The 111902-nt window shown below is 67.1% G+C and carries 107 protein-coding genes and 2 pseudogenes (2 of these 109 running past the window's edge); 68 read left to right on the top strand and 41 right to left on the bottom strand.

Annotated features, from left to right (window positions below; genetic code table 11):
* On the bottom strand, nt 1-506 hold the 5' portion of the coding sequence (locus tag AC1REK_RS13140) for a VOC family protein (RefSeq protein ID WP_492268201.1). It extends 481 nt beyond the left edge of the window; the window shows 506 of its 987 coding nt (coding positions 1-506); the start codon lies at nt 504-506; its stop codon lies off the left edge, out of view.
* Between the two features lie 182 nt (nt 507-688).
* On the opposite strand from AC1REK_RS13140, the gene AC1REK_RS13135 reads away from it, so the two are divergent.
* A complete protein-coding gene (locus AC1REK_RS13135) occupies nt 689-1066 on the top strand; it encodes a hypothetical protein (RefSeq protein ID WP_327520968.1) in 378 nt (125 codons plus the stop codon).
* Between the two features lie 24 nt (nt 1067-1090).
* Here the strand turns inward: AC1REK_RS13135 and AC1REK_RS13130 are convergent, their stop codons facing one another.
* Nucleotides 1091-1600, bottom strand: coding sequence for a MarR family winged helix-turn-helix transcriptional regulator (locus tag AC1REK_RS13130; protein ID WP_316019889.1), 510 nt, complete (start codon nt 1598-1600; stop codon nt 1091-1093).
* Nucleotides 1601-1687: 87 nt separating this feature from the next.
* Between AC1REK_RS13130 and AC1REK_RS13125 the strand changes: the two genes are divergently transcribed.
* Complete coding sequence (locus AC1REK_RS13125; protein ID WP_492267702.1) at nt 1688-2626, top strand: alpha/beta fold hydrolase; 939 nt, start codon at nt 1688-1690, stop codon at nt 2624-2626.
* 58 nt (nt 2627-2684) lie between these two features.
* Nucleotides 2685-3887: an ABC transporter substrate-binding protein gene (locus AC1REK_RS13120; RefSeq protein WP_492267703.1), complete on the top strand. Its 1203-nt coding sequence runs from the start codon at nt 2685-2687 to the stop codon at nt 3885-3887.
* Between the two features lie 162 nt (nt 3888-4049).
* Here the strand turns inward: AC1REK_RS13120 and AC1REK_RS13115 are convergent, their stop codons facing one another.
* Entirely contained in the window at nt 4050-5234 is a 1185-nt protein-coding gene (locus AC1REK_RS13115) for an aminotransferase (RefSeq protein ID WP_492267704.1), read from the bottom strand.
* Between the two features lie 118 nt (nt 5235-5352).
* Between AC1REK_RS13115 and AC1REK_RS13110 the strand changes: the two genes are divergently transcribed.
* The gene (locus tag AC1REK_RS13110; RefSeq protein WP_492267705.1) at nt 5353-6108 is read left to right on the top strand and encodes an SIR2 family NAD-dependent protein deacylase; all 756 of its coding nucleotides are present in this window, start codon (nt 5353-5355) and stop codon (nt 6106-6108) included.
* Between the two features lie 44 nt (nt 6109-6152).
* Here AC1REK_RS13110 and AC1REK_RS13105 read toward each other — a convergent pair whose 3' ends face one another.
* On the bottom strand, nt 6153-7544 hold the full coding sequence (locus tag AC1REK_RS13105) for an oxygenase MpaB family protein (RefSeq protein WP_492267706.1): 1392 nt from the start codon (nt 7542-7544) through the stop codon (nt 6153-6155).
* Between the two features lie 374 nt (nt 7545-7918).
* Between AC1REK_RS13105 and AC1REK_RS13100 the strand changes: the two genes are divergently transcribed.
* The 4 genes from AC1REK_RS13100 to AC1REK_RS13085 all read left to right on the top strand — a co-directional run bounded on the left by AC1REK_RS13100 (nt 7919) and on the right by AC1REK_RS13085 (nt 12331).
* Nucleotides 7919-8533, top strand: coding sequence for a cold-shock protein (locus tag AC1REK_RS13100; protein ID WP_327520961.1), 615 nt, complete (start codon nt 7919-7921; stop codon nt 8531-8533).
* Between the two features lie 214 nt (nt 8534-8747).
* Nucleotides 8748-9425: an HPP family protein gene (locus AC1REK_RS13095; RefSeq protein WP_492267707.1), complete on the top strand. Its 678-nt coding sequence runs from the start codon at nt 8748-8750 to the stop codon at nt 9423-9425.
* A 106-nt stretch (nt 9426-9531) separates the two neighbouring features.
* On the top strand, nt 9532-10581 hold the full coding sequence (locus AC1REK_RS13090) for an HD-GYP domain-containing protein (RefSeq protein WP_492267708.1): 1050 nt from the start codon (nt 9532-9534) through the stop codon (nt 10579-10581).
* Nucleotides 10582-10741: 160 nt separating this feature from the next.
* Nucleotides 10742-12331, top strand: a complete 1590-nt coding sequence (locus tag AC1REK_RS13085) for an ABC-F family ATP-binding cassette domain-containing protein (RefSeq protein ID WP_492267709.1) — start codon at nt 10742-10744, stop codon at nt 12329-12331.
* A gap of 100 nt (nt 12332-12431) precedes the next feature.
* Here AC1REK_RS13085 and AC1REK_RS13080 read toward each other — a convergent pair whose 3' ends face one another.
* Nucleotides 12432-12782, bottom strand: coding sequence for a HesB/IscA family protein (locus AC1REK_RS13080; RefSeq protein ID WP_492267710.1), 351 nt, complete (start codon nt 12780-12782; stop codon nt 12432-12434).
* A 112-nt stretch (nt 12783-12894) separates the two neighbouring features.
* Here AC1REK_RS13080 and AC1REK_RS13075 point away from each other — a divergent pair, with 112 nt between their 5' ends.
* The 5 genes from AC1REK_RS13075 (at nt 12895) to AC1REK_RS13055 (ending at nt 20237) form a co-directional block, all read left to right on the top strand.
* The gene (locus AC1REK_RS13075; RefSeq protein WP_492273797.1) at nt 12895-14133 is read left to right on the top strand and encodes a deoxyguanosinetriphosphate triphosphohydrolase; all 1239 of its coding nucleotides are present in this window, start codon (nt 12895-12897) and stop codon (nt 14131-14133) included.
* 58 nt (nt 14134-14191) lie between these two features.
* Nucleotides 14192-15958, top strand: a complete 1767-nt coding sequence (gene argS / locus AC1REK_RS13070; RefSeq protein ID WP_492267712.1) for an arginine--tRNA ligase — start codon at nt 14192-14194, stop codon at nt 15956-15958.
* 188 nt (nt 15959-16146) lie between these two features.
* Entirely contained in the window at nt 16147-17763 is a 1617-nt protein-coding gene (locus AC1REK_RS13065) for an SPOR domain-containing protein (RefSeq protein ID WP_492267713.1), read from the top strand.
* A gap of 187 nt (nt 17764-17950) precedes the next feature.
* Nucleotides 17951-18889, top strand: coding sequence for an arginase family protein (locus AC1REK_RS13060; RefSeq protein WP_492267714.1), 939 nt, complete (start codon nt 17951-17953; stop codon nt 18887-18889).
* Nucleotides 18890-19142: 253 nt separating this feature from the next.
* Nucleotides 19143-20237 (top strand): TRAP transporter substrate-binding protein, encoded by a 1095-nt coding sequence (locus tag AC1REK_RS13055; RefSeq protein WP_316021553.1) that lies wholly within the window; start codon nt 19143-19145, stop codon nt 20235-20237.
* 168 nt (nt 20238-20405) lie between these two features.
* Here the strand turns inward: AC1REK_RS13055 and AC1REK_RS13050 are convergent, their stop codons facing one another.
* Nucleotides 20406-21095 carry an RraA family protein gene (locus AC1REK_RS13050; RefSeq protein WP_492267715.1) on the bottom strand — a complete coding sequence of 230 codons (690 nt, stop codon included), beginning with the start codon at nt 21093-21095 and terminating at the stop codon, nt 20406-20408.
* A 129-nt stretch (nt 21096-21224) separates the two neighbouring features.
* Between AC1REK_RS13050 and nagZ the strand changes: the two genes are divergently transcribed.
* The 11 genes from nagZ to AC1REK_RS12995 all read left to right on the top strand — a co-directional run bounded on the left by nagZ (nt 21225) and on the right by AC1REK_RS12995 (nt 31623).
* Nucleotides 21225-22238: a beta-N-acetylhexosaminidase gene (gene nagZ / locus AC1REK_RS13045; protein ID WP_492267716.1), complete on the top strand. Its 1014-nt coding sequence runs from the start codon at nt 21225-21227 to the stop codon at nt 22236-22238.
* A gap of 190 nt (nt 22239-22428) precedes the next feature.
* Nucleotides 22429-23247, top strand: coding sequence for a segregation and condensation protein A (locus tag AC1REK_RS13040; RefSeq protein WP_492267717.1), 819 nt, complete (start codon nt 22429-22431; stop codon nt 23245-23247).
* 13 nt (nt 23248-23260) lie between these two features.
* Nucleotides 23261-23944 (top strand): SMC-Scp complex subunit ScpB, encoded by a 684-nt coding sequence (gene scpB / locus AC1REK_RS13035; RefSeq protein WP_492267718.1) that lies wholly within the window; start codon nt 23261-23263, stop codon nt 23942-23944.
* A 198-nt stretch (nt 23945-24142) separates the two neighbouring features.
* Nucleotides 24143-25237 (top strand): ABC transporter ATP-binding protein, encoded by a 1095-nt coding sequence (locus AC1REK_RS13030; RefSeq protein ID WP_492267719.1) that lies wholly within the window; start codon nt 24143-24145, stop codon nt 25235-25237.
* Between the two features lie 66 nt (nt 25238-25303).
* On the top strand, nt 25304-25543 hold the full coding sequence (locus AC1REK_RS13025) for a twin-arginine translocase TatA/TatE family subunit (protein ID WP_316021547.1): 240 nt from the start codon (nt 25304-25306) through the stop codon (nt 25541-25543).
* A 158-nt stretch (nt 25544-25701) separates the two neighbouring features.
* Complete coding sequence (tatB, locus tag AC1REK_RS13020; RefSeq protein WP_327521162.1) at nt 25702-26247, top strand: Sec-independent protein translocase protein TatB; 546 nt, start codon at nt 25702-25704, stop codon at nt 26245-26247.
* The gene (gene tatC / locus AC1REK_RS13015; protein ID WP_492267720.1) at nt 26244-27083 is read left to right on the top strand and encodes a twin-arginine translocase subunit TatC; all 840 of its coding nucleotides are present in this window, start codon (nt 26244-26246) and stop codon (nt 27081-27083) included. Before tatB ends, tatC begins: the two co-directional genes overlap by 4 nt.
* 172 nt (nt 27084-27255) lie before the next feature.
* Nucleotides 27256-28560 (top strand): serine--tRNA ligase, encoded by a 1305-nt coding sequence (gene serS, locus AC1REK_RS13010; protein ID WP_492267721.1) that lies wholly within the window; start codon nt 27256-27258, stop codon nt 28558-28560.
* A gap of 4 nt (nt 28561-28564) precedes the next feature.
* Nucleotides 28565-29326, top strand: coding sequence for a 5'/3'-nucleotidase SurE (gene surE / locus AC1REK_RS13005; RefSeq protein ID WP_316021543.1), 762 nt, complete (start codon nt 28565-28567; stop codon nt 29324-29326).
* Between the two features lie 163 nt (nt 29327-29489).
* On the top strand, nt 29490-30149 hold the full coding sequence (locus AC1REK_RS13000) for a protein-L-isoaspartate O-methyltransferase family protein (protein WP_327521160.1): 660 nt from the start codon (nt 29490-29492) through the stop codon (nt 30147-30149).
* 139 nt (nt 30150-30288) lie between these two features.
* Nucleotides 30289-31623 (top strand): peptidoglycan DD-metalloendopeptidase family protein, encoded by a 1335-nt coding sequence (locus tag AC1REK_RS12995; protein WP_492267722.1) that lies wholly within the window; start codon nt 30289-30291, stop codon nt 31621-31623.
* A gap of 234 nt (nt 31624-31857) precedes the next feature.
* On the opposite strand, the gene AC1REK_RS12990 is transcribed toward AC1REK_RS12995, so the two are convergent.
* Nucleotides 31858-32736 (bottom strand): ATP-binding protein, encoded by an 879-nt coding sequence (locus AC1REK_RS12990; protein WP_492267723.1) that lies wholly within the window; start codon nt 32734-32736, stop codon nt 31858-31860.
* A gap of 300 nt (nt 32737-33036) precedes the next feature.
* Between AC1REK_RS12990 and yajC the strand changes: the two genes are divergently transcribed.
* The 5 genes from yajC to AC1REK_RS12965 all read left to right on the top strand — a co-directional run bounded on the left by yajC (nt 33037) and on the right by AC1REK_RS12965 (nt 37503).
* Nucleotides 33037-33306: a preprotein translocase subunit YajC gene (gene yajC, locus AC1REK_RS12985; RefSeq protein WP_066470227.1), complete on the top strand. Its 270-nt coding sequence runs from the start codon at nt 33037-33039 to the stop codon at nt 33304-33306.
* 109 nt (nt 33307-33415) lie between these two features.
* Nucleotides 33416-35026 (top strand): protein translocase subunit SecD, encoded by a 1611-nt coding sequence (gene secD, locus AC1REK_RS12980; RefSeq protein WP_066469852.1) that lies wholly within the window; start codon nt 33416-33418, stop codon nt 35024-35026.
* A gap of 27 nt (nt 35027-35053) precedes the next feature.
* Nucleotides 35054-35995, top strand: coding sequence for a protein translocase subunit SecF (gene secF, locus AC1REK_RS12975; RefSeq protein ID WP_492267724.1), 942 nt, complete (start codon nt 35054-35056; stop codon nt 35993-35995).
* A 25-nt stretch (nt 35996-36020) separates the two neighbouring features.
* On the top strand, nt 36021-36398 hold the full coding sequence (locus AC1REK_RS12970) for an Mth938-like domain-containing protein (RefSeq protein WP_492267725.1): 378 nt from the start codon (nt 36021-36023) through the stop codon (nt 36396-36398).
* A gap of 220 nt (nt 36399-36618) precedes the next feature.
* On the top strand, nt 36619-37503 hold the full coding sequence (locus tag AC1REK_RS12965) for a phytoene/squalene synthase family protein (RefSeq protein ID WP_492267726.1): 885 nt from the start codon (nt 36619-36621) through the stop codon (nt 37501-37503).
* 87 nt (nt 37504-37590) lie between these two features.
* Here AC1REK_RS12965 and AC1REK_RS12960 read toward each other — a convergent pair whose 3' ends face one another.
* From AC1REK_RS12960 to AC1REK_RS12950, 3 genes are all read right to left on the bottom strand, one after another.
* Nucleotides 37591-38901, bottom strand: a complete 1311-nt coding sequence (locus AC1REK_RS12960) for an MFS transporter (RefSeq protein WP_316020187.1) — start codon at nt 38899-38901, stop codon at nt 37591-37593.
* A gap of 294 nt (nt 38902-39195) precedes the next feature.
* Nucleotides 39196-40608, bottom strand: a complete 1413-nt coding sequence (trmFO, locus tag AC1REK_RS12955; RefSeq protein WP_316020188.1) for a methylenetetrahydrofolate--tRNA-(uracil(54)-C(5))-methyltransferase (FADH(2)-oxidizing) TrmFO — start codon at nt 40606-40608, stop codon at nt 39196-39198.
* A gap of 150 nt (nt 40609-40758) precedes the next feature.
* Nucleotides 40759-40914 carry a DUF1127 domain-containing protein gene (locus AC1REK_RS12950; RefSeq protein ID WP_083533033.1) on the bottom strand — a complete coding sequence of 52 codons (156 nt, stop codon included), beginning with the start codon at nt 40912-40914 and terminating at the stop codon, nt 40759-40761.
* A gap of 443 nt (nt 40915-41357) precedes the next feature.
* On the opposite strand from AC1REK_RS12950, the gene AC1REK_RS12945 reads away from it, so the two are divergent.
* Entirely contained in the window at nt 41358-42020 is a 663-nt protein-coding gene (locus AC1REK_RS12945; protein ID WP_492267727.1) for a ceramidase domain-containing protein, read from the top strand.
* A gap of 21 nt (nt 42021-42041) precedes the next feature.
* Here AC1REK_RS12945 and AC1REK_RS12940 read toward each other — a convergent pair whose 3' ends face one another.
* A complete protein-coding gene (locus tag AC1REK_RS12940; RefSeq protein ID WP_492267728.1) occupies nt 42042-42284 on the bottom strand; it encodes a hypothetical protein in 243 nt (80 codons plus the stop codon).
* Between the two features lie 186 nt (nt 42285-42470).
* Here AC1REK_RS12940 and AC1REK_RS12935 point away from each other — a divergent pair, with 186 nt between their 5' ends.
* From AC1REK_RS12935 to AC1REK_RS12925, 3 genes are all read left to right on the top strand, one after another.
* Nucleotides 42471-42809, top strand: coding sequence for an ArsR/SmtB family transcription factor (locus AC1REK_RS12935; RefSeq protein ID WP_492267729.1), 339 nt, complete (start codon nt 42471-42473; stop codon nt 42807-42809).
* The gene (locus AC1REK_RS12930; protein WP_492267730.1) at nt 42806-43273 is read left to right on the top strand and encodes an SRPBCC domain-containing protein; all 468 of its coding nucleotides are present in this window, start codon (nt 42806-42808) and stop codon (nt 43271-43273) included. Before AC1REK_RS12935 ends, AC1REK_RS12930 begins: the two co-directional genes overlap by 4 nt.
* A gap of 179 nt (nt 43274-43452) precedes the next feature.
* A complete protein-coding gene (locus AC1REK_RS12925) occupies nt 43453-44118 on the top strand; it encodes an RraA family protein (protein WP_492267731.1) in 666 nt (221 codons plus the stop codon).
* 123 nt (nt 44119-44241) lie between these two features.
* On the opposite strand, the gene AC1REK_RS12920 is transcribed toward AC1REK_RS12925, so the two are convergent.
* The 5 genes from AC1REK_RS12920 to AC1REK_RS12900 form a co-directional block, all read right to left on the bottom strand.
* Nucleotides 44242-44883, bottom strand: a complete 642-nt coding sequence (locus AC1REK_RS12920) for an invasion associated locus B family protein (protein ID WP_492267732.1) — start codon at nt 44881-44883, stop codon at nt 44242-44244.
* Nucleotides 44838-45662 (bottom strand): arylamine N-acetyltransferase family protein, encoded by an 825-nt coding sequence (locus AC1REK_RS12915; RefSeq protein WP_492267733.1) that lies wholly within the window; start codon nt 45660-45662, stop codon nt 44838-44840. Before AC1REK_RS12915 ends, AC1REK_RS12920 begins: the two co-directional genes overlap by 46 nt.
* A gap of 7 nt (nt 45663-45669) precedes the next feature.
* Nucleotides 45670-45948 carry a c-type cytochrome gene (locus AC1REK_RS12910; protein WP_316020195.1) on the bottom strand — a complete coding sequence of 93 codons (279 nt, stop codon included), beginning with the start codon at nt 45946-45948 and terminating at the stop codon, nt 45670-45672.
* Between the two features lie 1139 nt (nt 45949-47087).
* Nucleotides 47088-47507, bottom strand: coding sequence for a Cap15 family cyclic dinucleotide receptor domain-containing protein (locus AC1REK_RS12905; RefSeq protein ID WP_492267734.1), 420 nt, complete (start codon nt 47505-47507; stop codon nt 47088-47090).
* Between the two features lie 212 nt (nt 47508-47719).
* Nucleotides 47720-48685, bottom strand: a complete 966-nt coding sequence (locus tag AC1REK_RS12900; protein WP_492267735.1) for a nucleotidyltransferase-like protein — start codon at nt 48683-48685, stop codon at nt 47720-47722.
* A 256-nt stretch (nt 48686-48941) separates the two neighbouring features.
* Between AC1REK_RS12900 and AC1REK_RS12895 the strand changes: the two genes are divergently transcribed.
* Nucleotides 48942-50006: a hypothetical protein gene (locus tag AC1REK_RS12895; RefSeq protein WP_492267736.1), complete on the top strand. Its 1065-nt coding sequence runs from the start codon at nt 48942-48944 to the stop codon at nt 50004-50006.
* 183 nt (nt 50007-50189) lie between these two features.
* On the opposite strand, the gene uvrA is transcribed toward AC1REK_RS12895, so the two are convergent.
* From uvrA to AC1REK_RS12880, 3 genes are all read right to left on the bottom strand, one after another.
* On the bottom strand, nt 50190-53165 hold the full coding sequence (gene uvrA / locus AC1REK_RS12890; RefSeq protein ID WP_492267737.1) for an excinuclease ABC subunit UvrA: 2976 nt from the start codon (nt 53163-53165) through the stop codon (nt 50190-50192).
* A gap of 142 nt (nt 53166-53307) precedes the next feature.
* The gene (locus AC1REK_RS12885) at nt 53308-54489 is read right to left on the bottom strand and encodes an MFS transporter (protein WP_492267738.1); all 1182 of its coding nucleotides are present in this window, start codon (nt 54487-54489) and stop codon (nt 53308-53310) included.
* 178 nt (nt 54490-54667) lie between these two features.
* Nucleotides 54668-55234 (bottom strand): GNAT family N-acetyltransferase, encoded by a 567-nt coding sequence (locus AC1REK_RS12880; protein ID WP_492267739.1) that lies wholly within the window; start codon nt 55232-55234, stop codon nt 54668-54670.
* A gap of 356 nt (nt 55235-55590) precedes the next feature.
* On the opposite strand from AC1REK_RS12880, the gene AC1REK_RS12875 reads away from it, so the two are divergent.
* The 9 genes and pseudogenes from AC1REK_RS12875 (at nt 55591) to AC1REK_RS12835 (ending at nt 63975) form a co-directional block, all read left to right on the top strand.
* Nucleotides 55591-56475 (top strand): LysR family transcriptional regulator, encoded by an 885-nt coding sequence (locus AC1REK_RS12875; RefSeq protein ID WP_492267740.1) that lies wholly within the window; start codon nt 55591-55593, stop codon nt 56473-56475.
* 385 nt (nt 56476-56860) lie between these two features.
* Nucleotides 56861-57856, top strand: a complete 996-nt coding sequence (locus tag AC1REK_RS12870; protein WP_316020200.1) for an ABC transporter substrate-binding protein — start codon at nt 56861-56863, stop codon at nt 57854-57856.
* Nucleotides 57853-58725: an ABC transporter permease gene (locus tag AC1REK_RS12865; protein WP_492267741.1), complete on the top strand. Its 873-nt coding sequence runs from the start codon at nt 57853-57855 to the stop codon at nt 58723-58725. The genes AC1REK_RS12870 and AC1REK_RS12865 overlap by 4 nt, the downstream gene beginning before the upstream one ends.
* Nucleotides 58726-58814: 89 nt before the next feature.
* A complete protein-coding gene (locus AC1REK_RS12860) occupies nt 58815-59114 on the top strand; it encodes a putative quinol monooxygenase (protein ID WP_316020202.1) in 300 nt (99 codons plus the stop codon).
* 104 nt (nt 59115-59218) lie between these two features.
* The gene (locus AC1REK_RS12855; protein WP_327521142.1) at nt 59219-59956 is read left to right on the top strand and encodes an imm11 family protein; all 738 of its coding nucleotides are present in this window, start codon (nt 59219-59221) and stop codon (nt 59954-59956) included.
* Between the two features lie 193 nt (nt 59957-60149).
* Nucleotides 60150-61406, top strand: a pseudogene (locus AC1REK_RS12850) (3-phosphoshikimate 1-carboxyvinyltransferase); the annotation flags it as partial.
* 244 nt (nt 61407-61650) lie between these two features.
* Entirely contained in the window at nt 61651-62361 is a 711-nt protein-coding gene (locus tag AC1REK_RS12845; RefSeq protein WP_316020204.1) for a L,D-transpeptidase, read from the top strand.
* A 237-nt stretch (nt 62362-62598) separates the two neighbouring features.
* Entirely contained in the window at nt 62599-63684 is a 1086-nt protein-coding gene (locus AC1REK_RS12840; RefSeq protein ID WP_327521140.1) for a glycosyltransferase family 47 protein, read from the top strand.
* Nucleotides 63685-63765: 81 nt separating this feature from the next.
* Nucleotides 63766-63975 carry a hypothetical protein gene (locus AC1REK_RS12835; RefSeq protein WP_066469806.1) on the top strand — a complete coding sequence of 70 codons (210 nt, stop codon included), beginning with the start codon at nt 63766-63768 and terminating at the stop codon, nt 63973-63975.
* 27 nt (nt 63976-64002) lie between these two features.
* On the opposite strand, the gene AC1REK_RS12830 is transcribed toward AC1REK_RS12835, so the two are convergent.
* The gene (locus tag AC1REK_RS12830) at nt 64003-64698 is read right to left on the bottom strand and encodes a hypothetical protein (RefSeq protein ID WP_327521139.1); all 696 of its coding nucleotides are present in this window, start codon (nt 64696-64698) and stop codon (nt 64003-64005) included.
* Nucleotides 64699-65080: 382 nt separating this feature from the next.
* On the opposite strand from AC1REK_RS12830, the gene ssb reads away from it, so the two are divergent.
* Entirely contained in the window at nt 65081-65626 is a 546-nt protein-coding gene (gene ssb, locus AC1REK_RS12825) for a single-stranded DNA-binding protein (protein WP_492267742.1), read from the top strand.
* Nucleotides 65627-66291: 665 nt separating this feature from the next.
* Here the strand turns inward: ssb and AC1REK_RS12820 are convergent.
* Complete coding sequence (locus AC1REK_RS12820; RefSeq protein ID WP_492267743.1) at nt 66292-67236, bottom strand: DUF2971 domain-containing protein; 945 nt, start codon at nt 67234-67236, stop codon at nt 66292-66294.
* 151 nt (nt 67237-67387) lie between these two features.
* Between AC1REK_RS12820 and AC1REK_RS12815 the strand changes: the two genes are divergently transcribed.
* The 4 genes from AC1REK_RS12815 (at nt 67388) to AC1REK_RS12800 (ending at nt 70812) form a co-directional block, all read left to right on the top strand.
* The gene (locus AC1REK_RS12815; RefSeq protein ID WP_492267744.1) at nt 67388-67690 is read left to right on the top strand and encodes a hypothetical protein; all 303 of its coding nucleotides are present in this window, start codon (nt 67388-67390) and stop codon (nt 67688-67690) included.
* Nucleotides 67691-67876: 186 nt separating this feature from the next.
* On the top strand, nt 67877-68992 hold the full coding sequence (locus tag AC1REK_RS12810; RefSeq protein ID WP_492267745.1) for a M20 family metallopeptidase: 1116 nt from the start codon (nt 67877-67879) through the stop codon (nt 68990-68992).
* 184 nt (nt 68993-69176) lie between these two features.
* Complete coding sequence (locus AC1REK_RS12805; RefSeq protein WP_492267746.1) at nt 69177-70355, top strand: E22 family MetX-like putative esterase; 1179 nt, start codon at nt 69177-69179, stop codon at nt 70353-70355.
* A 10-nt stretch (nt 70356-70365) separates the two neighbouring features.
* Nucleotides 70366-70812: a GNAT family N-acetyltransferase gene (locus AC1REK_RS12800; RefSeq protein ID WP_492267747.1), complete on the top strand. Its 447-nt coding sequence runs from the start codon at nt 70366-70368 to the stop codon at nt 70810-70812.
* 8 nt (nt 70813-70820) lie between these two features.
* Here the strand turns inward: AC1REK_RS12800 and AC1REK_RS12795 are convergent, their stop codons facing one another.
* The gene (locus AC1REK_RS12795) at nt 70821-71783 is read right to left on the bottom strand and encodes a GlxA family transcriptional regulator (protein WP_492267748.1); all 963 of its coding nucleotides are present in this window, start codon (nt 71781-71783) and stop codon (nt 70821-70823) included.
* Nucleotides 71784-71856: 73 nt separating this feature from the next.
* On the opposite strand from AC1REK_RS12795, the gene AC1REK_RS12790 reads away from it, so the two are divergent.
* Nucleotides 71857-72522, top strand: a complete 666-nt coding sequence (locus tag AC1REK_RS12790) for a DJ-1/PfpI family protein (protein ID WP_492267749.1) — start codon at nt 71857-71859, stop codon at nt 72520-72522.
* Nucleotides 72523-72545: 23 nt separating this feature from the next.
* On the top strand, nt 72546-72893 hold the full coding sequence (locus tag AC1REK_RS12785) for a gamma-glutamylcyclotransferase family protein (protein ID WP_492267750.1): 348 nt from the start codon (nt 72546-72548) through the stop codon (nt 72891-72893).
* 22 nt (nt 72894-72915) lie between these two features.
* Here the strand turns inward: AC1REK_RS12785 and AC1REK_RS12780 are convergent, their stop codons facing one another.
* The 3 genes from AC1REK_RS12780 to AC1REK_RS12770 all read right to left on the bottom strand — a co-directional run bounded on the left by AC1REK_RS12780 (nt 72916) and on the right by AC1REK_RS12770 (nt 74677).
* Complete coding sequence (locus AC1REK_RS12780; protein WP_492267751.1) at nt 72916-73488, bottom strand: hypothetical protein; 573 nt, start codon at nt 73486-73488, stop codon at nt 72916-72918.
* A gap of 2 nt (nt 73489-73490) precedes the next feature.
* Nucleotides 73491-73916: a hypothetical protein gene (locus AC1REK_RS12775; RefSeq protein ID WP_492267752.1), complete on the bottom strand. Its 426-nt coding sequence runs from the start codon at nt 73914-73916 to the stop codon at nt 73491-73493.
* A gap of 128 nt (nt 73917-74044) precedes the next feature.
* Complete coding sequence (locus tag AC1REK_RS12770) at nt 74045-74677, bottom strand: MarC family protein (protein WP_066469724.1); 633 nt, start codon at nt 74675-74677, stop codon at nt 74045-74047.
* A 212-nt stretch (nt 74678-74889) separates the two neighbouring features.
* Here AC1REK_RS12770 and gyrA point away from each other — a divergent pair, with 212 nt between their 5' ends.
* Nucleotides 74890-77688, top strand: coding sequence for a DNA gyrase subunit A (gene gyrA / locus AC1REK_RS12765; protein ID WP_492267753.1), 2799 nt, complete (start codon nt 74890-74892; stop codon nt 77686-77688).
* 335 nt (nt 77689-78023) lie between these two features.
* Here gyrA and AC1REK_RS12760 read toward each other — a convergent pair whose 3' ends face one another.
* The 3 genes from AC1REK_RS12760 to AC1REK_RS12750 all read right to left on the bottom strand — a co-directional run bounded on the left by AC1REK_RS12760 (nt 78024) and on the right by AC1REK_RS12750 (nt 82616).
* Nucleotides 78024-79763: an AsmA family protein gene (locus tag AC1REK_RS12760; RefSeq protein ID WP_492267754.1), complete on the bottom strand. Its 1740-nt coding sequence runs from the start codon at nt 79761-79763 to the stop codon at nt 78024-78026.
* Nucleotides 79764-79911: 148 nt separating this feature from the next.
* Nucleotides 79912-81606, bottom strand: coding sequence for an ABC transporter permease (locus AC1REK_RS12755; protein WP_492267755.1), 1695 nt, complete (start codon nt 81604-81606; stop codon nt 79912-79914).
* Entirely contained in the window at nt 81603-82616 is a 1014-nt protein-coding gene (locus AC1REK_RS12750; RefSeq protein ID WP_492267756.1) for an extracellular solute-binding protein, read from the bottom strand. The genes AC1REK_RS12755 and AC1REK_RS12750 overlap by 4 nt, the downstream gene beginning before the upstream one ends.
* 530 nt (nt 82617-83146) lie before the next feature.
* Here AC1REK_RS12750 and ilvD point away from each other — a divergent pair.
* A complete protein-coding gene (ilvD, locus tag AC1REK_RS12745) occupies nt 83147-84877 on the top strand; it encodes a dihydroxy-acid dehydratase (protein ID WP_492267757.1) in 1731 nt (576 codons plus the stop codon).
* A complete protein-coding gene (locus AC1REK_RS12740) occupies nt 84864-85823 on the top strand; it encodes a tetratricopeptide repeat protein (RefSeq protein ID WP_316020106.1) in 960 nt (319 codons plus the stop codon). The genes ilvD and AC1REK_RS12740 overlap by 14 nt, the downstream gene beginning before the upstream one ends.
* A gap of 163 nt (nt 85824-85986) precedes the next feature.
* On the opposite strand, the gene xth is transcribed toward AC1REK_RS12740, so the two are convergent.
* Complete coding sequence (gene xth / locus AC1REK_RS12735; protein ID WP_492267758.1) at nt 85987-86766, bottom strand: exodeoxyribonuclease III; 780 nt, start codon at nt 86764-86766, stop codon at nt 85987-85989.
* 440 nt (nt 86767-87206) lie between these two features.
* Between xth and AC1REK_RS12730 the strand changes: the two genes are divergently transcribed.
* Nucleotides 87207-87362: a hypothetical protein gene (locus AC1REK_RS12730; RefSeq protein ID WP_492267759.1), complete on the top strand. Its 156-nt coding sequence runs from the start codon at nt 87207-87209 to the stop codon at nt 87360-87362.
* 226 nt (nt 87363-87588) lie between these two features.
* Here the strand turns inward: AC1REK_RS12730 and AC1REK_RS12725 are convergent, their stop codons facing one another.
* Nucleotides 87589-88032, bottom strand: coding sequence for a BA14K family protein (locus AC1REK_RS12725; RefSeq protein ID WP_327524643.1), 444 nt, complete (start codon nt 88030-88032; stop codon nt 87589-87591).
* Between the two features lie 232 nt (nt 88033-88264).
* Here AC1REK_RS12725 and AC1REK_RS12720 point away from each other — a divergent pair, with 232 nt between their 5' ends.
* Nucleotides 88265-88840 carry a TIGR00645 family protein gene (locus tag AC1REK_RS12720; protein WP_492267760.1) on the top strand — a complete coding sequence of 192 codons (576 nt, stop codon included), beginning with the start codon at nt 88265-88267 and terminating at the stop codon, nt 88838-88840.
* A gap of 128 nt (nt 88841-88968) precedes the next feature.
* Here AC1REK_RS12720 and AC1REK_RS12715 read toward each other — a convergent pair whose 3' ends face one another.
* The 4 genes from AC1REK_RS12715 to AC1REK_RS12700 all read right to left on the bottom strand — a co-directional run bounded on the left by AC1REK_RS12715 (nt 88969) and on the right by AC1REK_RS12700 (nt 92303).
* Nucleotides 88969-90477 (bottom strand): helicase HerA domain-containing protein, encoded by a 1509-nt coding sequence (locus AC1REK_RS12715; RefSeq protein WP_492267761.1) that lies wholly within the window; start codon nt 90475-90477, stop codon nt 88969-88971.
* 263 nt (nt 90478-90740) lie between these two features.
* On the bottom strand, nt 90741-91031 hold the full coding sequence (locus AC1REK_RS12710; protein WP_492268202.1) for an Atu4866 domain-containing protein: 291 nt from the start codon (nt 91029-91031) through the stop codon (nt 90741-90743).
* A 74-nt stretch (nt 91032-91105) separates the two neighbouring features.
* Complete coding sequence (locus AC1REK_RS12705; RefSeq protein ID WP_492267762.1) at nt 91106-91567, bottom strand: carboxymuconolactone decarboxylase family protein; 462 nt, start codon at nt 91565-91567, stop codon at nt 91106-91108.
* Between the two features lie 10 nt (nt 91568-91577).
* Nucleotides 91578-92303, bottom strand: a complete 726-nt coding sequence (locus tag AC1REK_RS12700) for an SDR family oxidoreductase (protein ID WP_492267763.1) — start codon at nt 92301-92303, stop codon at nt 91578-91580.
* Between the two features lie 116 nt (nt 92304-92419).
* Between AC1REK_RS12700 and AC1REK_RS12695 the strand changes: the two genes are divergently transcribed.
* The 3 genes and pseudogenes from AC1REK_RS12695 (at nt 92420) to AC1REK_RS12685 (ending at nt 94818) form a co-directional block, all read left to right on the top strand.
* On the top strand, nt 92420-93334 hold the full coding sequence (locus AC1REK_RS12695) for a LysR substrate-binding domain-containing protein (RefSeq protein WP_492267764.1): 915 nt from the start codon (nt 92420-92422) through the stop codon (nt 93332-93334).
* A gap of 159 nt (nt 93335-93493) precedes the next feature.
* On the top strand, nt 93494-94207 hold the full coding sequence (locus tag AC1REK_RS12690; protein WP_492267765.1) for a DNA helicase: 714 nt from the start codon (nt 93494-93496) through the stop codon (nt 94205-94207).
* Nucleotides 94208-94268: 61 nt separating this feature from the next.
* Nucleotides 94269-94818: pseudogene (locus AC1REK_RS12685) on the top strand (AAA family ATPase).
* Here AC1REK_RS12685 and AC1REK_RS12680 read toward each other — a convergent pair.
* The gene (locus AC1REK_RS12680; protein WP_492267766.1) at nt 94815-95096 is read right to left on the bottom strand and encodes a YARHG domain-containing protein; all 282 of its coding nucleotides are present in this window, start codon (nt 95094-95096) and stop codon (nt 94815-94817) included. The pseudogene AC1REK_RS12685 and the gene AC1REK_RS12680 overlap by 4 nt on opposite strands.
* A gap of 192 nt (nt 95097-95288) precedes the next feature.
* Here AC1REK_RS12680 and AC1REK_RS12675 point away from each other — a divergent pair, with 192 nt between their 5' ends.
* The 7 genes from AC1REK_RS12675 to AC1REK_RS12645 all read left to right on the top strand — a co-directional run bounded on the left by AC1REK_RS12675 (nt 95289) and on the right by AC1REK_RS12645 (nt 101787).
* Entirely contained in the window at nt 95289-96719 is a 1431-nt protein-coding gene (locus AC1REK_RS12675; RefSeq protein WP_492267767.1) for a M48 family metalloprotease, read from the top strand.
* A gap of 36 nt (nt 96720-96755) precedes the next feature.
* Complete coding sequence (locus AC1REK_RS12670) at nt 96756-97544, top strand: DsbA family protein (RefSeq protein WP_316020120.1); 789 nt, start codon at nt 96756-96758, stop codon at nt 97542-97544.
* A 251-nt stretch (nt 97545-97795) separates the two neighbouring features.
* A complete protein-coding gene (accB, locus tag AC1REK_RS12665) occupies nt 97796-98257 on the top strand; it encodes an acetyl-CoA carboxylase biotin carboxyl carrier protein (protein ID WP_066469695.1) in 462 nt (153 codons plus the stop codon).
* A gap of 29 nt (nt 98258-98286) precedes the next feature.
* Complete coding sequence (gene accC / locus AC1REK_RS12660) at nt 98287-99651, top strand: acetyl-CoA carboxylase biotin carboxylase subunit (protein WP_316020121.1); 1365 nt, start codon at nt 98287-98289, stop codon at nt 99649-99651.
* A gap of 199 nt (nt 99652-99850) precedes the next feature.
* Entirely contained in the window at nt 99851-100543 is a 693-nt protein-coding gene (aat, locus tag AC1REK_RS12655) for a leucyl/phenylalanyl-tRNA--protein transferase (protein WP_492267768.1), read from the top strand.
* Nucleotides 100544-100625: 82 nt separating this feature from the next.
* Nucleotides 100626-101087 (top strand): RrF2 family transcriptional regulator, encoded by a 462-nt coding sequence (locus AC1REK_RS12650; RefSeq protein ID WP_492267769.1) that lies wholly within the window; start codon nt 100626-100628, stop codon nt 101085-101087.
* A gap of 16 nt (nt 101088-101103) precedes the next feature.
* Nucleotides 101104-101787, top strand: coding sequence for a class I SAM-dependent methyltransferase (locus tag AC1REK_RS12645; protein ID WP_492267770.1), 684 nt, complete (start codon nt 101104-101106; stop codon nt 101785-101787).
* On the opposite strand, the gene AC1REK_RS12640 is transcribed toward AC1REK_RS12645, so the two are convergent.
* Both AC1REK_RS12640 and AC1REK_RS12635 read right to left on the bottom strand, forming a co-directional pair.
* Complete coding sequence (locus tag AC1REK_RS12640; RefSeq protein ID WP_492267771.1) at nt 101778-102164, bottom strand: VOC family protein; 387 nt, start codon at nt 102162-102164, stop codon at nt 101778-101780. The genes AC1REK_RS12645 and AC1REK_RS12640 overlap by 10 nt on opposite strands.
* 3 nt (nt 102165-102167) lie before the next feature.
* The gene (locus tag AC1REK_RS12635; protein WP_316020126.1) at nt 102168-102782 is read right to left on the bottom strand and encodes a DUF2155 domain-containing protein; all 615 of its coding nucleotides are present in this window, start codon (nt 102780-102782) and stop codon (nt 102168-102170) included.
* Nucleotides 102783-102964: 182 nt separating this feature from the next.
* Here AC1REK_RS12635 and AC1REK_RS12630 point away from each other — a divergent pair, with 182 nt between their 5' ends.
* On the top strand, nt 102965-104311 hold the full coding sequence (locus AC1REK_RS12630) for an Nramp family divalent metal transporter (protein WP_492267772.1): 1347 nt from the start codon (nt 102965-102967) through the stop codon (nt 104309-104311).
* Nucleotides 104312-104351: 40 nt separating this feature from the next.
* On the opposite strand, the gene AC1REK_RS12625 is transcribed toward AC1REK_RS12630, so the two are convergent.
* Entirely contained in the window at nt 104352-104942 is a 591-nt protein-coding gene (locus tag AC1REK_RS12625; RefSeq protein ID WP_492267773.1) for a CGNR zinc finger domain-containing protein, read from the bottom strand.
* A 165-nt stretch (nt 104943-105107) separates the two neighbouring features.
* On the opposite strand from AC1REK_RS12625, the gene AC1REK_RS12620 reads away from it, so the two are divergent.
* Nucleotides 105108-106001 carry an alpha/beta fold hydrolase gene (locus tag AC1REK_RS12620; RefSeq protein ID WP_492267774.1) on the top strand — a complete coding sequence of 298 codons (894 nt, stop codon included), beginning with the start codon at nt 105108-105110 and terminating at the stop codon, nt 105999-106001.
* Between the two features lie 129 nt (nt 106002-106130).
* Here AC1REK_RS12620 and AC1REK_RS12615 read toward each other — a convergent pair whose 3' ends face one another.
* From AC1REK_RS12615 to AC1REK_RS12605, 3 genes are all read right to left on the bottom strand, one after another.
* Nucleotides 106131-106541, bottom strand: coding sequence for an NADH:ubiquinone oxidoreductase subunit NDUFA12 (locus AC1REK_RS12615; RefSeq protein ID WP_066469679.1), 411 nt, complete (start codon nt 106539-106541; stop codon nt 106131-106133).
* A gap of 91 nt (nt 106542-106632) precedes the next feature.
* Nucleotides 106633-107640, bottom strand: a complete 1008-nt coding sequence (locus AC1REK_RS12610) for a serine hydrolase domain-containing protein (RefSeq protein WP_492267775.1) — start codon at nt 107638-107640, stop codon at nt 106633-106635.
* An 80-nt stretch (nt 107641-107720) separates the two neighbouring features.
* The gene (locus AC1REK_RS12605; protein WP_492267776.1) at nt 107721-108416 is read right to left on the bottom strand and encodes an NIPSNAP family protein; all 696 of its coding nucleotides are present in this window, start codon (nt 108414-108416) and stop codon (nt 107721-107723) included.
* A gap of 713 nt (nt 108417-109129) precedes the next feature.
* Between AC1REK_RS12605 and AC1REK_RS12600 the strand changes: the two genes are divergently transcribed.
* Nucleotides 109130-111902 carry the 5' portion of a vitamin B12-dependent ribonucleotide reductase gene (locus AC1REK_RS12600; protein ID WP_327524663.1) on the top strand. The gene runs 956 nt beyond the window's last position, so the window shows 2773 of its 3729 coding nt (coding positions 1-2773); its start codon is at nt 109130-109132; its stop codon lies off the right edge, out of view.

Below are 111902 nucleotides of genomic sequence, written 5' to 3'. Positions count from 1 at the left end.
GCATAGACCTCGATGCCGTTGCCTTCGGGATCGTCGAGATAGACGGCTTCGCTGACGCTGTGGTCGGCGAAGCCGGTAAGGGGCGTCTGGTTGCGGGCGACATGCACGAGCCAGCGCGCGAGATCGCGGCGCGAGGGCATCAGGAAGGCGGTGTGGAACAGGCCGGCGGCGTTGCGCGGCTCAAGCTGCGCCTGTGGCCGCGCCTCCATCGAGACGAGGGGCACGCCGCCCGCCCCGAGGGTGACGCCATCCGCACTGGCCGAGATGACAGCGAGCCCGAGCACGGACTGGTAGTAGCGGCTCATGCGGTCGAGATCGCGGACGCGCAGGCCAATGGCGCCACAGCGGATCGGCGTGCTGCTGGCGAAGCCCGGGGCCGCGGTCGCAAGCGTGCCCGCGCCGGCTGTCGGCGTTCCCTCTGCCCGCGCCGCTGCGGCGGCCGCCATGGCGAGCGAGGCCGTTCCGGCCAGTCGCAACAATGTCCGCCGGGTCAGTTCGATCGTCATCATCATCCATTCCGCTCGCGGCGCATTGCCGCTGCGGCAGTGCAGAGCATTCTTTGCATCCGGATGCATGTCACAAGCGCGAAAGAGGGGCAAAATCCGCTCAGGCGGTCGCAATGCAGCCGCGCCGGCATTCGTCCGGCGCATCATAACGGACAAGACCCCCGACAATGCGCAATTTTCTGATGGTCACTCTGCCCCGGACCGCCCTCGGCCTGCTCTTCCTGGTCAGCGCCGCCGACGGCTTCTGGTATCTGGCGACCGGCAACCACCTGATCCATCCGCCGGTGACGGAAATCGGCCTCGCCTGGGAACGCTCGCTGGAGCAGGCGAAATTCTTCCTGCCGCTGCTGAAGAGCGTGAATCTGGTCGGCGGGCTCCTGCTGCTGCTCAACATCGCGCCGGCGCTCGGGCTGGCGCTGATCGCGCCGGTGATGACGGTGATCGTGCTGTTCCATGCCGAGCTCAACCCGCAGGGCATTCCGGTCGCGGCGATCGTCGCGGTCTGCGGGGCGCTGCTCGTCTTCGCCTATCGCGGGCGCTATGCGGCGCTGCTGCGCTGACGGTGTCCGAGGCTTTGCCTCCGGTCAGAGATCGGAGGCGGAGCCCCATTCCGGGACATGGGTCGCGAGCTTGTCGAGCAGCTTGCCGAGCTGCGCCCGTTCGCCAGGGTCGAGGCAGGCGAGCATCGCCGCCTCCCGCGCCTGCAGCATCGGGATGTAGCGCTCGTAGAGCGCCCGGCCCTCGGCCGTGAGGTAAAGCAGCTGGCGGCGATTATCGGCCGGGTCAGGCTCCCGGCGGATCAGCTTCTTCTTGTCGAGCAGGATCACGGCGCGGCTGACGCTCGCCTTGAGATGGCCGGAGAACTCGCAGAACTCGCTCGCGCTCGCGCCGTCGCGCACCGTCAGGAAGATCAGGATGACGATCTCCGGCCGGGTCAGCCCGAACTCCGTCTCGATCAGGCGGAAGGAGGGCTCGCGATAGAAATTCAGGACGTAGCCGATCTTGTAGGCGGTCGGGATCGCGGTCCCGTCCAGGATGGCGCGCCGCTGAGCGGCGTCCAGCCCGGCGGACTCGTCCTGTTGAATTAGTCTCACATTAGACTTTTTTGTTGCGCGCGCCATGAGCCGGTCCTAGCATCCTCGGCTACAGATGGCACGGCCTTGCCGCGCCGGGAGGAGGCGATGGACCAGGCTGGTGCCACAGGGCGGCAGGCGCTTTCGCGCGCGCTGCAACGGCAATGCTTTTATTCGGGCACCGAGGCCCATCCGATCTATGTCGACCGGCTCGGGTCGGCCGGGGCAGGGCGTTTGCCGATCGTCCTCGTCCACGGCGGTGGCCATACCGGCGCCTGCTATCTGACGACGCCCGATGGCCGGCCCGGCTGGGCGCCTGTCTTCGCCGCGTCCGGCCGCGAGGTCTTCGTGCCGGATTGGCCGGGTCATGGCCGTTCGCCGATGCGGCCGGATTTCGCCACCTTGTCGACCGTCGAGATCGCGACCAGCCTGCAGCGCCTGCTGGAGGAGATCGGGCCGGCGGTGCTCCTGGTGCATTCGGCGAGCGGGCCGATGGCCTGGTGGATCGCCGAGCAGGCGCCGGGGGCGGTTGCTGCGATCGTCGGTGTCGCGCCGGGCGGGCCAGCCAATCTCCTGCCCGTGCTGCCCGACGATGCCGAGGCGGTGGCGAAGCTCAGGGACGATGAGAGCCTGGGCTGCCCGGTCCGCGTCGAGGAAGACAGCCCGCTCTTCATCCCGCCCGAGTTCATACGGGCCTACTGGGCCAACTCCGAGCGCTTCCCGAAACAGGCCTTCGAGGCCTATCGGCGCTCGATCGTGCCCGAGAGCGCGCGTCTGATGAACGAGCGCTTCAATATCGGCGGCAAGGGCCTGCGGATCGGGGATCCTGCGGCGCTGGCGGGCCATCCGATCCTGATCGTCACCGGCGACAGCGACCCGCGCCATCCGCGCGCGGTCGACGAGGCGACGGCCCGCTATCTCGGCGCCGAATTCGTCTGGCTGCCGGAGCGGGGGATCGCGGGCAACGGCCATATGCCGATGTGCGAGGACAACAGCGACGAGATCGCGGCCCTGATCGTCGCCTGGCTGGAGGCCAAGGGTCTTTGACGTGAAGAACGCCGGCGCCTGTCGCAGCCGGCGAGACAACGAGCTCGGGAGGAATGTGATGCGGTCGCTTCTGTTGGGCGGCGCCATGCTGGCGCTCGCCAATCTGCCGGCGCTGGCGCAGGTCAGCGACGATGTCGTGAAGATTGGCGTGCTGACCGACATGGGCGGCGTGACAGCCGATATCGGCGGCAAGGGCTCGGTGATCGCAGCCGAGCTGGCGCTGAAGGAGTTCGGCGCGACCGTGCTCGGCAAGCCGATCCAGATCGTCGCCGCCGACCATCAGCACAAGGCCGATGTCGGCACCTCGATCGCCCGGCAATGGTTCGACGTCGACAAGGTCGACGCTGTGGTCGACATCCCGAACTCGGCGGTGGCGCTGGCGCTGCAATCGCTCGCCCGCGAAAAGAAGAAGATCGTGATGTATTCCGGCGCCGGCACGACGGCGCTGACCAATGAGCAGTGCTCGCCCTATGGCTTCCACTGGACCTACGACACCTATGGCGTGGCGCGCGGCACCGCCTCGGCCGTGGTCAAGGCCGGCGGCACCTCCTGGTTCATGCTGGCCTCGGATTATGCCTTCGGCCACCAGTTGCAGAAGGACGCGACCGACGTGGTCGAGGCCAATGGCGGCAAGGTCGTCGGATCGGTGCGCCACCCGCTCAACAATGCCGATTTCTCCTCCTTCCTGCTGCGGGCGCAGTCCTCCGGCGCCAAGGTCGTCGGGATCGCCAATGCCGGCAACGACACCGTCAACGCGATCAAGCAGGCCGGCGAGTTCGGTCTGGTGGAGCAGGGCCAGAACCTCGCGGCGCTGATCTTCTTCCTGCAGGACGTCCACAGCCTCGGCCTCAAGGCGACGCAGGGCACCTACCTGACCACCGCCTCCTATTGGGACCTCGACGAGCCCTCGCGCGCCTGGTCGAAGCAGTTCATGGAAAAGGCGGGAATGATGCCCTCCATGCTGCATGCCGGCGTCTACGGCTCGGTGCTGCACTATCTCAAGGCGATCAAGGAAGCCGGTACCGACGATCCCGACAAGGTCGCGGCGGCGATGCGCGCGATGCCGATCAACGACGCCTTCACCAAGGACGCGACGATCCGCGCCGACGGCCGCGTGCTGCGCGAGATGTATCTCGCCCGGGTCAAGAAGCCGGCGGATTCGAAGGGGCCGTGGGACTATTTCGAGATCGTGCGCAAGATCGAGCCGTCCGAGACGGTCTGGCCGCTGTCGGAGAGCAAGTGCCCGGCGGTGAAGGGGTGACGCCCTCGCCGTAAAGCGCGCGAGTCGTCCCGGGCGACCGAAGGGAGATCCGGGACCCAGGCCTGAACCCTTATCGGCGAGGCTCAGGCATGGATCCCGGATCTCCGCTTCGCTACGTCCGGGATGACAGCGCAGCGGAGATGTCGAGGCCCGGCCCCGCGCTCAGAGCGAGAAGCCCTTCAGCCTGTCGCCGAGCTCGCCGAGCCGGTCGGCGCCGACATTGGCGATGGCGATGCGCAGGTGCCGCTCCTGGCCGGGGCCGAAATAGGGGCCGGGGAGGGCGAGCACACCGCGCTCCTGAACCAGGCGGCGCACCACCTCTGCCGCCGGCACGCCCTCGAACGGATGGGCGAGATAGGCGAAGTAGGCGCCGGCGGCGAGGACGTTCCAGCCGTTCAGGGGCGCCATGGTTTGGCGGAACAGCTCGGCGCGGGCATTGATCTCGGCGCGGTTGGCCTCGCGCCAGGCGCGGATGCCGTCGATGCCCCAAGCGATGGCGCCCTGACCCGCCCTGACCGGGCTGATCTGGATGCAGTCGAGCACCTTGCCGATCTGCGCCAGGACCGCTTCGCCGGCGGTGATCGCGCCCAGCCTCCAGCCCGGCACGGCATAGGCCTTGGAGAAACTGTAGAGGCCGATCAGCGAATCACGCCAGTCGCTTGCGGCGAAGAGTTCATGCGAGCGGCCAGCCCCGTCCGGCAGGAAATCGCGATAGGTCTCGTCGAGCACCAGCCAGATCCTGCGCCGACGGCAGAGTTCCGCGAAGGCGGCAATGGTGGCCGGCGGATAGACAGCGCCGGTCGGATTGTTCGGTGTCACCAGCACGATGGCGCGGGTGCGATCGTCGATCAGGCTCTCGGCCACGGCGACATCGGGCACGAAGGCCTGTTCGGGATCGCAGGGCAGCGGGCGCGGCTCGACGCCGAGCATGTTCAGCGTCATCTCATGGTTGAAGTACCAGGGTGTCGGCAGCAGCACATTGTCGCCGGCGCGGGCCACCGCCATCATCGTCACGACATAGGCCTGGTTGCAGCCGGCGGTGATCGCGATCTCCTGCGGCGAGATCGGCGCGCCATAAAAGGCGCTGGTCTCCGCAGCATAGGCTTCGCGCAGAGCAAGGTCGCCAATGATGGCGCCATAGCGGGTCTGGTCGGGGCGGCCGGCCGCCTCGGCCAGGCGCTCCAGCAGCGCGGCGGGCGGCGGCGAGCCCGGCACGGCCTGCGACAGGTCGATCAGCGGGCCGCGACGGCCGTCATAGGCTCTCGCCCAGCCCTGCGCCTCGGGGATCGGCGGGGTGGCGGTGTCGATGAGGTCGGGGTTCAGCGGGGCGGGGGACGGCGAAGACATGGGCGAGCTTTGCGGCGCCCGCGCCGCGCCGTCAACGCCCAGGCGCCCGCAGTCTTGGAGCGCGGGGCGCCCGCCGCCATATTCGCCGGGAAGCAATGATGATCCGGGGCCCGGCGGCATGGATGAAGAGACACAGGACGCGATCGAGGAACTGCATGCGATGCTCGATCGCGCCCGGGTGATCGTCCCCTTCACCGGCGCCGGCATCTCGACCGAATCGGGCGTGCCCGATTTCCGCTCGCCGGGCTCGCCCTGGATGGTCAACAAGCCGATCCCGTTCGACGTCTTCGTCCACAGCCGGGAAGCACGCATCGAGGCCTGGCGGCGGAAGTTCGCCATGGACGACCATTTTCCGGATGCCAGGCCCAATCGCGGCCATCGCGCGCTGGCGACGCTGGTCGCGGAAGGGCGCTCGCCGGGCGTGATCACCCAGAACATCGACGGGCTGCACCAGGCTTCGGGCATCGCCGAGGACGCCGTGATCGAGCTGCACGGCAACGGCACCTATGCGACCTGCCTGAGCTGCGGCTGGCGCCATGAGCTTAAGGCGATCCGGCGCGCGTTCGAGGCCTCGGGCGAGCCGCCGGACTGCCTGATCTGCGGCGGCGTGGTGAAGGCCGCGACCATCTCCTTCGGCCAGCAGATGCCACAAGGGCAGATGCTGCGCGCCCATGAGATGACGCTCTCGGCCGATCTCTATCTCGTCGCCGGCTCGTCGCTGGTCGTGTTCCCGGCGGCGAGCTTTCCGGTCGTCGCCAAGCGCAACGGCGCCAAGCTCGTGATCCTCAACCGCGAGCCGACCGATCTCGATCCGATCGCCGATCTCGTGGTGCGGGCTGAGATCGGCGCGGCGCTGGCAAGACTGGCGAACTGAACGGCTGCGCCGTGCCCGCCGCCGTCGATGCCGCGCGGTTCGCGTTAGCTCGGCCTGCGCGTCGCGGCGGCGGAGGCGGGCCGGCCGTCAGCTCGCTCGCCCGGCACCGGCTGCGGAGCAGGGGGCGTGCTCGGACGGTAAGCCGCCGCATCGGTCGTGAAATGCGCATGCCCCCAGGCTGCGAGCTGCCTCTCGATGATCGCGACCAGGCGCCGATCGACCGCGGCCGAGAGCATCGGGATGTTCATGGCGAGCTTGTAGGCCAGCATGCGGCTGCCGGCGACCGCCGCGGCGATGCCGTAGCAGAGCTTGTCCAGCGCATCGGGAACCACGCCCATGCTTGCCGCTTTCGCCTTGTCCCCGCCGGCATAGTTCTTGACGAAGAAGACCTTCGAGAAGCCTTTCTCGACCCGGTCGAAGAGGCGGGATGGGAGGGACTTGTCCGGCGGGAGATAGGCGCCGAGCGTGGCGCGCAGGAGGTTGCCGCAGGTCTCGTCATCGAAGCCCGAGCGCAATGTCGCAAGGCTCGCGGCCATCAGCGTCACGATCTCCTTCGGCGTCGTCGCCAGCAGCGCCTCGGGCAGGCCCAGCAGATGGCAGCGATAGCGGCTGAGCTCGACACGGGCGCGCTCCTGCGCCGTGAACTCGCTGCGGCCCTGCCTCATCACGTCGGCCGCCATCATGGTGACCCCGATGAGACCGGCCGGCATCTGATCGACCTGCGGGATCGGGATACCGTAGACCGAGACGTCCCAGCGGCCCTTGCGCATGGCGTTGAAGCGCACCATCGAATGCATCAGGCGGACCATCGCCGCCGCGCGGAAGCCCTCGCCGTCACGGGCGAGCGCTCCGGGCAGCACCGAGGTCGCGAAGAAGGTCGCCGTCTCCTTGACGCGCCTCGCGGCGCTCTCGTTCGAGAGCGTCCCTGTCAGCGCCATCGGAAGCGCGGCGTAGCGGTTCATGAAGGTCGCGATGAAGGCGGCGCGGATGGCGATGGGGCTCATGATCGCCATGGCCGCGCGCTCGACGCGCGCGCCTTCCTCGACCATCGCCATGTCGAGCCAGTCGGGCACCGTCTCCATCGCCGCGATGAAGCCGCGCAGTTCGGGCGGGGCGCAGGCAACGGAAGCGATGCCGTGCCTGCAGGCCTGGTCGAGCATCTCGATCAGCCGCTTGAAACCGTACTCCGGCATCAGGGCGGCATAGGGGTCGGCGACGCGGTCGCCCATGAAGGTGTAGGCGCGGATCAGCGTCATCAGGCGATCGTCGGCGAGAAGCTGGGCTCGCTCAGCCTCGCCTACAGTTCGCAGTTCGTTCGGATCACCGGCCGCGCCGGCGAAGCGCTCCGGCACGGCGTCGAAATCCACCGCTCCGTAGATCGCAGGCGTCACAACCGCCTGCGCCCGCACCTGATCCCAAATCTGCTGCTTGTACATGTCGCCCATCCCGCCTGGAGCCGTTTCGAAGCGGCCCCCCGGAGCCACGCGGGCGCACCGTAGGCAGTCGCGCTTAACCTCGGCTTACCCAACGGCGTTTCCAGTTACGGCGGCCTGCCTGCAGCACAGGCTTGGCGGGTGGCCGTCGGCCTCCGATCACGAGCATGGCCCCGCACCGCGCCGTCATTTCGCCTGTCGTGGCGGAGCCCGGGCGAGCTGTCGGCCCATGGGGACGGAAGTCGGCCCGAGGGCGGCCATCCCAGTATATTTTCCGGCTCGATCATGTGGATGGAAGCGTTGGCGCTGTTTCGCGAGTCCTCTGCGGTGCTATCGTCGCAAGACGAATCAGATTTCGCATCGGAGATGAGCGGCACATGTCCGACGAGTACGGCGATGGTGGGAGGCCCCCACTCGGACCGATCCAATCGCTCAACCGGGTCGTGCGGCTCGACGGGCCCGAGGCTGGGATCGCCGATGCGGGCGTCGAGCTCGCCGGCTACGTCAAATGGTTCGACGTCAGCAAGGGGTACGGCTTCGTCGTGCCGGAAGATGGCGGCAGCGACATCCTCGTCCATGTCACGATCCTGAAGCGCGACGGCTTCAACGCCATCGCCGAAGGCGCCCGCATCGTGCTCGAAGTGATCGCGAAGGCGCGCGGCCGCCAGGCGATCCGCGTGCTCTCGATCGACACCTCGGCCGGCCGCCATCCCGCCGAAATGCCGATGCCGCGCACGAATGCCACGGTGACGCCGACCAGCGGGCTCGAGCGCATGGTGGTGAAGTGGTTCAACCGGCTGCGCGGCTTCGGCTTCGTCTCGGCCGGCGAGGGAGCGCCCGACATCTTCGTCCATATGGAGACGCTGCGCCGTTACGGCATCGTCGAGCTGATCCCCGGCCAGACCGTGCTGGTCCGCTATGGACCCGGGCCGAAGGGGCTGATGGCGGCCGAGATCCGGCTGGAGCAGGGCGGGCCGCCGAGCTCGCACTGAGAAAAACACTCTCCGGAAGGGCGCCTGCGGGCGCCTTTTTTGTTGCGCCGGACGCGTCTGGAGCAGGATTTAGGCAAATAACATACAGTGCTGTGAATTACTGATTTTGCCGTTGTTTTGTGCGTAATGCCGATTATAGAGGCGGTCGAAACTGATAGTTGGAGCGCGCCCGGCTCGGCCTGTGTGTCGGCGGGATGGCTCCGGAGAACCGGCCGTGAAGCTGTTCCATCCGATCCTGGCCGGTGCGACGCTGGCCGAGCGCACGGCAGCCTGCGCCGGTGTCTTCACGGCGATTGCGCTCACCGCAGCGGCGGGCTTCATGTTCCCGATCCATGCTCCGCTCGTCGTTGCGCCGATCGGGGCGTCGGCTGTGCTGGTTTTCGTGGTGCCTGCCAGCCCGCTGGCGCAGCCTTGGCCGGTGATCGGCGGCAATGTGATCTCGGCCTTCGTCGGGCTGGCGGTCGGCTGGGCGGTCCCGGAGCTGACGATCGCGGCGGCACTGGCAGTCGCGCTCGCCATCGCGGTGATGTCGCTGACGCGCTCGCTGCACCCGCCGGGTGGCGCGGTCGCGCTGACGGCCGTGCTCGGCGGTCCTGCCGTGATGAAGTGGGGGCTGCTCTTCCCCTTCGTGCCGATCGGGCTCTGCTCCTTGTCGCTGGTTGCGCTCGGCGCCGCTTTCCACGGGGTCACGCGCCGCAGCTACCCGCATCGTCCGCCAAGCGCCGATCCTGTGCTTCCCCTAGCCGTTCCGACGGCGGCGTTCAGCCCGTCCGATATCGACGAAGCCCTGGCGCAGATGGGCGATTCCTTCGATATCGCCCGCGAGGACCTGGACCTTCTGCTGCAATACGCCGAGGCGAGCGCGATGCGACGGCAGGCCCTGAGCTCCTGATCCGCGCCGATATTCTTCACGCCTTGCGCGAGAAGCGGCGAATTTGAGCGATTCCGTTTCATCGGGCCTCACGGATCCCTGGCTAGGGTGACCTCGTTATGAGGACATGCCTATCGCCGTGCTGCTGATCACCGACCGCCCAGAACAAAGTCACAAGCTCGACCGGCTGCTGTCGCTCTGGGGCCGCTGCGCGGTCGTCGACCTGAACCGGCCGGTGGCAAAGCTCCCCGAAACGCGGCAGCTGCTGATCAGCGATGTCGATCTGTCGAGCCGCGCCTCGGTCGAGGCGATGCGCCGCGCGCTCGCCAGCCACAAGCGGACAGGGGTTCCCCATCTCTGTCTGGTGCGGGACCGTTCGGCCCGGACGACGGTGCAGGCGAACGCCATCGGAGCCAGCGCCGTGCTGCCGGCCGATGTCCCGGTCAAGGTCCTGCTCGGCGAAGTCGGCCGCATGCTGAATGGCGGTGGCGGGCCCGAGCCGGTTCAGCAGCATTTCCTCTCGGCCTCGGCGGCCGTCGCCGACATGCTGGCGAGCGCCGCCCGTGGCGAACTTTTGCCGGCCGCTGCGATCGAGGAGGGCGTCGAGGCGATCAACCGTGCCGCCGACAGGCGCGATCTCGGGGCTTGGCTCGAACTGGTCTGGGACCACGACGATGCGACCTACCAGCACTGCCTCCTGGTTGCCGGCCTGGCGGCCGCCTTCGCCCAGCGGATCGGATTCCCGGAGCATGCGCGCCGACTGGTGACGGGCGCGGCGTTGCTGCACGACATCGGCAAGGCGCGTATCCCGCTCGCCATCCTGCACAAGCCCGGGCCGTTGACGGCGGAAGAACAACTGATCGTGCGCGAGCATCCGCAGATCGGCTACGAGATGCTGTGCCGGCAGGGTGGCTTCGCGGCCGACATCGTCGATGTCGCCCGCAGCCACCACGAATATCTCGACGGCTCCGGTTATCCGCAGGGCCTGCGGGCAGGGGAGATCTCCGATCTCGTGCGGATGATCACCATCTGCGACGTCTACGGTGCGCTGATCGAACGGCGCTCCTACAGGGCGCCGATGGCGCCTGAGGAGGCCTACCGGGTGCTCGTGACGATGGTCGGCAAGCTCGACGCCGATCTGGTGCGCGTCTTCAGGCAGGTCGCTCTGCCGAACTGACGGGAATGACGTCGCGATAGGGCACGCCCGGCCAAGCGACTTGAACGCGCCGCATCCTCGGTGTAGCCGAGGACGACGACACCAGACAGGATGAACGCAGACATGGATTTCCACCCGACCGCAACGCCGCTTCGCCTTGCCGCCGGGGAACTCCGTATCCATGCCTGCTTCGATCATCCTGTCCAAACTGAGCTGGTCCACGCCTGAAGGGCGCCGACTCTTCTCCGATCTCGATCTTTCCTTCGGCCCCGAACGCACCGGCCTTGTCGGGCGCAACGGCGTCGGCAAGACCACCTTGTTCAAGCTGATCACGGGCGAATTGCCGCCCGCTTCGGGCAGCGTCGTCACCAACGGCAAGCTCGCGGTTCTGGCACAGGCGGTGTCGCAGGTCGCGGCAGAGACGGTGGCGGATCTATTCGGCTTTGCTCCGGCCCTGGCCGTGCTGGACCGCGCCGAGCGCGGGATCGCCACCGCTGCCGAGCTTGCCGAAGCGGATTGGACGCTGGAGGCGCGCCTCGCCGCGGCCCTCGCCAGATTCGGGCTGGATATGCCTCCGGCCACGGCGCTCGCCTCGCTCTCCGGCGGGCAGCGCACCCGGGTGGGTCTGGCCGCGCTGCTCTTCGCTGAGCCCGATTTCCTTGTCCTCGACGAGCCGACCAATAATCTCGACCGCGATGGTCGCGAGGCGGTGATCGCGATGCTCGCGACATGGCGCGCCGGGGCGATCGTGATCAGCCATGATCGGGAGTTGCTCGAGACCATGGACGCCATCGTCGAGCTGAATTCCCTCGGCGCGACGCGATATGGCGGCAACTGGTCCCATTACCGGGAACGGAAGGCGCTCGACCTCGCTGCCGCCCGGCACGATCTGTCGACCGCCGAGCAGCGCCTGGCGGAGGTGGCCCGGGACAGGCAGTTCGCGAGCGAGCGCAAGGCGCGCAAGGACGGCGCGGGCCAGCGCAAGCGTGCCAAAGGCGACATGCCGCGCATCCTGATGGGCGCCCGGCAGAACCGCAACGAGAACAGCGGCGGCAATGCCGCGCTCCTGGCCGAGCGGAAGCAGGCGCAGGCTGAGGCGGCGATCGAGACGGCGCGCAACCGCATCGAGATTCTTCAGCCGCTTTCGGTCGCGGTTCCGCCATCGGGGCTCGCGGCCGGGAAGACCGTGTTGCGGGTCGATGGCCTGTGCGGCGGCTACGCGCCCGATCGCCCGATCATTCGGGATCTGTCTTTCTCGATCACGGGGCCGGAGCGCGTCGCGGTGACCGGCCCCAATGGTTCGGGCAAGTCGACGCTGCTCAGGCTGCTGACCGGCGAACTGCCTTCTTCGACGGGAGAAATCCGCCTCGATGTCGACTGGGCGCTGCTCGACCAGAGCGTCGGCATGCTCGACCCATCAGACTCGATCAGGGACAATTTCCGGCGGCTCAACCCCGGTGCCGATGAGAATGCCTGTCGCGCCGCGCTGGCCCGCTTCCGGTTCAGGGCCGATGCTGCCTTGCAGGCGGTGACGACGCTGAGTGGCGGCGAGCTCATGCGGGCGGGCCTCGCCTGCGTGCTCGGCGGGGGCAGTCCGCCGGTTCTCCTGATCCTCGACGAGCCGACCAATCATCTCGACATCGAGTCGATCGAGATCATCGAAGGCGGTTTGCGTGCGTATGACGGGGCGCTGCTCGTCGTCAGCCACGACCGGCGCTTCCTGGAGGAGATCGCGATGTCGCGCTGGCTGGAGCTCAAGGTGGCCGATTGACGGCGCCATGGCCAGACGATCTCGGCGCTTCGAGCAAACGGCGGCGAAGCGTGGACCCTCGAACTCCGGCTACCGGCGTGGCACCGGACCGGAGATCGGGTCAGAGCGCGAAGGACGTGCCGCAGCCGCAGGAGGCGGTGGCGTTCGGATTGGTGATCTTGAAGGACTGGCCGACGAGATCGTCGACGAAGTCGATGGTGCAGCCTTCGAGCAGGTCGAGCGAGGTCTCGTCGATCAGCACCGTCGCGCCGCTGCGCTCGATCACGAGATCGCCGGGGGCCTTCTCGCGGTCGATGTCGAAGACGTACTGGAATCCCGAGCAGCCGCCGCCGGCGACGCTGACGCGCAGCATCGAGCCGGGTGGCTCCTTGGCCATGACCGCGACGATGCGCCCCGCTGCCTTGTCGGTCAGCGAGATCGCGTGCGGATTGGCCTCGATCACGGTGGTCATGCGCAGAACATCCTTGCTCCTGCCTCGACCACAAAGGTAATGGCCAGCGGGCGCCCGTTCAAGCCGCGTCCGCCGGTGGGCGGCCAGGCAGCGAGCGAACAGGTAGCAAGCGATGATGGCGCCAGCACCAGACCAGTCTCATCCGCGCGAGCCCGGCGACCGCTGGCGTGCGCCTTACGCCTGCCGCACGGCGACGAGCCGCGGCCGGCTGGTCGAGGAGCCGGGCTCGGCGACGCGCAACCCGTTCCAGCGCGATCGCGACCGCATCATCCACTCCGCCGCCTTCCGCCGGCTGAAGCACAAGACCCAGGTCTTCGTCGCCCATGAGGGCGATCATTTCCGCACGCGCCTGACCCATTCGATCGAGGTCGCGCAGATTGCGCGCGCTCTGGCCAGGGCGCTCGGGCTCGACGAGGACCTCGCCGAGGCACTGGCGCTGGCGCACGACCTCGGCCACACCCCCTTCGGGCATACCGGCGAGGACGCGCTCGACGAATGCATGAAGGATTTCGGCGGCTTCGACCACAACGCCCAGACCCTGCGGATCGTGACGCGCCTCGAGCGGCGCTATGCCGGCTTCGACGGGCTGAACCTGACCTGGGAGACGCTGGAAGGGCTGGTCAAGCACAACGGCCCGTTGATCGGGGCAGATGGCCGGCCGGTCGCGCGCTACGCCAAGACCGGCATCCCGGCGGCGATCGTCGAGTATCAGGCCAAGCAGGATCTCTGGCTCGACAGCCACGCCTCGGCCGAGGCGCAGGCCGCGGCGCTCGCCGACGACATCGCCTACAACGCCCATGACATCGACGACGGGCTGCGCGCCGGGATGTTCGAACTGTCCGAGCTGCGTGCCGTGCCCTTCCTCGCCGGATTGCTGGACGAGATCGAGGCGCTGCATCCGGGGCTGGAGAAGCCGCGCGCGACCAATGAGCTGGTGCGGCGGGTCATCACCCGCTTCGTCGAGGACGTCATCGGCAATTCCGAGGCGCTGATCGCGAAGCTCGGCCCGGCTGATGTCGACGCGATCCGCCGGGCAGGGGGCCCAGTTGTCGCCTTCTCGGACGGGATCGCCGCGGCCGACAAGGCGATCAAGAATTTCCTCTACCCCAACATGTACCGGCATCCGCGCATCAGGCTGATCCGCCAGCAGGCGGCGGATGTGGTGCGGGACCTTTTCGGGCGCTTCAGCGCCGTGCCGGAGGCGATGCCGGGCGAATGGTCGGCCGACTGCAAGAGCCTGGACGAGGGGCGCCGGGCGCGCCGAATCGCCGACTACATCGCCGGCATGACCGACTGGTACGCGCTCGACGAGCACCGGCGCCTGTTTGACGCCACCCCGTCGCTGCGATAGGGCCGGGCCGGTTATTCCTTCGAAATCCATCAATCTCCGTCGAAAATCGCTGGTCGCCATGAATATTTTCGAGACTTTCTCCGCGCGCCTTGCCGCCATCCTTTCCGGCATGGCCGAGGCCGGCCGCATTCCCGCTGGCCTCTCGCTGGCGCGAGTCGTGGTCGAGCCGACGAAGGACCCGGCCCATGGCGATCTCGCGATCAACGCCGCCATGGTGCTCGCCAAGGAAGCCGGCATGGCGCCGCGCGCGCTCGCCGAGCTGATCGTCGCCGAGCTCGCCAAGGATGCCGATGTCCTCAAGGCCGAGATCGCCGGGCCGGGCTTCATCAACCTCACCCTGCAGCCGGCCGTCTTCACCGCGGTTCTGAAGTCGGCGGTGCTGGCCGGCACCGAGCATGGCCGGGGCCGTGCGAAGCCGGCGCCGAAGATCAATGTCGAATACGTCTCGGCCAATCCGACCGGTCCGATGCATGTCGGCCATGGCCGCGGTGCGGTGTTCGGCGATGCGTTGTCGGCCCTGCTCGCCTTCGCCGGCCACGACGTCACCCGTGAGTATTACATCAACGATGCCGGCGCGCAGGTCGACGTCCTCGCCCGCTCCGCCTTCCTACGGTATCGCGAGGCGCTCGGCGAGGAAATCGGCGCGATCCCGGAGGGGCTCTATCCCGGCGACTATCTGGTCTCTGTCGGGCAGGCGCTGGCCCGCGAGCATGGGCAGGCCTTGCTCGGTAAGGCCGAATGGGACTGGCTGCCGACCGTGCGCCAGGCGGCGATCGACGGCATGATGGCGATGATCCGCGACGATCTCGCCGCGCTCGGCGTCGTCCACGAGGTCTTCTTCTCGGAGCGCTCGCTGCAGGGCAGGGACGGGAACTCCGACGCCGTGCATCAGACGATCGAGGATCTGCGCGCCCGCGACCTGATCTATGAGGGCCGGCTGCCGCCGCCCAAGGGCCAGAAGGACGAGGACTGGGAGGACCGCGAGCAGACCCTGTTCCGCGCCACCAAGTTCGGCGACGATGTCGACCGGCCGCTGCTGAAGTCCGATGGCAGCTACACCTATTTCGCCAACGACATCGCCTATCACCGCTCTAAGTTCACGCGCGGCTTTGCCGAGATGATCGACGTCTGGGGCGCCGACCATGGCGGCTACGTCAAGCGCATGCAGGCGGCGGTCAAGGCCGTGACGAACGGCGACGGCGCGCTCGACGTCAAGCTCTGCCAGCTCGTGCGCCTGCTGCGGAATGGCGAGCAGGTTCGCATGTCGAAGCGCTCCGGCGACTTCGTCACGCTGCGCGAGGTCATCGACGAGGTTGGCCGCGACGCGGTGCGCTTCATGATGATCTTCCGCAAGAACGACGCGACGCTCGACTTCGACCTCGCCAAGGTGGTCGAGCAGTCGAAGGACAATCCGGTCTTCTACGTCCAGTACGCGCATGCGCGCTGCGCTTCGATCTTCCGCCAGGCGAAGGAAGCCTTCCCGGATCTCGACCTCTCGCCGCAGGCGCTGGCGCAGGCCGATCTCGGCTTGCTGACCGACGAAGCGGAGATCGGCATCGTCAAGATGATTGCCGCCTATCCGAGGATGATCGATGCCGCGGCTTCGTCACATGAGCCCCATCGTGTCGCCTTCTTCGTCCACGAATTGGCGAGTGCCTTCCACTCGCTCTGGAACAAGGGCAAAGACTCGCCGCAATTACGGTTCGTTAATCAAACTGATCGAAAGTCGACCGCAGCAAGATTGGCGTTCGTGCATGCGGTGCGCAGCGTCCTTGCTTCCGGTCTGGCGGTCGTCGGTGTGACGGCGCCGGAAGAGATGCGCTGACGGGTCTGACCCCCGTCGCCTCGGGCGCCCTGCGGATCAGAAGATCCGGCCAGCGCTTGCCGGGATCGATGCGGGAGCGGGATTGGTTGGGTGTGCCGAAAGGCGGGCCGGCCGGGCTTTCGTCAGATTGACCGCGTGCGGCCGGCGTTCTTTGATGGCGTTGGCAGCGCGCTGGAATGGATCATGTCATGAGCGAGCCAGCTAGAAACCGTTTCGCCCTCGACCTCGACGACCTCGAGCGTCAGCTGCGCGGCGCGGCCCAGCCGCAGAAGCCGGGTGCTGCGAACGACCCGTTGATGGAGCTGACCAGGCTCGTCGGCCAGGACGATCCGCTCAAGGAATTGTTCAGTGGCCGCAGCGCGCCTGCTGCCGCCGCTCCGGCACGGCCTGCGATGGAAGCGCCGGCGCAGTGGCAGGCGCCACGTGCCGAGCCTTCGTTCCGGCCGACCGTGGCGAGCCCGGCGTCGGTCCAGGCCTCGCCGCCGCCTCCGGCCGAGCTGATGGGGGCGCTCGACGAATTCGAGGCGCTCCTGCGCCGCACGGAGCCGGCGAGGGCGCCGGCCGCTCCCGCCGCCCCGGCGCAGGCGCGTCATTACGAGCAGCCGCGCCATCAGGACGCGGCCTATCCGGAGTATGACGAGCCGGCCGCCGTCCCGCAGACCTATCAGGCGCAGGGCTACACGACCCAGGTCGAGGCCGGCCCGCACGCCTATGTGCCCGAAGAGCCGCGCGATCTCGACGAGGCCGCCCGGCAGGGTTACCCGGTCGGCTATGACCACGCGCTGCCGCAGGATTATTCCGAGCAGCCGCAATATGCCGAGCAGCCGCAGGCGGAGGACGAGGGGCGCGACTACGAGAAGCCGCGCTCGCGCAAGGGGCTCTGGGCTGCAGCCGCGCTGATTGCCGTCACCGTCGCTGGCGTCGGCCTTGCGATGACCTTCCGCAATTCGCGCCCGGCAGCGGGCCCCGACGGCCAGCCGCCGGTGATCAGCGCCGACAACGCGCCGACCAAGGTCGCGCCGGTGAACCCGGGCGGTGCCGAGATCCCGAACCAGAACAAGCAGATCTACGAGCGCTCGGCCGACGCCGTCGGTGCCGAGACCAAGGTGGTCTCCCGCGAGGAGCAGCCGGTCGACGTGCAGCAGGCGGCCCGCTCGATGTCGTCGCGCCCGGTCTCGTCCGACCAGGCCGCTGCCGCGATGGCTGCCGGCGAGCCGGGTCTGATTCCGGTTCCGCCCGTCCCCGGCCTCGGCGAGCCCCGCAAGGTCCGCACCGTCGCGATTCGGCCCGATGGCACGCCGGTTCCGGCGGCGGGCAATGGCGCCGCAGCGGCGGCCCAGCAGCCGATGGTAACTGGCTCCGCGCCGGTCAATCGCCCGGCTGCGACGCCGGCGGCCGATGTCGCCAAGGTGCAGGAGCGCGCTGCCGCCGCGACGACGCCGCAGGCCGCGGTGACGCCGCCGCCGGCTCCCCGGACTCGCACGGCCGCGCTCGACCCGACCCCGCCGGCCAGCCCGGCCCCGACGGCGGCTGCGACCGCTCCGCGGACGGACGCCAATGGCGGCTTCGCCGTCCAGCTGGCTGCACCCGGCAGCGAAGCCGAGGCGCGCGCGACCTTCGCGGCGCTGCAGCGCAAATATCCCGGCCAGCTCGGCGGCCAGAGCCCGATCGTCCGCAAGACCGAGCTCGCCGGCGGCAAGACCGTCTATCGCCTGCGCGTCGGCCCCTATTCGCGCGAGGATGCGACGACGATGTGCACGGCCCTGCAGGCAGCGGGCGGCCAGTGCTTCATCGCCAAGAACTGATCCGCCAGCACCGGATCTGACGGCCTTGCCGTCACTGGATCAGCGCCGGCCGCGAGCTTCGCGGCCGGCGCTTTCGTTTTGCGCCCTGCGAGCGGTTCCGGGGCGAGGGCGGTGCCGCACGCTTGCGCGCGGCTTCCTCGGCGGGGCAGGCTGGGCGCGTTGCTCTCGAGCCTGCGGTCCGCCTGCCATGCTTTCCGATCCGACCTCCCGGCCTGCCGGGTTCGTGCCTTTCCTCGGCGCCGAAACCGTGCACTACGAGGCTGTGACGCCCGGCTCGGTGGCGGTCATCGGTATTCCCGGCGCGACGCTCTACCGGTCGGGCTCGTGCCATAGCGAGGCGGCGCCGGCTGCGATTCGCAGTGCGAGCGCGGCCCAGGCCGCGCGGCGCGGGCATTATGATTTCGACCTCGGTGGGCCGCTGCTGCGAGGCCAGGACAGGCTGGTCGATTGCGGCGATATCGCTTTCGATCCGGCCGATTTCGCCGGCAACCGGGCGCGGATCGAAGCGGTCTATACGAGCCTGCTGGGGCGAGGGGCGGCGCCGCTCCTGCTCGGCGGCGACGACAGCGTCCAGATTCCGGCGCTGAGCGCCTTTGCTGCCCGTGGCGAGATCAGCATCCTTCAGGTCGACGCGCATATCGACTGGCGCGACGAGGTCGAGGGCGAGCGCTTCGGGCTGTCGAGCACGATGCGGCGCGCCTCGGAGCTTTCCGGCGTCAAGGCGATCGTCCAGGTCGGCGCCCATGGCATCGGCAGCGCCCGCGAGGCCGAGGTGGCCGATGCACGCGCCGCCGGGGCGCAACTCATCGACATGCGCATGTTCAGGGCCAAGGGGATCGCTCATGCCGTCGAATGCGTGCCGGCTGGCCGCCCGGTCGTGGTCTGCTTCGATGTCGACGGCTTCGATCCCTCGGTGGTGCCGGGTGTGCTCGGCCGGGCGCCGGGCGGGCTCGGATTCGGCGATGTCGTCGACCTGCTGAACGGCGTCGCCGAGCGCGCGCCGATCATCGGCTTCAACATCGTCGAATTCGTGCCGCAGCAGGATGTCGGCGGGCTCGGCACGCGGACGGTCTGCCGCCTCGCCATGCTGGCGGCGGGACTGCTCGCCAGGGGCGTGGGGCGCTGAACGCGAATCGCTTCAGCGCGTTGGGCGGCGTTCCTGCAGTGGTGCGGCAAGTGGCTGTGCAGCCCTTGTCGCGTTCGTGTTGCCAGCAGTGCGATCTCGGGCGCAGCCGATGCGGTTCGGCGCCCTGCCTGCCGTGCATGTGGCTCTTCCGGCCGTGCCGTTTTGCCGCTAGGGCGGTAGCGGTAGCGTCGCGCTACCCTGACGAGCAGGGCCGCCGGAGAGGCGCCGAAGGCTCGCAAGCAAGAGGAAAGCCATGGATCGCCGTAAATTCATCAAGTCGGCAGGCGCCGGTGCCGCCGCCAGTGCCGCCATCGCCGCTCCGGCGGTGGCCCAGTCGATGCCGAAGGTCAGCTGGCGCCTGACCTCGAGCTATCCGAAGAGCCTGGACACGCTGTTCGGCATCTCGACCCAGGTCGCCAAGCGCGTCGCGGAAGCGACCGACGGCAACTTCCAGATCCAGACCTTCGCCGCCGGCGAGATCGTGCCGGCGCTGCAGGCGCTCGACGCGGTGCAGAACGGCACGGTCGAATGCAGCCACACCCTGGCGAGTTTCTACATCGGCAAGGACACCGCCTTCGCCTTCGAGACCTCGCTGCCTTTCGGCCTGAACACCCGCCAGCAGAACGCCTGGCTCTATGCCGGCGGCGGGCTCGAGCTCTGCCGCGACTTCATGAAGAAGTTCAACATCCACACCATCCCCTCCGGCAATACCGGCGCACAGATGGGCGGCTGGTTCCGCAAGGAGATCAAGTCGGTCGCCGATCTCCAGGGCCTGAAGTTCCGCATCGCCGGCCTCGGCGGGCGGATCATGTCGAAGCTCGGCGTGGTGCCGCAGACGCTCGGCGGCGGCGACATCTACCCGGCGCTGGAGCGCGGTACGCTCGATGCGGCCGAGTTCTCCGGCCCCTATGACGACGAGAAGCTCGGCTTCCAGAAGGTGGCGAAGTACTACTACTACCCGGGCTTCTGGGAAGGCTGCGCCAATGTCAGCTTCATCGCCAACATGGACAAGTGGAATGCGCTGCCGGCGCATTACCGCGCGATCGTCGAGGCCGCCTGCGCCGAGGCCAATGCGCTGTGCGTGGCGAAATACGACCACGGCAACCCGGACGCGCTGATCCGCCTCGTCGGCACCGGCGCCGAGCTGCGTCCTTTCCCGCAGGACGTCATGCAGGCGGCCTTCAAGGAGGCTTTCGCGCTCTACGCCGAGCTCGCCGCCAGCAACCCGAACTTCAAGACGTTCTGGGATTCCTTCCTGCCTTACTGGAAGAAGGAACAGCTCTGGTTCCGCGTCGCCGAGCTGCCCTTCGACGCCTTCAACGCTCAGGCTGCCGCGCAGCTGCGCTGAGCGGACCCGATAGAGACATCCCGGCTGGGCGCGGCCCGGCCGGGATGACGCAGCGGTTCGCAACGAATGTCGCCCGCGTTGCGGGTCGTGCCGATCTGGCTGCTCCATCAATGGTTTGCAGCCGGATCCAGCCAATCCGATTCAAGCCGGTGGGTGGCTGGCGCAGGCTCAGTCGAGATAGCGAACCCGGTTGCTCGCCAGCAGTTCGATGGCGAAACCGGGGGCGTCGAGCCCGGCGGTGACCTCCGAGAGCAGACCCGCCTCGTTGGTCCGCACCACCTTCAGCCGGTCGACGATCTCGGCGGCGCGGCGATGCGGGACGACGACGACGCCGTCCGGGTCGCCGATCAGGATGTCGCCCGATTCGACGGCGACGCCGCCGCAGACGATCGGCAGGCCGACCGTGCCGGGGCCCGAGCGGTGCACGGAGTTGGGCGTCGCGCCCTTGGAGAAGACCGGCAGGCCGATACGGCGCAGATCGGCGATGTCGCGCACCACGCCATCGGTGACGAAGGCGGCGACCTCGCGATTCTGCATCATCCCCGCCAGGAGATCGCCGATGATGCCGGCCTGGGTGAAGCCGTGCGTCGCCGCGACGATCACGTCGCCGGCCTCGGCCAAGGCGACGGCGGCGCAGACGGCGAGGTTGTCGCCGGGGCCGCAATCGCAGGTCAGGGCGGTGCCGATGAAGAATTCCGGCATGCCGGGCGGCGGCTTGATCGCGAAATCCATCGCGCCGCCGGCATGCATTGCGTCGGAGATCTGGGCCGTCGGTACGCCCTTGAAGGCTGCGACCAGGGCGGCCTGCGGGCGCTCGAAGGTCTTGCGGATGGTCAGCAGCGGGGCTTCGTCGATCATGGCAATGCAGTCTCGCGTCACGGGGCCTGACGAAAGTCTAGGCCGGGAGGCGGCGGCCGCAAGCGCCAACCCACAATTCGGCGCGGCCACCGGCTTGACCGGCAGGGCCGGCATTCCTACGCCTGTCGCATGACTTCGCGCGCCTTCATCGCCGGCTGCCTCGGCACGAGCCTCACCCAGGACGAGCGCGCCTTCTTCCGCGACGCCAGGCCCTGGGGCTTCATCCTGTTCAAGCGCAACACCCAGGACCCGGCGCAGGTCGCGGCGCTGACGGCCTCGATGCGCGAATGCGTCGGCTGGCAGGCGCCGATCCTGATCGACCAGGAGGGCGGGCGGGTTCAACGCATGGGGCCGCCGCACTGGCCGCCCTATCCGCCGGCACTGGCCTTCCTCGCGATCAACGACCCCGTGCAGCAGCGCGAGATCGTCCGGCTCTCGGCGCGGCTGATGGCGCATGACCTCAAGACCGTCGGCATCGATGTCGACTGCCTGCCGGTGCTCGACGTGCCGGTCGTCGGCAGCCATGACGTGATCGGCAACCGCGCCTATGCGCGCGATCCCGCGATGGTGGCGAAGCTCGGGAGGGCGGCGGCCGAAGGCCTGCTTGCCGGCGGCGTGCTGCCGGTGGTCAAGCACATGCCCGGCCATGGCCGGGCGCAGGCCGACAGCCATCACCACCTGCCGGTGGTCGAGGCCAGCCTCGACGAACTGCGCGCCCACGACTTCACGCCTTTCCGCCATCTCGCCGACATGCCGCTGGCGATGACGGCGCATGTCGTCTTCACCGCGCTCGACAAGCGCAGGCCGGCGACGACCTCGCGCCGGATCGTCCGCGACGTGATGCGCGGCGAGCTCGGCTATGACGGGCTGATCATGACCGACGATATCTCGATGAAGGCGCTGTCGGGCAGCTTCGCCGAGAAGTCGAAGGCGGCGATCCGGGCCGGCGTCGATGTCGTGCTGCATTGCCACGGCATCATGCAGGAGATGGTCGCGGTCGCCGGGGCGGTGCCGGCGATGACCGGGCACCGCGCCCGCCGGGCGGCGATGGCGCTGGCGCGCATCCGCCATGAGCCGGAACCACTGGACGTCGACGCAGCTCGCGCCCAGCTCGCCAGCGCGCTTGCCTTGGGCGGGCGTTAGGCCGAACCTGCATTCGTTGGGGCTGAGACGCTGGGGTCACTCACAGCCCTCATCCTGAGGAGCGAGCATGCTCGCGTCTCGAAGGATGCTTCCAGAGTGCACTGGAGCCTCCTTCGAGACGCCGCTCCGCGGCTCCTCAGGATGAGGGCTGGGAACCCACGGGCGACACTGTATCGGGGATGGGCCACCGATGGCCGCTGAACTGCCTTTCGAGGAGAGCGCCGCGCCCGAGCGCGCGGTGGACGAGCCGGCGTTCCTGATCGACGTCGACGGCTATGAAGGGCCGCTCGACTTGCTGCTCGACCTCGCCCGGCGTCAGAAGGTCGATCTGGCGCGGATCTCGATCCTGGCGCTGGCGGAGCAGTATCTGTCCTTCGTCGAGCGGGCGCGCGAACTGCGGCTCGAACTCGCCGCCGATTATCTCGTGATGGCGGCCTGGCTCGCCTATCTGAAATCGCGCCTGCTCCTGCCCGAGCCGCCCAAGGGCGAGGAGCCGAGCGCAGCCGAGCTTGCGACGGCGCTCGCTTTGCGGCTGCAGCGGCTGGAGGCGATCCGCGCTGCGGCGCAGCGCCTTGCGGTGCGCGAGCGGCTCGGCCGCGACGTCTTCGCGCGCGGCGCGCCGGAGGCGGTGGTCGCCGGGGTGCGCCCGGTCTGGGAGGCCGAGCTCTACGATCTGCTCGCAGCCTACGCCCAGCAGCGCCAGCGCCATGTCCGCACGCCGATGAGCGTCGGCCACCGCCAGGTGCTCTCGCTGGTCGAGGCGCGCGAGGCGCTGGCACGGCTTGTCGGCGAGGCGGGGGAGTGGACGGCGATCGACGGCTATCTCGCGCAGTACATGCAGAGCCATGGCATGCCGGCGCAGACCATGAGCGCGACGGTGAAGGCTTCCTCGCTCTCGGCCATGCTCGAAATGGTGCGGGAAGGTGTGCTCGACCTGCGCCAGGACGGCGCCTTCGCGCCGCTTTATGTCCGCCGGCGCTCGTCCCGGCCGCCGTCTCTGGGATTGTGAGGATTTGATCCGCATGGCCCCGGCCGAAGCCCAGAGGGACCAGGACGACGAGCGCTGGGATGGCGCCGAGGCGCTGGCCCGCGCCTGCCGCATCGCCGAAGCGCTGCTCTTCGCCTCGGCCGCGCCGCTGTCCGCCGAAGAACTCGCCAAATCGGTGCCGGCCAATGTGCCGATCGAGAAGGTGCTGGAGGCGCTCGAGCGCAGCTATGCGATGCGCGGCGTGACGCTGAAGCGCGTCGCCGGCGGCTTCGCTTTCCGCACCGCGCCCGATCTTGCCTATCTGCTCGCCCCCGAGGCCGAGGCGCCGCGCAGGCTTTCGCGCGCCGCGCTCGAGATCCTGTCGATCATCGCCTATCACCAGCCGGTGACGCGGGCCGAGATCGAGGAGATCCGCGGCGTCGCCACGGCCAAGGGCACGCTCGACATCCTGCTAGAGGCCGGCTGGGTGCGGCTGCGCGGCCGCCGCCGCTCGCCCGGGCGGCCGGTGACCTTCGGGACCACGAAGGGCTTCCTCGACCATTTCGGGCTCGACCGCATCGACGACCTGCCCGGGCTCGACGAATTGAAGGGCGCCGGCTTCATCGAGGGGCGGCTCTCCAAGGACCTCTCGGTGCCGATTCCGGACGACGATCCGGACCTGCGCGCCGACGAGGATCCGCTCGGCGACCTGTTCAGTCCGCTTGACGAAGGCGGCTAGCCGCCGCACAGCGCGGGGAGTGGCGCAGGTTCTCGGTGCAAGATGTCGTCCCGGGCGGCCGAAGGTCGACCCGGGATCCATACCGGAGGTCTTGCCGAGAGAGGCTCAGGCATGGGTCCTGGGCCTCCGCTGCGCTCCGCCCGGGACGACCGTGCGGATTGATTGAAAACGGAGCAGAATTTGGCTCGTAGCGAAAGCATGACGCGCTGGCTGGGCTGGGGACGGCGCGGCACCGCCGGCGCCGCCATTCCGGTCTCGCTCGGCTTCGAGGGGGTGACGCAGCGATTCGGCGGCGTGACTGCGCTCGACGACGTTTCGCTGAAGGTTGCGCCGGGCGAGGTCATCGCACTGCTTGGCCATTCCGGCTGCGGCAAGACGACGCTGCTGCGGCTCGCCGCCGGCGTCGAGCGGCCGAGCGCTGGCCGCGTTCTGCTTGAGGGGAGGGATGTCGCCTCGGCCGACGCCTTCGTCGAACCGGAGGAGCGCGGCGTCGGGCTGGTCTTCCAGGACTACGCCCTGTTTCCGCATCTCAGCGTGCGCGAGAACGTCCGCTTCGGGCTACGCGGCTACAGCGATGCGCAGGCCGATGCCACGGCCCTGCGGGCGATTGCCCGCGTCGGCCTCGCCGATCTCGCCGAGGCTTATCCACACATGCTTTCGGGCGGCGAGCAGCAGCGCGTCGCGCTGGCGCGGGCAGTGGCGCCGCGGCCGGGCGTGCTCCTGATGGACGAACCCTTCTCCAATCTCGACCGGCGCCTGCGCGATACGGTGCGCGACGAGACCATGGCGCTGCTCGACGAAATCGGCGCGACCTCGATCATCGTCACCCATGATCCCGAGGATGCGATGCGGATCGCCGACCGGATCGTGCTGATGCGCCAGGGCCGGATCGTGCAGATCGGCACGGGCGAGGAGCTCTACCGCAAGCCCGTCAGCCTCTTTGCCGCCCGATTTTTCTGCGATCTTACCGAGATCGACGGGACGGTCGTGCGCGGCGCCGTCGATACGCCGATCGGCCGCTTTCCGGCGGATGGACTGGCCGAGGGCGCGGCGGCGGTGGTGTGCGTACGCCCGCAAGGGGTCAGGCTCGTGCCAAGAGGCTTCTGCCTGCCCGGCAGGGTGGTGGCGCGACGCTTCCTTGGCGAGGTCGATGACCTGCAGATCGCGGTCGACGGGCTCGACAAGCCGCTGACGGCGCGCTTCGCGCAACCGGGCTCCGTCCGCGAGGGCGAGGATGTCGGTCTCGACATCTCGACCGACGAAGTCCTTGTGTTCCCTAGCGGGGACACCTAGTTTCCGGCACAAGCGACTGGCCCGGCTGGGAGGTCGGAGGCTGGGTTCAATTCGGAGGAATTTGCGATGGGTGGCGTCAGTATCTGGCACTGGGTCGTCGTCGGTGTCATCGTCATGCTGCTCTTCGGCCGCGGTAAGGTCTCGGAGCTGATGGGCGACGTCGCGAAGGGCATCAAGTCGTTCAAGAAGGGCATGGCGGAGGATGATCCGCCGGAGACCGCCGCGCCGCCGGCCGATCCCAAGGTGATCGACCACACCGCGCAGACGGCCAACCCCGCCCCCGCCAAGGCCGAAACCAAGGCCTGATGGCGCGCCGCCAGCGCGCTTTCCGATCGGCCGTGCGCGGCCGGACGCAGAAGGGCGCGCTGGATCGATATCTTGAGCAGGCCGACCCGCAAAAGTGGTTTCCACTTGCGGCTGCGCATGCTCTAGAGCGGCGTGGGTGGCGAGAGGACTAGCCGTCGATGTTCGACATCGCCTGGAGCGAATTACTGCTGATCGGGGGCGTTGCGCTCATCGTGATCGGCCCCAAGGAGTTGCCGGGCGCCCTGCGCACTGCCGGACAGATGGTCGGCAAGGTCAGGCGCATGGCCGCGGAATTCCAGGGGCAGTTCAACGATGCGATGCGCGAGGCGGAGCTGCACGACCTGAAGAAGCAGGTCGAGGACATCGGAACCTCGGTGCAGGCCTCGACCAATTTCGACCCGATCGAGCCGATGAAGGACTTTGGTACGCCGGCGGCGCCGAAGCCCGACGATGCGGCGGTCAAGGAGGCGGAAGCCAAGCTCGCGGCGATTCCCGGGCCGGAGCCCTTGCCCGAGGTCGTGATCGATCCGGCGCCGGTTGCGGCCGCCGAAGAGCCGGCGAAGCCGAAGCGCAAGCGCAAGACCGTGGCGACCGAAGAGCCCGTCATTCCGGAGGCCGAAGCCGCGCCGCCGGAGCCTGCCGCCAAGCCCGCCCGCAAGCGCAAGCCCAAGGCAGCAGAGAGTGAAGACGGGAGCCCGGCATGAGTCTCGCCGAGGTGAAGACGCCTGCGGGTCGTGACGGCGAGGACGAGATCGAGGCCTCGCGCGCGCCGCTGATCGACCATCTGATCGAGCTGCGCTCGCGGCTGATCAAGTCGCTGGTCGCCTTTCTGATCATGTTCTTCGTCTGCTTCGCCTTCGCGACGCAGATCTATAACCTCCTGGTCCAGCCCTATGTCTGGGCGGCCGGGCCGGGCGCCAATGTCCAGCTGATCTACACGGCGCCGCTCGAATATCTCTTCACGCAGATCAAGATCGCGGCGTTCGGCGCGGGCTTCTTCGCCTTCCCGGTGATCGCGACGCAGATCTACAAGTTCGTCGCGCCGGGCCTCTACAAGAACGAGCGCCAGGCCTTCGCGCCCTATCTCGCGGCGACGCCGATCTTCTTCATCCTCGGCTCGGCCATGGTCTACTTCTTCGCCATGCCGGTGCTGATGAAGTTCTCGATCGGCATGCAGCAAGCGGCAACCGAGGGGCAGGCCGGCATCCAGCTGCTGCCCAAGGTCAGCGAGTATCTCTCGCTGATCATGACGCTGATCTTTGCCTTCGGCGTCTCCTTCCAGCTGCCGGTGATCCTGACCCTGCTCGGCCAGGCCGGAATCATCACCTCGCAGTTCCTGAAGGACAAGCGCCGCTACGCCATCGTCTTCGTCTTCGTGGTCGCAGCCGTTCTGACCCCGCCGGACGTGATCTCGCAACTGATGCTCGCGGTGCCGATGCTGCTGCTCTACGAGCTCTCGGTGTTCTCGGTCCGCCATGTCGAGAAGAAGCGCGAGGAGAAGAGGGCTGCGGAAGAGGCGGCAGAGAAGGCCGGCGAGTAGAGGCAGCTGATCCCGTCGGGCGCTGACCGTCATCCCGGAGCTGCGCCGCTGGCGCGGCTTGTCCAGGATGACGGGGAGGGCGGTGGATAGGCAGCTGCCAAGGATGGCAGTTCCCTCACGCGCCGTCCCGGTCTACAGCATCACGCTCTTTCGATTAACGGCGTGACTGGCGATGTACGACATCAAATGGATTCGCGAGAATGCGGAAGCGTTCGACCGGGGGCTGAAGCGGCGCGGGCTGGAGCCGCTGTCCTCCTCGCTGCTCGCGCTCGACGATACGCGCCGTGCGGCCATCGCCAAGGCGCAAGCCGCGCAGGAGCGCCGCAACGCGCTCTCCAAGGACATCGGCAAGGCGATGGGCGCGAAGGACGTCGCTCTCGCCGAAAAGCTCAAGGCGGAGGTCGCGGCTCTCAAGGAAGCGGGCCCCGCGCTCGAGGCCGAGGAGAAGGCCGCGGTCGAGACGCTCAGCGAGCAGCTCGCGGCGATCCCGAACCAGCCGCATGTGGACGTGCCGGAAGGCGCCGACGAGCACGGCAATGTCGAATACAGCCGCCATGGCGAAAAGCCGGAGGAGGGCGGCAAGCGCCTGATCGGCGTCAATCAGCCGAAGGAGCATTACGAGCTCGGCGAAGCGCTCGGCCAGATGGACTTCGAGAAGGCGGCCAAGCTCTCGGGTTCGCGCTTCGTCGTGCTCGACCGGCAGCTCGCCAGGCTGAACCGCGCCATCGGCCAGTTCATGCTCGACACCCATGTCGAGGAGCACGGCTATACCGAGGTCAACCCGCCGCTGATGGTGCGCGACGACGCGATGTTCGGCACGGCGCAGCTGCCGAAATTCCGGGACGACCAGTTCCGGGCCGGCGACGACCACTGGCTCATCCCCACCGCCGAGGTGCCGCTGACCAATCTGGTACGCGAATCGATCCTCTCCGAGGAGGAACTGCCGCGCCGCTTCACTGCGCTCACCCCCTGCTTCCGGGCGGAAGCCGGTTCGGCCGGGCGCGACACGCGCGGCATGCTGCGCCAGCACCAGTTCGAGAAGGTCGAGCTGGTCTCGATCACTGCGCCGGAAAAGTCGCGCGAGGAGCATGAGCGCATGCTCGCCTGCGCCGAGAACGTCCTGAAGAAGCTCGACCTGCATTATCGCGTGATGACGCTGTGCACCGGCGACATGGGCTTTGCCTCGCAGAAGACCTACGACATCGAGGTCTGGCTGCCGGGCCAGAAGACCTATCGCGAGATCTCGTCCTGCTCGGTCTGCGGCGATTTCCAGGCGCGGCGGATGAACGCCCGCTACAAGACCAAGGACGGCAAGGGGCCGTTCTTCGTCCACACCCTCAACGGCTCGGGCACGGCGGTCGGCCGCGCTTTGATCGCGGTGATGGAGAACTACCAGAACGCCGACGGCTCGATCACCGTGCCGGAGGCGCTGGTTCCCTATATGCGCGGGGCGACCCGCATCGAGAAGGCGGCCTGATCCCATGCGTATCCTGGTGACCAATGACGACGGCATCCATGCCGAGGGCCTCGCCGTGCTGGAGCGCATCGCCGCCCAGCTCTCCGACGATGTCTGGGTCGTCGCGCCCGAGACCGACCAGTCCGGCGTCGCGCATTCGCTGTCGCTGTCGAACCCGCTGCGCCTGCGCGAGGTCGGCGAGAAGCGCTATGCCGTGCAGGGCACGCCGACCGATTGCGTGATCATGGCAGTGCGCTCGATCCTGGCCGACGCCAAGCCCGATCTCGTGCTCTCCGGCGTCAATCGCGGCCAGAACGTCGCCGAGGACGTGACCTATTCCGGCACTATCGCCGCTGCGATGGAGGGCACGCTGCTCGGCATTCCCTCGATCGCGATTAGCCAGGCCTATATGCCGGGCGACCGCAGCAAGATCAGCTGGGACTGCGCCGAGCAGCACGCGCCATCGATCATCCGCAAGCTGCTGGAGGAGGGCATCCCGAAGGATATCCTCTTCAACCTCAACTTCCCGAACGTCCCGCCCGCCGAGGTGAAGGGCGTCGCGGTGACGGTGCAGGGCCGGCGCGACCAGGAGCTCGTGCGGCTGGAGCCGCGGCAGGATGGCCGCGGCAATCCGTATTTCTGGATCGCTTTCCAGCGCTCGAAGCGCGAGCCGGCGAACGGCACGGATCTGCGGGCGCTGGCCGAGGGCAAGATCTCGCTGACGCCGCTCGAGCTCGACCTGACCCATGAGCCGACGCTGACCCGCTTCGCGCAGGTCTTTGCGTAAACTGACTGGGATGTCGTGCTCAGCCCTCATCCTGAGGAGCCGCGGAGCGGCGTCTCGAAGGATGTTCCAGCAGGTGCGGCAGTTCTCTGGACTAATCCTTCGAGACGCGATCCTGCGGATCGCTCCTCAGGATGAGGGCTGAGGGTATGGGGCGTCGCAAGTGATGACCGAGGAGGGGGCCAGCAGCGAGAGCGAGCGCACCGTCGCCTTTCTCCTCTCCCTGCGTGCGCGCGGCGTGCGCGATCTCCCCTTGCTGCGGGCGATGGAGAAGGTGTCGCGCGAGCATTTCGCGCCGTCGCGCTTCGCCGATCTCGCGCGCCAGGACGTTTCCGTCCCCTTGCCTTGCGGCCAGACGATGACGGCGCCGCACACGGTCGCGGCGCTCGTCGGGGCGCTCGAGATCAAGCCGGGCTGCCGGGTGCTCGAGGTCGGCTCCGGCTCGGGCTATGTCGCGGCCCTTCTGGCGGCGATGGGCGCGCAGGTCGTCTCGCTGGAACGCTATCGCACGCTGGCGCTCGCCGCCCATGAGCGGCTGGCCGGCGGCGGCTTTTCGAAATCGGTCGAGCTGCACCATGCCGACGGCTTCCAGCCCGACCGTACGCTCGGCCGATTCGACCGAATCCTCGTCAACGGCGTGATGCAGGCCCTGCCCGAAGCCCTGCTGGCGCGGCTGGGGCAGGGCGGGCGGCTCGTCGCGGCCCTGCGGGTCGAGGGCATCACCCGGCGCGTCGTGGTGACCAGCGGCGAGAACGGTTTCGACCATGCGCTCGGCCCGGCGATTCGCCTGCCGCCGCTGGCGCCCGGCCTGGCGCGGGCACTCTGAGCCGGGTTCAGCCGGCTTCAAAATTTACGCCGACCAGCCACTGCGAAACGCTTTCGTAACCTAACCGCCGTTTTAATGCGGACCATAGAGTTGCGTCGTTCGCGAGTGCTGAGCCATGCGTAAGCAAGTTGAGTTGGCAATGCCGAAGCCTTTGGTCCGCCTGGTGTCGGTGTGCGCCCTCACAGTCGCCCTCGGCGCCTGCTCGGAAGCCACGCGCTTCACCGAGGCGCCGTTCGCCAATCCCTTCAAGACCGCGCAGGCGCCGTCGGGTTACGACCCTGCGACGACCGGCTCGATCGGCCGGAGCGCCCCGCAGTCGGCGCCGTCCCGTCCGTATGAATCGTCGCCCATCGCCTCCGGCGGTGGCGTCCGCAGCCAGCCGCTGCCGCCGCCGACCTCCTCCGTGGCTCTGCGCTCCGCGCCTGTCGCATCGTCGGCCCCGGCCGTCGTCGGCTCGGCCAATGGCTGGAGCGCCCAGGGCGGCACCCCGATCGTGATGGCGCATGGCGAGACGCTCGACACGATCTCTGGCCGCTACGGCGTGCCGCGCTCGGCGCTGATGTCGGCGAACGGCCTGTCGAGTGCCGAGGTTACGCCCGGCACGCGCATCGTCGTCCCGGTCTACAACGCCAGCAGCAGCCAGACCGCTTCGCGCCAGCCTCTGCCCAGTGAGAGCCGCAGCGACGCCAATCGTCTGGCGCCGCCGCCTGCGGCGCGCTCCGTCGCTGCGGCTCCTGCTATTCCTGCCGCCCGCCCGGTCGCCGTCGCTCCGAAGGCGGTCAGCGCCGCCGAGGCAAAGGCGCAGGCCGCTGCCGAGGCCAAGGCCAAGGCTGCCGCCGACGCCAAGGCGATGAGCGAATCCCGGGCCCGCTTCGCCGCCGAGGCCAAGGCCAAGGCGGCTGCGAAGCCGGTGGCCGAGGCCAAGCCGGTTGCGCCGACTCCGGCGCCCGTCGCTGCGGCCAAGCCGAAGGCGGCGACCCAGGTTGCGAGCCTGTCGGCGGAGCAGAAGCCGGCCGCGCAGTCCAAGCCGGAGCCGAAGCCGGTCGCCGAGCCGCAGACCACCGCCAGCCTGCCGCCGAAGGCGGAAGAGCCGGCCGCCGGTCCGAGCGCTGATTTCCGCTGGCCGGCCCGCGGCCGCGTCATCGCCGGCTACAATGGCAAGGGCGGCAATGAGGGCATCAACATCGCCGTGCCGGAAGGCACGCCGGTGAAGGCAGCCGAGGGCGGCGTCGTCGCCTATGCCGGCAGCGAGCTCAAGGGCTACGGCAATCTCGTGCTGATCCGCCACCCGAACGGCTACGTCTCGGCCTACGCCCATAATGGCGAGCTCAACGTCAAGCGCGGCGACCAGGTCAAGCGCGGCCAGGTCGTCGCCAAATCCGGCCAGTCCGGCAACGTCAACTCTCCGCAGCTGCACTTCGAGCTGCGCAAGGGTTCGACGCCGGTCGATCCCGTTCCCTACCTGAACAACTGAGCCGAATTCACCATTCGACCGGATTCGCGAGACCCTGCCGGTCGACACGAGACGGGGCGGTCCCAGGAAAGGCCGCCCCGTTTTCTATTTGTTTGAAGGCGTCATGGTCGGGCTTGGCCAGACCATCTTGGAAGCCTGAAGCCGCGCGCGCTGAGATTCCCGGGTCTGCGCGGAGTTTATCCTTGGGCCGATTGCAGGTCGGACCCGAGCGCTTCGCCCGAGAATGACGCGCTCTCAGCCCTCCAGCTTCTTCTCCAGCCTGCCGGCGAGGTCCTGGATGTACTGCCAGGCGGTGCGGCCCGAGCGCGAGCCGCGCGTCGTCGCCCATTCCAGCGCCTCGCGGCGCAACTGCTCGGGCTCGATCGCCAGGCCGAAATGGCTGACATAGCCGTCGATCATGGCGAGGTACTCGTCTTGGCTGCACTTGTGGAAGCCGAGCCAGAGCCCGAATCGGTCGGACAGCGAGACCTTCTCCTCGACGGCCTCTCCGGGATTGATCGAGGTCGAGCGCTCGTTCTCGACCATCTCGCGCGCCAGCAGGTGCCTGCGGTTCGAGGTCGCATAGAACACGACATTGGCCGGCCGGCCTTCGACGCCGCCGTCCAGCGCCGCCTTCAGCGACTTGTAGGAGGTGTCCTGCCCGTCGAAGGAAAGATCGTCGCAGAAGACGATGGCCGGGTGCGGGTCAGCCTTGAGCAGCCCCATCAGCACGGGCAGGCTCTCGATGTCCTCGCGATGGATCTCGATCAGCTTGAGGGGCAGGGCTCCGGGAGGCAGGCGCTGGTTGGTGTCGGCGTGCACTGCCTTGACCAGCGAGGACTTGCCCATGCCGCGGGCGCCCCAGAGCAGGACGTTGTTGGCGGGCAGGCCGCGGGCGAAGCGCTCGGTGTTCTCGGCCAGCGTGTCGCGCACCCGGTCGACGCCGCGCAGCAGCGAGAGTGCGACACGGTTGACCTTCGGCACCGGGGAGAGGGCATGGCCTGCCGCCTGCCAGACGAAGGCGTCGGCGGCAGTGAGGTCGGGCGCGCGCTTTGCCGGCGGGGCGAGGCGCTCCAGCGCGGCGGCGATCCGCAGCAGGGTGTCGAGGGTCTGGTCGGCGGCGATGTCGGTCATCGGAAAGGGCTTCCGCTGGGCTGGATTGTACCGAACGGTACGGTACGCTCCATAGACCGCAGCGCAAGGCTGAAATCAAGACCATTGCGCGAAGGGCAGGGACCTCATAGGTGAGGGCGGCGAAGGGGGAAAACCGCCTCCTCGCATTGATTTCAGCTCGCCGCTGACTATAGTCCGCCCGTTTTTGCAACCCCCGCGCCGGCCGGCCGAGCACTCGGCCCGGCGACGTGAAGGAGCCTTCCCGTGATCACCCCCGCTTTCGCCCAGGGCCTTGGAGGCGGCGGCACCAACGACATCCTGATGTCGCTGGTCCCGTTCGTCCTGATTTTCATCATCATGTGGTTCCTGATCATCAGGCCGCAGCAGAAGCGGGTGAAGACCCATCAGGAGATGATCAAGAACGTCCGTCGCGGCGACACGGTCATCACCTCCGGCGGCATCATCGCCAAGGTCTCCAAAGTGGTCGACGACACCGAGATCGAGGCCGAGATCGCCGACGGCGTGCGCGTGCGCATTCTCAAGGGCATGGTCCAGGACGTTCGCTCCAAGGGCGAGCCGGTCAAGAGCTGAAGGCGCGCTAGGCGCGGCCGGACAGGGCATCTGAAGCGGGAGCCGGTCTTCTGATCGGCTTCCCTTCGACCCCCGGATCGTGCCGACGCAGAAAAGGCTTCCCAAGCAGATGCTTCGTTTCCAGGCCCGCAAGGTCATCGTCGTCCTCCTCGTCCTGCTCTTCGGCTGCGGGCTCGCATTGCCGAACCTGTTCTCGCCCGAAACGCGCAAGGCGATCGAGCAGGGCGCTCCGTCCTGGATTCCGAAGTTCCTGCTGCCGATCCATGCGGTCACGCTCGGGCTCGACCTGCAGGGCGGCTCGCACGTCCTGCTCGAGATCGACCGGGCCGACCTGATCCGCAGCCAGGTCATGCAGCTGCGCGACGACGTCCGCCGCATCCTGCGAGAGGAGCGCGTCTCCTTCCAGGGTGGCATCGGCCTGACGCCGCGTGGCGTGCAGCTGCGCGTGCCGGACGCCGCCGACCGGGCCAAGTTGCTGCCGAAATTCCGCGAGCTGGCGCAGCCGGTCGGGACGCTCGGCGCCTTCGGCCCGTCGGGCAACCAGACCATCGAGGTCAGCGAGACTCCCGATGGTCTGATCCAGCTCAACGTCACCGAGGCCGGCTCGAACGAGCGCATCCGCCGCGCCGTCGAACAGGCCATGGAAGTGCTGCGCCGGCGCGTCGACGCGCTGGGCACGACCGAGCCGAACATCCAGCGCCAGGGCCTCGACCGTATCCTGGTGCAGGTCCCCGGCCTGCAGGATCCGCAGCGCCTGAAGGATATTCTCGGCCAGACCGCCAAGCTGCAGTTCCGCATGGTCGCTGATTCGCCCGGCGGCGATGTCGACATGCTGCCCTCGCAGGATGCCGGCGGCCAGCCGATCCCGGTGCAGCGCCAGGTGATCGTCGAGGGCGAGGACCTGATCGACGCCCAGCCGGCCTTCGACCAGCGCACCAGCCAGCCGATCGTCAATTTCCGCTTCAACATCCGCGGTGCCCAGCGCTTCGGCCAGGCGACGACCGAGAATCTCGGCCGCGCGCTCGCTATCGTGCTCGACAACAAGGTGATCTCGGCGCCGGTCATCCAGTCGCCGATCACCGGCGGCTCCGGCCAGATCTCGGGCAATTTCACGGTCGAGGCGGTCAACAACCTCGCCATCCTGCTGCGCGCCGGCGCGCTGCCGGCCAAGATGACGATCGTCGAGGAACGCACGGTCGGCCCCGGCCTCGGCCAGGATTCGATCCAGGCGGGCAAGATGGCGACGCTGATCGCGACCGTGCTCGTCATCCTCTACATGATCGGCAACTACGGCATCTTCGGCGTCATCGCGAGTGTCGCGCTGCTGGTCCACGTCTGCCTGATCTTCGGCCTGATGTCGTTGCTCGGGGCGACCATGACCCTGCCCGGCATCGCCGGCATCGTGCTGACGATCGGCACGGCGGTCGACTCGAACGTGCTGATCTATGAGCGCATGCGCGAGGAATCGCATCTCGGCCGGTCGCTGGTTTCGGCGCTCGAGGCGGGCTTCACGCGCGCCTTCGCGACCATCATCGACTCGAACGTGACCATGCTGATCGCGGCGGTGGCGCTGTTCTCGCTCGGCTCCGGCCCGGTGCGCGGCTTCGCGGTCGTCTTCATCCTCGGCATCCTCACCACCGTCATCACCGCGGTGACGCTGACCCGGATGCTGATTGCGCTGTGGTATCGCCTGGCGCGGCCCAAGACCCTGCCGTTCTGACGCTGCTGGTTCAGGAGATTTAAAAGCATGCGTCTGCTACGCATCGTTCCGGACAATACCCGCTTCAAGATCGTCCGCTTCCGGCGATTCTCGTACCCGTTCTCGGCGCTCTACTCGATCCTGACGGTCGTGCTCTTCCTCACAGTCGGGCTCAATTTCGGCATCGACTTCCGCGGCGGCACGCTGATGGAGATGCAGGCCAAGAGCGGCAAGCCCGACATCGCCCATGTCCGCCAGACCGCGAACGCCTTCGGCTTCGGCGAAGTCGAGGTCCAGGAATTCGGCAGTGCCGGCGATCTCTCGATGCGCTTCGCGCTGCAGCCGGGCGGCGAGGTCGCGCAGCAGGCGGTGGTCACCAAGGCGCGCGCCGCCTTCGCGCAGGAATACGATTTCCGCCGCGTCGAGACCGTCGGGCCGCGCGTCTCGGGCGAGCTCGTCCAGGCCGGCACGATCGGCGTCGTGCTCGCGATCATCGGCGTGCTGATCTATCTCTGGTTCCGCTTCGAGATGCAGCTCGCGATCGGCGCCATCGTCGGCACGATGCACGATATCGTCCTGACGCTCGGCTTCTTCCTGTTCACGCAGCTCGAATTCAATCTGACCTCGATCGCGGCGATCCTGACCATCGTCGGCTACTCGCTGAACGAGACGGTCGTTGTGTTCGACCGTACGCGCGAACTGCTGCGCCGCTACAAGACGATGCCGGTCGAGGAACTGCTCGACCTCTCGGTGAACTCGACGCTGTCGCGCACCGCGATCACCTCGACCACCACGGTGCTGGCGCTGATCGCGCTCGTGCTCTTCGGCGGCACGGCGATCGAGGGCTTCGCGCTCGTCATGCTGTTCGGCGTGGTGGTCTGCACCTACTCGGCGATGTTCATCTCGACGCCGGTGCTGCTCTATCTTGACGTCCGCGCCGGCCGCCTAGACCAGGGCGAGGACGCCGCCGAGGCCAAGGCCCGCGTCTGAGCGGGCCTCTAGCCGGGACCGGATAATGGCGCGCTTCGACGGCTTCGTGCCCGGCAGGCACCTGATCGACGCCTTTGGCGACGGCGGCTTCCGCTTCGCCGAGATGAGCCATCGCGGCTCGATCCTGGCGACGCCCGGCGGGGTTAGGATCTGGCCGGTGACGCGCTTCGCCGAACTGACGCTGGAGAGCCTCGAGCCCGTCTTCGACGAGGCGGAGGCGATCGACTTCCTGATCCTCGGCATCGGCCATGAGATCGCCTTCCTGCCGCCGAGCCTGCGCGATCCGCTGCGCGAGGTCGGGATTACCGTCGAGGCGATGGCGACGCCGGCGGCGGCGCGGACCTACAATGTCCTGGTCGGCGAGGAGCGGCGGGTCGCTGCGGCCTTGATCGCGGTGGAGTGATCACGTCATGCTCGGGCTTGATCCGAGTAGCTCAGGTCGGATGAGCTGTGGTCCGTGCCTTTTCGTCCTGAGATTCTCGGGTCTGCGCTGCGCTTTCCCCGAGAATGACGGGTGTCGATCAAATCCCATCGGCCATGCCCGGTCCGCGTAGCCAATCGGGAATGGCGGGCCTAGACTGCCGGCGACTTCGGATCGCGTCACAGCGATCGCGGGAGGGTGCATGACAACCGAAACCGAGCATCGCGCCGGCACCGCACCGGCCCCGCTGTCGCAGGCCTATGCGCATTGCGCCGCGCTGCTGCGGGAAGCCGATCCCGACCGCTACGTCGCCTCGCTCTATGCGCCGGAGGCGCTGCGGCCGGGCCTGCATGCGCTCTATGCCTTCAGTCACGAAATCGCGCGCGTCCGCGAGCAGGTCAGCGAGCCGCTGCCGGGCGAAGTGCGCCTGCAATGGTGGCGCGACGTTCTCGAAAACGGCGAGGCCGGCGGCAGCTCGGCGCATCCGGTGGCGCAGGCGCTGCTGGACACGGTACGCCGCTTCCGCCTGCCGGTCGCGCCGTTGTCCGGGCTGATCGAGGCGCGCGTCTTCGATCTCTATGACGATCCGATGCCGTCGCTCTCGGATCTCGAAGGCTATGCCGGCGAGACCTCGAGCGCGCTGATCCGGCTTGCCTGTCTCGTGCTGGCGCAGGGGCGCGATCCCGGCGGGGCGACCGCTGCGGGCCATGCCGGCGTCGCCTATGCACTGACCGGGCTGATGCGGGCCTTCCCCTGGCATGCGGCAAGGGGGCAGGTCTATCTGCCTGCCGACATTCTCGCCCGCAACGGCGTCACCCGCGAGGACATCGTGCGCGGGCGCGGCGGCCCCGGCGTCGATTACTCGCTGAAGGAATTGCGGGCGCTGGCGCGGATCCACCTGCGCAAGATGAACGATCTGCGCGCCACGGTCCCAGCCGCGATCATGCCGGCCTTCCTCCCGGTGGCGTTGGTCGAGCCCTATCTGAGGGCGATGGAGCGGCGCGGCTACGATCCCTACCGGACCATCGTCACGCTCTCGCCGCTGCGCCGGCAATGGGCGCTCTGGCGCGCGTCTCGCGCGCGCTGAGGCGAAACTCTAAACTCTAGAAGGCGATATTCGCAGGAGGCAGTCACCGGCGCGCCTGCGACGCGCCGGTGTGTGTCGTGTGGGCGCTTACTCGTGCACCGAGCGATTCTGGATGACCAGGATCGCGAAGATCGCCAGCGCGCAACAGGCCATCAGATAGGCGGCGACATAGGTCGGCCGGCCATCGGCAGCGCCGACCAGAGCCTGGGCGATCAGCGGCGTCGGCCCGGCGACCAACACGCCATTGAGCTCGCGCGACATGGCGAGGCCCGAGAAGCGATAGCGCGTCGGGAACAGGTTGGTGAGGAACGCCCCCTGCGCGCCGGCCATGGCGCCGAAGCCGATGCCATAGCCGAGGCTGATGCCGAGCGTCGACCAGAACAGGCTGCCGGTGTCGAACATCCAGAACAGCGGATAGGCGAGCAGCAGCACGAACAGCGCGCCGCCCATATAGACCTTCGCGCTGCCGATCCTGTCAGCCAGCATGCCCATGAAGGGCACGCCGGCAATGCCGAAGAGCGAGCCGATGGTGACGGCGATCAAGCCGTCGGTGCGGGCCATGCCGACCGTGTTGGTCATGTAGCTCAGCGAGAAGGCGCTGAGGATGTAGGCATTGGCGTTGTGGCCGGTCACCGAGAGGAAGCCGAACAGCACCTCCTTCGGGCTCTTGCGGAAGAGCTCGCCGAGCGGGACCTGCTGCTCGTGCTTCTTGGCCTCGGCGCGGGCCATGGCCTCGACATATTCGGGAGTCTCGTCGAGATGCTTGCGGATGTAGATGGCGACGAGGAAGAGCACGCCGGAGAGCAGGAACGGCACGCGCCAGGCCCAGCCGAGCAGCACCTCTTCCGGCAGATAGGAAATCACCAGGAAGGAGAGCGTCGCCAGCATGATGCCGACCAGCGTCGCGGCGTTGGGCAGGCCGGTGTAGAAGGCGCGCCGGTTCGCCGGGGCGTATTCGGCGACGAGGACGATCGCGCCCGCAAGCTCGGCGCCGGCGCCGAAGCCCTGGACCAGGCGCAGCAGCACGAGCAGGATCGGCGCGGCGATTCCGATGCTCTGATAGGTCGGCAGCAGGCCCATCGCGACGGTGGCGAGGCCCATCAGCAGGATGGTCAGGATCAGCGCCGGCTTGCGGCCGAACTTGTCGCCGATATGCGAGATCACGATGCCGCCGATCGGCCGGGCGAAATAGCCGACCGCGAAGGTCGCAAAGGCGGCGAGCAGGCCGGTGGCCGGCGACAGGTTGGGAAAGAACAGCTTGTTGATGATCAGCCCGGAGGCAGCGCCGTAAAGCGCGTAGTCATACCATTCGATGACCGTGCCGACCGTCGCGGCGGTCACGGCCTTGCGGATGTTCGCGGCACTGGCCTGCGGCCGCGCGCTATGCGTATCAGTCATAATTTAGAGCGTCTCCAGTCCTTGGACTTGCACTTGATGCAGGACTGTTAGAGGCCCGGAGTGCGCGCGGCCACGACCTCAGGGCCTGCCTGCCATGCATCGGGCGAGCGCGTCAGAGGCGCTCGCGACGCCGACGGCGCACGCGCGGGGCGAGCGTCAGATGGGCTCTCGGAAACGATTATATATCAAAGGCTTGCGAGCGCCGCTTGCGGACGAGATTCAGCTTACGGAAGGGCATCGGCAGCGCCGCCACGCAGGGCGGCGCCGTTCACATTCGTGTGGATGCCGCCGCTGCTACTCGGCTGCCTGGGCTTGCGTGCCGGAAATCCAGCCGTCGAGTTCGACTTTCGCCCGTGCGGTCAGCGCCTGCTTGCGGGCGACGCTCTTGGCCGGGCCCTTCAGGCGCTTACCGTCCGGCCCATGCGTGGCCTGGCCCTCGATATGCGGGAACAGGCCGAAATTGATGTTCATCGGCTGGAAGGAACGCGGCCCCTCGTCGATGGTGACGATGTGGCCGCCGGTGATGTGGTTGACCAGCGCCCCCAGAGCCGTCGTCGCCGGCGGCAGTTCGAGCTCCCGGCCGAGGCGCTCGGCTGCGGCGAGGCGCCCGGTGAGCAGGCCGATCGCGGCGCTCTCGACATAGCCTTCGCAGCCGGTGATCTGCCCGGCGAAGCGCAGGCGCGGATCGGACTTCAGGCGCAGCGTCGGGTCGAGCAGCTTCGGCGAGTTCAGATAGGTGTTGCGGTGGATGCCGCCGAGCCGCGCGAACTCGGCGTTCTGCAGGCCGGGGATCATCCGGAAGATCGCGGCCTGCTCGCCGTATTTCAGCTTGGTCTGGAAGCCGGTCATGTTGAACAGCGTGCCGAGCGCATTGTCCTGGCGGAGCTGGACGACGGCATAGGCCTTGACCGTCGGGTTGTGCTTGTTGGTCAGGCCGACCGGCTTCATCGGTCCCCAGCGCAGCGTCTCGCGGCCGCGCTCGGCCATGACCTCGATCGGTAGGCAGCCGTCGAAATAGGGCGTGCCCTCCCATTCCTTGAACTCGGTCTTTTCCGACGCCAGCAGAGCGTCGATGAAGGCCTCGTACTGGTCGCGGTCGAGCGGGCAGTTGATGTAGTCGGCGCCGGTGCCGCCGGGGCCCGGCTTGTCGTAGCGCGACTGGAACCAGGCGGTGTCCATGTCGATCGAATCGAAATGGACGATCGGCGCGATCGCGTCGAAGAAGGCGAGCTCGCTCTCGCCGGTCAGCGACTTGATGCCCTCTGCCAGAGCCGGGGAGGTCAGCGGTCCCGTGGCGATGATGACCTTGTCCCATTCGGCCGGGGGCAGGCCGGCGATCTCGCCGCGGTCGATGGTGACCAGCGGATGCGCCTCGAGCGCTGCGGTCACCGCCTGCGAGAATCCGTCGCGGTCGACCGCGAGCGCGCCGCCGGCCGGGACCTGATGGGCGTCGCCCTTGGCCATGATCAGCGAATCGAGCCGGCGCATCTCCCAATGCAGCTGGCCGACCGCATTGCTCGACGAATCATCGGAGCGGAAGGAGTTGGAGCAGACCAGCTCGGCCAGCCCCTCCGTCTTGTGCGCGTCGGTGCCGCGCACGGGGCGCATCTCATGCAGGATGACGGGAACGCCGGCCTGGGCGATCTGCCAGGCGGCTTCGGAGCCGGCGAGGCCGCCGCCGACGACGTGAACGGGTGCGATACTCATGGCCGCGATGTGTCCGCGCGCGCGCGGAAGGTCAAGGGGCAGGAGACGTTTCAGGCCCCAAAACGCAAAATGCCCGCTCGAAAGCGGGCATTCGCTCTTCGACCAGACCGAGGGGAGGACACGGTCCGGGAGAAATCAGGCGTCTTGTGTTCAGACCGCGGCGTGCGAGCGCGCGACGAACTGGATCTCGGAGCGCGACAGGCCGAGATCGTCGAGCTCGCGGTCGGTCAGACGGGACAGCTCACGGACGGTCTCGCGGTAGCGAAGATAGGCGCGGATCTTGGCGGCGATCATGGTGACGAACATGGTGGTTCTCCTTGTTATTGCAGGGCTCAACCCCTGACAGCGATGAATTCGTTGTGCACTGCATATAGAGCGATCAGTGTGCTTATTGCAGGGGCTGTTCCATCAGTTCCGTTATGCTCTGGATGCATGATGAATTAAGAGATCGTTTGGAAAGTTCCCCAGACCCGCGCGGGGCGCTTAACAATTTGATAGGAACCGTGAGATTCGTGCCTATCTGATGTGCAGAATCGAGAGCTTCAGCTGCGTCTCTCAGAATTCGCCCAAACCGGCGCCAGATTACCCCTCTCTGCCATGCGATGTTGCGCTGCAATATGGTTAGGGGCGTCCCGGCGGTTGAAACGCAGTGTTCACCATGACTGATTTCGCGCATGCGATATGGTCGCGAAGACGTCGTCCGGCAATGACAGGTCGGGGGGCGGGGCTTTGACTGGGGGCGCGGGCGAATGAGCAGCTACGGCTATTGCGAGCGCAAGGATCCATCGTTCTGGGCCGAGCCGCTGAACGCCTGGAGCAACGGCGCCTTCCTGCTCGCGGCGCTGGCGGGCCTGATGCTGCTGTGGCGTGCCGGCCGCACCGACTGGCCAGCCGCCATACTGACTGCCCTGGTATTCGCCATCGCGATCGGCTCTTTCCTGTTCCACACCATGCCGCAGCGCTGGACGCTGCTGGCCGATGTCGTGCCGATCCAGCTCTTCGCCTTCTTCTATTTCGGGCTGGCGCTAAGGCGCTTCTTCGGAGCGTCGGCGGCGGGCGCGATCCTCGGCACGCTCTTCTTTCTGGCCGCCTCCTCGGCGCTGGCGGCGCTTCTCGCGCTCTGGCTGCCGCCGGTGCTGCGTGGCTCCACCGGCTATGCCGGCTTTGTGTTCGCTCTGTTCGGCGTTGCGGCAGGGCTCGCGCTGCGCGGACAAGCCGGCACCGCCGCCTGCCAGATCGGGCTGGCCGGCTTCGTCTTCGCGCTGTCCCTGACACTGCGCTCGCTCGATGGCGTGCTCTGCCAGCACGTGCCGCTCGGGCTGCACTGGGCCTGGCACCTGCTCAATGCGGCCGTGCTCTACCTGCTGCTGCGTGCTGCGATCACGTATCGCAGCCCATCTCGCAACCTCTAGGCCTTCGCTGCCGTCGGCCGCTCAGCGCACGACCACCGCGCCGCGGCGCACCGGCGCGACGACAGCACCGCGCCGAACGGGCGCGACAACGACCGGGGCAGGGCGGCGAACCGCGGCTGCGCCGCGCGGTCCGGCGCAGGCGGCGCCACGGACGCCGCGGGCGCAGACGACGGCATCGGCCGGTGTCGAGACCGCCGGCGCCAGCGCGAGAAAGCCGCCGGCGGAAACGGTGAGCAGGGTCGCTAGCTTCAGAAGGCTGTGCATGGCGGCATCTCTCCGGTGGGGGATGGCGAGCCTTGTATCCTGCGTCGCGGCAACTGGCGGCGCTGCATCCGATCGTCTGCCCCGCTCTGGTGTTCCGCAAGGGAATTTTGCCTTGCCTCAGGCCGCTGGAGCGCTTGACGATGCGCGTCTCATTATATAATCGATAATTTATATAAGGAGATGGAGATGAACAGGCTCGATGCTGCCTTTTCGGCGCTCGCCGATCCGACCCGCCGGGCGATCCTGGCGCGACTGGCTTTGGGCGAGACGACGGTGATGGAGCTCGCCCGGCCGTTCGACATGACCCAGCCCGCGGTGTCGCGGCACCTCAAGGTGCTGGAGGAGGCGGGGCTGATCACCCGGCGGATCGAGGGGACGAAGCGGCCGTGCCGGCTCGCGCCGGGAGCGCTCGAGGAGATCGACAAATGGCTCGCCATGCTCAGGCGAGCCCTGGAGGCGAATTATGACCGGCTGGACCAACTTCTGGCCGAGATGGAAGCAAGCAAGGAGGACGGCCAGACATGAGCAAGCTTACCCTGACGCTCGAGGGCGATACGCATATCCTCGCGACCCGCCGCTTCAAGGCTTCGCCCAAAGCAGTCTATCGCGCCCATACCGAGACCGAGTTGATCCAGAAATGGCTGCTCGGGCCCGAGGGCTGGACCATGCCAGTCTGCATCAACGACCCCAGGCCCGGCGGCAAGTTCCGCTATGAGTGGACCGATGGCCAGGGCGGCGAGCTCGCCCTCACGGGCGAATTCGTCACCCTCGAACCGTTCAGCCGCATCGTCCATATCGAGCGCTTCCACATGCCGGACGTCACGCCCGACAACCGTATCGAGACCCGCTTCGAGGCCGATGGCGCGGGCACGCTGATGACCATGCGCATGACCCTGCCGGACGCCGCCACCCGCGAGGCCATGCTTGCCGTCGGCATGGAGGAGGGCATGGAGGCGAGCTACGCCCGGCTTGACGCGATGCCCGGTTGATTCCGCGCGCTTTCGGCACAGCATTCAGCCTTTCGACGGGGCCTTTGCGGCCCTGTCACCTTTTGGGGGACGGCCCGCAGCCCTGCGTTTCCCGCACTGCCCCAAGGCCGCCGGATCGGTTGACCGTCGGGGAGGGCGCCGACAAGCTTCCGCAAAACATGGGGGAAGCGATGTCTGAGTTGGCTGCTACGTTCGATCTGGAATCTCTGAAGACCCGGCTTTACTCAGCCGTCCTCTCGGACGTGCTCGACCAGCTCGGCTATCCGAACCAGGCGGTGAAGCCTTTCGTCCGGCCGGTCGACGACAATGCGATCCTCTGCGGCTTCGCGCGGACCGGGCTCTACATGAAGCGCTATCACCTGCCGGAAGGGCATAATCCCTACGCGCTCGAAATGGACCTGATCGACAGCCTTAAGCCCGGCGAGATCCCGGTCCTGGCCTGCGACGGGCCAACCGACCGGATCGCGCCCTGGGGCGAATTGCTGACCACGGCCTCGATGGTGCGCAAGGCGGCGGGCTGCCTGACCGACGGGCTGGTGCGCGATGTCCGCCGCATCCGCGAGCTCGGCTTCCCGCTCTTCCATGGCGGCATCGGGCCGCTCGACACCAAGGGGCGCGCCGAGATGATGGCGGCCGACGAGCCGGTCGAGGTCGCCGGCGCCCGTGTCGAGCCCGGCGATTTCATCTTCGGCGATGTCGACGGCGTCGTGATCGTGCCGCAGAAGATCGCCGCCGAGGCGGTCAAGCTGGCGCTCGAGAAGATCGAGGCCGAGGACAGCACGCGCGACGAGCTCCTGGCGGGCGCGAGCCTGCGCTCGGTGTTCGAGCGTCACGGCGTGCTCTGATCTTCCACGCCATGCTCGCCCTTGCGGCGAGCCCGCACGTCTCGAGCGCGGCATGCGATCAGTGAAAACGTGGGTGGTCGGGACGAGCCCGACCATGACGGGAAAGGCGGTTGAAGGCTGGCCTCAGCTGCACTGATCGAGCAGGCGCGAGGCGGCGGTGACGCCGTCGAGCGAGAAGGTGTAGCTGGTGTCGTTGCCGCGGGCGGAGGTCGCCTCCAGCACCATGGACGAGCCGGCCTTCATCGCCGCCAAGAGGTCGCTCTCGCGCTCCAGCCGGTTGAGCCAGGCGCCCTTGCCGAGCGTCAGCATCTGGAATTCCGCGTCGCCGATGGTGATGCGGACGACCGAGTCCTTGGCGAATTCATAGCCGGTCTGGAAGCTGGTCTCGGTGTTGCTTGCCTTGCCGTCGCTGGTCTGAACGAAGAAGAAGACGTCGCCGTGCCGCAGCTGATCTGGTTTCGCTGTTGTTGGTGTGCTCGTAATATAGCAACGCTGGCTATTACCGTTCTGGTAGGATGCGGCGTTCCAGTCCTTGAACTGTCCCATGGATTTGGCGGGATTAGCATGTGCCGTTCCGGCAGTGGCCAGAAGCAGGAATACCGCTGGCGCCGTCAGTTTCATCATAGCCTCATCTCCTTTTGCCTGCGCAAGGGATGAAACCTCGGTGATTAACGAGGCGTAAAAAAGATCGTCAAAAATGCGTGTAGCGACGATCCGCGTCAGGGCGTGGGGGCGGCCGCGATGCGCGCCAGCGCGGCCTGCCACTGGTCGTCGTCCAGCACGATTCCGAAGCGGTTTTCGAGCGCCTCGCGCAGCGCGGCGTCGTCCGCGATCTGCTCCGGCAGCGAGGCTTCGCCGAGCCGGTGCTCGGTCAGGCGGCGGTCGAGCAGGGTCAGCCGGCCATGCGGCAGGATGCGGGCGGCGCGCAGGGTGAAGGTGAAGGCCGAGGCCGGATGGGTCGCGACATAATGGTTCGCCACCACCTCGTCGATCGCCGGAACCGGCTGTAGCGTGAAGCGATAGAGCAGGCGCCATTCGCCTGATATCTCGGCGCGCAGCCACCAGTCCTCGCCGCTGCGGTCGAGCCTGTAGGGCTCGTGCGGCGTCTTCTGCGGGGCGCCGTCGGCGAGGCGCAGCGGCCCGGTCAGCGTCATGCCGCCGAAGCCGACATCGGCGATCAGATCCTCGCCCTCGCAGGTGACGCGCAGCAGTTTGTGGGAGCGGGCGACCTGCGCATCCTCGGCCTGGCCCATCAGCACGCGCCCGCCGAGCGGCGTCACCGGGAAGCCGAAGGCCTCGAGCACGGCGTGGAACAGGGTGTTGTGCTCGAAGCAGTAGCCGCCGCGCCGCCGGCCGACGAGTTTGTCGAAGACGGCGGGCAGCCCGATCTCCACGCTCCTTCCGGCGAGCGCGTCGAAATTCTCGAACGGGATCGCCTGCGGATGCAGGAAATGCAGCCGCGCCAGTGCGACCCGGGTCGGCGCGACCTCGCCATCATAGCCGATGCGGGCGAGATAGGCGGCAAGGTCGTCCGGGGCGAGCATGGCGGCCTCAGCGTGGCGGCAGGGCGGCGTAATAGGCCGCGATCGCCGCGACCTCCTGCACCGTCATATGGCGGGCCATGAAGCGCATCTCCTTGTGCGGGCGCTTGCCGGCGCGGAAGGCCATCATCTGGTTGAACAGGTACTTTTCGTTCTGGCCGGCGAGATGCGGCACTTCGGTATCGCGCGCGATTCCGTCCTCGCCATGGCAATAGGCGCATTGCTCGACCGGCGAGGAGCGCGGCTCGGCCAGCGCCGGACCGGTGCTCGCCGCCATCGCCAGCGCCATGGCCCAGCGTCGCCCTCTGCGATGTCGTCCCGTCAAAATCCGAATCCCCCGCTTCTTGTTTGCGGCGAGATTAGAGGGGCAGAGGGTAAACAAAAGCCGCAGCCTCGCGCAGCTGTTCCGCGAAAACTGCCGTATCGGCAGGCCGATCCGCCGCGCCGGGGATGACGCGCTCGCCCTCAGCGCCAGCGTCAACGTCGCCTGCGACGTGCTGCTCGACTTGCCGCTCGACTCGCCGGCGGTGAGGCGGGCTCCAGCAAGCGCCGGGGCGCGTGCGTAATGCGGAAAGGAGAGGAACCGGAGCGGAAAACCCTCTCCTGTAAGGAGAGGGAGGTGTACGCGCTCGGACCAGTTTGCGTCGCGCTGACCGCGGCGATGTCGACGCCAGCGATCTCTCTCCCGAACACCTCACCCCTGCCCCTCTCCACTGATCTCGGGCTTGCCCGAGATCAGCACTCAGAGTGATCGAAGTCGGGTAGACCCGACTTCGATGCGGGAGAGGGGTTCTCCGTCGCGCTTCCCGCACCCTTTGCTTCACCCATGCGCCAATCCCGCCCGCAGGCCTGCCTGCGGGCGCTGAAACATACGGGGCTGGCGGAGCGCCGCGAGGCGCGTCGAGTAGCATCCGCTTCCGTTGAGCCAGGAAGCGGCGCGGATGAAGCCTCATCCGCACGCCCCGTGGCGCTCCGCCTTCGGCTTCTTAAAGTCTCCGGGCCGCGCTTCTGCGAAGCCGGCTGCTGGCCGTGCCGCGATGCCATTGGAAGCCAGGTCCCCTCTTCGGGTCGTCGCTCCCTCGGGCCATCACGGCGGCCGCTGCAGCCGCTTCATCTAGCGAGCTCCTCGCACAGGGGTCGTAGTGCCCCCAGGGCGGTGCCCCGAAGCCTCCCGGGAGCGGGGCGTAACCCCCGCCCGCAGGCGCCGACCCTCACCCGACCTCTGGCATACCTCCGGACGGCCGCCCCGCATGGGTGATGGGCGAGGGGAGTGTATGGGAGGTTTTGCGGGCGGGGATAAGTTTGCGGGTTCGTCCCCGGCACTGGTTGTCTCTGGGCATCGAGAACCTATGCTCCTGACTTATAGGAACAGGCTCTTCACGCGGGAAAGCGGCGGAGCCGCCGTCGGGCCCGCATGTGGGAAGCAATTTACGAAACGCGTCGTAGACTTCGGCCTCGGCTTCTAGACATTCGAATTTCGCCGCTCGTCTTCCGGTCCGTGAAATACTCACCCTCTATGGTTGAGGTGAATTTGCGGACGTTCATCTCCAGCCAAGCCACACCCTCGTGGCGCGGACTGCGAGCTGCCACGCTGGCGCGAGCCTTGTTGCCGTACGCATACCAGAGGCGAGCGATGCCGGCCTTACGATCGAACTCAAGCAAACAGCGACTCGATGACGATTCCGATTCTGCGGTGGACAGTAGTATCGTGGTCTCGAACAGACCCTGCACGATCGTGATCTCAGCCTTGATCGGTGAAGGCGGGACGCCGGTGTCTGGATCGATCCAGGTGCTCGTCAGTTCACCCTTCCAGTCGCCATTCAGATCTGGGAAGACGAGCTTGTTCAAGAAGGGCATCCACCTCCACAATACCGGCCAGACGAAGTTTAGGAGCGTTCCGACGACCGACACGAGGATCGTGACAAGTAACGAGCCACGCTGCCAAGCATTCATTGCGTCCCAGCCAGTGCCGGCAGCGACGGTATCAATCACGGACGCTAGTAAGGCGCCGGCTAGAATGAGAGCGCTCGCTTGTGTTTTTGGTCCGAGCAGTCCCCACATCAGGAGATCAGCCAGCGATGCGCAGCGGCGACGTACGCTTTCGCGTCCTCAATGTGCCACGGCTGGTGCGTTCCGAAGAGCTTCTTGACGTCATTCACCTCGGATAGTGTCATGGGATTGCCTTCCGTAAGGCGATCCCACATCCGCTCCAAGATGCGCTTGAGACGAGCGTAATGATTCTCTTCTAACAGAAAGTGATGGTCCTCAACGATATAGACGAGGCTCTCGACGAGGAATGAAGGGACCTGACCCTTCCTCAGTTGCCCCTGGTCAACCAGTTGGTCGCGCATCGTCTTGGCCTGTCGTACAATCTTCTTGAATCGATGGCTGGTCCGCTTGCGCTTCGCCTTGCCGTTTTCGTGATGCAGCTTTGGGAAATTGTAAATCTCTTCGCTGTCTGTCCTCCGCAGCACGACGCCCTCGACTACACAGTAATAGGAATCCGGGCTGATCGCCGGATAGATGGCGTGGAGCTTTGTCGCTGGGACGACGTCGATGTCGGAACGGGAACCGGGGACCGCCGAGACCGTAAAGGCCTTACTGCCACTCTCCACGTTTGGCTTCCCAAAATAAGCCTTGAGGGCCGCCTCTATCTCATAGCGCATAACCGCGAAGATGTCGGCTCGCAAATGGGTGCGAGTGTAGCCTAGGTGGCGGTCGACATCCGCTGGCACCATTGAGGGGTGCATATAGACTGTGTTGATCGACGGATGGCGGACACACAAGTCCATATCGGCCTTGAGCCGTACGTTGGTGTTGTTGTGGTAGCTGCCTTGCGGGACGACCTCGACGCCCTCATCCCTCAGCCATTGGCTAGCTGTAAGGGCATTGCGGACCATCGTAGCCGCCCGCTCGATCCTAGCTTCCTCGGTATCACTGGCCGGCTTTGACCATTGGGCCAGCCGGTCATTCCAATCCTGCTCGCGCAGGGCCTGTCCAAGAATGTCACCAAGTGATCGATCCATGGCAAAACGTTACAGTAAATAATGAGCGGTCTCAGCTAGGGCGCGCGTGTCGTGCACAGGGAATATACGGTCATGGAGTTTCGACGCCTCCGAAATATGGCATTGCCTTGTTCATGCCTAAAGGTAAGAGCAATCAGTGCAAAAAATTATAACTGAAGAACACTTGCCGCAAAGAGCAGGCGCTCGGCGCTATCTTGCTTGCTTCGTGGCTGGCCCGTAACCTCGGAGCAAGGAAGTAAGCGCCTTGGTGGAGCATATGAGCGAGCCGACGATTCCCGTGTTTCGGAAGGCTGGAGCTGAACTCCAACGTATCCCAGGCGACCAACGGGATCCAAATCGTCGTTATGGCATGGTCGTAAACGGAGAAAATCAGTACCTCGTCGAATTCACAGATGAAGAAAAAGCTCAGAGAGACGAGGAGGAAAGGCGTTGGATCGAGGACGCACCGAAGCGTGAGGCCGAGGAAAAGCGCCGGCAGCAAGAGTTCGAGAGCTACAAGGCTTCACTGGTCTACCAGAAGCGCATTGTCGCTTTTCTTGATGTTCTCGGCTGGGCGGATGCGGCCGAGCGGTCACGCAACGATCCTGAGATGACCAAGAAACTTGGTGTGGCACTGGCTATGCTCAAAGGGCAGAGCGATATGGCTGCATTTCAACGCGGTGGCGGGTGGATCGGTGATCCTCAAGTTTCACAATTTTCGGACGCGATTGCCATTTCGATGCTCGATGATCCCGAACATGGCTCTTGGATCAAGTCTTCCATGGAAAGGACACTCGGCTGGATAGCGGCAAGGCTTCTTGACGCTGGCTTGTTGGTAAGAGGCGGCGTGGTCAGTGATCTATTGATCCATAGAGAGAATATGGTTTACGGCCCGGCGCTTAAGCGAGCGTATGATTTGGAGCACGCGACGCGCGAGCCTCGGATCGTGCTGGACGATGAGCTTGCTGGGCGTTGGGGGCGCCCGGTGCCGGTGATGGACAAGGGTAAGGTCATCCACGTCTATCAAGAATGGTTGAAGGACGATGATGGCCGGTATTTTCTTGATTACTTGCAGCCTTTGGGTACGCGGATGCCGCCCGTCGATCCTCGGCTCTTAGATTTCCAGTTGCAGGGTGCATATAACGCAATCACCTCTGCATTCTCGGGGAAATTATTACGCCAAGACGTTTTCATGAAATTTTCGTGGTTGACGAAGTATTATAATTTTACTTTAAAGAAATACGGTCCATGTAGTTTGCCTGAAATTCAGGTGCCTACTGGCTATCTCTTTCACGCTGAGACGGTCGCGCCCATATCAGACGCTGCCGGCCCAGCTAGATGAAGTCCGAGTACGACGCAAATCTTCTGTCATTCCCTGCCGTGGCCGTTATCCATGCCGAGCAGCAGACACGCCGCGACCGTGAACAATGTGCTGTCTGTCCATCGCAGCGCCGGTTGCCGATGTCCGAATTGGGGCGACCTGATTGTGACGCCCCCGGTGTATAGGTAAATTTTGGCTCTCGGCCTACTCCGCCGCCTCCCGCGCCCCTTTCCCCTTCAACGGCCGCCGCTCCAGCACCTCCTTGAGGAAGCGCGCGGTGTGGCCTTTGCCGATGCGGACGACATCTTCCGGCGTGCCTTGCGCTACGACCTCGCCGCCGCCGTCGCCGCCTTCGGGGCCCATGTCGATGATCCAGTCGGCGGTCTTAATCACTTCGAGATTGTGCTCGATCACCACCACGGAATTGCCCTGCTCGACCAGCTCGTGCAGCACCTCCATCAGCTTGGCGACGTCGTGGAAGTGCAGGCCGGTGGTCGGCTCGTCGAGGATGTAGAGGGTGCGGCCGGTGGCGCGCTTGCTGAGCTCCTTGGAGAGTTTGACGCGCTGCGCCTCGCCGCCCGACAGGGTGGTGGCCTGCTGGCCGACCTTGACATAGTCGAGCCCGACGCGGGCCAGCGTCACCATCTTGTCGCGGATCGAGGGCACGGCCTTGAACAGGTCCTTGGCCTCCTCGACCGACATGTCGAGCACATCGGCGATCGAGCGGTCGCGATACTTCACCTCCAGCGTCTCGCGGTCGTAGCGCTTGCCCTTGCAGACATCGCAGGTGACGTAGACGTCGGGCAGGAAGTGCATCTCGATCTTGATGACGCCGTCGCCCTGGCAGGCCTCGCAGCGGCCCCCTTTTACGTTGAAGCTGAACCTGCCTGCCTGATAGCCGCGCGCCTTGGCCTCGGGCAGGCCGGCGAACCATTCGCGGATCGGCGTAAAGGCGCCGGTATAGGTCGCCGGGTTCGAGCGCGGGGTGCGGCCGATCGGCGACTGGTCGATGTCGATGACCTTGTCGAGATGCTCCATGCCCTCGATGCGCTCATGCGGGGCAGGGTGCTCGATCGAGCCGTTGAGCTTGCGCGCCACCGCCTTGTAGAGCGTGTCGACAACCAGCGTCGACTTGCCGCCGCCGGAGACGCCGGTGATGCAGGTGAACAGGCCGAGCGGGATGTCGACCGTGACGTCCTTGAGGTTGTTGCCGCGGGCGCCGACGATCTTCAGGCTCCGGCCCTTCTGCGGCTTGCGGCGCTTGCCGGGCACCGCGACGCTCATCTCGCCGGTGAGGTACTTTCCGGTGAGCGAGTTCGGGTCGCTGAGGATGTCCTGCGGCGTGCCCTTGGCGACGATCTCGCCGCCATGGATGCCGGCGCCGGGGCCGACATCGACGACATAATCGGCGGTGAGGATCGCGTCCTCGTCATGCTCGACGACGATCACGGTGTTGCCGAGGTCGCGCAGGCGGCGCAGCGTGCCGAGCAGGCGCTCATTGTCGCGCTGGTGCAGGCCGATCGAGGGCTCGTCCAGCACATAGAGCACGCCGGTGAGGCCGGAGCCGATCTGGCTGGCGAGGCGGATGCGCTGGCTCTCGCCGCCGGAAAGCGTGCCTGAGGCGCGGGCGAGTGTGAGGTATTCGAGGCCGACATCGAGCAGGAAGGTCAGCCGGTCGCGGATCTCCTTCAGGATGCGCGGGGCGATCTCGTTCTGCTTCTTCGAGAGCCGCTCGGGCAGGGCGCTGACCCAGGCGAGCGCGTCCTTGACCGAAAGCCGCGAGACCTCGCCGATATGGCGCATGTCGATCTTGACCGCCAGCGCCTCGGGCTTCAGGCGAAACCCGTTGCACGCCGCGCACGGCGTCTCCGACATGAAGCGGCCGATCTCCTCGCGGGCCCAGTCGCTCTCGGTCTCCTTCCAGCGCCGCTCCATATTGGTGATCACGCCCTCGAAGGGCTTCTTCACCTCATAGGCGCGCAGGCCGTCATTGTAGGCCATGCGCACGGCTTCGGTGCCGGTGCCGAACAGGATCGAGTCCTTGGCCTGCTGCGGCAGCTCCGACCAGGGCTTGGTGGTCGAGAAGCCAAAGTGCCTGGCGAGCGCATCGAGCGTCTGGCCGTAATAGGGCGAGGTCGACTTGGCCCAGGGCGCGATCGCGCCCTTCTTCAGCGAGAGCGAATGATCCGGGACGATCATCTCCGGGTCGATCCGCATCTCGTGGCCGAGCCCGTCGCAGGTCGGGCAGGCGCCGAACGGGTTGTTGAACGAGAACAGGCGCGGCTCGATCTCGGGGATGGTGAAGCCGGAGACCGGGCAGGCGAATTTCGAGGAGAAGGTGACGCGGCGGGCCTCGCCGTTCTCCTCCTTCTCGTCGGCATATTCGAAGACCGCGATGCCCTCGGCGAGGTCGAGCGCCTGCTCAAGCGAGTCGGCGAGGCGGGCGCCGAGATCGGGCCGGATCACGATGCGGTCGACGACGACGTCGATGTCGTGCTTGAACTTCTTGTCGAGCGAAGGCGCGTCCGCGATCTCGTAGAACTCGCCATTGACCTTGACGCGCTGGAAGCCGCGCTTCAGCCACTCCGCCATCTCCTTGCGGAACTCGCCCTTGCGGCCGCGGACGACGGGCGCGAGCAGGTAGCCGCGGGTCTTCTCCGGAAGCTCGACCAGCCGGTCGACCATCTGCTGCACGGTCTGGCTCTCGATCGGCAGGCCGGTCGCGGGCGAATAGGGGATGCCGGCGCGCGCCCAGAGCAGGCGCATATAGTCGTGGATCTCGGTGACGGTGCCGACCGTCGAGCGCGGGTTCTTCGAGGTCGTCTTCTGCTCGATCGAGATGGCGGGGGAGAGCCCGTCGATCTGGTCGACATCGGGCTTCTGCATCATCTCGAGAAACTGGCGGGCATAGGCCGAGAGCGACTCGACATAGCGGCGCTGGCCCTCGGCATAGATCGTGTCGAAGGCGAGCGAGGATTTTCCGGAGCCGGAAAGCCCGGTGAACACCACCAGCTTGTCGCGCGGAATGGCGAGGTCGACATTCTTGAGATTGTGCTCGCGCGCGCCGCGCACGGAGATGACGCGGGCGTTCCGATCGGCCGCCGAGTCCTGTGCGGACTTGCGGTCGAACATGTCTTCCAGCGTCGCGGCCTGTTCGGCGAGCGTGGTCTTGCGGGCCATGGTGGTGTCCGATTGAGCTTTAGCCGTACAGATAGGGCAATCGCCGGGCCGTGCCAGTGCAGCTGGGCGAGAGGCGGGCATGAGTAGCACGCAGCCGCAGATGTTGCCGCATTGTTCTTGTCGCGCTTGCTGACAGGCGCTGTCAGGAGCGTGGCAGGCTGCGGAAGCGTCGCCGGAGCAGTATCGCCGAAACCAGCATGGCGAGCGCCAGCGTCCCCGACAGGATCAGCGCCGCCGAGGCGCCATAGCGCTCGATCAGCAGCGCGTAGCCGAGCGGCGAGGCGGCCGAGAGGAAGAAGCCGGGCGCCAGCAGGCGGCCGACATAGGCGCCATAGCTCTTCGGGTCGAACAGCATCAGCGGCAGCGTGCCGCGCGTGATCGTCAGCACGCCATTGCCGGCGCCGTAGAAGAAGGCGAAGGCCAGCGCGGCAAAGGCGCTCGCCCCGCCGGCGAGACCGACGACGAAGCAGAGCGGCAGCACCAGGCAGGCGATCAGGTTGAGATCGAACGGGCTGGTGCGCGAGCCGAACAGCACTTCGCCGAGCCGGGCCAGCGACTGGCCGATGCCGCGCGTCGCGCCGATCCAGACCGCGATCGCGGCCGGCAGGCCGAGTCCGGCGAGGATGCCGATCATATGGGCGGACATGCCGGCATTGAGGATGCCGGCGAAGGTGACGATCAGCGCATAGAGCAGGCCGGCGAAGCGGGTGTCGGCCGGGCTGAGAGTGATGGCAGGTTTCGCTGCGGCCGCGTCGGACTGGGGTCGCGCCGAGACCGCAGGCAGCGTCAGGTGCAAGGGCAAGGTGAGCAGCGCGAAGCCGGCATAGGCGATGAGCGCGCCGCGCCAGCCGAACTGCTCGGCGAGCACATGGCCGAGCGGCCAGAACACGGTCGAGGCGAGGCCGCCGAGCAGGGTGATCTGGGCGATCGGCCGGCGCGCTGCGCTGCCGCCGATCCGGGCCAGCGCGGCGAAGGCGGCATCGTAGAGGCTGAGCCGCATGGCGAGCCCGAGGCAGAGCCAGGCTGCGTAATAGGCGGCGATCGTGTGCGCGAAGGCGAGGCCGAGGCAGCCGGCGGCGGTGAGCAGCGAGCCCAGGCACATCACGGTGCGGCCGCCATGGCGGTCGATCAGGCGGCCGACGGCGCCCGAGGTCAGCCCCATCACCAGCAGCCCGGCGGAGAGCCCGCCATGGATGATCGCCTGCGACCAGCCGAGCTCGTTGCCGATCAACTCACCGAAGGCGCCGACCAGGTAATAGGAGACGCCCCAGGAGATGAGCTGCGCCAGCCCGAGGCAGAAGACGGTGAGGCGGGGGATCGTCATAGGCTCATCAACAGCAATGCGCAGTCACATTCGACCCTGACGCGTGTCATCCCGGACAAGCGGCCGGACGCCGCGCCGATCCGGGATCCATTCCTGAGCCTTTCCGAAAGAGGGTCCGGAATGGATCCCGGGTCTCCCTTCGGTCGCCCGGGATGAACTGAGCTGTGGAGCAATGGCACTAAGCAATCCCGTCGGGCAGCGTCCGGTCTCCCGGCCCTAGGCTGCGCTGCATTAGGACGGTGTCGACCCAGCGGCCGAACTTGAAGCCGGTCGAGCGCAAGGTGCCGACAGGCACGAATCCGAAGCGGCGGTGCAGGCCGATCGAGCCCGCATTGGCGCTGTCGCCGACATTGGCGAGCATCTGACGCCAGGGGCCGGCTTCGCAGCGGGCGATCAGCGCACCGAGCAGGGCCGAGCCGATCCCGCGACCGCCGAAGCCGTCGGCAACATAGACCGAGTCCTCGATGGTGTGGCGGTAGGCCGGGCGAGGGCGATAGGACGTCGCGTAGCTGTAGCCGACGATCCGGCCGCCCTGTTCGGCGGCGAGATAGGGCAGGCCGAGCCCGAGCACCGCCTGCCGGCGCGCCAGCATCTCCGCGACGCTCGGCGGTGTCTCCTCGAAGCTGGCAAGGCCGTAGAGGACATGGTGGGTGTAGATCGCCTGGATCGCGGCCATGTCCGCCTCCTGCGCGTCGCGGACGAGGACGGATGGCGCGGCATTGCCGGCGGTGTCAGAGGTGGTCATAGTCATCATCCCAGCCCGGCAGGGGCGCCTTTCCGTCTTGTCGGGGCGCCCGAACAGCGCTTCCCGTCGCGTCACGCCGTTATCGGCGTAGAGCTTACGTTTTTTTCGGCCCTCATCCTGAGGAGCAGCCAAAGCCTGCGTCTCGAAGGATGCTCCAGCAGGCTCCGAAGACATCTGAAGCATCCTTCGAGACGCCGCTCCGCGGCTCCTCAGGATGAGGCCTAGAGGATCGGGATTGAACCATTCGCCCGCGCCTGCAGCGGCCGGCTCTTCCCGAACCGCAGGGGCACCTTGCGCTCAGCGCTCTCATAAATGAAGCTTCTCGAAGTTATGCAGAGCATGAGAATTTCTTTGGGATGCGCGACCTTCGCCTCGACCAGCTCGACAGCTTCCGCCAGGTGATCGCGCTCGGCAGCTTCTCGGCCGCGGCCGAGAAGCTTGGCCTGAGCCAGCCGGCCGTCAGCCTGCAGATCCGCGAGCTCGAGCGGCGGCTCGGCCTGACCCTGATCGAGCGGGTCGGGCGCCGGGCGCAGCCGACCGCAGCGGGCACCGAACTGCTCGACCATGCCGGGCGGATCGAGGCGGCGGTCGCGGCGGCGCAGGAGGCGATGGCGCGGCATGCGACCGGGGCGATGGGCCGGGTGCGGATCGGCACCGGCGCCACCGCCTGCATCTTCCTGCTGCCGCCGGTGCTGCGGGAACTACGCCAGCGCCATCCGACGCTGGAGATCACTGTCAGCACCGGCAACACCTCCGACATCGTCAAGGCGATCGAGGACAACCAGATCGATATCGGCCTGGTCTCGCTGCCGGCCGCCGGCCGCAGCCTCGACGTGACGCCGCTGCTCGAGGACGAGTTCGCGGTGATCGCGCCGCCGGGCATGGAATTGCCGGTGCGACTGACGCCGGAGGCACTGGCGCGGCTGCCGGTGCTGCTGTTCGAGCCAGGCGGCATCACCAGGCGCATCGCCGATGAATGGTTCGCCCGCGCCGGGGTGACGCTGAAGCCGGTGATGTCGCTCGGCAGCGTCGAGGCGATCAAGCGGCTGGTCGGCGCCGGGCTCGGCTGTGCCGTGCTGCCTGGCATGGCGGTGCGTGGCGAAAGCGACGGGCTCGTCGTGCGCTCCCTGTCACCGCGGGTGCACCGCACGCTCGGCCTCGTCCTGCGCAAGGACAAGCCGCTGCATCGCGGCCTGCGCGAGACGCTGAAGGCCTTGCGGGCGCTGGGCACGCCCGGCTGAGGGCCAACAACAATGAAGCCCTCATCCTGAGGAGCAGCCGATAGGCTGCGTCTCGAAGGATGCTCCAGCTGGTTCTGGAGCCTCTTGGAGCATCCTTCGAGACGCCATTCCTGACGGAATGGCTCCTCAGGATGAGGGCTCAGGGAGTTATCGGTCAGACAATCAGGATGAGATCTCGGAGCATGGGAGCCCTTCGCTCAGCGATGCTGACAGGCCCGGTCGGAGGGGCGGCCCATGCCATCACCCGTTTGCGCAGTGCCCAAGGCGGGAAGTGGCGCTAATGTCGTCGCCTGCCGGGCGGAACATTTCGCTCGCTTTCGCGCTTCGTGGACATGCCCAACCGTCAAGTGCCCGGACCGGGCACGGCAGCCAGCGGGGGATCGTCATGATGAAAGCCGTTCTGCGCACTGCAACTCTGCTGCTTGGGCTCGGGCTCGCCGCGCCCGTTCTCTCCTGTGAGCTCGACAGGCCGCTGAAGATCGCCGGGCTCGACTACGATTCCGCCGCCTTCCACACAGCCGTGGCGCGGGCGGTGGTCGAGAAGGGGTTTGGCTGCAAGGTCGAGCGTGTGCCGGGCGTGGTGGCGCCGCTGGTCAATGGGCTGGCGCGCGGCGATGTCGACGTGATTATGGAGATCTGGCTGGCGAACCCGGTCGAGGCCTGGACCAGGGCGGAGGCCTCCGGGAAGGTGATCCCGCTCGGCACGACCTTTCCCGATGCCAATGAGGGCTGGTACGTGCCGCGCTATCTCGTCGAAGGCGCGGATGCCAAGGCGAAGGACCTGAAGACGGTCGCCGATCTCAAGCGCCACAAGGCGCTGTTCCCCGATAGGGAGGAGCCCGGCAAGGGCCGTTTCTACAACTGCGTCGCCGGCTGGGTCTGCGAAGGCATCAACACCAAGAAGCTCTCGGCCTATGGACTGGCGGACGACTACAACAATGTCCGTGGCGGTTCGGGCGAAGCGCTGGTCGCGGCGATCGAGGCGAATCTCAAGCGCAGGCAGCCGGTGCTGTTCTATTATTGGAGCCCGAGCTGGCTGATCGGCGCCTATGACCTCGTCAAGCTCGGCGAGCCGGCCTTCGACCCGGCGATCTGGGCCGAGCTGAAGGCGAGCGACAAGCCGACCAGGGCGACCGCCTACCCGGTCAGCAAGGTGGTGATCGGCGCCAATCTCGCCTTCACCCAGGCGGCCCCGCAGCTGACGAGCTTCTTCAAGAATTACGGCATCAGCAGCGCGCTGACCTCGCAGATGCTGGGCGATGCCCGCAAGGCCGGGATCACACCGGAGGAGCAGGCGCTGCGCTTCCTCAAGGACCGGCCGGATGACTGGCGGCACTGGGTCACCGCCGAGGTTGCTGCGAAGGTTCAGGCCGGCTTGTGAGCGCTGGCCTGCTGCCTGATCTCGGCAAGCTGCTCCAGAGCGTCGTCAACCGGCTGGTCGATGCGCTCGTCACCGGTTCGGGCGACAAGCTCGATGCCGTTTCGGACGGGCTGACCGCGCCGGTCCGCCTGCTCGAAGGCGCACTCTTGCAGCTGCCGCCGGAGGCGGGCATCGCCATGGTCGGGCTCGCCGCCTGGTTCGCCACGCGACGGATCGCATTCGCCGCCGGCATGGCCGCGCTCGTGCTGCTGCTCGCTCTGCTCGGGGTCTGGTCGGCCGCGATGCAGTCGCTGGCGCTGATCGTCGTCGCCGTCGTGCTGATCGTGCTGTTCGGGCTGCCGCTCGGCGTCGCGGCGGCGAGGATGCCGCGCGTCTCGCGGGCGCTCGCGCCGCTCTACGATTTGATGCAGACCGTGCCGAGCTTCGTCTATCTCATCCCGGTGGCGATGATCCTCGGGCTCGGTCGCGCGCCGGCCCTGGTCGCGACCCTGATCTATGCCCTGCCGCCCTTCGCCCGCCTGACCGAACTCGGCCTGCGCGAGGTCGACGGGCGCGCCGTCGAGGCAGCGCGGGCGCTGGGCCTCACCGTGCGGCAGAGCCTCTGGCTGATCGAGCTGCCGCTGGCCCGCCCGGCGATCCTGCAAGGGCTCAACCAGGCGATCATGATGGCGCTCGCCATGGTCGTCGTCGCCTCGATGATCGGCGCCAAGGGGCTGGGCGAGACCGTGCTGCTCGGTCTGCAGCGGGCCGATCCCGGGCTCGGCTTCGTCGGCGGGCTCGGCATCGTGCTGCTCGCCGTGCTGCTCGACCGGCTCGCCCAGGCGATTTTTCGCGCACAGCGTTCGCCGCGCCGGCCCGGCGTGCCCTGATGCTGCTGACATTGGCCGTCAGGGAGCCGGTTGCGCGTGCCTCGGCGCTTCGGCAGCGTGCCGCCCGCAAGGACAGAGGGAGAGGCGCCATGTATGGCTTGATTGGACGAATGTTGGCCAAGCCCGGCGAGCGCGAGGCGCTGATCGGCCATATTTTGGGTAGCAGCGCTGCGATGCCCGGCTGCCTGAGCTACGTGGTCGCCCGCGACCCCGCCAATCCCGATGCGATCTGGGTGACCGAGGTCTGGGACCGCGAGGAGAGCCATGCCGCCTCGCTGCATCTGCCCGCCGTGCAGGCGGCGATCGCCAAGGCCCGCCCGCTGATCGCGGGTTTCGACAATCACACCGTGACCGAGCCGGTGGGTGGGCATGGTTTGGCGCCGGGCTGAGGCTGGCGTGGCTCGCGCCTAATCATTCTTCAGTTCTTGCGGCCTAGGCTGGAGAAAAGCCGCGTTGCTCATGCGACGAGGCTCTTCGGAAACCGGAAGCGCCGATGGCCTGGAAAATCGACTTCGACTTCGTCTCCGCGCAACCGGATTTCGAGATCGACAAGGACAGCGCCGGAGAAACGCCATGGGGATTTGGCTGGGGCTGGGGCGCGCACCATAGCCGCATTGGCCGCCCGGTCCCCACGAGCGCGACCCAGACCGACAGCAAGACGCTCGTCGATGTCTTCCCGCTGCCCGGGTTTGCCTGCGTCAGCGAGAGGTTTCGGGCGATCGTGGAGTGCTTCGAGCCGGGCGTCCATGAGTTCTTTCCGATCCAGCTCAAATCGCGAAAGGGGATTGCCCATGCCGAGCCCTATTTCCTCATCAATGTCCGCCAGCGCTTCGATTGCATCCTGATCAAGGGTATCGATTTCGAATGGCGCAGCATCTTGGCCGGCGGCCTGGAAGGGATGCCGTACCTGTCCTGGATGGGCAAAAAGCCGCCGCTGTCTGCCAGCCGGACTACGATCGCCGGCCGCCATCTCTGGCTGACCCGTTGGGTTCCGGCCAGTAGGCGGATCATGGTTTCCGATCAGCTCAGGGCCGCGCTGGTCGAGGCGAAGATCCGGCGCCTGACCTTCAAGGAGCCATGGGCCCAGTTTTTCGCCGAGGTCGACACGCCCTTCGATTATCGCGAGCAGGTGCCGGGCATTGTCGACTGGATCGAGGCCAACCGGCCGGCGATACTGTTCGAAGATCACCTCGACTGGGTGAAGGCCCATATGCCGCATTGGCTGGCGTGATAACTTGCGGGCCGGCGGGCTTTTGCTGCCCCATGCCGGTGCCTCTAAAGGCCGTGGCTTCATGCGACGGATTCCGAGCTCCGTTTCGATGTGACCGCAGCGACGGGCCGGGCATGGCCGGTGCGGCTTCCGCTGGCGGATTGCACGGGCTAAGAGCCTCGCAACGCAGCCGAACGGCGAGGGCGAGCCTGTCATGACCGATTCCGAAGTCCGCAAACTCACCATCGTGCCCTTCGCCGGCGCGCTGCACGGCAAGGTGACGCCGCCGGGCTCGAAGTCGATCACCAACAGGGCGCTGCTGGTCGCGGCGCTGGCCAAGGGCACCAGCCGGCTGTCGGGCGCGCTGAAGAGCGACGACACGCTCTATATGGCGCAGGCGCTGCGGGCGATGGGCGTCACCGTCGAGGAGCCGGACGCGACCAGCTTCGTCGTCACCGGCGATGGCAGGCTGCGGGCGCCGACGGCACCGCTCTTCCTCGGCAATGCCGGCACCGCGACCCGCTTCCTCACCGCCGCGGCGGCGCTGGTCGAGGGGCAGGTCGTGGTCGATGGCGACGAGCATATGCGCAAGCGGCCGATCGCGCCGCTGGTCACGGCGCTGCGGACGCTCGGCGTCGCGGTCGAGGCGCCGAGCGGCTGCCCACCGGTGACGATCGCCGGGCAGGGCGGTTTTGCAGGCGGGCGGGTCGAGGTCGATGGCGGGCTGTCGAGCCAATATGTCTCGGCGCTGCTGATGGCCGGCGCCTGCGCGCGCGGGCCGGTCGAGGTTGCGCTGACCGGCAAGGAGATCGGGGCGCGCGGCTATGTCGACCTGACGCTGGCGACGATGGCGGCCTTCGGCGCCAAGGTTTCGCAACCGGATGCGGCGATCTGGCGGATCGAGCCGACCGGCTACCGCGCCGCCGACTACCTGATCGAGCCCGATGCCTCGGCCGCGACCTATCTCTGGGCGGCGGAAGTGCTGACCGGCGGCGCCATCGACCTCGGCGTGCCGGCGGCGGCCTTCACCCAACCCGACGCCAAGGCGCATGCGCTGATCGCCGCCTTCCCGAACCTGCCGGCCGAGATCGACGGCTCGCAGATGCAGGATGCGGTGCCGACGCTCGCCGTGCTCGCCGCCTTCAACAGGACGCCGGTGCGCTTCACCGGCATCGCCAATCTACGCGTCAAGGAGTGCGACCGAGTCTCGGCGCTGTCGCAGGGCCTGTCGCGGATCCGGCCGGGGCTCGGGGTGGAAGAGGGCGACGATCTGCTCGTCGCTTCCGATCCCGGACTCGCCGGGCAGACCCTGCCGGCGGAGATCGACACCTTCGCCGACCATCGCATCGCGATGAGCTTCGCGCTGGCCGGGCTGAAGATAGGCGGCATCACCATCCTCGATCCGGCCTGCGTGGCGAAGACCTATCCGGATTACTGGCGGGCGCTCGCCTCGCTCGGCGTGCGCTTCGAGGGCGAGGCGCCTGAGGCGCGAAACCCATGCAGTCCGGGGTTTGAAACCGGGTCGAGGTCGTCGCCAGGCGAGGCGGTTTGAGCGGCTGGAGTGCGCTGATTTTGGTTCGCGGGATGACGCTTCGGCAATGTCGCGCGCTTGCCAGCCGGGCGGGATGACGGCAATCTCCGCCCAGCGATACCTTAAGCGGGCCTATGCCGAAGCGTTCTCTCTTCGGGCAACAGGACATGGGAAGCCCAGAATCATGATCATCGACGATAGGAATGCCGATGCCGGCAAGCTGCACGCGGCCGCCTTGCGCGGGCGCCGGATCGGCGGGCTCGACCGCCGGTCGTTTCTGGCCGGCTCGGCCGCCGGTCTCGGCGCGCTGGCGCTGGGCGGCTGCGCGACATCCGACGGCATGAGCCTCGCCGAGGCGCAGAAGCTCTACGGCCCGGTGCCCGAGGAGAAGTTCCCGGTTCCGGCGATCGACGTCAGCAAGGTCGATCCGAAGTACTTCCGGCGGACGGTAGCCTACGACACCAAGGAGCCGGCCGGTACGATCATCGTCGATCCCGCCAATTACTATGTCTATCGCGTCGCGGGCGACGGCACCGCGACCCGCTATGGCGCCAATGTCGGCCGCGACGGCTTCCGCTGGAACGGCAACGCCTATGTCGGGCGCAAGTCCGAGTGGCCGACCTGGACGCCGCCCAAGGAGATGATCAAGCGCCAGCCCGAGGTCGCGAAATATGCCCGCGGCATGCCGGGCGGCCTCGAAAACCCGCTCGGCGCGCGCACGCTCCATCTCTACCAGAACGGCGCCTACACGCTGTACACGATCTATGCGTCCCTCGACGCGGAATCGATCGGCAACGGCATCACCAGCGGCTGCGTCGGCCTGCTCACGCAGGACATGATGCACCTCTACGCACAGACCCCGGTCAAGACGAAGGTGGTCGTCCTGCCGGCCTAGGCAAAAGCTGACGAGACGCTGCAATTGCGCAGCGCGATGCGCCGCCGCTTCCCGGAAGCGGCGGCGTTGTCGTTTCCGCCGCGCTCGACGGGGCGGGCGAATCTCGAACGGGATTCGGGGAGGCGATGTCCGCAGGGCTACCCCCTAAGAGCCGTGGCCTTGCGCAGGCCCCGAAGCCAACATGGCGCTTGCGTGTGACGGGCGCCTTCGCGCGCCGACGTTGGGGCTTTCGGCGGAATGACCGAGGACAGCAAGTTCCGATACTTCCTGTGCCGCCACGCGCACGATCCCGTCGAGATCAATCTGTCGGAGTATGTCGACCCTTTCGTCGACGTCTTCCTGGCGTACTGGGTCGGTGTCCTGAAGATGCTCGAGGTCCTGCTCGATGCCGATGGCCTCGTCTTCTACATCGTCTGGGGAACGGAGACGGTGCGGGAGCTGCCGAGCTACGGGAAGAACGTCGTCGTCCTGCTCCTGATGGAGGAGTTCTGCGAGATTCCGCCCTATTTCGACAAGGTGCGCTACGTCTTCAAGACGCACGGCTTCTTTCCTTATGTGAACACGCTTCAGCTGGGCGCGAGCCTGGCATTGCTGGTGAAGGCGGTCAGGGACGCCGCACGCTGGGCTCGCAGCAGCGGCCTTCTGGCGCTCCGGCACAAGGGCGCGATCGTCCGCGAGGAGGGCGGCATGACCGTTCCGCTCGGCTATGCCAGGCAGACGGACCTGCCGGGCAAGCCGTTCGCCGAGCGCCGCTATGCGGTCTCCTTCATCGGCAGCGTGAAGCAGCGCGCCTATCACCCGCTCTCCATCCGGGCTCTGCTGGGAACGCCCAAGGACATTGCCCGCACGCGCATGCTGGAGGAATTGCAGCGGCTCGCCACGAGCATGCCGGGCGAGGTGTTCTGGGCCGATACGGGCTCCTACATGAACGGTGTGCTCTCCGACGGGGTCCGCTATTCCGAGCTGATGGCCGACTCCAAGATCTGCCTCGCCCCGCGGGGGTCCTCGACCGAGACCTTTCGGCTGTTCGAGGGCATGCGGCAGGGCTGCGTCGTGATCTGCGACCGGGTGCCCCGGCACTGGTTCTTCGAAGATTGCCCCTTCATCCAGCTCGACGACTGGTCCGAGCTTGGCCCTTGCGTGAACGACCTGCTCGCCGACCGGGAGCGCCTCGAAGACTTGCACAAGCGCGCGCTCGACTGGTGGCAGCGGCGCTGCGCGCCTCAGGCGCTCGCCGGTGTCATGGCGGAGCGCCTCGCGCGGGCGCCGCAGATCGGCGGCGGAGCGGAGGCGGATGTTTCTGGGCTGGAGCCTCAGCTCTGAGCCGCGCCAGGCGCGCAAGTTTTGCAAGTGGCTCCGGCCGTGCGATCGTCGCGCGTTCGGGGGCGAACAGGCGAGGGCGCTATGGATACGGACCCGGCGGCCAAGGACCGCGTCACACAAGTCCTGAAGAAGCATCTGGAACTCGCACAAGAGCAGCTCGACATGGCCGAGCGCGGCGTCCTTCTGTCGATCGACGGCGCGCCGGAAGGCATCAACCTGACCAGGGAAGCCCTCGCCATCCGCGTCGAGCAGTTGCAGGGCGCGCTCGACCGGCAGCAGGGACGCGGCTGAGCCAGGCGGCGAGCCGTCACCGCTCGCCTACGCTGGTCGGAGTATCCATTGCAGGAACCGCTCCCGAAGCTGATTGACCATTCGCAGCATCGGGTCGTTCTCGATCATTGGGCCGCCACTGAAATCAAAACTCGCTCCCCCGCCGACACCTGTCACGAGCGTGCGGGGGTAGGTGACCAGTGTTTTTCCGGACGCTGCGTCGATCACATCGATATGGGCGAGGAGCGTGTTCTGGTTGCCGGATTGTCCCGCAAAGAGCACCGCTACGAAGCGGCGCCCGGGGTCGAGAATTTCAGCATTGTGCATCGTGACAACGATTTTCACTGGCCTGGTACCTGTGAATGCACCTTGCATCTTTGCCGCGAAGGAGGCTTTGACCCGGTTGGAGAACTGAGCGGCGACAAACGCACGGTATTGTTCGCGAGGTAGTTCAGGCTCGACGATGCGTGGGGGTGTATCGCGCTCGCCACTTTCGATGACCTTAACCTCGAGGCCATTGGCTTTCATGAATTCGTGCCTGACCGACATCCACGACGAGGACGCGACTTGCGCCAGGGCGCCTTCGACGGAAACGACCTTCCATGTCCTGGCTTCGTCCACGGAAATCGGGGGCGGCGAGGTTACGCAACCGGCCATCAAAGTCGTGGCCGCGATGCCTAGAAGGGCCCGTCTGGATATCTTTGCTGTCTTCTGGAAGGTCGGCAGGCGTAGGCGCTCGATCATATCAATCTTCCAGATGGAATCATCAGCCTCCCCGATCTTCCGGTCGGGTTCCTGAACGTCAATTAGTCCTTCGATGCTGAGCGCCAGCTTGAAAGCCTACCGTGTCCGGCATCCGGGTTGCCAAGTTGCTCTGATAAGGGGCCGTGCGCGCGCTCTGGCACGGGGCTGCCTTGAGGCCGAAGCCGCCATAGCTTCCGTTCGGCGCGCGCTGAGAGGAGCTACAGCTACCGCGACGAAGCGCTCGCGAATCTCCGGGGACAACTTCCGATTTGTCCTTGAACAAAACGAGAACATCATTGATAGTCTGTGCCGGGATCGCTAGGGTCCGCTTCCGGTCGATCGGCCGGTTTGTGGTGAAGTGCGCAGGAAAACGGAGCCTGTCATGGCTGGTAGCGTCAACAAGGTCATTCTGGTCGGCAATCTCGGGCGCGACCCCGAGGTGCGGCGCCTCGGCAGCGGCGAGCCGGTCGTCAATCTGCGCATCGCCACCTCGGAAACCTGGCGCGACAAGCAGTCGGGCGAGCGCAAGGAGCGCACCGAGTGGCATTCCGTGGTGATCTTCAACGAGAACCTCGCCAAGGTCGCCGAGCAGTATCTGAAGAAGGGCTCGAAGGTTTACATCGAGGGCCAGCTGCAGACCCGCAAATGGCAGGACCAGCAGGGCGTCGAGAAGTACACGACCGAGATCGTGCTGCAGCGCTTCCGCGGCGAGCTCACCATCCTCGACAGCCGCGGCCAGGGCGGCTCGGACGAATATGGCGAGGGCGGCGGCTCCTCCTTCGAGGATCGCTCCTCCGGTGGCGGCTCCTTCGGCCGCCAGAGCCCGATGGGCGGCAGCGGCGGCGGCTCGCGCCAGCCGGCGATGTCGGGCGGCGGTTCGGGCGGCTCGCGGTCCTCGAGCCATCTCGACGACGACATCCCGTTCTAGGCTGGGACGTTTCAGATAATGCAAGTTCTTGGGAGTTAAGGCGTTGTTTTAACGTCTTTTCCTTAATGGGCTACCTTGCTTTCTGCAGCCTGCGGCGACGCTAGGGCGGAACGCTGATTCTTGTCAGGAAACGCCCGAAACCCATACGCAGTGCGCTGGTCGAAATGTGCCAACGGCGAGCGCATGCCGCTTCTCGTCCAAGTGGCAGCGGGGCCGCGGCGTGAGTGAGCTTACCACCTCGCGCATCAGGTGCGATGGCTCTGGATTCGAGGCCGGTACGAAGCCGTTCGAACTTGCCGTCCTTTTCGTGCAGTTTCGCTCGCTCGATTCAATTGCGATGAGGTCGCTGCAAGCTGGCTTGTCAGCCCGATCACCCTCGATGCTCGGCTGATCGAGAAGCCGCTGGCTGTCGGCGGGTTCGTCGATATCATCGGCTTTTTGGACGCACGTCGCGCGCTCGTCTGGGCTTGGAAGGGGCCGGCTGGGGTTAAAACGGCGGCCGGGGGCATCGCCGCCGAGGGAGCGGCCGTCTTGCCTCCACGTCCTGCCGAAGGCCCCCTTTGAGAGCATCGTTAGATCGCTTGAGGAGCAGATCGCCTTCGCTTCGAGAGCGGAAAAACGCGCCAACAAGCGCTCGATGCGGTCGTTGGCGCGGGGTACTCAAATTAGCGGTATGGAACTCTGGATTTTCGAAAATTCACCGAAAGTCCATATCCCAGGGAGGACGTGAATGTCGTGAGAGAAGCCATTGCTTCGCCGTAATCCAGACAAGGACCAACAACGATCTCGACAATTGGCAACAGATTCGCACTCTCGCAGGAGCTTAGGTCGAGCTGCTTGAACGGTACAATTCGATCTTGAGAAACGCGGTACTCAGTTTGCTGTTTCTCGGCATAGAGGCGCCACTCATCCTCTTCCGCGAAAGCAGGATGCTTAATTTCCTCTACCAGTTCAAAAAGGCATTCACCGAATCTCATGGACAACCAATTTCTCGCTGATTGTTTTCCCCATCCTGTGCTGTCCAGTATGCAGATATTCGCAGCCACAATTGGCTCGAAGCGCGCAATAATATCGTCGATGAGTTGAGACTCTTTTTGACCGCCATAGGTAATTCGACGCAGGTTCATGCTAGGTTTCGGCATATTTAACCCAGCGAACTTGCTGGGATCAAAGCCGATCGCATACCCTCGCCCGTGGTTGCCGTATGCTCGCCACTGGCTCAACAGATCGCCCGCAGCTGAAAAGCAGCAAGCGTATCGATCCATCCCAATCGTTTGCGTTTGGCGTGTATCCGCGGATAGCGCATAAAAGTCGATGAAGTCGGCGAGCACCTGCTCGGACTCCTTTGCGCGAAACCGGTTTGCGTGAGTGTCGAAATTTGCAGTTAGGGATAATAATTCAGTAGTGTCGTTTAAATATTTTGTACTTGTAGCCCATGTTTTTCTTGTTTTTAGGATATTCATTAAGGCGTTTGCATCGCAATAATGGTATATTATGCCACTTGGGGCGTGTCTATTATTTCGATCATCAAGCCATTTATCTACGCAGGCTATGGCTGATCGAATGAAATTTTTGGGCGGGATTTGCTCAAAATCGACGTCATTCTGCATAATACGTCTCATTCGTTCGCTGTTTAGCGAGTCAATACGTTCTTTCCAATCCATTTCTATTCAATCCCGTTACTACGCCTGGATCCATAGAGTATATATCCGAACTTATGTCAGCTGGTGTTCGAAACCTGACGAAACGTCACGGCGGTCGATGGGGGCCTTCGCAACGCCGGGCGTGATCCATCTCGATGCGGCCGACCTGATACTGAAAGCGGCCTCACTTGTGCGGCTCGTCGACGGGCGACTCTTCGCCGAGCAACCTTTCCATCCGCATGAACAATGGACGAACTCACGATCTCCCATGCTGAGCCGCGGGTTAGCCGACGGCGTCGCGCATGTGCGCGCTTGCCTCGATCTCGATGTCCCCTTCGGCCAGCGCCATCTCTACATGGGCACGCATAACCACCTGCTTCAGCTCGGCGGCTCGGTCTATCTGGAAGGTCGTGGCGCTTGACCCAAAGGGCGAGAGGCCCGGCCGCATCGCCGCTGCGCGGTGCATCGCCGGTCGGCGCGGCCGGCCGGATCATCCCGCGGGCTCCCGCGGGCCGCAGGGCGGCTGCCCGCCCGCGGCGATGGACAAAGCCGGCGAAATGGCCAATCTCCTCGTTATCGCCACGCTGTCCTGCGAAACCCTGCCATCATGACCATTCACGATTCCGCCGTTCCCGCGCTCTCCGTCTGGGTCGCGCTGGAGAGCCCCACTCATCACGTGCCCGGCGTCAACGGCATGATGGACCTCGTCGCGAGCGAGGTCGAAGGCCTGCCGATCGCGGTCGAGCGCATCCCTGGCCGCGACGGGCTCGGCGACAGCCTGGTGCTGCGCGCCGGCGTCGACAATGGCGAGAAGGCCGTCGCGCTGATGTCGCATCTCGACACGGTGCACCCGGTCGGCACCACCGCCAGGGACCTGCCGGTCCGGGTCGAGGGCGACCGGCTTTACGGGCCCGGCGTCTACGACATGAAGGGCGGTGCCTGGCTGGCGCTGCAGGCCTTCAAGGATGCCGCCAAGGCCGGTGCGGCCCGGCGGCCGATGGTCTTCCTGTTCACGCCGGACGAGGAGATCGGCTCGCCGACGACACGCGGGCTGATCGAGGATATCGGCCGCCGATCGATGGCGGTGCTGGTCACCGAGCCGGCGCGCGAGGGCGGCAAGATCGTCACCGCGCGCAAGGGCGTCGGCCGCTTCGAGGTCAAGATCGAGGGGCGCCCGGCCCATTCCGGCTCGCGCCATGCCGATGGCCGCAACGCCATCCGCGAGGCGGCCCACCAGATCCTCGCCGTCGAGGGCATGACCGACTATTCGCGCGGCATCACCACCACGGTCGCGCTGGTCGGCGGCGGCACGGCGGCGAACGTCATCCCGCAGCATGCCTGGTTCAGCGTCGATTGCCGCGTCACCACCGTTGCCGACGGCGCTGCGATGGAAAAGCGCATTCTCGGCCTCAAGCCCCATGATCCGGATGTGAAGGTCATGGTCAGCGGCGGCATGAACCGTCCGCCCTATGAGAAGAGCGCCGAGGTCTCGGCTCTCTACGAGAAGGCGAGGGCGATCGCCGCCGCTAGCGGCTTCGACCTGCAGGACTGCCCGATGACCGGCGGCGGCTCGGACGGCAATTTTACCGCGGCGCTCGGCGTCCCGACGCTGGATGGGCTCGGCATCGATGGCGACGGCGCCCACACCTTGCAGGAATACGGGTTGATCCCGTCGATCGCCCCGCGCCGGGCGCTGATCAAGGGGCTGCTCGAGACGCTTTAGCACTCCGCGTCATGGTCGGGCTTGTCCCGACCATCCACGTCTTCCTTCCTACAATGTGCTGTTCAAGACACGGATGCTCGCCACAGGGGCGAGCACGACGGGGTGAAGCCCCTTCCGTTAGCCGGGCAAATCCGCTCTGATCCGTCTCAAGGCCGAGAAGCCGGCCGGAGCAAGGGAGCGCGGCATGAAGGGCTGGATCGCGGGCGTGCTGGGTGTCGTCGGGATGATGGTGACGGGAATGGCGGACGCTCAGGAGCTGATCGTCGAGAAGAAAATCTTCGAGCTGCCGAGCTACACCACGCAAGGCGGGCGCACGCTGAAGAACGTCAAGGTCGGCTGGGAGAGCTACGGCACGCTCAACGCCGACAAGTCCAACGCGATCCTGATCTGCCATTTCTTCTCGGCGAATTCGCATGCCGCCGGCAAATATGCGGCCTCCGATGCGGCGCCCGGCTATTGGGACGCGATAATCGGCCCGGGCAAGGCGATCGATACCGACAAGTATTTCGTCCTGTCCTCGGACACGCTGGTCAACCTCAACACCGGCGATCCGAAGACCACGACCACCGGCCCAGCCTCGATCGATCCCGACACCGGCAAGCCCTATGCGCTCGACTTTCCGGTCGTGACCGTCGGCGATTTCGTCAATGTCCAGAAGGCATTGGTCGAAAGTCTTGGAATCAAGAAGCTGGTCATGGTCGCCGGTCCCTCGATGGGCGCGCTGCAGACCTATGAATGGGCCGCGAGCCATCCCGACATGGTCGGCAAGGCGATGGCGGTGATCGGCGCGGCCGAGGCCGATGCCCAGCTGATCGCCTGGCTCGACGTCTGGGCGGCTCCGATCCTCGTCGATCCGAACTGGAACAAGGGCGACTACTACGGCAAGACGCCGCCCAATGCCGGCCTCGCCAAGGCGCTGACCGCGGTGACGCTGCAAGCCAATCACGGCGACTGGACCAATGGCACCTTCGGCCGCCGCCCCGCCAAGGAAGGCGACGACCCGGCCAAGGCGCTCGGCAACAAGTTTCAGGTGCAGAGCGTGCTCGACAATGCCGGCGAGGCCCGCGCCAAGCTCTCGGACGCCAACCATTTCCTCTATCTGGTCAAGGCGAACCAGCTCTATGCCGCCGGTGGAAAATCGCTTGCCGACGGGATGAGCCGGATCAAGGCGCCGTTGCTGATCGTCAGCCAGCCGAAGGACCTGGTCTTTCCCGACGAGATGATCCAGCGCAGCGTCGCCGAGGCGAAGAAGGCCGGGCGCGACGTCTCGCACGTCACCATCCAGGGCACGCGCGGCCATCTCGACGGGGTGATCTCGATGAAGCAGGCCGAAGGGGCGGTGAAGGCCTTTCTGGAGAAGTGAGGCGGATCGGTTGGCCGCACCCGTTGTCTCACTGCGGGAGATTACGGCCGAGACCGTGCGGACGATCTGCGAGCTCGAGCCGCACGAAGCGCAGAGTGGCTTCGTCGCGCCGAATGCGGTCTCGATCGCGCAGGCCCACTTCAACCCGGCCGCGGTTTTTCGCGCTGTCTATGCCGATGACGAGCCGGTCGGGTTCATGATGTGGCGCCCGGGCGCTGAGAGCGGGTGCTGCTTCCTCTGGCGCTTCATGATCGCTGGGGGACATCAGGGCAAAGGCTATGGGCGCGAGGCGATCGGGCTCTGGCTGAAGAGCCTGCCGCCGCAGGGATACAAGCTCGCCCAGACCAGCTACGTCGCGGGCGATGGCGGGCCGCACGGCTTCTATCTGGCGCAGGGTTTCAGGGACACGGGCGAGACCCGCGCCAATGGCGAAAGGGTCATGGAGCTGGCGCTGTAAGAGGTTTCCTACTGCGCAAAGCGCTCGCGATAGGCCTGCGGGCTCGCGCCGAGCCGGCGCAGGAAGGCGCGGCGCAGGGTCTCCTCCGAGCCGAAGCCGCAGCGGCGGCCGGCCTGGGCGACGGAGAGGCCCTGCTCGAGCAGGCGGCGGGCGGTCTCGATCCTGATCTCCTCGACGGCGCGGGCCGGCGTGCGCCCGGTCGCCAGCCGATAGTGCCGGGCGAAGCTGCGCAGGCTCATATTGGCCTGCCCGGCCAGCCGTTCCAGCGAGAGGTCGCCGCGCAGGTTCTCGACGATCCAGCCATGCAGGCGGTCGAAGCGCTCATCCTTCTCCTGCAAAGTGAGCGCGGCGCTGAACTGCGCCTGGCCGCCGGGGCGCTTGAGGAAGACGACGAGCTGGCGGGCGATGGCGAGCGCCGGCTCGCGGCCGAGATCGGCCTCGACCAGCGCCAAAGCGAGATCGATGCCGGCGGTGACGCCAGCCGAGGTCCAGACATCGCCGTCGCGGACATAGATCGGGTCGGGTTCCAGCCGCACGGCGGGGAACATCGCCTGGAACTCATCGCAGCGGCCCCAATGCGTCACGGCGCGCCTGCCGTCGAGCAGGCCGGCGGCCGCGAGCAGGAAGGCGCCGCTGCAGACCGAGGCGACACGCTTGGCGGCCTCCGCGCGCTGCCGGACCCAGCCGAGCAGTGCCGGATCGCGGCAGGCGGCGTTGACGCCATAGCCGCCGGCGACGACCAGCGTGTGCAGCGGCACGGTGGGGCCGGGGAGCGGGGCTGCGCCGAGCTCCAGCTTCGCGCTGGTGACGACGCGGCCCTCTTCCGCCACCACCGCGGTCTCGTAGGGCAGCGGGCGTCCGGCGAGATGGGCGAGGTCGTTGGCGGTGGCGAAGACCTGCAAGGGGCCGGCGACGTCGAGCAATTGCCCGCCGGGGAAGGTCAGGATCTCGATGCGGCGCTGGTTTGGCATGAAGCGAGGGCTCGTTGGCAATTCGGCCAGAGCTTTGCGCGCTAGGCTGCTTCCGTCAATCAGGAGTTCGGCCATGTCCCTCAGCTTCGGCATTCTCGTCTTCCCGCAGGTCCAGCAGCTCGACCTGACCGGCCCCTACGAGGTCTTCGCCTCGGCCAGGGGTGCAGAGGTGCATCTGGTCTGGAAGGATACCGCCCCACTCAAGGCCGCGACCGGGCTGACGCTGACGCCGACCACGACCTTCGCCGACTGCCCGCCGCTCGATGTGCTCTGCGTGCCCGGTGGTGCGGGGGTCAACGCGCTGCTGCAGGACGAGGCCGTTCTTGCCTTCCTGCGCGAGCGGGCAGGGCAGGTGCGCTATCTCACCTCGGTCTGCACGGGATCGCTGGTGCTCGGCATGGCTGGTCTCCTGAAAGGCAAGCGTGCGACCAGCCACTGGAATGCGCATGACTTCCTGGCGCGTTTCGGCGCGATCCCGACACAGGGGCGCGTGGTGCGCGACGGCAATCTGATCACCGCCGGCGGCGTCACCTCCGGCATCGATTTCGGGCTGACGGTGGTCGCCGAACTGCTCGGCGAGGAGGAGGCGCAACTGATCCAGCTCTCGCTCGAATACGCGCCGGAGCCGCCCTTTCGGGCGGGCACGCCGCAGGAGGCGCCGGAGCCGATCCTGGCTGCGGCACGCCAGCGCCTTGCCGCTTCGCGCGCGGCGCGCGAAAAACTGCTGGCGGCATCGTGAGCCGCGGTTGAACCGGAGCGAGCATGGCCGACGAGCGCAGCATCCTTCTGTTTTCCTACGGCACGCTGCAGCAGGAGAACGTCCAGCTTTCCTCCTTCGGAAGGCTGCTCGACGGCCATGACGATGCCATGCCGGGCTTTGCCCAGACCATGCTGGAAATCACCGACCCCGAGGTGATCCGCACCAGTGGCAAGCGCTTCCATCCGGTGGTGGCGCCGAGCGACGATCCGGCCGACAGCGTGCCCGGCAAGGTCTTCAGCATCACCGCCGAGGAACTCGCCGCTGCCGACCGCTACGAGGTCGCCGACTACAAGCGCATCAGCGTTCGGCTCGCCTCGGGCAAGCAGGCCTTCGTCTACGTCAAGGCGTAAGCCGCAGCTCCCGTCGCGCCGGCTAGAGCGGGCGGTCCCGCAGTGCCTTGTAGGCGGCTTCCTTCGCGCCCAGGGCGAGTGCTTCCGTCGGATAGTCCTGGCGACGGAAGCGCCATTTATCGCGCAGCAGTCCGGTTTTGCTAACCGGTTCGGCAGCGAGCCTGGCCAGTTCGGTCTCACGCTCCCGGCGCCGTGCCTCAAGCGCCGCGGCCGCCTCTGCCGCTGCACGTTCCGCGGCGCGGCGTTCACGCTCGTCCTGCTGCTCCTGGGTGATCTCGACCCAGCGCTGGGCGACCACGACGAGGCCCTCGGTATAGGGCGCGCCATAGCCTACGCCGTAGCCGCCCCGGTTCGAGCCATCGAGCGAGACCATGTACTGGCTGGCGGCGTAGTAGTAGCTGGCGATCAGCGGCGTGACCGCCTTGATCTCCCAGCCGCCATCGTTCAGCTCTGCCGTCAACGCGGCGAGGCTTTCGTCCAGCGCCTTCCGGTCGGGAGCGAGATGGCCCCAGGAGGCATCGCCCTTGCTGCCGGTGCTCTCGTCCTGGCAGCCGCAATAGAGCCGGTCTGTGCGGCTCTCGAGGATGCGCGGCATGCTCAGATGTCGCCCATCTCTTCGAAGACGAGGCGCGAATGGGCGCCCGTCGTGCCGATGATGGCGCAGGAGGCTCTGCCGCGGCGGGGCGCCGGGCCGGTCATCACGATCCGCGAGCCGAAACCGCGCGGATTGTCCTCGATCACGCCCGAGACCGGATAGGGCGCCGGCTCGCAGCCCTTCTTGAAGACATAGGCGGTGCCGCTGACCCGCTTGCCGGCGAAGCGTCCCTCGAACAGCACCGTGCCGCGGCGGACCGTGCCGGCGATCGATGCCTTGGGCTCGTCATAGACGATCCTGCCCGCGCTCCGCTCCAGCACCATGGCGGAGCCATTATGGTCCCAGAGCGAGCCGTCGAGGCCGGCGGCGGAGCCGGGGCTGGCGGCTGTGGCGAGTGCGAAGCAGCCGGATAGGATGACGAGGCGCATATTGATCTCCCGATGCAGCCTCGTCTTAGCTGCAGGGCGTAAGCTTTTGTTCTTCCCTCGCCTTTCAAGTCGAGTGAGCGGATTCACCACTCCTTAGCCCGCGGCCGTGCTGTCCCGCGTGGGGGCAGCTAGCCGCCGCCGACGACCGCGCGCACGCCGTCGATCACGAACTGCACGGCGAGCGCCGCGAGGATGACGCCGAGCAGGCGGGTCAGCACGACATTGCCGGTGACCCCGAGCAGGCGGGCGATCGGCACCGCCAGGAAGAAGACAGCGAGGCAGGAGAGGATGACGAGCCCGCAGATCACGGCGAGGGAGGTGAGCATCGCGACGTCGCCACCGGCGCGCCCGGCGAGCAGCATGACCGCTGTCAGAGCGCCGGGGCCGGCCATTAGCGGGATCGCCAGCGGGAAGGCGGCGACATTGCGGATATGGTCCTGGGTGATCGCCGTCTCGGCGGTCGCCTGCTTGCGCTCGTTGCGGCGCTCGAAGACCATCTCGAAGGAGATCCAGAACAGCAGCAGCCCGCCGGCGATGCGGAAGGCCGGCAGCGAGACGCCGAGCGCCTTCAGCACGAGGTCTCCGGCCAGCCCGAAGAAGGCCATGATGCAGAAGGCGATCAGGCAGGCGCGGATCGCGACCTGGCGGCGCTCGTCATTGGTCATGCCGCGGGTCAGCGACAGGAAGATCGGCGCGAGCCCCGGCGGGTCGAGCGTCACCAGCAGCGTGACGAGGGCGGAAGTGAGATATTCGACGAACATCCGGGGACCTTACGCATGGCGGCGCGCCGGCGTCACGCGCGAAACATGGCGAGATTGCGTCGGGGCTGCGGAACCGATTCAGGAACGGGCGGTAAAGTGCTGAAAAATCAGAGACTTATTTTCACTGAATTGTAGCGCGTTTTGCTGGCTTCGACGCGCGGAATCGGATAGCCAGAAAGCTGAAAAACTGGGTTGAATCGGGGCATTTTCCCTTGAGCGAAGACAACGACGACAAGCGCGACGACGGCCCGCAGTTCGGTGGCGACATCAAGCCGATCGCGATCACCGACGAGATGAAGAAGAGCTATCTCGATTACGCGATGAGCGTGATCGTGAGCCGCGCTCTGCCCGACGTCCGCGACGGCCTGAAGCCGGTGCACCGGCGCATCCTGTTCTCGATGCACGAGAACAAGAACCTGCCCGAGCGGCCCTACACCAAATGCGCCCGCATCGTCGGCGACACGATGGGTAAATACCATCCGCACGGCAACCTCGCGGTCTATGATGCGCTGGTGCGCATGGCGCAGGACTTCTCGCTGCGCCTGCCTTTGATCGACGGCCAGGGCAATTTCGGCTCGATGGACGGCGACAGCCCGGCGGCCGATCGTTACACCGAGGCGAGGCTCGACAAGGCGGCGATGCCGCTCCTCGAGGATCTCGACCTCGACACGGTCAACTTCCAGCCGAACTATGACGGCAAGGAGCACGAGCCGACCGTCCTGCCGGCGCGCTATCCGAACCTCCTGGTCAACGGCGCCGGCGGCATCGCCGTCGGCATGGCCACGAACATCCCGCCGCACAATCTCGGCGAGGTCATCGATGCCTGCATCGCGCTGATCGAGAACCCCGAGATCACGATCGACGAGCTGATCGAGATCGTGCCCGGCCCGGACTTCCCGACCGGCGCCTCGATCATGGGTCGCAGCGGCATCCATTCGGCCTATCACACCGGCCGCGGCTCGATCGTGATGCGCTCGAAGACGCATATCGAGGAGCTGCGCAAGGAGCGCGAGGCGATCGTCGTCACCGAGGTTCCCTATCAGGTGAACAAGGCCTCGATGGTCGAGAAGATCGCCGATCTCGTCCGCGAGAAGCGGATCGAGGGCATCTCGGACCTGCGCGACGAGTCGAGCCGCGAGGGCGTGCGCGTCGTCATCGAGATCAAGCGCGATGCCGTTGCCGATGTCGTGCTGAACCAGCTCTACCGCTTCACGCCGCTGCAGACCTCGTTCGGTGCCAACATGGTGGCGCTGAATGGCGGGCGGCCGGAGGTGCTGAACCTCCGCGACTTCATCTCGGCCTTCGTCGAGTTCCGCGAAGAGGTCGTCTCGCGGCGCACGCGCTACCTGCTCAACAAAGCGCGCGAGCGCGCCCATGTGCTCTGCGGTCTCGCCACCGCCGTCGCCAATATCGACGAGGTCATTCGCCTGATCCGCACGGCGCCGACGCCGTCGGCGGCGCATGAGGCCCTGATGGCGCGCGACTGGCCGGCCGACGACATCGCGCCGCTGATCGCGCTGGTCGACGACCCGCGCCATCCGATGAATGCGGACGGCACCTACCGGCTCTCCGATGCGCAGGCCAAGGCGATCCTCGAATTGCGCCTCGCCCGCCTCACAGCCCTCGGCCGCGACGAGATCGGCGACGAGCTGGAAAAGCTCGCCAAGGAGATCGCCGACTATCTCGACATCCTGCGCTCGCGCGCCCGCATCCAGGAGATCATCAAGACCGAGCTCTCCGAGGTGAAGGCCGCCTTCGCCACGCCGCGCCGGACCGAGATCATGGACTGGGGTTCCGATCTCGACGACGAGGACCTGATCGCTCGCGAGGACATGGTCGTCACCGTCAGCCATGCCGGCTACATCAAGCGCGTGCCGCTCTCGACCTACCGGGCGCAGAAGCGCGGCGGCAAGGGCCGCTCCGGCATGGCGACCAAGGACGAGGATTTCGTCACCCGGCTCTTCGTCGCCGACACGCATACGCCGATCATCTTCTTCTCCTCGCTGGGCCAGGCCTACAAGGAGAAGGTCTGGCGCCTGCCGCTCTCGGCGCCGAACGCGCGCGGCAAGTTCCTCAACAACATGCTGCCGCTCGACCAGGGCGAGCGCATCACCACGGTGATGCCGCTGCCGGAGGACGAGGAGAGCTGGAGCCGTCTCGACGTGATGTTCGCGACGAAGAGCGGCAATGTCCGCCGCAACAAGCTCTCCGACTTCGTCCAGGTCAACCGCAACGGTAAGATCGCGATGAAGCTCGACGAGGGCGATTCCATCGTCGACGTGCAGATCTGCTCCGAGCATGACGACGTCCTGCTGACGACGGCGGAAGGCCAGTGCATCCGCTTCGCCGTGCCGGAGGTCCGCGTCTTCAAGGGCCGCGACTCGACCGGCGTGCGCGGCATCAACCTCGCCAAGGGCGATGAGGTGATCTCGCTCGCGATCCTGCACCACCTCGATGCGACCGCCGACGAGCGCGCCGCCTATCTCAAGCTCGCTTCGGCGGCGCGGCGCGCCGTGACCGGCGATGGCGAGGAGGCGAGCGCTCCGGCCGCGGATTCGGAGGAGGCCGTCGGCGATATCGAGCTCGGCCAGGAGAAATACGCCGAGATGGGCGCTTCCGAGCAGTTCATCCTGACCGTGTCGGAAAAGGGCTACGGCAAGCGCACCTCGTCCTTCGAGTATCGGGTGACCGGTCGCGGCGGCAAGGGCATCGTCGCCATGGTGGTGAACGAGCGCAACGGCAAGCTGATCGCCTCCTTCCCGGTGGTCGAGTCCGACCAGATCATGCTGGTCACCGATGGCGGCCAGGTGATCCGCGTGCCGGTCGATGCCGGCCCTAATAACCGCATCCGTGTCGCCGGCCGCTCGACCCAGGGCGTCACCGTGTTCAACACCCATGGCGACGAGAAGGTCGTCTCGGTCGAGTGCATCGGCGATGCCGGCGAGGACAGCGGGGAAGGCGAAGCCGAGACCGAGGGCGGTGACGCCGGAGAGGCCGGCGGCGAGGCCTGAGCGGGCTGTCCCTGCCGAAGCTCGCAACCTTGATCGGGGCGCCGCTGCCTGGCCGGGTAGCGGCGCCCCTTTTCGTTCGGGTCTGACCGATGATTCCCTTGGCACTTGCCCCGGGGAGCCTGGCCGAGAATTCACTCAGCCCTCATCCTGCGGGACGGCCTTTCAGGCCTCCCCAGAATGACGGCACGATCTTTGTGTCAGGCACTCGGGACGCGGGCCGGAGATTTGGCGCAGCCTCTCAGGAGCACGCTGCGAGGCGTCCACTTCGCGCGAGCATGTTCCAGATCATTGGCTGGCGCGGCCCGGATGAACCACAGGCGGCACCGGAGCTTTGGCTAGCGGGTCGCGCCGGTCGGATGGATGGCGGCGGCGTCGAGCGTCGGCGTGAAGACAGCGTCGTTGAACGGCCCGCGGATCTCGAAGGGGGTGCGGGCCGTGCCGCTGGTCGCGCTCAGCACGCCGGCGAGTTCGAGCCAGCGCCGACCCAGATCGGCGCTGCCGGTCATCGACAGCGCATAGCCCGGGCCGGCCATCTGCGCCTCGGTGAGGGTCAGCACGCCGCGGTTGGCGAGCGCCGCGAACTGGGCGGTTTCAAAGGTGGTCCTGCCGCCGCGCCAGTCGCGCCCGAGAGGGGGCTTCTCGGCACGGCGCAGCAACTCGGCGAAATTCACGCCCTTGAACTCGCCCTGGCGCAGCGTCGCATTGGCGCGGCCGGTCATGGAGCCGACGACCTCCTCCAGACTGTCGCCGCTGCCGTCGAGCGCGATCTGCCCGGTGGCGAAGCCGGTCAGCCCGCCGAGCAGCTCGGGAAGGTCGGCGCCTGCCTGCCCGAGGTTGACGCGGTCGAGCCCGAACTGCAGCTTGACCTCGGCTCCGGCCGGAACGGCGGTGGCAAGAAGGCGGGCGCGGGCCGTGCCGCCATAGGCCGAGGCGCGCAGCACCGACGCTTCGAACCGGCCCTTGCGGACCATGAGCTGCGCCGCGAGCTCGCCGAGCCGGGTCGGGCCTAGGCGGGCGGCGTCGAGCGAGATGCGCAGATCGACATCGTGGGCGGTCCAGCTGTCGAATTCGAGAGGCGTCCCGCCGGCCTCGCCGGTCGTCGGCGGCTTCTGTTCGCCGCCCTGGCGGAGCAGCCGGGCGAGATCGAACTCGGCGCCGGCCAGCGTACCCGACAGGACCCTGCGAGCGCCGTCGCCATCGAGCTTCAGGACGCCCTCGAGCTGGTCGCCGTCGAGCTTGGCGATGACGCTGCTGAGCGAGATGTTGTCGCCGGCGAGCTGCGCCTCGGCCGTGAGCTCGACCTGCCGGACCAGGGTGGCGATGCGTGGACGCGGGCCGATCCAGGCGAGGGCATCGGGCAAGGAGCGCGTGTTGAATTCGACCTGGCCGGTGGTGACGCCCTGGGCGGCGGAGCGCATGCCGTTGAGGCGGAAGCTCATCAGGTTCGAGGAGAGCGCGAACGCGACCCGGGAGCGCTCACCGGTCACCGGCCAGAGCAGGTTCACCTTGGTGGCTTCGCCACGCCAGGTGAAGCTGCCGGCGAAGGCGATCGGCTCGTCCGCCTCACGATCGTCGACGACGAGATTGACGTCGCGCAGGGTGGTCAGGATCGTGTTGCCGGAGCGCGCCATCAGGCTGCCCGAATGGATCACGAGCCGCGTCTCGCCCTTCAGCCCGGCGAGATAGCCCAAGGGAGGTGCGACCCAGCTGGCGTAGCTGTCGAGCCCGCCGGGAACGGCGATGTCAATTTCGGGCCTGATCAGATCGACCCGGTCGAAATCGAGCTGGCCGCCGACCAGCGAGAGCAGGCGTGTGCGGGCCCGCAGCCGCAGGGCCGTCCCCGACAGCGTGCCATCGGGCGCGGAGAAGGTGATCTCGGACAGGCTGACGCGCGGCATCGGCAGGAAGGCGATCTCTGCCCGCTTCAGGGACGTGACCTTCAGGCCGACACGCTTCTCGATGCCGGCGACGACCTGTCGTTCGACCAGCGCCAGTGCCAGCCCCCAGGATTGCAGCCCGAGCACGAGCAGCAACGCGGCAACTGCCAGGCCGAGAATGGAAGCGCGTCGTGTCATGGGCCTCGGTCTGCGCCGCGGCTGCCGTTCGGGCCGCATTGCAAAGGGGTGATCGCAAGCGAATCAGCGCCAACAGGGCCGAAACGGCACTCGCGCGGCAAACGGTGTATTCCCCCCTCTCGCGAATGTCGAGTTTACAAGGCCGGATTCAACTGCCGGTGGCCAGTTTCTCGCCGTCGCCGGCGCGCGCCAGCATGATCGCCGGGTAGATCCCGATCAGCACGATGAGCAGCGCCGCCAGCGCGCCGTCCTCGAAGACGCCGCGCGAGGCGTGGCCATAGACCAGCGTCGCGAGCGTGTCGAAGTTGAGCGGCCGCAGCAGCAGGGTCATCGGCAATTCCTTCATGCAGTCGACGAAGACCAGCAGGGCGGCGGCGGCGACGGCGGGGCGGGCCAGCGGCCAGTGCAGCCGGCGCAGCAGCTCGCGGCGCCCGGCGCCGAGCGAGCGGGCGGCATCGTCGATGCGCGGCGAGATGCGCGCGAGGCCGCTCTGGGTGCCCGCCAGTGCGATCGACAGGAAGCGGACGAGATAGGCGATGATCAGCGCCGCGCCCGAGCCGAGCAGGATCAGGCCAGGGCTGACGCCAAAGGCGGCGCGGCTGGCATCGGCGATGACATTGTCGAAGGCGGCGAGGGGGACGAGAAGCCCGAGGGCCAGCACGGTGCCGGGCAGGGCGTAGCCGAGCGAGGCCACTCTTGCGACAGTCGGCAGCCAGGGCTCGCGCCCGAGCCTGACCGCCGCCGCGACGCCGAGGCCGACCGCGACGACGAGCGCGGTGGCGACGGCCGAGATCGCGAGTGTGTTGGCGAGCGAGCGCAGCATCGTCGCATCCAGCTGCGCGATGAGGTCGCGGCGCAGGAACTCGCCGAAGAGAAAGGCGAGGGGCAGGAGCGCCCCGAGCAGGACGGGAAGAGCGCAGGCGACCGTCGCCGCCAGGGCCCAGCTGCGCGGCAGCTTGCTGCGGCCGACCGGCCGAAGCCGCTTGACCGGCAGGGCGAAGCGGCGGGAGCCGCGGGTGCGGATTTCGGCGACGATCAGGCCGACCACGACCAGCAGCATCACGCAGGCGATCTGTGCCGCGCCGGGCAGCGAGGAGCGATTGAGCCAGGTGGTGTAGACCGAGAGGGTCAGCGAGCGGACGCCGAGATACTCGCTGGCACCGATGTCGTTGAGGGTCTCGAGCAGCGCAAGAGTCAGGCCGGCGACCAGCGCCGGGCGGGCCATCGGCAGGCCGACGCGCCGGAACAGCGTCCAGCGCGAGGCGCCGAGCGTCCGGGCTGACTCGACGATGGCGGCGCTCTGCATGCCGAACAGCGCCCGCACACTGAGATAGACGTAAGGATAGAGCACGAGGCCGAGGATCAGGATCGCGCCGGTGAGGTTGCGCGGATCGGGGAACCAGTAGTCGCGCAGCGTGCGCCAGCCGGTCAGCGCCCGCAGGGCGCTCTGCAGCGGTCCCTGGAAGCCGAGGATCTCGACATAGACATAGGCGGTTATGTAGGTCGGCATCGCCAGCGGCAGCACGAGCAGCCATTCCAGGCTCTGCCTGCCTGGGAAATCGTGCTGGGTCACCAGCCAGGCGGTGCCGACGCCGACGATACCGCAGAAGACGGCGACGCCTGCGAGCAGCAGCAGGGTGTCGCCGAGCGCAGCCGGCAGGACATTGGCGGTGAGATGCGGCCAGACCGCCAGAGCCTCGCGCGAGAGCGCGGTGAAGCCGAGCGAGAGGACCGGCAGGGCAACCAGCCCGGCCGCGAGCGCGGCGAGCCAGGCAAGACGCGTCGACGGCCGCCACGCGAGTGACGGCCGCCGGTCAAGGGCGCTGAGGGCACCCGAACTCAATTGTCGAAGCCGACCTTGTCGACCAGCTCGGAAGCGGCCTTGCGGTTCTTGGCGACGTCGCCGAGCGGGGTCGTGTCGGGGGTGAGCGCGCCGAGCAGCTTGACCGAGGCGGCTTCCTTCACGTCGGCGTTGACTGGGTACTCGAAATTGCCGTCGGCATAGAGATGCTGGGCCTTCTCGCCGAGCATGTACTCGACCAGCTTGACGGCGTTCTCCTTGTTCGGCGCGTTCTTGGCGATCGCCGCAGCCGAGACGTTCACATGCGTGCCGCCGCCGGCAAAGCTGCTCTTCAGCGGCTTGATCGCGTCGTACCAGCCCTTCTGCTCGTTCTTCGCCTGGCTCATCAGTCCGATGTAGTAGGTGTTGATCACGGCGATGTCGCACTGGCCGGACAGAATGTCACGCGCCACCTCGCGGTCGCCGCCGCCCGGCTTGCGCGCGGTATTGGCCTTGAGGGCCTTCAGGTACGCCTCGGTCTTCTCGGCACCGTTGCGGGCGAGATAGGCGGCGAAGAAGGCGTTGTTGTAGGGGTGCTGGCCGGCGCGAATGCAGAACTTGCCCTTCCACTTGGGATCGGCGAGCTCCTCATAGGTGATCGCATCCTGCTGCACCCGGTCCTTCGAGGCGACGACGATGCGGGCGCGCTGGGTCAGCGTGACCCAGTTGTTGCCGGGGCCGCGCAGCGCGGCGGGGACGGTCTTGTCGACGAGCGCCGACTGGATCGGCTGGGTGATGCCGGCATCGGCGGCCTCGTTGATCTGGCCGACATCGACCAGCAGCATCACGTCGGCGGGGCTGTTGGCGCCCTCGGCCTTGATGCGCTCCTGCAGGCCGTCCTTCAGGAAGACGGCGTTGACCTTGATGCCGGTGTCCTTGGTGAAGGCCTCGATCACCGGGTTGAGCAGGGCCGGTTCGCGCGTGGTGTAGAGATTGACGCTCTGTGCGAAAGCCGGGCCGGCGAGCAGGCAGGAGGTCAGCGCTGCGGCATAGAGGCGGGACTTTACGGACATTGCTCACTCCTGGAACGGTCCCCGAACGTCGTCGGGTGTCCGGTCGGGGTAGTCCGCGGCAGGCGCTTGGTCAAGGAAATATGCTTTGTAATCAATGAGTTATATCTATTCTAAAGTAATCTCTCTTTCTAGAAATTCTAAAGTACTTCGTTCTGCCGAGAGATGTCCTGCGCCGCAGTCCGGTTCTGGCACGTCAGGCCGCGCCCGCAGACGGTTTCCACAGTCTGGAGGCTGCCGGAAAATCCGTGCGTTTCCCTCCGGAATTTCGTGATATTTCTACAACAATTGTTCGGATTGCAGCGTGCCAAAAGCCGCCTGCCGCGATTGCCGCGAAGCCGCCACAAAGCGCTCTCAGCAAATGATCCCGTCAATTCGTCGCGTTAGGGAAGATTTGAGATTGATTTTCCGGATTTCCGGAAAGGATTTCATGCTTCCTGGAGGTGGCGAGGTGACGTTGCGCCCCGCGCTGGCCGCGTGGCACATCCAAGCCGCGCAGAAGGCGCGGTCTGGGGTCAGGAAGACAGAGTACGATGGACGGACGCGTTTTCGATAAGTCTAGGCTGCCCAGCCGACATGTGAGCGTCGGCCCGGCCCGCGCTCCGCACCGCTCCTATTATTACGCGATGGGGATGACCTCCCGGCAGATTGCGCAGCCCTTCGTCGGCGTCGCCTCCTGCTGGAACGAGGCTGCGCCCTGCAACATCGCGCTGATGCGCCAGGCCCAGGCCGTGAAGAAGGGCGTCGCCTCGGCGAGCGGTACGCCGCGCGAGTTCTGCACCATCACGGTGACCGACGGCATCGCCATGGGCCACCAGGGCATGAAGTCCTCGCTGGCTTCGCGCGAAGTGATCGCCGACTCGGTCGAGCTGACCATGCGCGGCCATTGCTATGACGCGCTCGTCGGGCTCGCCGGCTGCGACAAGTCCCTGCCCGGGATGATGATGGCGATGGTGCGGCTCAACGTGCCCTCGATCTTCATCTATGGCGGCTCGATCCTGCCCGGCAATTTCAAGGGCAAGCCGGTCACCATCCAGGACGTGTTCGAGGCGGTCGGCAAGCATTCGGTCGGCGCCATGTCGGACGAGGATCTGAAGGAACTGGAGGAGGTGGCTTGCCCGTCCTCCGGATCCTGCGGCGCGCAGTTCACCGCCAACACCATGGCGACGGTCGCGGAGGCGATCGGCCTGGCGCTGCCCTATAGCTGCGGCGCGCCGGCGCCCTACGATGTCCGCGACACCTTCTGCTACACCGCCGGCGAGATGGTGATGGAGCTGATCGCCCGGAACATCCGGCCGCGCGACATCGTCACCCGCAAGGCGCTCGAGAACGCGGCCATGGTCGTCGCGGCCTCCGGCGGCTCGACCAATGGCGCGCTGCACCTGCCGGCGATCGCGCATGAATGCGGCATCGACTTCGATCTCTTCGCCGTCGCCGAGATCTTCAAGAAGACCCCCTACATCGCCGACCTGAAGCCGGGCGGGAAATACGTCGCCAAGGACATGTTCGAGGTCGGCGGCATCCCGCTGCTGATGAAGACCCTGCTCGACCATGGCTACCTGCATGGCGACTGCATGACGGTCACCGGCCGCACCATCGCCGAGAACCTCGCCTCGGTGAAATGGAATGACGAGCAGGACGTGATCCGCCCGGCCAACAAGCCGCTTTCCGACAATGGCGGGGTCGTCGGCCTGGTCGGCAACCTCGCCCCCGAGGGCGCGATCGTGAAGATCGCCGGCATGCCGCCGGAGAGCCTCGTCTTCAGCGGCCCGGCGCGCTGCTTCGACTGCGAGGAGGACGCGTTCAAATGCGTCGCCAATCGCGAGTACAAGGTCGGTGACGTGCTGGTCATCCGCTATGAGGGGCCGAAGGGCGGCCCCGGCATGCGCGAGATGCTGGCGACCACCGCCGCCCTCTACGGCCAGGGCATGGGCGACAAGGTCGCGCTGATCACCGACGGGCGATTCTCCGGCGCGACGCGTGGTTTCTGCGTTGGCCATGTCGGTCCCGAGGCCGCCGTCGGCGGGCCGATCGGACTGATCCGCGACGGCGACATCATCGAGCTCGATGCCATCACAGGAAAGCTCGCAGTCCGCCTTTCTGATGCCGAACTTGAGGAGCGTCGTAAGGCCTGGAAGCCGCGCAGGACCGACTACAACTCCGGCGCGCTCTGGAAATACGCGCAGACCGTCGGCTCCGCCAAGGGAGGGGCCGTGACCCACCCGGGAGGGGCGGCCGAGACCCATTGCTATGCGGATATCTGAAACCATCCTCGCCGGGTTCCTGTTCACCCTGGGCTGCCAGTCGGTAGCCTGGGCACAGGAGGCGTCCGGCCAGTCGCGCGGGCTTCTACCGCCGCGGCCGATTCCCGGCATCGCCCTGCCGGAGCCGGAGGATGGCGCGGTCGGTGAACCTGCTCCGCTGGCCGGCGGCCGTGCCATCGCAGCGCCGCCAAGCGGGCCCGCCGCCCATACGGCCTTGCCGCTCGCGCCCTTCACCAGCGCCCGCGACGCGCTCAAGGCCTGGATGCGCGATTCCTCGGCCGGCGATCAGGTCGGGGCCGTGCGCGCCCTCGAATTCGCCGCCTCGCGCGGTCATCTCGCCGCGCAGTTCAAGCTTGGCCGTGTCTATGCCAGCGGCGACGGTGTTCCGGTCAACGATCTCAAGGCTTTCGAGTATTTCTCGAAGATTGCGGATGAGAACGCCGACCAGATTCCCGGCACCTCCGATGCGCGGATCGTCGCCAGTGCCTTCGTGGCGCTCGGGGGCTATTTCCTCGACGGCATCAAGGGCACCTATGTGAAGCCCAATGCCGACCGGGCCTTCGACATGTTCCACTACGCCGCCTCTTATTTCGGCGACCCGGACGGCCAGTACAATCTCGGCCGGCTCTACATGAACGGCACCGGCGCACAGCGCGACCCGCGCCAGGCGGCGCGCTGGATGAAGCTCGCCGCAGAGAAGGGCCACGCCCCGGCGCGGGCCGTCTTCGGCGACCTGCTGCTGCGTGGCGGCGATGGCGTTCCGCGCCATCCGATCCTCGGCCTGATGTGGCTGGCGCTGGCTCGCGAGGGGGCCGACGAGACCCGCGAGGGCTGGATCGTCGAGCGCTACGATGCCGCCTTCGCGGCCGCGAGCGCGGCCGACCGCACGGCGGCGCTGGCGCTGGTCGAGCGTCAGCAGGTTGCAGGCCGCGGCGCGCGGCGCTGACGGCCTGGCACTCACCGCGACTTAGCCAGTCCGCTTGGCGGGGCAGGGTAGTTTCCGCGCGCGGCGCTCCCTCATCTGCCACACGCTCAAGGGGATGATGGCATCGCCCTGCCGCTAGTGGCGGTCGATCAGATGCGCCCGCCGGGCAGACGGCTGACTGAGCTCAGTTCAGCTCGATCAGCACCGGGACGTGGTCGGAGGCCTTCTCCCAGCCGCGGACATGCTTGGCGATCGAGACGCCGGTAAGCCGGTCGGCTGCCTGCGGCGAGAGCAGCAGATGGTCGATGCGGATGCCGTTGTTCCGCTGCCAGGCGCCGGCCTGATAGTCCCAGAAGGTGTAGAGGCCGGGCGCATCGGTCGTCGCCCGCAGCGCCTCGGTGAAGCCGAGATTGACGAGCTTGCGGAAGGCGGTGCGGGTCGGCGGCAGGAAGAGCGCGTCGGAGACCCAGGCGGCAGGATCGCGGGCATCGCGCGGCTCGGGGATGACGTTGTAGTCGCCCGCAAGCACCAGAGGCTCCTCATGAGCGAGCAGGCCGCGCGCATGCCCCGCCAGCCGCTCCATCCAGGCGAGCTTGTACGGGTACTTCTCCGTGTTCGGCGGGTTGCCGTTCGGGAGATAGATCGAGGCGAGGCGGACGACGCCATCGCCATGCGGCAGGACGCCTTCGAGATAGCGCGCCTGCTCATCGCCGTCATCGCCGGGCAGGCCGCGGCGGACATCCTCGAGCTTGCTGCGCGAGAGGATGGCGACGCCGTTGAAGGCCTTCTGGCCATGGCTAGTCACCTGCCAGCCGGCCTCCTCGATCTCGGCGCGCGGGAAATCGCCATCGACGCATTTCAGCTCCTGCAGACAGAGCGCATCGGGCTCGGCCTCCTTCAGGAAGGCGAGCAGATGCTGAAGCCGCTGGCGGACCGAGTTGACGTTCCAGGTGGCGATACGCACGGGCTGAACTCCGGATTCTCTGGAGTGCACCATAAGGACCGGGGTGGGCGACAAGGCAAGTCAGGAGGCTCGGCGGGGGCGGTTGGCCGGCATCGCAGGCTCCGATCATGAGACGCCCGCCCACCGCCTGGCATGGCGCAACGATCCGATCCCGACCGGCTGAAACTGCTCTGTGACGGAGATCACGGTCATCGGGCCGGTTGAGGACCATGGTGAGGCCGGGTTCCTGCCCGCGATTCAATTGCATGGTGCCACGCCGACGCTGTTCTGCCCGTGATCCGTCCGCCAAGGCGGGCCGCGGCCAGGGAGTGCTGCGCCCTGCGGTGCCATTCTCGATCGCGGGTCGGCCCGTTCGCTCAGGCGCTGAAAACCCAGGTGGAGGAGTGTCCTCGATGGCCGAAACCAGATTGCCGAGGCCCATGCGCCTCATTGGAGCATGCGTGCTCGCCGCCGCAATGATCCTGATCGTCGCGCAGCATGCGTCGGCCCCATTGGGGGCGTTCCTGACGGCGACGACGGCGGAGACGATGTCGCCGCTCGACATCATGACGATACAGGACAAGCCGTTGCCGCCCGAGGAGTGGGATTCCTTCTGAAGCCGGGAGATCGGTGCCAGATCCACTGGAAGCTCGCACTGAAGGCCGACCGGTTTGAGATTGCCGGCTTGCGCAAGGAGGGGCCGACTGCGCCTCCCGGGCGACAGCTCCGGTGACCTCTGCCCAGGCATTCGGAGACGCGCTGTCCGTGGCGCGAACATCCTCCAGCAAAGAAAAAGGCCTCCCGTCGGGAGGCCTTGATGCGTCCTGAAGGCGGAGCCCGCGATTACGGGCAGGCGCGAACCACGCCGCCGCTGGCGATATAGGTGCCGGTCTCGGGGTCGTAGCTGCGGAAGCGGCGCGAGCAGTAGGCGATCGCGTCGGCATCCGGCGTGGCGTAGACCGGCCCGCGATAGGGCGGCGGGACCGGCTCGGCATAGACAGGCCCGGGCGCCAGCAACGCGCCGGCCGCCAGAGCGCCGATCGCGCCGGCCGCAATGCCGGCACCGACCGCTGCGCCGCGATTATAGCGATAGCCACCGTAGTACCCGCCGCGATAGCCATAGCGCGGGCCGTAATAGCGACGATACTGGACCGTCTCGACCAAGCCCTGGCCGCCGGCCGTAGCGACGGCTGCCGTCGCCGGAGCCAAGGGGGCGGCCGCCGCGGGAGCGGCAAGCGCGAAGGCACCCGCAACGGCGGCGGCAGCGATCATGGTGGTCCTGAACATCGAAAAACTCCTTTCCTCTCCAACGCGAGAGGAACGCTAACTGTTCCCCCAGAGGCAACCGCCGCAATCAGCCGCGGCGGCGCATGCGCGAAGCACTAAGAGACAAAAGCGGCGGAAATTCAACGTTATCGGCGATAATTCGGCATTTCTGCTTGCGAATGTCGCAGAAGCGCACCATTTCGCGCTGCACAAGGCGCCCTGCGTCCGATTCCCTCAGAGGTCCGAAGCCGACATGTCGCACCCCGTCGAACCCGCCGGCGCGCCGCCGCCCTCCGCCATGCTCAAGCCGCTGCCGATGATCATCTTCGCCTCGCGCTGGCTGCAGGTGCCGCTCTATCTCGGCCTGATCGTGGCGCAGTGCGTCTACGTCTTCCTGTTCCTGAAGGAGCTCTGGCACCTCGTCACCCACTCCTTCGACTTCACCGAGCAGCAGATCATGCTGGTCGTGCTCGGCCTGATCGACGTGGTGATGATCTCGAACCTGCTGATCATGGTGATCGTCGGCGGCTACGAGACCTTCGTCTCGCGCCTGAAGCTGCAGGGGCACCCCGACCAGCCGGAATGGCTCAGCCACGTCAACGCCTCGGTGCTGAAGATCAAGCTCGCCATGGCGATCATCGGCATCTCGTCTATCCACCTGCTGCGGACCTTCATCGAGGCGGGCAATATCGGCATCGCCGGGCGCACCGCGAACTACACCGAGACCGGCGTGCTCTTGCAGACGCTGATCCATGTCGTCTTCATCTTCTCGGCGATCGGCATCGCCTGGGTCGACAAGATGACTGTGCCCACCGGCAAGGGGCATTGAGGACGTTCATGACGCGTCATGCTCGGGCTTGACCCGAGCATCTCGGAGCGGTGGAGGCGTCATGCAGCGCCTTCTTTGTCCAGAGATTCCGGGGCCGCGCTTTGCTTTGCCCGAGAACGGCGCCCTGCTCAGCCCCGCGCCCGGCGCGGCGGCAGGCCCTTGATCTGCGGCGAGGCGAGCCCGGCGGCGGTCTCGACGCCGAGCGTCGGCAGGGCGAGCGTGCGCTGGCCACGGAAATCGACATGGCAGACGAGGAGCCCGCGCTCCTCGATATAGCCGAGCAGGCGGCGTGCACGGCTCGGCGAATGGCTGCCATAGGCCTCGGCGAGCTCGGCATCGGACGGGCAGGGGACGCCTTCGATCGCGCTGCGGGCGATGAACAGGAAGAGGCCGTGCAGGTCCTCCGGCAGCGTCTCGGCGGCGGTGAGCGCCTTCTCCCAGGCTTCGGAGGACAGCACCGCCTCGCTCGCTCCGGCGCGGGCGACGGCGAGGCGCTTGCGGAAGGCATCCAGGTTGGTCTCGGGGCCGCTGACGCGGCGCATGCGGCAGCGCACGGTGAAGTCCTGGTAGAGCACGGCGACCGGCCGGTCGCGCGCCTCGGTATCGTCGAGCAGCTCGTTCAGGATTTCGACGAGCGCCGCCTCGCGCTCCTCGGGCTCCATCTCGATCTCGGGCTCGGGCGGCGGTGACGGCGGCTGATGCGTCTCGATCCGGCGGATGATCTCGGGGGCGACGACCGGGCGGGGCCGCGGCTGGCGCGGCCAGGGCGCCGGGGTCGCCTCGCCTTCGCTCGGGGTGAAGATCAGCTTGCTCGCATCCTCGGGCGCCTGGTCGGGCAAGGGCAGCAGGCTCGGCGCGCCGCCACGGTCGACCGAGGCGACGGAGCCGATCCGCACCGGCAGGGGGCGGCGCGACAGGGCCGGGCCGAGCGCGACGAACTGGCCGCGCTCGAGATCGCGGAACATCTCGGCCTGGCGCCGGTCCATGCCGAGCAGGTCGGCGGCGCGCTGCATGTCGATGTCGAGGAAGGTGCGGCCCATCAGGAAGTTCGAGGCCTCGGCCGCGACGTTCTTGGCGAGCTTGGCGAGGCGCTGGGTCGCGATCACGCCGGCGAGGCCGCGCTTGCGGCCGCGGCACATCAGATTGGTCATGGCGCCGAGCGAGAGGCGGCGCGCCTCGTCGGAGGCCTCGCCCGCCATTACCGGGGCGAAAAGCTGCGCCTCGTCGACGACGACCAGCATCGGATACCAGCAGGAGCGGTCGACATCGAACAAGCCGCCGAGGAAGGCGGCGGTGGCGCGCAACTGCTCGTCGGCATCGAGCTCCTCGAGATTGAGGACGACGGAGACGCGGTGCTGGCGCACGCGCAATGCGATCTTCTGCAGTTCGTGCGGGCTCGCAGTGCCGTCGACCACGACATGGCCGAACTGGTCGGCCAGCGAGACGAAATCGCCTTCAGGATCGATCACCGCCTGCTGCACCAGCGGCGCGCTCTGCTCGAGCAGGCGGCGCAGCAGATGCGATTTTCCCGAGCCGGAATTGCCCTGGACCAGAAGCCGCGTCGCCAGCAATTCGGCGAGATCGAGCTCAGCGGGCTCGCCGCTGCGCGTCGAACCCATGTCGATGCCAGTCTTCATGCCTGCTTGCGCGTCGCTTTCGGTCCTAGGGCACGCGCCGGTCGGATTGCGATGCAAGCCGGCCGGACTATCCGTGCCCTATCAATCATTTGGAAGCGGATTCGCCGGCCAGGGCGATTCAGCCTGACCGGATCCGGCTCCAGCGGCCCGATTCGGTGAGGATCGGGCGGGCGCGAGGTCTAGCATACGCGGCGCGGGCTAGAAGCGCTGCCTAACGCCGCATCCACAAAATACCGGAGCGCCTCGGGCACAAAGCGAGGCCGCTATTCGCGCCGGTAGAGCACCATGCCGCCATGGTGGAGCACGCCGTCGATGAAGGTTCCGTCCGCGGTGAAGCCGGTATCGTCCCAATAGTCGATATGGTCGCCGGTGACCCTGTAGCGGCCGCGATAGGCGCTCTCGCGACTGCCGCGGGCCTCGTCATAGCGGCCATTGGGCAGGAGGTTGTGCCGGACATGGCCGTCTTCGGTCACCCACATGCCGACATAGGGGTGGCTCTGCGGGCTCTGGGCGGAGGCGGCTCGCGTCACCGTCATGCGGATCGGCCCTTCCATTGCGAGATCGACGGTCATGGCCGCGGCGCATGCACCGGCCACCGCCAGCAGGCGGTTCTTGTTCGAGCTCCTGGTCATTGCTGGCTCCGGCGTTCGGCGAAGAGTTCGGAGAGGGCCTGCGAAGCGGCGAGCGCGCGCGGAAAGCCGGAGGTCACGGTCACCAGATAGATCGCCTCCTTCAGCTGCTCCTCGCTGACGCCGATATTGAGCGCGTAGCCCGCATGGACCTTCATGATGGGCAGCTCGCCCAGCGCGGCGAAGGCGGTGACGGCGGCGAGCTGCCGCGTCCGGCTGTCCAGCGCGGTACGGGACCAGACGTCGCCGAGCGCATAGCCTTCGGTCGCCTCGGCGAGGAAGGGAAACTCCTGCCGCAGGCGCTCCAGCGCCGGCTGCGGTGCGCCCTTGTTGAGGCTGCGGATCACGGCATCGCCGCGCTTCAGGCGCTCCTCGGTGGTCTCTGCGGCGGCAGGCAGCGGTGTGGCCAGGAAGAGGGCCGTGGCGGCGATCTTGAGCGGTGTACTGATGTAAGCGTTCATTGCGATCTCCTCAGCGGGCGGCGGTGGGGCGGATGACGATCTCGTTGACGTCGACGTCGCCGGGCTGCTCGATGGCGAAACGCACCGCCCGGCCGATCGCGTCGGGCTGGAGCGCGATGGCGCGGTAGCTGCGCATCAGTGCCGCCGCCATCGGATCGGTGATCGAATCGGCGAGCTCGCTCTCGACCACGCCCGGATGGACGCAGGTGACGCGCAGCTCCTCATGCTCCTGCCTCAACCCGTCGGAGATCGCACGCACCGCGAACTTCGTCGCGCAATAGACGGCTGCGGCCGGCGAGACGGCGAGCGCGCCGATCGAGGCGATGTTGATCACATGGCCGGAGCCCTGGGCCGTCATCTGCGGCAGCACGGCTGCGATGCCGTAGAGCACGCCCTTGATGTTGACGTCGATCATCCGGTCCCATTCGTCGACCTTGAGCGAGGCCAGCAGCGAGAGCGGCATGACGCCGGCATTGTTGACGATGACGTCGATGCGGCCGAACGCTTCGCGGCCTGCGTCGGCGAAGGCTGCGACATCGCTGCGGTCGGTCACGTCGAGGCGGCGGATGCGAGCCTCGCCGCCTGCGGCCCGGATCTCCTGGGCGAGGGCATCGAGGCGATCGGTACGTCGCGCGCCGAGCATCAGCCTGGCTCCGGCGGCGCCGAGTTCGCGGGCGATGCCGGCGCCGATTCCACTGGAGGCGCCCGTGATCAGGACGACCTTGTCGAGAGGCATGTCGAACTCCGTGCTTGTTCCTGTCACCGCGAATTGCGGTTGCCCGAAAGCTAGGCGCACGGCATTGTCGCGATAAGCGACCTTGTTCTTTCTGATCTGGAGAGAAATTCTAACCAATGGAGCCAGATCTCAATGCGCTCGCCGTGTTCGCCCTCGTCGCCGAGGAGAGCAGCTTTCGGGGGGCGGCCGACCGGATCGGCGTGACGCGCTCGGCCGTCAGCCAGACGATCAGGAAGCTCGAGGAGCGGCTCGGCATCGCGCTCGTGCGCCGCACGACGCGCAGCGTCAGCCTGACCGAGGCCGGCGAGCGCCTTCTCGCCGATCTCGCGCCGGCATTGTCCGATCTGCGCGCCGCCGTGGAGGCGACGCGGGATCTGCGGGCCGGACCGCGCGGGCGCCTGCGCCTCGCCGTCTCGTCGATCGCCGAGCGCTTCCTCTCGGGGCCGTTTCTCGCGGGCTTTGCGGCGGCGAACCCGGAGGTCGAGCTCGACATCACGGTGACCGACGAGGAGTTCGACATCGTCGCCGCCGGCTACGATGCCGGCGTTCGGCTCGGCGAGGTCATCGAGCAGGACATGATCGCGGTTTCGATCGGTGGCGAGGAGCGCCAGCTAGCAGTCTGTTCGCCAGCCTATCGCGAGCGTTTCGGCGTGCCGGCGCATCCAAGGGAACTCGCCGCGCATCGCTGTATCGGCTGGCGGCCGGCGCCGAAGCTCGCGCCCTATCGCTGGGAGTTCGCTGAGGGCGGCAAGGAGTTCAGCGTCGCGGTTGAGCCCGAGATCACGACCAACGACATGGCGCTGATGATCAAGCTCGCGGTGGCGGGAGCCGGCATCACCTTCGGCATGGAGGAGAGCTTCCAGCCGGCGATGGCGCGCGGCGAGCTGGTCCCGCTGCTGGAGGCGTTCTGCCCGAGCTTCGCGGGATTCTATCTCTACTATCCCGGGCGCCGCGCCATGGCGCCGAAGCTGCGCGCGCTCGTCGACCATCTGCGGCGCTTCGAATGGAGCAGGCACGAGGCGACGTCCTGAGCGGGATCGGCTATGATCCGATTCCAGGCGCTGCCCGCGCCTCCACCCTCCAATCGGGAAGCACGCTGCCGTGCAGGGCCGATCCGATCATCGAACCGACTGTTCGAGCGCTGCGCATAAGGAGGGGTTGCGGATGTAGCTCGCATCAGGAGGTCACCGATGAAGCTTTCCGCACCCGTCTACCGCTTGAAGCGCAAGGCCAGGGAACTCTCGCGCAAGGAAAACATCCCGCTCCATCTCGCGCTCGACCGCATCGCCATCGGCGAGGGGTTCGGCGCCTGGAGTCTGCTTTCGGCCAGATCGGCAGAAATGTTGTCCGCCGCCGGGCTCCTTGATCGCCTCGCACCGGGAGATCTGCTGCTGATCGGCGCGAGGCCGGGGCAGGGCAAGACGCTGCTGAGCCTCCAGCTTGCCGTCGAGGCGATGAAGGCCGGCCGCCGCGCGGTCTTCTTCACATTGGAATATACGACCAGGGACGTGCTCGGCCGCTTCCGGGCGCTCGGCGCCGAGCCGGCGCAATTCGAGGCGCTGTTCACCTTCGACGATTCCGATGCGATCAATGCCGATCACATCATGCAGGTGCTGGCCGATGCGCCTGATGGCACGCTGGCGATCGTCGACTATCTGCAACTGCTCGACCAGAAGCGCGGCAATCCCGAGCTTGGCGCGCAGATCGGCGCACTCAAGGCCTTTGCGCGGGAGAGGGGGCTGATCCTGGGCTTCATCTCGCAGATCGACCGATCCTACGATCCGGCGACGAAGCCCTGTCCCGATCTCGACGATGTCCGCCTGCCTAATCCGCTCGACCTGTCGCTGTTCAGCAAGGCCTGCTTCCTGAACGCGGGCGAGGTCCGGTTCCAGGCGGCGGGATAGCGCTGACCGGCAGGCGCCGCGTGATCTGGCTGGCCGCGCCGATCCGCCCTAAAAGGGCGGCATGTTGGTTTGCGCCGGCCAGATCCTCATCCTCACCGGCTCACCCGGTTCCGGCAAGACGACGGCGGCACGTGCCCTCGCCAGCTTGCCGGGGCTCGGCCAAGGTGCACCTCCATGCCGATGATTTCTGGCATGCGATTGGCCATGGCTCCGTCGCACCCTTCCTGCCGGAGGCGCACGCCCAGAACGCGGTCGTGATGGAGGCGCTGGCGGCCGCCGCCTTCTCCTATGCGCGCGGCGGCTATTTCGTCGTCGTCGACGGCATCATCGGTCCATGGTTCCTGGCGCCGTTCGGCCGGGACGGCGCCGCGGTGCATTATGTCGTGCTCCACCCGCCACTCGACGAGGCGATCCGGCGCTGCCGGGCGCGGGGCGGCGATACGCTGACGGATCCGCAGGTGATCGCGGCCCTTTACCGCCAGCTCGCCGATCTCGGAGAGCTCGGGCACCATGCGCTTCCGGTGGCTGGCCTCGATGCCGACGGCGTCGCGGCTGCTATCCTGCGCGCCGTCGAAAGCGGGCGTTTTCGGTTGGCCCCGGGGCGCACCTAGAGCGGGCAGCCATAGGCGCGTTCCTCGCGCTGGATATCGGCAACCTGCCGGCGCTGGTTCGCCGAGAGCGGGACATCCTCGACATTGTCGTACTGGCAGCCGGCATTGCCGAAGGCGCGGATGCCGCGCTGCGTTCGGAAGCAGTAGCCCTGCGCCTTGTAGATCTCGTTGCGCTGGTACCAGAGCGCCTCGCAGCTTTGGGCGGCGGCCGGCGTCGGGCCCGAAAGCAGCGGCAGGGCGAGGCCGAGAGCTGTGGCGAACAGGATGGGCTTCGACATGGTGGGCCTCGCGGTTTCGAGCTGGATGGTGGTTGGTCCTTTGTGCGCGCGACAAGGATTTTCGCCGGGAAGGCCGGTTTTCGCCGCCGCGATTGCCGGGCTGCCATGCCTGGATCACGATCGTGCTGCAAAGGGCTGGCAAAGCCGTGAATTGACGGCGCGCCTCGCGTCGGACGACAAGAACCGAAGGTCATGACAGCCGCACGAACCCTCAGCCCGCCACGATCGCCCGCCCGGAGCCTGCCGGCTTCCGCGCGTCGCGGCATCGTCGCTGCGCTGAGCGGCGCGCTTACGGCCGTCATCCCGGCGGCGGCCGAGGCGCAAAAGCGCTCGATCTCGCTGATCCGCGATGCCGAGATCGAGCAATTGCTGCGCGACTACGCGGCGCCGATCTTCAAGGCAGCCGGAATCAATGCCCGCGGCACCCGAATCATCCTGATCAACGACCGCGCCTTCAACGCCTTCGTCGCCGACGGCAAGTCGATCTTCGTCAATATCGGCGTGCTGATGGATGCCGCGACGCCGAACGAGGTGATCGGCGTGCTGGCGCATGAGAGCGGCCACCTCGCCGGCGGGCATCTCGCCCGGTTGCGCCAGGAAATCCAGGGCGCGCAGATCCTCTCCATCGCGGGCCTGCTGGCAGGCGCAGGGGCCGTGGTCGCCGGCGCCCGCAGCGGCGGTGGCTCGATGGGCAATGCCGGCATCGGCGCGATGGGCGCCCTGACCGGGCCGCAGGAACTCGTACGCCGCTCTTTGCTCGCCTATCAGCGCTCGGAGGAGCAGGCGGCGGACCGGGCCGCAGTGCGCTATCTCGGTGCTGCCGGCATGTCGGCCAAGGGCATGCTCACCGTCTTCGGGCGCTTCGCCGAGAACAGCGCCTTCCTGTCGCGCAGCATCGATCCCTATACGCTCAGCCATCCGATGCCGACCGAGCGGGCCCAGCTCGAGACGCTGGCCAAGGCGAGCCCGCATTTCAACAAGCTCGATCCGCCGGAGCTGCAGGCGCGGCACGATCTGATGCGCGCCAAGCTGATGGGCTTCGTCGAGCGCGAGGCGGGCGTCGCGCGGCGCTACGGCATGGCCGATCGCTCGATGGCGGCGCGCTACGCCCGCGCGATCAGCGATTACCGCTCGGGCCGGATGGCGCAGGCGCTCGCTGCGATCGACCAGCTCAGCGCCGAAGAGCCGCGAAACGCCTATTTCCTCGAGCTCAAGGGGCAGGCGCTGCTCGAAGCGGGGCGCGCCCGCGAGGCGGTGCCGGTGCTGCGCCAGGCGGTCGCGCTCGCGCCCAATGGCGGGTTGATCCGGCAGATGCTCGGCCATGCGCTGCTCTCGACCGGGCAGCCGGCCCTGCTCGACGAGGCGATCCGCGAATTGTCGAACGCCGCCTCGCGCGAGCCCGATTCCGCCGATGCGCACCAACATCTCTCGAACGCCTACGCCGCCAAGGGCAACATCGCGATGGCGGAACTCTCGGCGGCGCAATATGCCTTCGTCAAAGGCGACTGGACGGTCGCGCACACGCAAGCCAGCCGGGCGCTCGGCAAATTGCCGAAGGGTTCGCCGGCGGCGCTACGCGCCCGCGACATCGTCGACTATGTTCCTCCCGACAAGCAACGCTAGCGGCCAGCCGCCGCAGCCCTGAAAGGACCTTCACCCATGCTGCTTTCCCCGCTTCGCCGCCTCGCCATGGCCGGCCTCGCTGCGGCCGCGCTCGGCCTCGGTGCCATGCCGGCCAAGGCCCAGGCTCCGGCGCTGACGCCCGAGCAGCGCCAGGCCGTGGTCGATCTCGTCCGCGAGACGCTGCTGAAGAATCCGGAGCTGATCCAGGAGGCGATGGTCGAACTGGAGCGCCGCAACCAGCTCGCCCAGGTCGAGGCGCAGCGCAACGCCCTTTCGGCCGAGAAGGCGAGCCTCGTCGATCCCGCGAGCTCGGTCATCGCCGGCAATCCGCAAGGCGACGTCACCATCGTCGAGTTCATGGATTACAATTGCGGCTTCTGCAAAAGGGCGATGGAAGACGTCAACAACCTGGTCAAGGCCGATCCGAAGCTGAAGGTCGTGATCAAGGACTTCCCGATCCTCGGGCCGGATTCGGTCGAGGCCAGCCGGGTCGCCATCGCCGCCAAGGCGCAGCTCCAGGGTCAGAAGTACTGGGACTTCCACCTCAAGCTGATGGGCACCAAGGGCCGCATCAACGGCGCCAAGGCGATGGAGATCGCCAAGGAGGCCGGCGCCGATATCGAGCGCCTGAAGAAGGACATGGATGCGCCGGCGACCCGTGCCGTGATTGAGCACACGGTCGCGCTCGGCGACCGGCTCGGCCTGACCGGCACGCCGGCCTTCGTGATCGGCGACGAGGTGGTGTTCGGCGCGGTCGGCGCTCCCGCCCTGAAGCAGAAGATCGAATCGGTCCGCAAATGCGGCAAGGCGACCTGCAGCGGCTGAGCGGCAGAGCCCGCCGAGCGGGGAAGGATCGGAACCCCCGCCGCGCCTTTTTTGAGGCGTGGCGGCGGCTTTCGGCCTGCAAACGGGGGAAAGCGCTCGCCTTCTCCCTTTCCCTGAACCGCCGTTCCGGCTAAGACCCGCCGACGCGGCGCGGCCGCCGGCTTGATCCGGCGCCATTCATTCGCATATCCGCTTCTCCTTCGGGACGTGCCGTCCCATCCATCGAGCTCACAAAGACGGTGAAGTCCGCCATGGCGACCAAAAGCCCCATCGATCCGGAACTCGTGCGCGAAATGGCGCAGCTGATCAACGAGACGGACCTGACCGAGATCGAGGTGCAGAAGGGCGATCTGCGCATCCGCGTGGCGCGCACCATCACCGCGACCGTGATGGCCCCCGTCGCCGCGGCTCCGGCATATGCCGCCGCGCCGGCGCCGGTCGCCGCAGCGCCCCTCGAGGCCAAGGCCGCCGCTGCCCATCCCGGCACGGTGAACTCGCCGATGGTCGGCACCGCCTATCGCCGGCCCTCGCCGGAGGCCAAGCCCTTCATCGAGATCGGCCAGGAAGTTAAGGCCGGCGAGCGCGTCCTGCTCGTCGAGGCCATGAAGACCTTCAACGACATCGTGGCGCCGCGCGCCGGCAAGGTCATCGCCATCCTCGTCGAGGACGGGCAGCCGGTCGAATACGGCGAGCCGCTGCTGGTGATCGAGTGAGGCCGGCGCCGGACGGGAGCGGGCTGAAGATGTTCGACAAGATCCTGATCGCAAATCGCGGCGAGATCGCGCTCCGGGTGCTGCGCGCCGCCAAGGAGCTCGGCATCGCCACCGTCGCGGTGCATTCGACCGCCGACGCCAACGCCATGCATGTGCGCCTCGCCGATGAGAGCGTCTGCATCGGCCCGCCGCCGGCGCGCGAGAGCTATCTCAATATCCCGGCGCTGATCGCCGCCTGCGAGATCACCGGCGCCGACGCGGTCCATCCCGGCTATGGCTTTCTCTCCGAGAATGCCCGCTTCGCCGAGATCCTCGAGCGGCACAACATCACCTTCATCGGCCCCAAGGCCGAGCATATCCGCAGCATGGGCGACAAGATCGAGGCCAAGCGCACCGCCAAGCGCCTCGGCATTCCCTGCGTTCCGGGCTCGGAAGGCGGCGTCGCCGATGACGAGGAGGCGCTGCGCATCATCAGAGAGATCGGCCTGCCCGTCATCATCAAGGCGGCGTCCGGCGGCGGCGGCAAGGGCATGAAGGTCGTGCGCAGCGAGGACGAGATATCCGTCCTGCTCGCCACCGCCCGCAGCGAGGCCAAGGCCAATTTCGGCGACGATGCCGTCTATATCGAGAAGTATCTCGAGAAGCCGCGCCATATCGAGATCCAGGTGCTCGGTGACGGCAAGGGCCGCGCCATCCATCTGGGCGAGCGCGACTGCTCGCTGCAGCGCCGCCACCAGAAGGTCTGGGAGGAGGGGCCATCCCCGGCTCTCAACGCCGGCGAGCGCGACCGGATCGGCAATGTCTGCGCCAAGGCGATGGCCGAGATGGGCTATCTCGGCGCCGGCACGATCGAGTTCCTCTACGAGGACGGCGAGTTCTACTTCATCGAGATGAACACCCGCATCCAGGTCGAGCATCCGGTCACCGAGATGATCACCGGGATCGACCTGGTCAACGAGCAGATCCGTATCGCCGCCGGCGCGCCGCTCTCGATCCGCCAGGAAGACGTGATCATCGAGGGCCATGCCATCGAGTGCCGCGTCAATGCCGAGCACCCGTCGAGCTTCCGGCCCTCGCCCGGGAAGATCGCCTCGTTCCATACGCCGGGCGGGCTCGGCGTACGCGTCGATTCCGCGGCTTATCAGGGCTATGTCATCCCGCCGCATTACGACTCGCTGGTCGGCAAGCTGATCGTGCACGGCCGCAACCGCGACGAGTGCCTGATGCGCCTGCGCCGCTCGCTCGACGAGTTCGTCGTCGACGGCGTCGACACGACGCTGCCGCTGTTCCGCACGCTGGTGCGCAACCAGGACATGCTGAACGGCGACTACAATATCCACTGGCTGGAGAAATTCCTGGCCAATGGCGGCATGGGGCAGCCCGGCGAGGGCTGAACCTTTCCTTCTCTCCTTGTGGGGAGAAGGTGGCGTACGGGCGCGGGATGAGGGGGCGTTCCACGCCTTCTGCTTCGGCACGAAGGCGATAGTGCAAAGGCCGCGGGACCCCTCAGCCCAGCCCTCTCCCGCAAGGGGAGAGGGGGGTTGGTCGCGGCCCTGGTTTGACAGGCTCGCGCGCCCGCGCTCCCATCACTGTATGAAGGCCCGTTCCACACCCGTGCGCGCGCCCACGATCACGCCGGAAATCCTGTTGCGCGCCTATGCGGGCGGGGTTTTTCCGATGGCCGAGAGCGCCGACGATCCCGGCCTGTTCTGGGTCGAGCCCGAAATCCGCGGGGTGATCCCGCTCGACGCCTTCCATGTGCCGAGCCGGCTGCGGCGGACCGTCCGCTCGGACCGTTTCGAGATCCGGGTCGACCACGCCTTCGAGCCCGTCATCGCCGCCTGCGCCGAGAGCCGCCCGGACCGCGAGGAGACCTGGATCAATCGGCGCATCCGGGCGCTGTATGGCGAGCTCTTCGCGCTCGGTTTCGTCCACACCGTCGAGTGCTGGCGCGAGGGGCAGCTGGTCGGCGGGCTCTACGGGCTTTCGCTGGGCGGGGCCTTTTTCGGCGAGAGCATGTTCCATCGCGAGACCGACGCTTCGAAGGTGGCGTTGGTGCATCTCGTGGCGCGTCTGCGGCGGGGCGGCTACCGGCTGCTCGATGCCCAGTTCCAGACTGCTCATCTTTCCCAGTTCGGCACGCGCGAGCTGCCGCGGCAGATCTATCGCGCCCTGCTCGAGCCGGCGATCGCCTCCGAGGCGCAATGGTGGAGCTGGCCGCGGGAGAAGTGCGTCAGCGGCAGCGAGGCGCTGGCGGAGCTGGAGAGCGTGCCCGGCGCGCGCTGACGATTCTGCTGTCACGGGAGGTGCGGCTCGCGGGAAGACGCGGGGCTTGACCTTGACCATGTCACGCAACATATGAAGTTTCATGAAACGCGATAGCCGATTGTCCGGGGTGCTGCATGTCCTGCTGCATATGGCGGAGCTGGACGGCCCGGTGACCTCAGAGGTCCTCGCCAGGGCGATGGCGACCAATCCCGTGGTGATCCGGCGGGTGATGGCAGGCCTGCGCGACCAGGGCTATGTCCGCTCCGAAAAGGGGCATGGCGGCGGCTGGTCCATCGCCTGCGACCTTTCGAAGGTGACCCTGCGCGACATCTACGATGCGCTCGGCAGCCCCTCGCTGCTGGCCATCGGCAACCGGACGGAGGCGCCTGGCTGCCTTGTCGAGCAGGCGGTGAACGCGGCGCTCGACCAAGCCTTCGCCGATGCCGAGGCCCTGCTGCTCGCCTGCCTCGGCGAGGTGACGCTGGCTGCGCTGAGCGCCGACTTCCATGAGCGGCTCGTCGCCCGCGGCGGCCGTCACGATCTGGAAGCTTCCCATTGCTGAAGACGAGGCCGATCTCATGAACGCATTGATGGCGCCATTCTCGGACCCTGCGGCGGTCGCCCGCTATGCGGAAGGCCCGCCGCGCTTCGTGCCCGGCTTCCACGATCTGCATAAGATGACCGGCATTCTGCTGGCGGAACGGGCTCCGGAAGACGCCCGGGTGCTGGTCCTGGGGGCAGGGGGCGGGCTCGAGCTCAAGGCCTTGGCGCAGGCCCAGCCGGGCTGGATCTTCGACGGCGTCGATCCGGCGGCCGAAATGCTGAAGCTGGCCGAGCAGACCCTGGGACCGCTCGGCACGCGCGCAAATCTTCACGAGGGCTATATCGAGGATGCACCGGAAGGGCCGTTCGATGCCGCGACCTGCCTGCTGACCCTGCATTTCCTGGCGCCCGAAGACAGGCGGCGCACGGCGAGCGAGATCCATCGCCGCCTGAAGCCCGGCGCGCCCTTCGTCGCCGCCCATGCCAGCTTCCCGCAGGGCGAAGGCGAGCGTGGTCGCTGGCTCTCGCGCTACGCCGCTTTCGCCGCGGCCTCGGGTGCGGAGCCGGCCAAGGCGGAGAATGCCCGCGCGGCGGTCGCCGCACATCTCCAGTTGCTCAGCCCCGAAGAGGACGAGGCGATCCTGCGCGCTGCCGGGTTCTCGGAGATCAGCCTGTTCTACACCGGCTTCAGCTTCCGCGGCTGGGTCGGCTACGCCTGATCTTCAGGGGCGGGGAAAGCCTGCGGCGCGGGCTGCCAGAGCTCGATCGGATTGCCCTCGGGATCATGGATGCGGCAGAAGCGGCCGACTTCTGAATCCCATTCCGGGCGGGTTTCCACGGCGATGCCGGCGGCCCTGAGCGAGGCCATCATCGCATCGAGATCGTCGACGCGGAAATTTACCATCCATTGCTGCCCGGGCCGGCCGAAATAATCCGTCGTCGCGGCGAAGGGCCCGAAAATGGTCGGCCCGGCATCCTGGCTCCAGACCGCCTTGGCGAGATCGTCGATGCCGAGATGGCGTTCGTACCAGGCCGCGAGCATCTGCGGGTCACCGGCGCGGAAGAAAAGACCGCCAATGCCGGTGACGCGCGCCATGGCTCAGTTGCCGCCGGTCGGGTCGCGGCCGCCGCCGGCGGGATTGGTCGGGAAGAAGCGCTGCGTCGGGGCACGCGGCTGCACCGGCACGCCCTGCGGCGGCGCGACGTCGATGCGCTGCCCGGCGGGCGGCGGGGGCGTCTCGCGCGCCGGACGCACCGGGCGCTCGGGGCGCTGGCCGGCTGTCGGCGGCGGGGTCGGCTCCGGCTCCTTCGGATCGACCACCAGTTCGGTGCCGCCTTTGCAGTCGGTCAACCAGACGTCGTAAATCGCGTGCTCGACGCCGTGCAGGCCGGGGCTCGCCGCATACATCCAGCCGGTGAAGATGCGCCGGTACTCGTTGTTGAAGGTGACCTCGTCGACCTCGGTGAAGCTCGTGGTCTGCGGCGCTTCGGTCGGAGGGCGCGTCCAGCAGACACGCGGCGTCAGCTGCAGCGCGCCGAACTGCACGGTCTCGTCGATCGCGACCTCGAAAGAGATGATGCGGCCGGTGATCTTGTCGAGGCCGGCGAAGACCGCGACCGGATTGCGGATGCGATCGGCCTTGGCCGGCGCGGCCAGCGCGAGCGCGGCGCCGGAGAGGGCGGCAAAGGCGAGGACTCTGCGGAGCGAGGGCATGCTGGCTTGTGATTCTCTTCCAGCGCGGCGCGGCCGCGTCGGCGCGGACGTAGCACGGCAATCGCAGCGGAAAAAGGGCGGAGGATGGAGAGGGTCGGTGCCGGTGCGTGGCTGCAATGCTCTTGCGATCCATTCGCAACTGTTTATCCTGCGAATAGATCGCAGTTGCAGATTGGACGGCAATGGACGCACGGGTCGACAGGCCGCAGCCCGGCTGGCGCAGCGAGCGGGGCGAAGCCTCCCTCTCAGACGTCCACCGCTCGATCGCGGTGCGCCAGACCGGCCCCGGCTGGCGGCGCGCCGCCGCCTTCGTCGGGCCGGGCTATCTCGTCGCTGTCGGCTACATGGATCCCGGCAACTGGGCGACCTCGCTCGCCGGCGGCTCGAAGTTCGGCTACACGCTCCTCGTCGTCGCGCTCGTCTCCAACATCATGGCGATCGTGCTGCAATCGCTGTGCGCCCGCCTCGCCATCGCCTCCGGCCGCGACCTCGCCCAGGCCTGCCGCGACGCCTATCCGAAGCCGGTTTCCTTCGTCCTGTGGCTCCTGGCCGAGGTCGCGATCATCGCCACCGACATCGCCGAGGTGATCGGCACGGCGATCGGGCTCAACCTGATCTTCGGCATTCCGCTCGAGCTCGGCGTCATCATCACGGCGCTCGACGTCTTCCTGATCCTCTATCTGCAGAAGCTCGGATTCCGCTGGGTCGAGGCTCTGGCGATCACGCTGCTCGGCGTGATCGCGCTGTGCTTTGCGATCCAGATCGCGCTCGCCGATCCCGATTGGGGACAGGTGGTTCGCGGTTTCGCGCCGACGACCGAGATCGTCCGCAATCCGGAGATGCTCTACCTCGCGCTCGGCATCCTCGGCGCGACGGTGATGCCGCATAATCTCTACCTGCATTCCGGCATCGTGCAGACCCGCGCCTATGGCAAGAGCCTGCCGGAAAGGCGCCAGGCGCTGAAATACGCGACCATCGATTCGACAGTGGCGCTGATGTTCGCGCTGACCATCAACGCCTCGATCCTGATCTTGGCGGCCGCGACCTTCCACAAGACCGGCCAGACCGGCGTCGCCGAGCTAGGGGACGCCCACAAGCTGCTCGGCCCGCTGCTCGGGCTGGCGATCGCCCCGACCCTGTTCGGCATCGCGCTGCTCTGCTGCGGCATCAACTCGACGGTGACGGCGACGCTCGCAGGGCAGATCGTGATGGAGGGCTTCCTCAAGATCAGGCTGCCGCCCTGGCTGCGCCGGCTGATCACCCGCGGCATCGCCATCATCCCGGCGGCGGCGGTGACGATCTGGTACGGCGACAGCGGCACGGCGCAACTGCTGATCCTGACGCAGGTGGTGCTCTCGCTGCAGCTCTCCTTCGCGGTCTTCCCGCTGGTGATGTTCACCGCGGACAGGACGAAGATGGGCGAACTCGTCGCGCCGCGCTGGCTTGTCGCCTTCGCCGTCCTGATCGCGCTCGTGATCGCGGCGCTGAACCTCAAGCTGCTGGTCGACTTCGCCGGCGGGGCGGGTTGAGCGACGCGCGATTCCAGCGAGGCGCCGACGGAGAGCGGTCCTAGCGGGCGGCACGCCGGGCGCGGAAGCGGGCGACCTTGTCGCGGTTGCCGCACAGGCTCATCGTGCACCAGCGCCGGGTGTTGTTGCGGCCGCGATCGTAGAAGACGAGCGTGCAGTCGTTGGCGGCGCAGCGCTTCAGCCGCGCCGGCTCGGCCTCGCAGACGAAGCGGGCGAGATCGAGCGCGATCAGCGCGGCCGGTCCGGCGGCGGCGTGATTCAGCGACAGTCCAAGCGTCGGTCCGTTCTCCCCAGGGCGCAGGGCGTAATGGCCGCTGATGCCGGCCAGCCTTTGGTTCACGGACGCCAGGACGGTGTCGGACAGGGCTTCGCCCCGCTGGAGATCGTCGAAGACCGGCCGCAGCTCCGCGCGCAGGGCGCGCAGATCGGTCAAGGCTTCGTTTCCATCACCGGCAGCATCGCCCAGCCCGGCTGCGTTCAGCCAGGCGCGCGCGCGCTCCGATCCGTCGAGCAGTTCCTTGGGCCCGGCTTCGCCGGCCGGCGTGGTGTTCAGCAGATCGAGCCAGGTCGCACCGCCGACGAAGGGGAAACCGTCGCGGAACTCGCTGGAAGCGTCCGTCGTGAGCGCCATTTCGGATCCCGCAAGCCTGTGTCGATTGTAACCGCTAATTTATCTATTGACAGGTTTCAAATCAAGAGACACCGTTGAATCATGGAAACAGAGGTTACTCACTCCGTGAGTGACCCGCTCCCTCCGCCGCCTTGCTGCCACCCCCTTGTCGCAGGAGTTCCCGCCATGACGTCCGTGACCGCTGCCGAGCCTGTTCCGACGCATTTCCGTACCGCCAGGATCGCCGGCACCGAGGTCTTCTATCGCGAGGCCGGGCCGGAGGACGCGCCGGCGCTCCTCCTGCTGCACGGCTTCCCATCCTCCTCGCACATGTTCCGCGACCTGATCCCGCGCCTTTCCGGGCAGTACAGGGTGATCGCGCCGGACTATCCCGGCTTCGGCCATAGCGGCGCGCCGTCGCCGGCCGCCTTCGACTACCGCTTCGACCGCCTCGCCGATGTGGTCGAGGAGCTCGTCGACCGGCTCGGACTGGAGAGCTATGTGCTCTATCTGCAGGATTATGGCGGCCCGGTCGGGTTCCGGCTGGCGCTGCGCCGGCCCGAGCGCGTGCGCGGGCTGATCGTGCAGAACGCCGTCGCCAATGCCGAGGGCTGGAAGCCGGAGATCACCGCGTCGATGGGGCCGTTCTGGCGCGAGCGCAACGCCGAGACCGAGAAGCCATTTGCCGATCTGCTGAGGCCGGAGACGACACGCTTCCAGTACAGCCATGGTGCTGAGCGGGCCGAACGGCTCTCGCCCGATGCCTGGACGATGGACCAGGCCGGGCTGGACCGGCCCGGCAACCGCGAGATCCAGCTGCGGCTGCTGCACGACTACCAGAGCAATTTCGCGGCCTATCCGGCCTGGCAGCGCTATCTCGCGGAGCGGCAGCCGCCGATGCTGATCGTCTGGGGCAAGAACGACCCGTTCTTCACGCTTCAGGGCGTCGACTATCTGAAGCAGCAGGTGCCGAGCGCCGAGGTGCACCTGTTCGATGCCGGCCACTTCGCGCTGGAGACGCATGCCGGCGAGATCGCCGAGCATATCCGCGCGTTCATGGCGCGGTTGCCGGCGAGATAGGCGGGGGCGGTAAGGCCCGGTCAGCGGCGCGGCTGGCCGGGCGCTGGGAAGCCGATCGAACGGGAGACGCCAGTCCTAGCGGAACGGCTGCTCGGAACGACGGCTCACGGAGCCTTCAGTCCGGACGCTTCAGCGCCCGGGCGTCCAGGCTTCGTAGTCGCCAGTCGCCGGCGGGCGCTCGTTCTCGGCCAGGGTCGAGCCGGACGGGCGATAGGCGAGGGCGGTGCCGGTATGGTTGGGCTGATGCGGCTGTTCCCAGTCGCGCGCCGCATACTTCTCCTCGGAAGGCGCGACATCGACGGTGTGGTGCAGCCAGCCATTCCAGCCCGACGGAATCGTCGAAGCCTCGATCGGGCCGTTATAGACGACCCAGCGGCGCTGGAGGCCGAGGGCCTTGTCCTTGGCGCCGCCCTTGGTGCGGTAATAGACGTTGCCGAACTGGTCCTCGCCGACCTTCTCGCCGAAGCGCCAGGTGTGGAAACGGGTGCCCATGGTCTGGCCGTTCCACCAGGTGAAGATCTGCAGCAGGGTCTGGTTCATCGCTCGTGTCCGGAGGCGCTCGGGCTCGGGCGACTTATGTCGTCCGGCGCACGCGATGTCCAGTGCGGCCGGGCGCAGCAGGCATGCATGGCTAGGGCGCTGCCGCCACGATCCGCCGCAGCAGGCCGATGAAGTCCCGGGTGCGGGTTCCTCTTCGGCTGTTCGCGGATTCGGCGGTCTGGACCACCACCAGGCGCTTGCCCGGGACGATAGCGAGCAACTGCCCGCCATAGCCGGAGGCGAGCGCCGCGCCTTTGCCGAAGCCGTCTTCCGGCAGGGTCCACCACATATAGCCATAGCCACGGGCCGGCCGGTCGGTCGCGGCATGGGAGGTGGTCGATTCGCGCACCCAGGCTGCCGGCACGAACTGGCGCCCGTCCCAGCTGCCGCCACTGGCGAAGAGCACGCCGAAGCGGGCGAGATCGCGCGCGCTCATCCGGAACGGATAGGCCGGGTGCCGGGAGGCAGGCGATTGCGCATAGCGACCATCCGCGGCCGAGAAGTCCTGCATGCCGATCGGCGCGGCGATACGGCGGGCGAAGCTCTCGAAGATGTCCTCGCCGGTGCGCTGGCGATAGATCGTGCCGAGCGCGTTGAAGTCCCAGTTGTTGTAGAACCAGAAGGTCCCAGGCGCGCGGCTGCCGCGGGCCGGCCGCTTCTCCCTGATCTCGGAGGTCTCGTGCGCCGCCGGGAGATAGATGCCGGAGCGGGCGGTCAGCAGGTTGCGGACGGTCGCGCCCTCCTCCCGCTCCGAGAGCCCGGGTGACTTCTCGTCGATGCCGAGTTCACCGAGCGTCGAGTCGAGGTCGATCCGTCCTTCTGCGACCGCGATGCCATAGAGCGCGCTCAGCAGGCTCTTGCGGACCGAGGCGACGCCGACCTTGCGGGCCGGATCGCCGAAGGAGGCGATGACGGCGCCGTTCTGGACCAGCAGCAGGGCGGTCGGCTTGCGCAGGTCGGCATAGTCCCGCAACGGCTGCAGCGCGGCTGCAGACCAGCCGGCCGCGGCGGGATCGGCGGTCCGCCACTCCCTGTCGGGCCCGGCCCGTGCCGGCAACACCCAGAGACAGAGCACGATGATTGCGAGCAGGCGTTGCATCGGTTCGGCCCCTGGTGTCCTGCGCGCATCAGGCCGGGCAATCCCGGCGACTATGCGGCGCCGAAACCGGCCATCCAGACTCAGCGCAGCAGCGAGCGTGCGGTCGGGATGAGGCGGGCGATATCCGGGGAGCGGCCGCCGCCCACCGAAATCTCGCGCAAGGCCCCCTCGAGCGCCGGGATCGCCTGCGAAACCGCCGGCCGAACGAGCGTGGCCGCGACGCATTCCCCTTCGCGCACGGGGAGGCGCGCGAATCCGTTCCTGCTGCGGTCGCTGATCAGGCTGGCAAGAACCTCGCCGCGGGCGGTTCGGGCGGCCTGCGCAACCAGATGCGCTGCCTCGGCGGCCTCGGTGTCGCTGCTGCTCGGTGAGAGATGGTGGATTGCGACGAGGTGGAGGCGCCCGTCTTCGCGATCGACGGTTCCCGGGGGCAATCGCCCGAGCCTGCTCGTGTCGAAGCCAAGGCCGGGTGCGGCAGGCTTCAGCATCAGCACGTCATGCCAGGCCAGCATGGTCTCGTTGGCGGCGGGGCCGTGCTCCGCCCAGACCGGCCCGCCATAGAAGGCGGGGAGGGCGCGGCTGCGGGCGTCCTGGTCGGCAAAGCCGCGGAACCAGACGAACTGGTCGGGCGCCGCGGGATCGCGGAACTGCGCCACGACACTCATCCCGGCCGCTTCCTGCGTCTCGACGAGGTAAGTGTCGAAGACGCGGATCAGGGTTTCTCGTGCACCGGGCTTCAGGCTGTAGCGGCGCAGTTCGAAGACGGTGTCGGTCATGGCGTTCCTTTGGCTGGCGTTCCCCTGGCTGGTGCTTCCGCTAGGCGGAGGGGCAGCCCAACTCCGTCAGCAGCGTCGTTGAGCCTTCGCCACGATTCGGTCACGGTTCGGGAGGCCTCCGCGGCCGGCTGCAGGTTCGCGCCAGCCGGCCAAGCATCGCGCGGATTCAAGCACTTGTGGCGGCTGCCGCAGAGAACGCTTCCAGTAGTGGGTCGGGCGGGCTCCGGTGGAGGGCCGGTTAACCATGGTCCGGTGGATTTTAGGGATTTCGCGAGGCGGCGGATCGTTGCAATCTGGCAACGCAGCGCCGATTCCCCATGCGATTCCTTGGGTTTAGCCGGCTCCTTGAAACTTATCCCCATGATCCACATCTTCCTACCAGATGTCGTGTCCACACTCTTTGTGGCGCACTAATCCTTGACGGCGCGGCCCGATCGGGACTAAATTTTGACGGTCGCGAGACGGCTGGCGGAGACGCCTTCGATCCCGGCGAAAGAGTTCCCAGACGGGTCGAAGCGATCACCGCGGCGCGCCGATATCGGCGACGGCGAACGGCGACGTGCGGCCTGGCTGGCCGCTACAGGCGTTTCGACGGCGGGACCACACCGCCGCGGAATCCAGGGCATCAAACCGAGTTGGGCTGACATCAGGAGCCGGTGAGCAACCGGCCGCGCGAGGCTTCCGGGCCCGCGGCATGCATTGGGGATGAAGACATGCGCATTGAGCGCCGCCATACCGCCGCCGGCCAGTCGCCATACCAGGCGATTCCGTTCCGCTCGGCTGTCAGCGAAATCCGCAATCCCGACGGCTCGATCGTGTTCAGGCTCGAGGGCATCGAGGTGCCCGAGGCCTGGTCGCAGGTCGCGAGCGACGTGCTCGCGCAGAAGTATTTCCGCAAGGCCGGCGTGCCGGCCGTCCTGAAGAAGGTCGAGGAGAACGACGTTCCCTCCTTCCTCTGGCGCTCCGCGCCGGACGAGGCGGCGCTCGCCGCCCTGCCAGAGGACAAGCGCTACGGCTCCGAGATCTCCTCCAAGCAGGTCTTCGACCGGCTTGCCGGCTGCTGGACCTATTGGGGCTGGAAGGGCGGCTATTTCTCCTCCGAGGAGGACGCCGCGGCCTTCCATGACGAGCTGCGCTTCATGCTGGCGACGCAGATGGTCGCGCCGAACTCGCCGCAATGGTTCAACACCGGCCTGCACTGGGCCTATGGCATCGACGGGCCGAGCCAGGGCCATTTCTACGTCGACTTCAAGACCGGCAAGCTGGTGAAGTCGAAGTCGAGCTATGAGCACCCGCAGCCGCATGCCTGCTTCATCCAGGGCGTGCAGGACGACCTCGTCAACGAGGGCGGCATCATGGACCTGTGGGTCCGCGAGGCGCGCCTGTTCAAATACGGCTCCGGCACCGGCTCGAACTTCTCGATGCTGCGCGGCGAGGGCGAGAAGCTCGCCGGCGGCGGCCGCTCCTCGGGCCTGATGTCCTTCCTGAAGATCGGCGATCGGGCCGCCGGCGCGATCAAGTCGGGCGGCACGACGCGCCGCGCCGCCAAGATGGTGGTGGTCGACGTCGATCACCCGGATATCGAGACCTATATCGACTGGAAGGTGAAGGAGGAGCAGAAGGTCGCGGCGCTCGTCGCCGGTTCCAAGATCGTCCAGAAGGCGATGAAGGCCGTGATGAAGGCCTGCGTCAATTGCGAGGCCGCGGACGAGGCCTGCTTCGATCCCGAGAAGAACCCGGCGCTGAAGCGCGAGATCAAGCTCGCCCGCAAGGCGATGGTGCCGGACAACTACATCAAGCGCGTCATCCAGTTCGCCCGCCAGGGCTATACCGACATCCAGTTCGACACCTACGACACCGACTGGGATTCCGAGGCCTACCTCACCGTCTCCGGCCAGAACTCGAACAACTCGGTCTCGCTGACCGACGACTTCCTGCGCGCCGTCGAGTCGGATGACGACTGGAACCTCGTCGCCCGCACCACCGGCAAGGTGACGAAGACGCTGAAGGCCCGCGACCTCTGGGAGAAGATCGGCTACGCCGCCTGGGCTTCGGCCGATCCCGGCCTGCACTTCAACACGACGATGAACGACTGGCACACCTGCCCGGCCTCGGGACGCATCCGCGCCTCGAACCCGTGCTCGGAGTACATGTTCCTCGACGACACCGCCTGCAATCTGGCCTCGGCCAACCTGCTGCAGTTCTACGACCGCGAGACCAAGGCCTTCGACGTCGAGGGCTATGAGCATCTCTGCCGGCTCTGGACCGTCGTGCTCGAGATCTCGGTCGCGATGGCGCAGTTCCCGAGCCGCGAGATCGCCGAGCTCTCCTACGAATACCGCACGCTCGGCCTCGGCTACGCCAATATCGGCGGCCTCTTGATGACCATGGGCCTCGGCTATGACAGCGACGAGGGCAGGGCGCTCGCCGGCGCGCTGACCGCGATCATGACCGGCGTCTCCTATGCGACCTCGGCGGAGATGGCCGGCGAGCTCGGCCCGTTCCCGGGCTACAAGAAGAACGCCAGCCACATGCTGCGCGTCATCCGCAACCACCGCACCGCCGCCCATGGCCAGGCTGACGGCTATGAAGGCCTGCAGGTCACGCCGGTGCCGCTCGACCATGGCACGCTGGCGCGCCTCGGCGGCTCCAGCATCAAGCTCTCGGAGCGTGCCCGCATCGTCTGGGACGAGGCTTTGTCGCTCGGCAAGATGTATGGCTACCGCAACGCCCAGGCGACGGTGATCGCGCCGACCGGCACGATCGGCCTCGTCATGGACTGCGACACCACCGGCATCGAGCCCGATTTCGCGCTGGTGAAGTTCAAGAAGCTCGCCGGCGGCGGCTACTTCAAGATCATCAACCGCGCCGTGCCGGATGCGCTGCGGGCGCTCGGCTATCGCGAGAGCGAGATCGCCGAGATCGAGGCCTATGCCGTCGGCCACGGCACGCTGGCGCAGGCGCCGGGCGTCAACCATGGCTCGCTCAAGGCCAAGGGCTTCCCGCAGGACAAGATCGACGCGATCGAGAAGGACCTGAAGGCCGCCTTCGACATCAAGTTCGTCTTCAACAAGTGGACGCTGGGCGAGGACTTCCTCACCGGCACGCTGAAGGTCCCGGCCGAGAAGCTCGCCGACATGTCCTTCGAGCTCCTGCCCTTCCTCGGCTTCAGCAAGGCCGAGATCGAGGCCGCCAACGTCCATGTCTGCGGGGCGATGACGCTGGAAGGCGCACCGCACCTGAAGAAGGAGCACTACAACGTCTTCGACTGCGCCAACCCCTGCGGGCGCATCGGCAAGCGCTACCTCTCGGTCGACAGCCATATCCGCATGATGGCGGCGGCGCAGCCCTTCATCTCGGGCGCGATCTCCAAGACCATCAACATGCCGAACGACGCGACCGTCGAGGACTGCAAGAGCGCCTATCTGCTCTCGTGGAAGCTGGCGCTGAAGGCCAACGCGCTCTACCGCGACGGCTCCAAGCTGT

The sequence above is a fragment of the Allobosea sp. GW823-FHT02B03 genome (assembly GCF_058797755.1).
The sequence above is the reverse complement of the archived record's forward strand: the minus strand, read 5'-3'. Positions and strand labels throughout refer to the sequence as shown.

Bases quoted from the DNA above. Each gene is read 5' to 3' on its own strand.
- AC1REK_RS13135 (WP_327520968.1), top strand. From the start codon at position 689: ATGGTCACTCTGCCCCGGACCGCCCTCGGCCTGCTCTTCCTGGTCAGC.
- AC1REK_RS13125 (WP_492267702.1), top strand. From the start codon at position 1,688: ATGGACCAGGCTGGTGCCACAGGGCGGCAGGCGCTTTCGCGCGCGCTG.
- AC1REK_RS13120 (WP_492267703.1), top strand. From the start codon at position 2,685: ATGCGGTCGCTTCTGTTGGGCGGCGCCATGCTGGCGCTCGCCAATCTG.
- AC1REK_RS13115 (WP_492267704.1), bottom strand. From the start codon at position 5,234: ATGTCTTCGCCGTCCCCCGCCCCGCTGAACCCCGACCTCATCGACACC.
- AC1REK_RS13110 (WP_492267705.1), top strand. From the start codon at position 5,353: ATGGATGAAGAGACACAGGACGCGATCGAGGAACTGCATGCGATGCTC.
- AC1REK_RS13105 (WP_492267706.1), bottom strand. From the start codon at position 7,544: ATGTACAAGCAGCAGATTTGGGATCAGGTGCGGGCGCAGGCGGTTGTG.
- AC1REK_RS13100 (WP_327520961.1), top strand. From the start codon at position 7,919: ATGTCCGACGAGTACGGCGATGGTGGGAGGCCCCCACTCGGACCGATC.
- AC1REK_RS13090 (WP_492267708.1), top strand. From the start codon at position 9,532: ATGCCTATCGCCGTGCTGCTGATCACCGACCGCCCAGAACAAAGTCAC.
- AC1REK_RS13085 (WP_492267709.1), top strand. From the start codon at position 10,742: ATGCCTGCTTCGATCATCCTGTCCAAACTGAGCTGGTCCACGCCTGAA.
- AC1REK_RS13080 (WP_492267710.1), bottom strand. From the start codon at position 12,782: ATGACCACCGTGATCGAGGCCAATCCGCACGCGATCTCGCTGACCGAC.
- AC1REK_RS13075 (WP_492273797.1), top strand. From the start codon at position 12,895: ATGATGGCGCCAGCACCAGACCAGTCTCATCCGCGCGAGCCCGGCGAC.
- argS (WP_492267712.1), top strand. From the start codon at position 14,192: ATGAATATTTTCGAGACTTTCTCCGCGCGCCTTGCCGCCATCCTTTCC.
- AC1REK_RS13065 (WP_492267713.1), top strand. From the start codon at position 16,147: ATGAGCGAGCCAGCTAGAAACCGTTTCGCCCTCGACCTCGACGACCTC.
- AC1REK_RS13060 (WP_492267714.1), top strand. From the start codon at position 17,951: ATGCTTTCCGATCCGACCTCCCGGCCTGCCGGGTTCGTGCCTTTCCTC.
- AC1REK_RS13055 (WP_316021553.1), top strand. From the start codon at position 19,143: ATGGATCGCCGTAAATTCATCAAGTCGGCAGGCGCCGGTGCCGCCGCC.
- AC1REK_RS13050 (WP_492267715.1), bottom strand. From the start codon at position 21,095: ATGATCGACGAAGCCCCGCTGCTGACCATCCGCAAGACCTTCGAGCGC.
- nagZ (WP_492267716.1), top strand. From the start codon at position 21,225: ATGACTTCGCGCGCCTTCATCGCCGGCTGCCTCGGCACGAGCCTCACC.
- AC1REK_RS13040 (WP_492267717.1), top strand. From the start codon at position 22,429: ATGGCCGCTGAACTGCCTTTCGAGGAGAGCGCCGCGCCCGAGCGCGCG.
- scpB (WP_492267718.1), top strand. From the start codon at position 23,261: ATGGCCCCGGCCGAAGCCCAGAGGGACCAGGACGACGAGCGCTGGGAT.
- AC1REK_RS13030 (WP_492267719.1), top strand. From the start codon at position 24,143: ATGACGCGCTGGCTGGGCTGGGGACGGCGCGGCACCGCCGGCGCCGCC.
- AC1REK_RS13025 (WP_316021547.1), top strand. From the start codon at position 25,304: ATGGGTGGCGTCAGTATCTGGCACTGGGTCGTCGTCGGTGTCATCGTC.
- tatB (WP_327521162.1), top strand. From the start codon at position 25,702: ATGTTCGACATCGCCTGGAGCGAATTACTGCTGATCGGGGGCGTTGCG.
- tatC (WP_492267720.1), top strand. From the start codon at position 26,244: ATGAGTCTCGCCGAGGTGAAGACGCCTGCGGGTCGTGACGGCGAGGAC.
- serS (WP_492267721.1), top strand. From the start codon at position 27,256: ATGTACGACATCAAATGGATTCGCGAGAATGCGGAAGCGTTCGACCGG.
- surE (WP_316021543.1), top strand. From the start codon at position 28,565: ATGCGTATCCTGGTGACCAATGACGACGGCATCCATGCCGAGGGCCTC.
- AC1REK_RS13000 (WP_327521160.1), top strand. From the start codon at position 29,490: ATGACCGAGGAGGGGGCCAGCAGCGAGAGCGAGCGCACCGTCGCCTTT.
- AC1REK_RS12995 (WP_492267722.1), top strand. From the start codon at position 30,289: ATGCCGAAGCCTTTGGTCCGCCTGGTGTCGGTGTGCGCCCTCACAGTC.
- AC1REK_RS12990 (WP_492267723.1), bottom strand. From the start codon at position 32,736: ATGACCGACATCGCCGCCGACCAGACCCTCGACACCCTGCTGCGGATC.
- yajC (WP_066470227.1), top strand. From the start codon at position 33,037: ATGTCGCTGGTCCCGTTCGTCCTGATTTTCATCATCATGTGGTTCCTG.
- secD (WP_066469852.1), top strand. From the start codon at position 33,416: ATGCTTCGTTTCCAGGCCCGCAAGGTCATCGTCGTCCTCCTCGTCCTG.
- secF (WP_492267724.1), top strand. From the start codon at position 35,054: ATGCGTCTGCTACGCATCGTTCCGGACAATACCCGCTTCAAGATCGTC.
- AC1REK_RS12970 (WP_492267725.1), top strand. From the start codon at position 36,021: ATGGCGCGCTTCGACGGCTTCGTGCCCGGCAGGCACCTGATCGACGCC.
- AC1REK_RS12965 (WP_492267726.1), top strand. From the start codon at position 36,619: ATGACAACCGAAACCGAGCATCGCGCCGGCACCGCACCGGCCCCGCTG.
- AC1REK_RS12960 (WP_316020187.1), bottom strand. From the start codon at position 38,901: ATGACTGATACGCATAGCGCGCGGCCGCAGGCCAGTGCCGCGAACATC.
- trmFO (WP_316020188.1), bottom strand. From the start codon at position 40,608: ATGAGTATCGCACCCGTTCACGTCGTCGGCGGCGGCCTCGCCGGCTCC.
- AC1REK_RS12950 (WP_083533033.1), bottom strand. From the start codon at position 40,914: ATGTTCGTCACCATGATCGCCGCCAAGATCCGCGCCTATCTTCGCTAC.
- AC1REK_RS12945 (WP_492267727.1), top strand. From the start codon at position 41,358: ATGAGCAGCTACGGCTATTGCGAGCGCAAGGATCCATCGTTCTGGGCC.
- AC1REK_RS12940 (WP_492267728.1), bottom strand. From the start codon at position 42,284: ATGCACAGCCTTCTGAAGCTAGCGACCCTGCTCACCGTTTCCGCCGGC.
- AC1REK_RS12935 (WP_492267729.1), top strand. From the start codon at position 42,471: ATGAACAGGCTCGATGCTGCCTTTTCGGCGCTCGCCGATCCGACCCGC.
- AC1REK_RS12930 (WP_492267730.1), top strand. From the start codon at position 42,806: ATGAGCAAGCTTACCCTGACGCTCGAGGGCGATACGCATATCCTCGCG.
- AC1REK_RS12915 (WP_492267733.1), bottom strand. From the start codon at position 45,662: ATGCTCGCCCCGGACGACCTTGCCGCCTATCTCGCCCGCATCGGCTAT.
- AC1REK_RS12910 (WP_316020195.1), bottom strand. From the start codon at position 45,948: ATGGCGCTGGCGATGGCGGCGAGCACCGGTCCGGCGCTGGCCGAGCCG.
- AC1REK_RS12900 (WP_492267735.1), bottom strand. From the start codon at position 48,685: ATGGATCGATCACTTGGTGACATTCTTGGACAGGCCCTGCGCGAGCAG.
- AC1REK_RS12895 (WP_492267736.1), top strand. From the start codon at position 48,942: ATGAGCGAGCCGACGATTCCCGTGTTTCGGAAGGCTGGAGCTGAACTC.
- uvrA (WP_492267737.1), bottom strand. From the start codon at position 53,165: ATGGCCCGCAAGACCACGCTCGCCGAACAGGCCGCGACGCTGGAAGAC.
- AC1REK_RS12885 (WP_492267738.1), bottom strand. From the start codon at position 54,489: ATGACGATCCCCCGCCTCACCGTCTTCTGCCTCGGGCTGGCGCAGCTC.
- AC1REK_RS12880 (WP_492267739.1), bottom strand. From the start codon at position 55,234: ATGACCACCTCTGACACCGCCGGCAATGCCGCGCCATCCGTCCTCGTC.
- AC1REK_RS12875 (WP_492267740.1), top strand. From the start codon at position 55,591: ATGCGCGACCTTCGCCTCGACCAGCTCGACAGCTTCCGCCAGGTGATC.
- AC1REK_RS12870 (WP_316020200.1), top strand. From the start codon at position 56,861: ATGATGAAAGCCGTTCTGCGCACTGCAACTCTGCTGCTTGGGCTCGGG.
- AC1REK_RS12860 (WP_316020202.1), top strand. From the start codon at position 58,815: ATGTATGGCTTGATTGGACGAATGTTGGCCAAGCCCGGCGAGCGCGAG.
- AC1REK_RS12855 (WP_327521142.1), top strand. From the start codon at position 59,219: ATGGCCTGGAAAATCGACTTCGACTTCGTCTCCGCGCAACCGGATTTC.
- AC1REK_RS12845 (WP_316020204.1), top strand. From the start codon at position 61,651: ATGATCATCGACGATAGGAATGCCGATGCCGGCAAGCTGCACGCGGCC.
- AC1REK_RS12840 (WP_327521140.1), top strand. From the start codon at position 62,599: ATGACCGAGGACAGCAAGTTCCGATACTTCCTGTGCCGCCACGCGCAC.
- AC1REK_RS12835 (WP_066469806.1), top strand. From the start codon at position 63,766: ATGGATACGGACCCGGCGGCCAAGGACCGCGTCACACAAGTCCTGAAG.
- AC1REK_RS12830 (WP_327521139.1), bottom strand. From the start codon at position 64,698: ATGATCGAGCGCCTACGCCTGCCGACCTTCCAGAAGACAGCAAAGATA.
- ssb (WP_492267742.1), top strand. From the start codon at position 65,081: ATGGCTGGTAGCGTCAACAAGGTCATTCTGGTCGGCAATCTCGGGCGC.
- AC1REK_RS12820 (WP_492267743.1), bottom strand. From the start codon at position 67,236: ATGCAGAATGACGTCGATTTTGAGCAAATCCCGCCCAAAAATTTCATT.
- AC1REK_RS12815 (WP_492267744.1), top strand. From the start codon at position 67,388: ATGGGGGCCTTCGCAACGCCGGGCGTGATCCATCTCGATGCGGCCGAC.
- AC1REK_RS12810 (WP_492267745.1), top strand. From the start codon at position 67,877: ATGACCATTCACGATTCCGCCGTTCCCGCGCTCTCCGTCTGGGTCGCG.
- AC1REK_RS12805 (WP_492267746.1), top strand. From the start codon at position 69,177: ATGAAGGGCTGGATCGCGGGCGTGCTGGGTGTCGTCGGGATGATGGTG.
- AC1REK_RS12795 (WP_492267748.1), bottom strand. From the start codon at position 71,783: ATGCCAAACCAGCGCCGCATCGAGATCCTGACCTTCCCCGGCGGGCAA.
- AC1REK_RS12790 (WP_492267749.1), top strand. From the start codon at position 71,857: ATGTCCCTCAGCTTCGGCATTCTCGTCTTCCCGCAGGTCCAGCAGCTC.
- AC1REK_RS12785 (WP_492267750.1), top strand. From the start codon at position 72,546: ATGGCCGACGAGCGCAGCATCCTTCTGTTTTCCTACGGCACGCTGCAG.
- AC1REK_RS12780 (WP_492267751.1), bottom strand. From the start codon at position 73,488: ATGCCGCGCATCCTCGAGAGCCGCACAGACCGGCTCTATTGCGGCTGC.
- AC1REK_RS12775 (WP_492267752.1), bottom strand. From the start codon at position 73,916: ATGCGCCTCGTCATCCTATCCGGCTGCTTCGCACTCGCCACAGCCGCC.
- AC1REK_RS12770 (WP_066469724.1), bottom strand. From the start codon at position 74,677: ATGTTCGTCGAATATCTCACTTCCGCCCTCGTCACGCTGCTGGTGACG.
- AC1REK_RS12760 (WP_492267754.1), bottom strand. From the start codon at position 79,763: ATGACACGACGCGCTTCCATTCTCGGCCTGGCAGTTGCCGCGTTGCTG.
- AC1REK_RS12750 (WP_492267756.1), bottom strand. From the start codon at position 82,616: ATGTCCGTAAAGTCCCGCCTCTATGCCGCAGCGCTGACCTCCTGCCTG.
- ilvD (WP_492267757.1), top strand. From the start codon at position 83,147: ATGGACGGACGCGTTTTCGATAAGTCTAGGCTGCCCAGCCGACATGTG.
- AC1REK_RS12740 (WP_316020106.1), top strand. From the start codon at position 84,864: ATGCGGATATCTGAAACCATCCTCGCCGGGTTCCTGTTCACCCTGGGC.
- AC1REK_RS12725 (WP_327524643.1), bottom strand. From the start codon at position 88,032: ATGTTCAGGACCACCATGATCGCTGCCGCCGCCGTTGCGGGTGCCTTC.
- AC1REK_RS12720 (WP_492267760.1), top strand. From the start codon at position 88,265: ATGTCGCACCCCGTCGAACCCGCCGGCGCGCCGCCGCCCTCCGCCATG.
- AC1REK_RS12715 (WP_492267761.1), bottom strand. From the start codon at position 90,477: ATGAAGACTGGCATCGACATGGGTTCGACGCGCAGCGGCGAGCCCGCT.
- AC1REK_RS12710 (WP_492268202.1), bottom strand. From the start codon at position 91,031: ATGGAAGGGCCGATCCGCATGACGGTGACGCGAGCCGCCTCCGCCCAG.
- AC1REK_RS12705 (WP_492267762.1), bottom strand. From the start codon at position 91,567: ATGAACGCTTACATCAGTACACCGCTCAAGATCGCCGCCACGGCCCTC.
- AC1REK_RS12700 (WP_492267763.1), bottom strand. From the start codon at position 92,303: ATGCCTCTCGACAAGGTCGTCCTGATCACGGGCGCCTCCAGTGGAATC.
- AC1REK_RS12695 (WP_492267764.1), top strand. From the start codon at position 92,420: ATGGAGCCAGATCTCAATGCGCTCGCCGTGTTCGCCCTCGTCGCCGAG.
- AC1REK_RS12690 (WP_492267765.1), top strand. From the start codon at position 93,494: ATGAAGCTTTCCGCACCCGTCTACCGCTTGAAGCGCAAGGCCAGGGAA.
- AC1REK_RS12680 (WP_492267766.1), bottom strand. From the start codon at position 95,096: ATGTCGAAGCCCATCCTGTTCGCCACAGCTCTCGGCCTCGCCCTGCCG.
- AC1REK_RS12675 (WP_492267767.1), top strand. From the start codon at position 95,289: ATGACAGCCGCACGAACCCTCAGCCCGCCACGATCGCCCGCCCGGAGC.
- AC1REK_RS12670 (WP_316020120.1), top strand. From the start codon at position 96,756: ATGCTGCTTTCCCCGCTTCGCCGCCTCGCCATGGCCGGCCTCGCTGCG.
- accB (WP_066469695.1), top strand. From the start codon at position 97,796: ATGGCGACCAAAAGCCCCATCGATCCGGAACTCGTGCGCGAAATGGCG.
- accC (WP_316020121.1), top strand. From the start codon at position 98,287: ATGTTCGACAAGATCCTGATCGCAAATCGCGGCGAGATCGCGCTCCGG.
- aat (WP_492267768.1), top strand. From the start codon at position 99,851: ATGAAGGCCCGTTCCACACCCGTGCGCGCGCCCACGATCACGCCGGAA.
- AC1REK_RS12650 (WP_492267769.1), top strand. From the start codon at position 100,626: ATGAAACGCGATAGCCGATTGTCCGGGGTGCTGCATGTCCTGCTGCAT.
- AC1REK_RS12645 (WP_492267770.1), top strand. From the start codon at position 101,104: ATGAACGCATTGATGGCGCCATTCTCGGACCCTGCGGCGGTCGCCCGC.
- AC1REK_RS12640 (WP_492267771.1), bottom strand. From the start codon at position 102,164: ATGGCGCGCGTCACCGGCATTGGCGGTCTTTTCTTCCGCGCCGGTGAC.
- AC1REK_RS12635 (WP_316020126.1), bottom strand. From the start codon at position 102,782: ATGCCCTCGCTCCGCAGAGTCCTCGCCTTTGCCGCCCTCTCCGGCGCC.
- AC1REK_RS12630 (WP_492267772.1), top strand. From the start codon at position 102,965: ATGGACGCACGGGTCGACAGGCCGCAGCCCGGCTGGCGCAGCGAGCGG.
- AC1REK_RS12625 (WP_492267773.1), bottom strand. From the start codon at position 104,942: ATGGCGCTCACGACGGACGCTTCCAGCGAGTTCCGCGACGGTTTCCCC.
- AC1REK_RS12620 (WP_492267774.1), top strand. From the start codon at position 105,108: ATGACGTCCGTGACCGCTGCCGAGCCTGTTCCGACGCATTTCCGTACC.
- AC1REK_RS12615 (WP_066469679.1), bottom strand. From the start codon at position 106,541: ATGAACCAGACCCTGCTGCAGATCTTCACCTGGTGGAACGGCCAGACC.
- AC1REK_RS12610 (WP_492267775.1), bottom strand. From the start codon at position 107,640: ATGCAACGCCTGCTCGCAATCATCGTGCTCTGTCTCTGGGTGTTGCCG.
- AC1REK_RS12605 (WP_492267776.1), bottom strand. From the start codon at position 108,416: ATGACCGACACCGTCTTCGAACTGCGCCGCTACAGCCTGAAGCCCGGT.